The sequence below is a fragment of the Micromonospora sp. NPDC005252 genome (genome assembly GCF_042872475.1).
Classification (GTDB): Bacteria; Actinomycetota; Actinomycetes; order Mycobacteriales; family Micromonosporaceae; genus Micromonospora.
This window is the reverse complement of sequence record NZ_JBIAKN010000002.1, coordinates 56,176-171,518: the sequence shown is the minus strand read 5'-3', so window position 1 is coordinate 171,518 and position 115,343 is coordinate 56,176. Positions and strand designations below refer to the sequence as shown.

At 71.1% G+C, this 115,343-nt stretch carries 96 protein-coding genes (2 of these 96 only partly in view); 39 read left to right on the top strand and 57 right to left on the bottom strand.

What is annotated here, in order from left to right:
* The 10 genes from ACFYPH_RS06535 to ACFYPH_RS06490 all read right to left on the bottom strand — a co-directional run.
* Positions 1-1,578, bottom strand: the 5' portion of a protein-coding gene (locus ACFYPH_RS06535) for a hypothetical protein (protein ID WP_387179677.1). It extends 450 nt beyond the left edge of the window; 1,578 of the gene's 2,028 nt are visible here — the first part of the coding sequence; the start codon lies at positions 1,576-1,578; its stop codon lies beyond the left edge, outside the window.
* The gene (locus ACFYPH_RS06530; RefSeq protein ID WP_354859584.1) at positions 1,575-2,225 is read right to left on the bottom strand and encodes a hypothetical protein; all 651 of its coding nucleotides are present in this window, start codon (positions 2,223-2,225) and stop codon (positions 1,575-1,577) included. The genes ACFYPH_RS06535 and ACFYPH_RS06530 overlap by 4 nt, the downstream gene beginning before the upstream one ends.
* A complete protein-coding gene (locus ACFYPH_RS06525) occupies positions 2,225-2,725 on the bottom strand; it encodes a hypothetical protein (protein WP_053659787.1) in 501 nt (166 codons plus the stop codon). Before ACFYPH_RS06525 ends, ACFYPH_RS06530 begins: the two co-directional genes overlap by 1 nt.
* 2 nt (positions 2,726-2,727) lie before the next feature.
* The gene (locus ACFYPH_RS06520; RefSeq protein ID WP_387179673.1) at positions 2,728-4,206 is read right to left on the bottom strand and encodes a hypothetical protein; all 1,479 of its coding nucleotides are present in this window, start codon (positions 4,204-4,206) and stop codon (positions 2,728-2,730) included.
* Complete coding sequence (locus ACFYPH_RS06515; RefSeq protein ID WP_387179670.1) at positions 4,203-7,415, bottom strand: hypothetical protein; 3,213 nt, start codon at positions 7,413-7,415, stop codon at positions 4,203-4,205. The genes ACFYPH_RS06520 and ACFYPH_RS06515 overlap by 4 nt, the downstream gene beginning before the upstream one ends.
* Positions 7,416-7,417: 2 nt before the next feature.
* A complete protein-coding gene (locus ACFYPH_RS06510) occupies positions 7,418-7,672 on the bottom strand; it encodes a hypothetical protein (protein WP_088989350.1) in 255 nt (84 codons plus the stop codon).
* A gap of 28 nt (positions 7,673-7,700) precedes the next feature.
* A complete protein-coding gene (locus tag ACFYPH_RS06505; RefSeq protein WP_234582446.1) occupies positions 7,701-8,129 on the bottom strand; it encodes a hypothetical protein in 429 nt (142 codons plus the stop codon).
* Between the two features lie 16 nt (positions 8,130-8,145).
* Entirely contained in the window at positions 8,146-9,315 is a 1,170-nt protein-coding gene (locus ACFYPH_RS06500) for a hypothetical protein (RefSeq protein ID WP_354859592.1), read from the bottom strand.
* Positions 9,316-9,352: 37 nt separating this feature from the next.
* The gene (locus tag ACFYPH_RS06495; protein ID WP_354859595.1) at positions 9,353-10,294 is read right to left on the bottom strand and encodes a hypothetical protein; all 942 of its coding nucleotides are present in this window, start codon (positions 10,292-10,294) and stop codon (positions 9,353-9,355) included.
* A gap of 414 nt (positions 10,295-10,708) precedes the next feature.
* Complete coding sequence (locus ACFYPH_RS06490; protein WP_354859597.1) at positions 10,709-11,158, bottom strand: ribonuclease domain-containing protein; 450 nt, start codon at positions 11,156-11,158, stop codon at positions 10,709-10,711.
* A gap of 264 nt (positions 11,159-11,422) precedes the next feature.
* Between ACFYPH_RS06490 and ACFYPH_RS06485 the strand changes: the two genes are divergently transcribed.
* The gene (locus tag ACFYPH_RS06485) at positions 11,423-12,196 is read left to right on the top strand and encodes a hypothetical protein (RefSeq protein ID WP_354859599.1); all 774 of its coding nucleotides are present in this window, start codon (positions 11,423-11,425) and stop codon (positions 12,194-12,196) included.
* 182 nt (positions 12,197-12,378) lie between these two features.
* On the opposite strand, the gene ACFYPH_RS06480 is transcribed toward ACFYPH_RS06485, so the two are convergent.
* Positions 12,379-13,329, bottom strand: coding sequence for a DUF559 domain-containing protein (locus ACFYPH_RS06480; protein WP_387179663.1), 951 nt, complete (start codon positions 13,327-13,329; stop codon positions 12,379-12,381).
* Between the two features lie 313 nt (positions 13,330-13,642).
* On the opposite strand from ACFYPH_RS06480, the gene ACFYPH_RS06475 reads away from it, so the two are divergent.
* The 4 genes from ACFYPH_RS06475 to ACFYPH_RS06460 all read left to right on the top strand — a co-directional run bounded on the left by ACFYPH_RS06475 (position 13,643) and on the right by ACFYPH_RS06460 (position 17,394).
* The gene (locus ACFYPH_RS06475) at positions 13,643-14,206 is read left to right on the top strand and encodes a carboxymuconolactone decarboxylase family protein (RefSeq protein ID WP_354859603.1); all 564 of its coding nucleotides are present in this window, start codon (positions 13,643-13,645) and stop codon (positions 14,204-14,206) included.
* A gap of 91 nt (positions 14,207-14,297) precedes the next feature.
* A complete protein-coding gene (locus ACFYPH_RS06470) occupies positions 14,298-15,461 on the top strand; it encodes a M20/M25/M40 family metallo-hydrolase (protein WP_387179659.1) in 1,164 nt (387 codons plus the stop codon).
* A gap of 47 nt (positions 15,462-15,508) precedes the next feature.
* Positions 15,509-16,660 (top strand): glutamate--cysteine ligase, encoded by a 1,152-nt coding sequence (locus tag ACFYPH_RS06465; protein ID WP_387179656.1) that lies wholly within the window; start codon positions 15,509-15,511, stop codon positions 16,658-16,660.
* Positions 16,661-16,683: 23 nt separating this feature from the next.
* A complete protein-coding gene (locus ACFYPH_RS06460) occupies positions 16,684-17,394 on the top strand; it encodes a nitroreductase family protein (RefSeq protein WP_387179653.1) in 711 nt (236 codons plus the stop codon).
* Here the strand turns inward: ACFYPH_RS06460 and ACFYPH_RS06455 are convergent.
* The 7 genes from ACFYPH_RS06455 to ACFYPH_RS06425 all read right to left on the bottom strand — a co-directional run bounded on the left by ACFYPH_RS06455 (position 17,378) and on the right by ACFYPH_RS06425 (position 31,215).
* Positions 17,378-18,922 carry an NAD(P)-binding domain-containing protein gene (locus ACFYPH_RS06455; RefSeq protein WP_387179650.1) on the bottom strand — a complete coding sequence of 515 codons (1,545 nt, stop codon included), beginning with the start codon at positions 18,920-18,922 and terminating at the stop codon, positions 17,378-17,380. The two genes, ACFYPH_RS06460 and ACFYPH_RS06455, sit on opposite strands and share 17 nt — an antisense overlap.
* 142 nt (positions 18,923-19,064) lie before the next feature.
* Complete coding sequence (locus ACFYPH_RS06450; RefSeq protein WP_387179647.1) at positions 19,065-21,197, bottom strand: DEAD/DEAH box helicase; 2,133 nt, start codon at positions 21,195-21,197, stop codon at positions 19,065-19,067.
* Complete coding sequence (locus ACFYPH_RS06445) at positions 21,194-22,213, bottom strand: ParA family protein (protein ID WP_387179644.1); 1,020 nt, start codon at positions 22,211-22,213, stop codon at positions 21,194-21,196. The genes ACFYPH_RS06450 and ACFYPH_RS06445 overlap by 4 nt, the downstream gene beginning before the upstream one ends.
* A complete protein-coding gene (locus ACFYPH_RS06440; protein WP_387179641.1) occupies positions 22,210-23,388 on the bottom strand; it encodes an ATP-binding protein in 1,179 nt (392 codons plus the stop codon). Before ACFYPH_RS06440 ends, ACFYPH_RS06445 begins: the two co-directional genes overlap by 4 nt.
* Before the next feature lie 14 nt (positions 23,389-23,402).
* A complete protein-coding gene (gene brxD / locus ACFYPH_RS06435; protein WP_387179638.1) occupies positions 23,403-24,716 on the bottom strand; it encodes a BREX system ATP-binding protein BrxD in 1,314 nt (437 codons plus the stop codon).
* Positions 24,713-27,454 (bottom strand): BREX-2 system phosphatase PglZ, encoded by a 2,742-nt coding sequence (pglZ, locus tag ACFYPH_RS06430; protein ID WP_387179635.1) that lies wholly within the window; start codon positions 27,452-27,454, stop codon positions 24,713-24,715. Before pglZ ends, brxD begins: the two co-directional genes overlap by 4 nt.
* Positions 27,451-31,215: a hypothetical protein gene (locus ACFYPH_RS06425; protein WP_387179632.1), complete on the bottom strand. Its 3,765-nt coding sequence runs from the start codon at positions 31,213-31,215 to the stop codon at positions 27,451-27,453. Before ACFYPH_RS06425 ends, pglZ begins: the two co-directional genes overlap by 4 nt.
* Between ACFYPH_RS06425 and ACFYPH_RS06420 the strand changes: the two genes are divergently transcribed.
* Complete coding sequence (locus ACFYPH_RS06420) at positions 31,175-31,819, top strand: hypothetical protein (RefSeq protein ID WP_387179629.1); 645 nt, start codon at positions 31,175-31,177, stop codon at positions 31,817-31,819. The two genes, ACFYPH_RS06425 and ACFYPH_RS06420, sit on opposite strands and share 41 nt — an antisense overlap.
* A gap of 25 nt (positions 31,820-31,844) precedes the next feature.
* Here the strand turns inward: ACFYPH_RS06420 and ACFYPH_RS06415 are convergent, their stop codons facing one another.
* The 13 genes from ACFYPH_RS06415 to ACFYPH_RS06355 all read right to left on the bottom strand — a co-directional run bounded on the left by ACFYPH_RS06415 (position 31,845) and on the right by ACFYPH_RS06355 (position 46,159).
* Positions 31,845-32,792, bottom strand: coding sequence for a hypothetical protein (locus ACFYPH_RS06415; RefSeq protein ID WP_387179626.1), 948 nt, complete (start codon positions 32,790-32,792; stop codon positions 31,845-31,847).
* A complete protein-coding gene (locus ACFYPH_RS06410; RefSeq protein WP_387179623.1) occupies positions 32,789-33,409 on the bottom strand; it encodes a thymidylate synthase in 621 nt (206 codons plus the stop codon). The genes ACFYPH_RS06415 and ACFYPH_RS06410 overlap by 4 nt, the downstream gene beginning before the upstream one ends.
* A 36-nt stretch (positions 33,410-33,445) precedes the next feature.
* A complete protein-coding gene (locus tag ACFYPH_RS06405; protein WP_387179620.1) occupies positions 33,446-33,964 on the bottom strand; it encodes a hypothetical protein in 519 nt (172 codons plus the stop codon).
* Between the two features lie 85 nt (positions 33,965-34,049).
* Entirely contained in the window at positions 34,050-34,697 is a 648-nt protein-coding gene (locus ACFYPH_RS06400; RefSeq protein WP_387179617.1) for a hypothetical protein, read from the bottom strand.
* A complete protein-coding gene (locus ACFYPH_RS06395; RefSeq protein WP_387179614.1) occupies positions 34,694-35,098 on the bottom strand; it encodes a hypothetical protein in 405 nt (134 codons plus the stop codon). Before ACFYPH_RS06395 ends, ACFYPH_RS06400 begins: the two co-directional genes overlap by 4 nt.
* 35 nt (positions 35,099-35,133) lie before the next feature.
* Positions 35,134-36,141: a hypothetical protein gene (locus ACFYPH_RS06390; protein ID WP_387179612.1), complete on the bottom strand. Its 1,008-nt coding sequence runs from the start codon at positions 36,139-36,141 to the stop codon at positions 35,134-35,136.
* A gap of 105 nt (positions 36,142-36,246) precedes the next feature.
* Entirely contained in the window at positions 36,247-38,019 is a 1,773-nt protein-coding gene (locus tag ACFYPH_RS06385; protein WP_387179610.1) for a DUF262 domain-containing protein, read from the bottom strand.
* Positions 38,020-38,064: 45 nt separating this feature from the next.
* The gene (locus ACFYPH_RS06380) at positions 38,065-39,231 is read right to left on the bottom strand and encodes a hypothetical protein (protein WP_387179607.1); all 1,167 of its coding nucleotides are present in this window, start codon (positions 39,229-39,231) and stop codon (positions 38,065-38,067) included.
* Positions 39,232-39,306: 75 nt separating this feature from the next.
* On the bottom strand, positions 39,307-39,918 hold the full coding sequence (locus tag ACFYPH_RS06375; RefSeq protein ID WP_387179604.1) for a hypothetical protein: 612 nt from the start codon (positions 39,916-39,918) through the stop codon (positions 39,307-39,309).
* A 386-nt stretch (positions 39,919-40,304) separates the two neighbouring features.
* Positions 40,305-40,772 (bottom strand): DUF7008 domain-containing protein, encoded by a 468-nt coding sequence (locus tag ACFYPH_RS06370; RefSeq protein ID WP_387179601.1) that lies wholly within the window; start codon positions 40,770-40,772, stop codon positions 40,305-40,307.
* Positions 40,773-40,982: 210 nt separating this feature from the next.
* The gene (locus ACFYPH_RS06365) at positions 40,983-42,212 is read right to left on the bottom strand and encodes a hypothetical protein (RefSeq protein WP_387179598.1); all 1,230 of its coding nucleotides are present in this window, start codon (positions 42,210-42,212) and stop codon (positions 40,983-40,985) included.
* Between the two features lie 50 nt (positions 42,213-42,262).
* Positions 42,263-45,847: a BREX-2 system adenine-specific DNA-methyltransferase PglX gene (pglX, locus tag ACFYPH_RS06360; protein WP_387179595.1), complete on the bottom strand. Its 3,585-nt coding sequence runs from the start codon at positions 45,845-45,847 to the stop codon at positions 42,263-42,265.
* Between the two features lie 72 nt (positions 45,848-45,919).
* On the bottom strand, positions 45,920-46,159 hold the full coding sequence (locus tag ACFYPH_RS06355; protein WP_091558877.1) for a winged helix-turn-helix domain-containing protein: 240 nt from the start codon (positions 46,157-46,159) through the stop codon (positions 45,920-45,922).
* A gap of 312 nt (positions 46,160-46,471) precedes the next feature.
* On the opposite strand from ACFYPH_RS06355, the gene ACFYPH_RS06350 reads away from it, so the two are divergent.
* From ACFYPH_RS06350 to ACFYPH_RS06340, 3 genes are read left to right on the top strand one after another with little or no spacing between them, the layout of a single operon-like run.
* The gene (locus tag ACFYPH_RS06350; protein ID WP_387179591.1) at positions 46,472-46,750 is read left to right on the top strand and encodes a cell division protein DivIVA; all 279 of its coding nucleotides are present in this window, start codon (positions 46,472-46,474) and stop codon (positions 46,748-46,750) included.
* Between the two features lie 2 nt (positions 46,751-46,752).
* On the top strand, positions 46,753-47,088 hold the full coding sequence (locus ACFYPH_RS06345; protein ID WP_387179588.1) for a hypothetical protein: 336 nt from the start codon (positions 46,753-46,755) through the stop codon (positions 47,086-47,088).
* Positions 47,021-48,040 carry an ADP-ribosylglycohydrolase family protein gene (locus ACFYPH_RS06340; protein WP_387179585.1) on the top strand — a complete coding sequence of 340 codons (1,020 nt, stop codon included), beginning with the start codon at positions 47,021-47,023 and terminating at the stop codon, positions 48,038-48,040. Before ACFYPH_RS06345 ends, ACFYPH_RS06340 begins: the two co-directional genes overlap by 68 nt.
* Here ACFYPH_RS06340 and ACFYPH_RS06335 read toward each other — a convergent pair.
* Positions 48,025-48,774, bottom strand: a complete 750-nt coding sequence (locus ACFYPH_RS06335) for a hypothetical protein (RefSeq protein ID WP_387179582.1) — start codon at positions 48,772-48,774, stop codon at positions 48,025-48,027. The two genes, ACFYPH_RS06340 and ACFYPH_RS06335, sit on opposite strands and share 16 nt — an antisense overlap.
* 160 nt (positions 48,775-48,934) lie before the next feature.
* Entirely contained in the window at positions 48,935-49,819 is an 885-nt protein-coding gene (locus ACFYPH_RS06330) for a hypothetical protein (protein WP_387179580.1), read from the bottom strand.
* 61 nt (positions 49,820-49,880) lie between these two features.
* Between ACFYPH_RS06330 and ACFYPH_RS06325 the strand changes: the two genes are divergently transcribed.
* The 3 genes from ACFYPH_RS06325 to ACFYPH_RS06315 all read left to right on the top strand — a co-directional run bounded on the left by ACFYPH_RS06325 (position 49,881) and on the right by ACFYPH_RS06315 (position 51,162).
* The gene (locus ACFYPH_RS06325; RefSeq protein WP_387179577.1) at positions 49,881-50,420 is read left to right on the top strand and encodes a hypothetical protein; all 540 of its coding nucleotides are present in this window, start codon (positions 49,881-49,883) and stop codon (positions 50,418-50,420) included.
* 116 nt (positions 50,421-50,536) lie between these two features.
* On the top strand, positions 50,537-50,746 hold the full coding sequence (locus tag ACFYPH_RS06320; RefSeq protein ID WP_354972477.1) for a type II toxin-antitoxin system VapB family antitoxin: 210 nt from the start codon (positions 50,537-50,539) through the stop codon (positions 50,744-50,746).
* Positions 50,743-51,162 (top strand): PIN domain nuclease, encoded by a 420-nt coding sequence (locus ACFYPH_RS06315; RefSeq protein ID WP_387179573.1) that lies wholly within the window; start codon positions 50,743-50,745, stop codon positions 51,160-51,162. The genes ACFYPH_RS06320 and ACFYPH_RS06315 overlap by 4 nt, the downstream gene beginning before the upstream one ends.
* A gap of 252 nt (positions 51,163-51,414) precedes the next feature.
* On the opposite strand, the gene ACFYPH_RS06310 is transcribed toward ACFYPH_RS06315, so the two are convergent.
* The 5 genes from ACFYPH_RS06310 to ACFYPH_RS06290 form a co-directional block, all read right to left on the bottom strand.
* Entirely contained in the window at positions 51,415-51,984 is a 570-nt protein-coding gene (locus ACFYPH_RS06310; RefSeq protein ID WP_387179571.1) for a peroxidase, read from the bottom strand.
* 122 nt (positions 51,985-52,106) lie between these two features.
* Entirely contained in the window at positions 52,107-52,295 is a 189-nt protein-coding gene (locus ACFYPH_RS06305) for a DUF3024 domain-containing protein (RefSeq protein ID WP_387179568.1), read from the bottom strand.
* 201 nt (positions 52,296-52,496) lie between these two features.
* Complete coding sequence (pglW, locus tag ACFYPH_RS06300) at positions 52,497-56,921, bottom strand: BREX system serine/threonine kinase PglW (protein WP_387179565.1); 4,425 nt, start codon at positions 56,919-56,921, stop codon at positions 52,497-52,499.
* Between the two features lie 278 nt (positions 56,922-57,199).
* Positions 57,200-60,265 (bottom strand): NACHT domain-containing protein, encoded by a 3,066-nt coding sequence (locus tag ACFYPH_RS06295; protein ID WP_387179561.1) that lies wholly within the window; start codon positions 60,263-60,265, stop codon positions 57,200-57,202.
* Between the two features lie 146 nt (positions 60,266-60,411).
* A complete protein-coding gene (locus ACFYPH_RS06290) occupies positions 60,412-62,190 on the bottom strand; it encodes an ABC transporter ATP-binding protein (protein WP_387180517.1) in 1,779 nt (592 codons plus the stop codon).
* 95 nt (positions 62,191-62,285) lie between these two features.
* Here ACFYPH_RS06290 and ACFYPH_RS06285 point away from each other — a divergent pair, with 95 nt between their 5' ends.
* Positions 62,286-62,714 carry a MarR family winged helix-turn-helix transcriptional regulator gene (locus tag ACFYPH_RS06285; protein ID WP_354859624.1) on the top strand — a complete coding sequence of 143 codons (429 nt, stop codon included), beginning with the start codon at positions 62,286-62,288 and terminating at the stop codon, positions 62,712-62,714.
* A 118-nt stretch (positions 62,715-62,832) separates the two neighbouring features.
* Positions 62,833-64,617 (top strand): N-acetylglutaminylglutamine amidotransferase, encoded by a 1,785-nt coding sequence (locus tag ACFYPH_RS06280; RefSeq protein ID WP_387179558.1) that lies wholly within the window; start codon positions 62,833-62,835, stop codon positions 64,615-64,617.
* A gap of 10 nt (positions 64,618-64,627) precedes the next feature.
* Here the strand turns inward: ACFYPH_RS06280 and ACFYPH_RS06275 are convergent, their stop codons facing one another.
* From ACFYPH_RS06275 to ACFYPH_RS06265, 3 genes are all read right to left on the bottom strand, one after another.
* Positions 64,628-65,767, bottom strand: coding sequence for a glutamate--cysteine ligase (locus ACFYPH_RS06275; protein WP_387179555.1), 1,140 nt, complete (start codon positions 65,765-65,767; stop codon positions 64,628-64,630).
* 91 nt (positions 65,768-65,858) lie between these two features.
* On the bottom strand, positions 65,859-67,067 hold the full coding sequence (locus ACFYPH_RS06270) for an RNA polymerase sigma factor (RefSeq protein ID WP_387179553.1): 1,209 nt from the start codon (positions 67,065-67,067) through the stop codon (positions 65,859-65,861).
* A 2-nt stretch (positions 67,068-67,069) separates the two neighbouring features.
* Positions 67,070-67,423: a YciI family protein gene (locus tag ACFYPH_RS06265; protein ID WP_387179550.1), complete on the bottom strand. Its 354-nt coding sequence runs from the start codon at positions 67,421-67,423 to the stop codon at positions 67,070-67,072.
* A 280-nt stretch (positions 67,424-67,703) separates the two neighbouring features.
* Here ACFYPH_RS06265 and fxsA point away from each other — a divergent pair, with 280 nt between their 5' ends.
* From fxsA to ACFYPH_RS06250, 3 genes are read left to right on the top strand one after another with little or no spacing between them, the layout of a single operon-like run.
* Positions 67,704-67,895 (top strand): FxSxx-COOH cyclophane-containing RiPP peptide, encoded by a 192-nt coding sequence (gene fxsA, locus ACFYPH_RS06260; RefSeq protein ID WP_354859636.1) that lies wholly within the window; start codon positions 67,704-67,706, stop codon positions 67,893-67,895.
* A gap of 2 nt (positions 67,896-67,897) precedes the next feature.
* A complete protein-coding gene (locus ACFYPH_RS06255; protein ID WP_387179547.1) occupies positions 67,898-69,127 on the top strand; it encodes an FxsB family cyclophane-forming radical SAM/SPASM peptide maturase in 1,230 nt (409 codons plus the stop codon).
* Positions 69,124-70,821 carry an aKG-HExxH-type peptide beta-hydroxylase gene (locus tag ACFYPH_RS06250; RefSeq protein ID WP_387179544.1) on the top strand — a complete coding sequence of 566 codons (1,698 nt, stop codon included), beginning with the start codon at positions 69,124-69,126 and terminating at the stop codon, positions 70,819-70,821. Before ACFYPH_RS06255 ends, ACFYPH_RS06250 begins: the two co-directional genes overlap by 4 nt.
* 38 nt (positions 70,822-70,859) lie before the next feature.
* Here the strand turns inward: ACFYPH_RS06250 and ACFYPH_RS06245 are convergent, their stop codons facing one another.
* The 4 genes from ACFYPH_RS06245 to ACFYPH_RS06230 form a co-directional block, all read right to left on the bottom strand.
* The gene (locus ACFYPH_RS06245; protein ID WP_387179541.1) at positions 70,860-71,210 is read right to left on the bottom strand and encodes a hypothetical protein; all 351 of its coding nucleotides are present in this window, start codon (positions 71,208-71,210) and stop codon (positions 70,860-70,862) included.
* A 931-nt stretch (positions 71,211-72,141) separates the two neighbouring features.
* On the bottom strand, positions 72,142-72,942 hold the full coding sequence (locus ACFYPH_RS06240; protein ID WP_355065176.1) for a hypothetical protein: 801 nt from the start codon (positions 72,940-72,942) through the stop codon (positions 72,142-72,144).
* Positions 72,943-73,044: 102 nt separating this feature from the next.
* Positions 73,045-76,956 (bottom strand): FxSxx-COOH system tetratricopeptide repeat protein, encoded by a 3,912-nt coding sequence (gene fxsT / locus ACFYPH_RS06235; protein WP_387179537.1) that lies wholly within the window; start codon positions 76,954-76,956, stop codon positions 73,045-73,047.
* A 12-nt stretch (positions 76,957-76,968) separates the two neighbouring features.
* Positions 76,969-78,210, bottom strand: coding sequence for a TIR-like protein FxsC (locus ACFYPH_RS06230; protein ID WP_387179534.1), 1,242 nt, complete (start codon positions 78,208-78,210; stop codon positions 76,969-76,971).
* A gap of 134 nt (positions 78,211-78,344) precedes the next feature.
* Between ACFYPH_RS06230 and ACFYPH_RS06225 the strand changes: the two genes are divergently transcribed.
* Positions 78,345-79,667 carry a flavin monoamine oxidase family protein gene (locus ACFYPH_RS06225; protein ID WP_387179531.1) on the top strand — a complete coding sequence of 441 codons (1,323 nt, stop codon included), beginning with the start codon at positions 78,345-78,347 and terminating at the stop codon, positions 79,665-79,667.
* 112 nt (positions 79,668-79,779) lie between these two features.
* Here ACFYPH_RS06225 and ACFYPH_RS06220 read toward each other — a convergent pair whose 3' ends face one another.
* Together ACFYPH_RS06220 and ACFYPH_RS06215 are read right to left on the bottom strand one after the other, a co-directional pair.
* Positions 79,780-82,419, bottom strand: coding sequence for a discoidin domain-containing protein (locus ACFYPH_RS06220; RefSeq protein WP_387179528.1), 2,640 nt, complete (start codon positions 82,417-82,419; stop codon positions 79,780-79,782).
* Positions 82,420-82,770: 351 nt separating this feature from the next.
* A complete protein-coding gene (locus tag ACFYPH_RS06215) occupies positions 82,771-83,973 on the bottom strand; it encodes an ROK family transcriptional regulator (protein ID WP_355065170.1) in 1,203 nt (400 codons plus the stop codon).
* Between the two features lie 237 nt (positions 83,974-84,210).
* Between ACFYPH_RS06215 and ACFYPH_RS06210 the strand changes: the two genes are divergently transcribed.
* From ACFYPH_RS06210 to ACFYPH_RS06155, 12 genes are all read left to right on the top strand, one after another.
* Positions 84,211-85,509, top strand: a complete 1,299-nt coding sequence (locus tag ACFYPH_RS06210) for an extracellular solute-binding protein (protein WP_387179525.1) — start codon at positions 84,211-84,213, stop codon at positions 85,507-85,509.
* A gap of 70 nt (positions 85,510-85,579) precedes the next feature.
* The gene (locus ACFYPH_RS06205) at positions 85,580-86,572 is read left to right on the top strand and encodes a sugar ABC transporter permease (RefSeq protein WP_355065168.1); all 993 of its coding nucleotides are present in this window, start codon (positions 85,580-85,582) and stop codon (positions 86,570-86,572) included.
* The gene (locus ACFYPH_RS06200) at positions 86,565-87,404 is read left to right on the top strand and encodes a carbohydrate ABC transporter permease (protein WP_007460899.1); all 840 of its coding nucleotides are present in this window, start codon (positions 86,565-86,567) and stop codon (positions 87,402-87,404) included. The genes ACFYPH_RS06205 and ACFYPH_RS06200 overlap by 8 nt, the downstream gene beginning before the upstream one ends.
* Positions 87,405-87,433: 29 nt before the next feature.
* Positions 87,434-88,822 (top strand): GH1 family beta-glucosidase, encoded by a 1,389-nt coding sequence (locus ACFYPH_RS06195; protein ID WP_387179521.1) that lies wholly within the window; start codon positions 87,434-87,436, stop codon positions 88,820-88,822.
* Between the two features lie 158 nt (positions 88,823-88,980).
* The gene (locus ACFYPH_RS06190) at positions 88,981-89,478 is read left to right on the top strand and encodes a 2Fe-2S iron-sulfur cluster-binding protein (RefSeq protein ID WP_354862173.1); all 498 of its coding nucleotides are present in this window, start codon (positions 88,981-88,983) and stop codon (positions 89,476-89,478) included.
* Positions 89,475-90,458, top strand: a complete 984-nt coding sequence (locus ACFYPH_RS06185) for a xanthine dehydrogenase family protein subunit M (protein ID WP_355065162.1) — start codon at positions 89,475-89,477, stop codon at positions 90,456-90,458. The genes ACFYPH_RS06190 and ACFYPH_RS06185 overlap by 4 nt, the downstream gene beginning before the upstream one ends.
* Positions 90,455-92,545 carry a xanthine dehydrogenase family protein molybdopterin-binding subunit gene (locus tag ACFYPH_RS06180; RefSeq protein ID WP_387179518.1) on the top strand — a complete coding sequence of 697 codons (2,091 nt, stop codon included), beginning with the start codon at positions 90,455-90,457 and terminating at the stop codon, positions 92,543-92,545. The genes ACFYPH_RS06185 and ACFYPH_RS06180 overlap by 4 nt, the downstream gene beginning before the upstream one ends.
* Positions 92,546-92,573: 28 nt before the next feature.
* Entirely contained in the window at positions 92,574-92,939 is a 366-nt protein-coding gene (locus ACFYPH_RS06175; RefSeq protein WP_387179515.1) for an ArsR/SmtB family transcription factor, read from the top strand.
* Positions 92,939-93,580, top strand: coding sequence for an SRPBCC family protein (locus tag ACFYPH_RS06170; RefSeq protein ID WP_354862163.1), 642 nt, complete (start codon positions 92,939-92,941; stop codon positions 93,578-93,580). The genes ACFYPH_RS06175 and ACFYPH_RS06170 overlap by 1 nt, the downstream gene beginning before the upstream one ends.
* 168 nt (positions 93,581-93,748) lie before the next feature.
* Positions 93,749-95,935 carry an EAL domain-containing protein gene (locus tag ACFYPH_RS06165; protein WP_387179512.1) on the top strand — a complete coding sequence of 729 codons (2,187 nt, stop codon included), beginning with the start codon at positions 93,749-93,751 and terminating at the stop codon, positions 95,933-95,935.
* On the top strand, positions 95,928-96,251 hold the full coding sequence (locus ACFYPH_RS06160) for a hypothetical protein (RefSeq protein ID WP_354862166.1): 324 nt from the start codon (positions 95,928-95,930) through the stop codon (positions 96,249-96,251). The genes ACFYPH_RS06165 and ACFYPH_RS06160 overlap by 8 nt, the downstream gene beginning before the upstream one ends.
* Positions 96,252-96,300: 49 nt before the next feature.
* Positions 96,301-96,816: an NUDIX domain-containing protein gene (locus ACFYPH_RS06155; RefSeq protein ID WP_363939023.1), complete on the top strand. Its 516-nt coding sequence runs from the start codon at positions 96,301-96,303 to the stop codon at positions 96,814-96,816.
* A 27-nt stretch (positions 96,817-96,843) separates the two neighbouring features.
* Here the strand turns inward: ACFYPH_RS06155 and ACFYPH_RS06150 are convergent, their stop codons facing one another.
* A complete protein-coding gene (locus tag ACFYPH_RS06150; protein WP_363939035.1) occupies positions 96,844-98,790 on the bottom strand; it encodes an ABC transporter ATP-binding protein in 1,947 nt (648 codons plus the stop codon).
* Between the two features lie 106 nt (positions 98,791-98,896).
* The gene (locus tag ACFYPH_RS06145; RefSeq protein ID WP_363939025.1) at positions 98,897-99,130 is read right to left on the bottom strand and encodes a hypothetical protein; all 234 of its coding nucleotides are present in this window, start codon (positions 99,128-99,130) and stop codon (positions 98,897-98,899) included.
* A 148-nt stretch (positions 99,131-99,278) separates the two neighbouring features.
* Between ACFYPH_RS06145 and ACFYPH_RS06140 the strand changes: the two genes are divergently transcribed.
* The 6 genes from ACFYPH_RS06140 to ACFYPH_RS06115 all read left to right on the top strand — a co-directional run bounded on the left by ACFYPH_RS06140 (position 99,279) and on the right by ACFYPH_RS06115 (position 105,364).
* Positions 99,279-101,534: a hypothetical protein gene (locus ACFYPH_RS06140; RefSeq protein ID WP_387179508.1), complete on the top strand. Its 2,256-nt coding sequence runs from the start codon at positions 99,279-99,281 to the stop codon at positions 101,532-101,534.
* Between the two features lie 25 nt (positions 101,535-101,559).
* Positions 101,560-102,051: an SsrA-binding protein SmpB gene (gene smpB, locus ACFYPH_RS06135; protein WP_354856048.1), complete on the top strand. Its 492-nt coding sequence runs from the start codon at positions 101,560-101,562 to the stop codon at positions 102,049-102,051.
* Positions 102,052-102,182: 131 nt separating this feature from the next.
* Positions 102,183-102,608 (top strand): MerR family DNA-binding transcriptional regulator, encoded by a 426-nt coding sequence (locus ACFYPH_RS06130; RefSeq protein WP_355065145.1) that lies wholly within the window; start codon positions 102,183-102,185, stop codon positions 102,606-102,608.
* Positions 102,605-103,396, top strand: a complete 792-nt coding sequence (gene modA, locus ACFYPH_RS06125; protein ID WP_387179505.1) for a molybdate ABC transporter substrate-binding protein — start codon at positions 102,605-102,607, stop codon at positions 103,394-103,396. The genes ACFYPH_RS06130 and modA overlap by 4 nt, the downstream gene beginning before the upstream one ends.
* Before the next feature lie 19 nt (positions 103,397-103,415).
* A complete protein-coding gene (locus tag ACFYPH_RS06120) occupies positions 103,416-104,276 on the top strand; it encodes an ABC transporter permease (RefSeq protein ID WP_387179502.1) in 861 nt (286 codons plus the stop codon).
* Entirely contained in the window at positions 104,273-105,364 is a 1,092-nt protein-coding gene (locus tag ACFYPH_RS06115) for an ABC transporter ATP-binding protein (RefSeq protein ID WP_355065141.1), read from the top strand. Before ACFYPH_RS06120 ends, ACFYPH_RS06115 begins: the two co-directional genes overlap by 4 nt.
* Before the next feature lie 47 nt (positions 105,365-105,411).
* On the opposite strand, the gene ACFYPH_RS06110 is transcribed toward ACFYPH_RS06115, so the two are convergent.
* From ACFYPH_RS06110 to ACFYPH_RS06100, 3 genes are all read right to left on the bottom strand, one after another.
* Positions 105,412-105,825, bottom strand: a complete 414-nt coding sequence (locus ACFYPH_RS06110; protein ID WP_387179499.1) for a type II toxin-antitoxin system Phd/YefM family antitoxin — start codon at positions 105,823-105,825, stop codon at positions 105,412-105,414.
* 42 nt (positions 105,826-105,867) lie between these two features.
* The gene (locus ACFYPH_RS06105) at positions 105,868-106,440 is read right to left on the bottom strand and encodes a GNAT family protein (RefSeq protein WP_354856054.1); all 573 of its coding nucleotides are present in this window, start codon (positions 106,438-106,440) and stop codon (positions 105,868-105,870) included.
* Between the two features lie 199 nt (positions 106,441-106,639).
* Positions 106,640-107,878, bottom strand: coding sequence for a hypothetical protein (locus ACFYPH_RS06100; protein ID WP_355137486.1), 1,239 nt, complete (start codon positions 107,876-107,878; stop codon positions 106,640-106,642).
* Positions 107,879-108,048: 170 nt separating this feature from the next.
* On the opposite strand from ACFYPH_RS06100, the gene ACFYPH_RS06095 reads away from it, so the two are divergent.
* Positions 108,049-109,608, top strand: a complete 1,560-nt coding sequence (locus ACFYPH_RS06095; protein WP_355137488.1) for an NAD(P)/FAD-dependent oxidoreductase — start codon at positions 108,049-108,051, stop codon at positions 109,606-109,608.
* 31 nt (positions 109,609-109,639) lie between these two features.
* On the opposite strand, the gene ACFYPH_RS06090 is transcribed toward ACFYPH_RS06095, so the two are convergent.
* On the bottom strand, positions 109,640-110,101 hold the full coding sequence (locus ACFYPH_RS06090; protein WP_355137490.1) for a hypothetical protein: 462 nt from the start codon (positions 110,099-110,101) through the stop codon (positions 109,640-109,642).
* 44 nt (positions 110,102-110,145) lie between these two features.
* On the opposite strand from ACFYPH_RS06090, the gene ACFYPH_RS06085 reads away from it, so the two are divergent.
* Entirely contained in the window at positions 110,146-111,099 is a 954-nt protein-coding gene (locus ACFYPH_RS06085) for a hypothetical protein (protein ID WP_355137492.1), read from the top strand.
* A 48-nt stretch (positions 111,100-111,147) separates the two neighbouring features.
* Here the strand turns inward: ACFYPH_RS06085 and ACFYPH_RS06080 are convergent, their stop codons facing one another.
* A complete protein-coding gene (locus tag ACFYPH_RS06080) occupies positions 111,148-111,576 on the bottom strand; it encodes a hypothetical protein (RefSeq protein WP_355137494.1) in 429 nt (142 codons plus the stop codon).
* Between the two features lie 218 nt (positions 111,577-111,794).
* Here ACFYPH_RS06080 and ACFYPH_RS06075 point away from each other — a divergent pair, with 218 nt between their 5' ends.
* Positions 111,795-112,082, top strand: a complete 288-nt coding sequence (locus ACFYPH_RS06075; protein ID WP_387179494.1) for a hypothetical protein — start codon at positions 111,795-111,797, stop codon at positions 112,080-112,082.
* Between the two features lie 80 nt (positions 112,083-112,162).
* Here ACFYPH_RS06075 and ACFYPH_RS06070 read toward each other — a convergent pair whose 3' ends face one another.
* The 3 genes in view from ACFYPH_RS06070 to ACFYPH_RS06060 are tightly spaced (at most 35 nt apart) and all read right to left on the bottom strand, a layout consistent with a single transcriptional unit that may run on beyond the window.
* Positions 112,163-113,386 carry a cellulose binding domain-containing protein gene (locus ACFYPH_RS06070; RefSeq protein WP_355137498.1) on the bottom strand — a complete coding sequence of 408 codons (1,224 nt, stop codon included), beginning with the start codon at positions 113,384-113,386 and terminating at the stop codon, positions 112,163-112,165.
* A gap of 35 nt (positions 113,387-113,421) precedes the next feature.
* Positions 113,422-114,837, bottom strand: coding sequence for a cellulose binding domain-containing protein (locus ACFYPH_RS06065; RefSeq protein WP_355065123.1), 1,416 nt, complete (start codon positions 114,835-114,837; stop codon positions 113,422-113,424).
* Positions 114,834-115,343, bottom strand: partial view of a pectinesterase family protein gene (locus ACFYPH_RS06060; protein WP_387179490.1) — the 3' portion only. 471 nt of this gene lie beyond the right edge of the window; 510 of the gene's 981 nt are visible here — the last part of the coding sequence; the start codon falls outside the window, past its right edge — the gene reads right to left on this strand; its stop codon occupies positions 114,834-114,836. Before ACFYPH_RS06060 ends, ACFYPH_RS06065 begins: the two co-directional genes overlap by 4 nt.

Here is a 115,343-nt window from a genome sequence, read left to right as displayed (position 1 = left end):
CACCTCGACGGGGTCGTCGGGGGCGCCATTGCGGTAGGCCAGCGCCACCCGGGTGCCCGGATAGCGGGGCAGGATGAGCCCGCAACCGCCCCAGGCGAACGGGGTCAGGTAGGTCACCCCGGGCAGCGGCGCGGGCTGTTCCCGGCGTACCGGCAGACGGCGGGCGGCGTTGGGCCGGCCGTCCGAGCGGACCAGGCCCTCCCACACCGTCTCGGTCTGCGCGGGCGGCTCGACCGCGCCGCTGGCGTTGGTGGCGGCGGCGCGTACCTCGCCGATCTCCAGGCCGCGCGTCTCGCCCCGGGCAGCGCGGGCCGCGCGGCGCACCGCCTCGGCGGCGGCCACCCCGGGCGACGACGCCGGGCCGGCCGGCTCGGCGGCGGCCACACCGGACGCGTCGCTCCAGGTGTCCCACGCCTGGGCGCCCGAGGTGACCTCGACGCCCTGCACCACAGTGACGAACCCGGCGGTACGCGACAGGGTGTGCCGGGCGGCGCTGAGGTAGAGCAGTTTCGCCCCCGCGCCCAGCTCGCCTGTCGACGGGGCGAACGGCGCGGCGAACGACCCGAGCAGCGCCGCGCCGACGCTGCCCAGCGTGGTGGCCTCGTCGGTCGCCGGTGGGTCGAAGCGCACCAGGTCACCGGGCTTCAGGTCGGGGCGGCCCTTGAGGGTCAGCGTCCACGCCCTGCGCCGCGGTGCGGCGGTGCCGCCGGTCTCGGTGACCGCGTACGGGTCGGTGTCCTGGGTGCCGTTCTCGGTGCACTCCAGCAGGCCGGTGGCGAGGGTGAGCGGTTTCGGCTCCCCCTCCGGGTACGGGATCGGCCGCTTCCCGACGTGCACGGTGCCGTCGCGGATCAGCAGCATCCCCCGCCCGTACGCGTTGAGCGACTGCTGCAACGCGCCGCCGATGCGCTCCAGGGCGGCGCGGTAGAGCAGCCCGGCCCCGAAGGCGACCCGCTCGTCGCCGGCCGCCTCGGTGGCGCCCCGGGTCATCGTGCCGTCGGGGTTGGCGCCCCACCCGGTCACGTCGACCCGGGTCCGGTCGCGGATGGTTTGGATAGCGGCGGTGAAGGTGGCGGCCTCGAACCGTTCGGCGACCCGCTGCCCGAGGCGGGCGTACGCCTGCTCGACGAGGGTCAGCTCGGTGTCGTACGTCCGCTCCCCGGTGAGCCGGCGCACCTTCGTCACCCGCAGCACGGCGACCAGCGCCTGGGTCAGCTCGGCCGGGGTCGGGCCGGCGTTGACGCCGACCAGGTTGGTGAAGAACGCGCCGACGGAGGTGTTGGCGTCGCGCCAGTACAGGTGCAGTTTCGCCACCAGCGGCGGCTGCCCCTCGGCGGTACGCAGCGCGGCGAAGTGCTCGTCGATCAGGCCCTGCACGGTAATCGTGTACGCGCCGGGGCCCAGCCCTTCCGGCAGCGCGGCGTCGATGGCCGCGTAGTAGTCGGCGCTGGACAGGGTGAGCGCGACGTCGGGGCTGAGCCCGGTCGGGGTCTCCCGGTGAAACGTCAGGGTCCAGCCGGCGTCGTTGCCGACCGCGCCCTGGCGCACCTGGCCGGTCTGGAACGGCGTGAGCGTCACCGCAGCACCCTCCGCATCTTCTTGTCGAGCAGGTAGCGGTAGCGCAGCCTGCCGGGGCCCAGCTCGGATTCGACGCGCTGCGCGGGTGGGCGGCGACGCCAGACGAACTCGTTGATAGGCGGCGGCCCGAAGGTGTCGACCGCACGGTCGGCGGGCCGCCACGCCACCGTCAGGGTGGAGCCGTAGTCGCCGGAGCCGCGTACCGTCCCGGCGTGCAGCAGCCAGGCGAGCACCACCACCTCGACGGCGACCGGGGTGGTCCCGGCGGGGTCGACGGGTGTGCCGGCGTCGGGGCAGACCCGCCGCAGGCCGGCGGCGAGCGGCACCGAGCCGAGGATCCGGGTGCCCTGGCGGACGACCAGGCGCAGCGGCACCCGACCGACCAGGGCCGGCGCCCGGGGCGTGGCGGGCGGCGCGGGTCGGGGCGTCAGGTCGTCGGCGGAGCTGCTCACCACGGCGAGGGGGTCGGTGTTCAGCCACTGCCGGGCCAGCCCGGTGGGCAGGATCAGCACCGCGTGCACGCCGGCGCCCAGCTCGACGCGGTGCGGCAGGCCGGCGGTGAGGCTCTGCCGGACCTCGGTGAACCCGGGGGGCACCTCGATGGGCGTCTCCGGCAGCAGGTAGCGGTCGATCGGGAACGGTGGCATCAGTTGCCCAACCCGTCGGCGAGCGCGCCGACTCCGATGCTGGCCACGTCGAGCAGCTTGCCGAGCAGGCTGGGACGGGGCACGTGGACGAGGGTGATGGTGGTGTCCAGGACGTCGCGGCGGGCGGCCGAGGCGTTGAAGGTCAGTGACTGCACCTGCATGTCGGTGCGGATGGTCATCGAGGTGACGAGGATGAGCCCGCCGAACTTCCCCCCGGAGTACGCCGCGAGGGCGGTGCCCCGCTTGCTCGCCTCGGCCATCGTCTCCAGGGCGAACTTCCAGGCGTAGCGTTCCGCGCCGACGAGCACCCCGGTCAGGGTGATGGTGTCGTCGTGGGTGGCCACGATGGCCTTGTGCGCGGTGGAGCCGATCGGTGGCAGGTGGTAGGTCTGGGCGAGGGAGATGGCGGTGACCGCCCACAGCGGGATCGGCAGCACCCCGTCGCTGATGATCGCCGACGGGACTGTGCCGTAGCGCATGAAGCTGCTGGTGATGGCCATGCTCAACGCCCTCCGACGGGTGGCAGCGGCACCGGCGTACCGGTGGGTTCGACGGCCAGGCCCAGGTCGCGCAGCGCCTGGGTGATCTCGCGGACCTCGCCCGCGGCGCTGGTGACCCGCAGCCGCAGCCGGCGTTCCTCAAGCGCCGCGCTGATGCGCGCGGGTCGGGTGGACGCGGAGCCGCGCCGGTTGATCCGGTCGATCTCGGCGGCGGCGTCCTCCATCCGGGAGATCGCGTCGAGGATGCGCGGGTCCGGGGTGAAGCCGGGGTCGTCGCGTTGCAGCCGCGCGATGGCGTCGCGGAAGTCGGCGGCGTCGCGGCGCAGGTTGACCACGAGGTTGTCGGTGAGCGCGCTGACCCCGGCGACGCTGCTCGCCCGGTGCGACTTGTCGTCGACGAGCCACACCCAGCCGTCGTGGCCGATGCCGACGAGGTCGGTGCCGGCGACCTTGACGTTGGCGTCGGGTCCCTTGAGGAACAGCTCTATGCTGCTCAGGGAGAACGCGGCGCTGTACTCACCGAGGACACCCCGGCCGTAGGTGACCATGTCGTGGCGCAGGTAGGCGCGGAAGCCGGGGCCGTCGTCGGCGCGTCCGCCCCCGTCGCGGAAGCGCCGCCACAGGGTGGCCAGGGCCTCCGGGTTGTGCACGGCGAGTTGTTGGGTGAGCCAGACGTCGCCGCCGGCCACCACGGCCCGCAGTTCCGGGTCACCGATGCGGGCCAGGGCGTCGGCGAGGCGGGCGTCGCTCATCTGCAGGCCGCGCGAGCGGGCCCGGCCGAGGTCGTCGACGGCGGTGCGCAGCCGGGCCAGCTCGTCGGGGGTGAGCCGACCGCCGAGGCGGGTCTCCAGATCGGCGACAGCCGCCCGCTTGCCACCCTCGCTCTCGGCGGCCACCGCGCGCCACAGCGCGGCCGGTTCCAGCTCGGCGGCGCGGCGCAGCGCCGCCTGCCGGTCCGCCGGCATGGCCCGGAACGCGTCACCGACGATCGCGGCCGGCTCGGCGTGCCGGCCGGCCGCGCCGCCGCCGCCGTCGAACTCGCGCAGCAGCGAGTCGGCGTACGCGCCGGCGTCGTCGGCCAACCGCAGCGGCGCGTCGCCGACGATGCCCTCGCGAGGTCGGCTCAGCTCGCGCATCTCGGTGCTGAGCTGGTCGAAGTACTCCCCGAGGGTCGCCACCCGCACCCCCTCGGGCAGGGTGCCACCCTCCAGCACGTGGTCGAGGATCGCGGCGATGTTGTCCCGCAGGACGGCGATGCGTTCCAGCCGGTTGAGCGCGTTGCCCAGGTGCAGGTCGCCGACGTCGTCGACGATGCGGCGGATGAGGTGCTCCAGCAGCCGCCGGGACCGCACCTCGCCGGCCTCGCTGTGCTCGGCGATGGTCCGCATGAACCGGCGCAGCCGGGGGTTCGCGTCGGCGGCGGCGTGCACGGCGGCGGCGTCGAGGAACCGGCCGGCGCGGAACCGGCGGGGCCCGGTCACGGCCGCACCACCGGCACGCGCGGGCCGGACGCGGCGGTGTGCTGCGAGTCGAGCACCATGAGGATGAACCGGGCGCCCTCCGGGCCGCCGACCGCGCCGCTGAGCATCGCCTCGCGCTCCACGTACGCGAGGATCGGCTCCATCAGCTTCTGCACGACCCGTTCCAGCACCTCGTTGAGCAGGATCTCGGTGAGGAACGCCTGGAGCAGGTCGCGGGAGGCGGCTTCGACGATCTGTCGGGTGACCCGGCGTACCACGTACCCCCGGGCGGCGCGCAGCCCCGCGCGGACGCCGAAGCGCAGCGCGACCCGGCCGCCGCGCACGGCCGCGCCGCCGATGGTGCCGGCCTCCGGGATCAGCGACATCGCCAGCCCGAGGTACGCGGCGAACAGCTCGACCTCGACCTCGGTGCGGGTGAGCACCAGCTCCGGGTCGAGCATCGAGGAGTAGAGGCGCGCCCGCTGGTGGGCGTGCGCCACGTCGACGGCGGCGACGGCCACCCCGACCACGAAGCCCAGCGGTGGGCAGAGAATGGACAGCGCGATGATCCCCACCATGATGGCGAACGCGCTCAGCGCCTCCCGGCCCAACTCGGTGTGGAACAGGCTGTCGACGCCTGTGGCGTAGTAGAGGTTACCGCCGAAGAACTCGCCGATCTGCTGGTGCGTGACCAGGTGGATGCCCTGCAACGCAAAGCTCGACCCGGCGATGGTGGCCGACGGGATGTGCTCGCTGATGCGGCTGGACCGGAAGGCGAAGTGCGCGTCGGTGCGGGCGCGGCCCAGCATCTCGGTGTTGTTGCGCCGCATGTCCTGCAGCACCCGCCACAACTCGTCGCGGATCGCCGACCGGTTGCCGGCGAAGCGGGCCAGCACGTCGGGCAGGTCGGTGATCTGCTTGACCAGCGGGTCGACGCCCTCGGCCTCGCCGCGCTGGATGACCAACGCCTGTTCGATGTCGGCGAGGGTCCACAGCACCGCGTGCGAGTCGCGGATGCGGGTGACGCCGTCGCGTTCGACGATCTCGCCGGCCGCGCCGGGGCTGGTCAGGGCGGCCTCGGTGGCGAGGAACGCGGTGGAGATGGCGCGGGCTGCCCCGTACCAGGCGGTGGACGGGTTGGCCATGCTCACCGTGGCGAGGACGCCGCCGCCGGCGTCGGTGTGCTCGGCCGTCCACCGGGCCGCCTCGTGCCGGCGCAGCCGCTCGCGCAGCCCCTGCAGTTCGGCGTAGTCGGTGAGTTGGGAGACGATCAACCGCTCGAAGATCGGCGCGTACTGGTCGAAGTGGGCGATCCGCGCGTTGATGCCGGTCTGCGAGCTGAGCAGCAGTTGCACAAGCATGGCCTGGCTGCCGACGATGAACAGCTGCCCCACCGCGGCCTTGACGGCTGGGCTGAGCGCCTGGACGAAGTGCAGGTTCCAGGAGGCGGACGAGTCGATCCAGCCACCCTGGACGCGGGCGAAGTGCTCGGGCTGGCTGTAGCGGCCCATGACCAGTTGGGCGAGGTGGTCCAGGCGGGGCACCACTCCGGCCAGGTGGCGCAGGAACTGCACGGCGGGCGAGGCGACCGGCCGGAAGTCCAGCGGGCCGAGCCCTCCGGTGCCCTCGGGGACGGGCCGGGTGAACGCCTCGCGTTCGGCGGAGCCGACCAGCAGGCTGATCGCCGCGGCCCGGCCGCGCAGCACGGCGGCGGCCTGGAGGCAGAAGTTCGCCGGATAGCGGCACGGCTCACCCATCTGCAGCCGGAACGCGATGTCGTCCATCAGCCGACGCAGCTCGTCGCCGTCCGGCCCGAGCGCGGCCAACTCCGGCTCGCCGTTGAACGGCGCGCAGGCGGGCATCGTCGAGTGCCCGCCGCCGACGACGGGGAACCGGCTGCCCTCGGCGCCGGCCGGCGCGCTCGGGCTGCTCGGGTCGAAGACGAACCCGCCCCGCCGGCCGCCACCACTGCCGTCCCCGCTGCCTCCGGTGCCGCCGTCCGCCCCGGTGCCCGTGCCGCCGGCGCCGCCCGACCCACTGCCGGACCCGGTGCCCGTGCCCGCGCCGGTGCCGGTGCCGGTACCCGTGCCGGTGCCGGTGCCGGTGCCCGTGCCCGTGCCGCCGGGTGGCGCGTTCGGGTCCGGCGGGGCCGCCGGGTGCTGCTCGATGGTGATCGGCAGCAGGTTGGCCGTGCCGGTCCAGTGCAGGGTGGCGTCGGTCTCCTCGGTGCCGACCAGCAGCAGGGACACCCCGCCGATGCTGACCACCACCAGGCACGTCGGCGTCGCCCCGCCCACCGAGGCGAGGATCGCGTCGACCCGCCGGGTCACCTCCGCGTCGACGGCCCGCTCGATCTGCGCCTGGTACTCCTGGGCGCTGGTGGTCTCGCCGCGCGGCGAAGCGGTCCGCAGCCGCTGCCGGATGTCGGCGCTCAGCTCCTCGTCCACCATGGCGACCAGGGCGCTCCGGTCGGCGACCGGCCGCCGCTGCACCGTCCCGGGCTGCGGGCTGGGCACCCGCTCCTCCACCTCGAAGTGCGGCTGCGGGGTGGCCCGGAACACCGTCTCGCCGAAGCGCTCGAAGGTCAGGACCGACAGTGGCGTGGTGGTCACCATGATCGCCCACACCGGACGGCCGTCGGGGCCGACCACCCGCGCGATGATCCCCTGTGGTGCGCCGGAGGGCAGGCCACCGTGCTGGCGTACCGCCTCGCGGGCCAGCTCGGCGAAGTGATCGGCCAGGTAGGTGGCTGGTCGCAACAGCCACTGGTAGGTCACCGGAGGCGGCTCGTCTCCGTCCACCGGCACCTCGGCGGCGTCCCCGCCGTCGTCGTAGGACGGCACCCGGTAGACCGCGAGGAGGTGGCGCATCCGCTGCGGGTCGAACAGTTCGGTCGCCGGTCGGCTCAGCGGCGCGGCCACCCCGGCGGGCAGCCCCGGATCCAGCCGCGCCGCGCCGACCACGTCGTCGATGCGCCGGCGCAGCCGGGCCTCGAAGGCCCGCCGGTCGTCCGGGGACACCTGTTCGGCGGCCGGGCCGGTCCACCGGAAGTCCGGCGCCGCGGCGCGTACCTCCAGATAGCCGCCGCGCGGCGCGACCACCTCCTGCCGGGAGCGTTCCAGGGCGCGGGCCAGGGCCGCGGCGAGCGCGTCGGTCACGGCCGCCGGCCGCTCGGTCACCGACCGGGCGTCCAGCCGGATCCGCACCGGCACGTGCACCGAGATGGCCACCGTCAGAACCGCCCGTCCAGGTGCTCGGCGAGCCGGGCCAGCGCGAGGTCGGCGAGCGCGTCGGCGTCGAGGGCGCCGCCGGCCGCGACCACCTCGATCTCCACCGGGAAGTGGTACGCGATGACCGCGCGATCGTCCTCGGCCACCTGCTCGGCTTCCGCCTCGCTGCCGGCCGCCGGCAGCACCAGCTCACCCGCGTGCACCAGGGCCAGCCCGGTACGGGTGACCCGGGCGGCGCGGCCAGCTCCGGTCGCCATCTGCTACCTCCGGTTCCTCGTCGGTCGGTTACGGCAGAACGGACGGGTCGCCGGTCTTCGGGTCGACCGAGGCGGCCAGGCTGAAACCGCTGAAGGTCGCCGCCGGGGCGCCGGAGATGGTGGCGGTGGTGGGTGTCGCGCTGGTGATCAGGCAGTCCCGCAGCACGAAGGACGAGAACGCCCAGTCGTCGCCGGTGTGCTCCAGCAGCGCGATGTCGAACAGCTCGCCGTCGAGCGCCAGCTTGGTGAGCCGGCCGGCGACATCCCCGATCGCCTTGACGGTCATCGTGAAGTTCATCGACACCGGCGCGTGGATGACGCCCATGTGGGTCACCTCGCACGAGTGCAGCGCCTCGACGTTGAGCGAGAAGGACGGGCTGAACGAGTCGATCGGGCTGATCAACACCGTCTCGGTGCCCTTGGTGTACTGCACCGCGAGGCGGGTCTTCCACTCCATGGTCTGGTTCCTCCGGTCAGAACTTGGCCACGAGCGTGACCAGCAGGCGGCTCACGGCCGGGCCGTACGTGACGGTGACGACCAGGTCGACGGTGCGGTCGGCCCGGGCGGCGGTGACGATCGAGGTGTCGGTGGCGGTACGGGCGGCCTCGGGGATGGTGAGGATGTCGAGCACCGGGATCTCGACGCGGTAGTCGTCGATCACCGCCTGCCGCTTGAGTGGGCCGAGGATGCCGTCCACCTGGGTCTTGAGCAGGGTCATGCCCGGCTTGGTGATGCGGGCGTCGCCGACCAGGCCGATGAGACCGGCGCGGAGCATGAACTCGATCTGGTCGAGGGTGCGGACCAGGTCGACGTGCAGCAGGCTCGCATCGGTGGTGAACAGCCGCCCGTCGGCGAAGTGCAGGCTCTCGCCGGTGATCAGCGTCGGGTCGATGATCGGGGTGAGGTTGGCCTCAGAGAGGCCCTTGATCTCGGCCGGGCTGTACTGCTTGGCCACCGGGATGGCCACCCCACGGATCTTCTTCAGCACGATGCTGTGGTGCACCGGCAGACCGGCCACGGCCGCCATCGCGGCGGTGGCGGCGTCGCCGTCGGCGCCCCGGGCGGCGATCATCACCATCCGGCTGGTGCTGCTCTTGAGTGGGTTCGCCGCGGTGGTGATGTCGGCGACGTAGCTGGGGCCCTTCTCGGTGGCCGGGTTGACCATGGCGAAGCCGATCCGCCGCTGGCCGGCGGCCGACATCGTCTCCACGTGCGCCTTGAGCGCCTGCAACCCGGTGGGCGCCCCGGCTCCGGCCGGGTTGCCGACGGTCGACTCGTTGGCCAGCGACACCATGGTCACGTCGTCGGCGGCCTCCAGACCGCCGAGCGCGGCGGCGTAGTCGTCGCCGGCCACCTTGACCCCGTACACCTTGGCCGGCCGTGGGTCCTGCAGGAACGCCAGTTCCAGCGAGTTGTAGAGGGCGTTGCGGACCACGTTGCCGGCCTGCCGGCGGGCGAAGTTGGTGACCGCGTCGTCCAGGGTCTCGATCCGGACCGGCGTGTTCGCCGGGGCGGAGCCACCGTCGGCCGTGGACGGCGCCTTGCCCACCACGGCGATGACGCCCGGCGAGCGCTGGGCCAGCGGCGCCGGTGGCGGCACGATCCGGACCTCGATGAACGGGAATGCTGCTGTCGGTGCCACGGGTCCTCCCGGACGAAGTTGCTGCTGGTCTGGGTTCTCAGGTCGTCACGGCGGCCAGTCCGATGCCGCTGCGGGCGAGCCACTGGCCGGCGCGGGCGAACCGGGTGGCCCGCTTCTGCGCGGCGGTGCCGGCGTCGCCGCCGGGCCAACCGTCGTCGTCGAACGTCTCGATGGGGACCACCCAGACGGCGACCACCCGGTGCCGCCGCCGGACGTCGTCGGGTGCGGGCACGTCCAGGCCCAGCTCCTCGGCGCGGGCCCGGACCAGCCGCGTCTCGACGAGCAGGTCGGCGAGGGAGAAGCCCCGGTCGCGGATCAGCACGGCGGCGGCGAACGGCAGCGGACGGGGTGTGGGCGGCGCGGCCGGCGGCGCCGCGTAGCGCAGCCGTACGGTGGCGCCGGCGGTCTGCCCGCGCATCCGCGCCACCAGGTCACCCGCGTTCGCGGCGCCGACGCCCGCGAGCAGCCGGTCCAGGTGCGCGTCGGTGAACGCGGCCGGCTGGTGCAGGCCCGCCCGCAGCCGGGCCACCAGTCGGGTACGACGCTCGGTCTCCAACAGCGCCGGGTCGGTGGGCAACGCGCCGAGGTCGGCGATGATCTGCGGGTCGACGTCGAAGGCCGGCACCGCCACGTCGAGGTCCTCGACCCGGTCCCGGGCGAGGCTGGTGCGCACCACCAGGCTGCCCCGCCAGAGCGCGTCGATGCGCAGCGCCGACCCGCCGAGGCCGTGCAGCCGGACGCGCAGCTCGGTACGGGTGGTGCCGCCGGACCCCAGCCACTCCCCCTCGGCCAGCGTCGCGGGCGCGGCGGCGAAGCCGAGGGTCAGCTCGTCGAAGACCGCCGCGTACGGGGGCGCGACCGGCATCGCCTCGGTGTCGTACGCGGCCTCGACCAGGTGGGCCAGCGACGCGTCGTCGAAGACGGCGGCGCGGGTGCCCGGATCGGCCAGCCGCACCAGCACCCCGTCGACGAAGTCCACCGCACCGGCCTCCCCGCTGCCCCTGCCAGGGCACGCCGCCCGGCTGGGCACGAGGATCGCGAAGGGGCCGTCACCCGAGCGTCACCACCACCGTCACCGTGCCCCGGCGAGGTCCGGACTGTCGGGAACTGAGCACCCACACAGTCAGCGGCGGCTTGTCGACTGACCGTCCTCGGCCGGGCTGGCGTTGTCTCGGCGGGAGGCACGATCCGGCGCGCCCGGCACCGTCCGGCCCCGGTCACTCGTGAGAGCGACATACCTCAGAGTCATATTCATTCCTCAGAGTCATAACGCTCATTGGAGTAACCGCCCCGCCGGCCGTCACCGACCGCGACATTCCGTGCGTGCCTCCCGATCCGGCCGGGGCGACGCCTCGAGGGCCGGCCGAGTGCGACCGGCCGGCCCTCGGGTCGATCAGAGCCGGTAGAAGTCGGTGTAGTGGTTGGGCGAGAACCAGGTGGCGCCGCTGCTGCGGTTCACCACGATCCGGTACGCGTCGCGGGCGGCGCCCTGGGTACGCGGGTACACGTCGTACTCGTAGTAGGTGGCGTTGGTGGGCAGTTGACCCTCGTTGTTGTAGAACCGGCCGCCGGCGAAGTTGGACAGCCCGCCGCTCCAGGAGTACCAGCCGCGGCTGGTCGGGAAGCCCTTGGCGGACCAGCCGGAGCGTGCGGTGCGCGCGTCCGCGCAGCGGCTGACGGTGCAGGAGCTGTAGACCGCCGCCGACGCGGAGTCGGTCAACCGTGGGGCCACCACGGACGGGCCGACCAGCGCGGCGGCGACCATGGTGAGGAGCAGGGCGAGGGTGGTGGTACGCCGGCGGATCGCGCCGAGCGTGGCCAGCGGGGACACGAGGGTGGACACAGGCTGCCTCCAGACCATCCGATCCATCGATCCGCGTGATTGGCGGACCGGAGTCAGTCTCGCCGTTGCCGGCCGTCAGCAACAGCCCGCGCACCCCAACTGCTCCACAATGCTCGATGAACCCCGGACCATCGGTCCCCCCACCAGCGGGGGCAGCGCGAGCATCCCGACGCCGACCCGACCTGGGGCCATCGGCGCGGCTACGGGCATATCGGTCATCGGTTGTTAGCGTGACATGCGGATCGGTGACCGTGAAGGGGTGCCATGACGGACGCTCCCGAGGAGAGGCCGAGGCCCGCGGACCTGTGGCGTCGGCGGGGCATCCGTGGGCTGACCATCGCCCGGGACGTGAGTGTCCGGGGTTGGCGGTGGTGGGCACGGACGTGGGATCGGCTGGTGGCCGCGCTCCAGGACGAGGCACCCGTCGGAGCCGGGGCCGGACCGTCCCCGCCGGGTCCGCTCATCGAACAGCGCGACGCGCCCCGGCTGATCGCGGTCCCCTCTCGCGGGTACGTGTACTCGTTCTACGTCCGCGCCACGTTCGCCTGGTCGTCACCCGCGAGCCTGCGCGCCGAGGTGTTGAGCTGGTACGTGCAGTACTTCCAACCGAACGCCATCCAACGGCTGACCCGGCTGGCCGCCGACGCCGCCCGGGACCTGCCGCCGCACCGGGCAGCCGATCTGGAGGTGGCGTTGCAGCGGGCGCTCGCCGACGATCCCGAGTGGCGCTACCAGCGCGGCGACGTCCTCATCACCTGCCGACCCGACGCCGCCGTCCGGCTCGACGAGCGGATCATGCCGGCGCTCCAGCCGCACGTCGACCGGATGGTGAAACTGGAGTACCAGTTCGACGAACAGTTGCGCAGGGCGACGTACGCCGAGGAGCTGAGCCGACGGTGGACGACGATCCTGGGCGACCACCTCGACGCGGACGCCGACCAGGAGGTGGCCGACGCCCGCCAGCACCTGCTCGCCGCCCAGCGGGAGGCCGCGCGGTGGATCGGCGAACTTCTTCATCTCCGCGCTACCAAATCTTGATCGGGTCGGCATAGACCTTCATGCCGATTGTTCCCGATCCGCGCGTTCTGCCATGATCGCCAACGCTGGCCCGGCTGGCTAGCATCCTTTCGTCCACCTCCGAGTAGCACCGCATCCCGCTCATGATCACTTGATGCTGAGCAGTTGTCAGGGGCTCCGGAAAACTAGTCAGCATCAAGTGATCATGAGCGAGCGCGGCGGCTGGCGAGGATTGCCAGGGTCTGCTGGCGGACCTCGGCGGGGTTCGCCAGGAGGCGGCGGTGGGTGAAGCGGACGACGAGGATTCCCCTGGTGGCCAGCAGGGCGTCGCGGCGGAGGTCGACCTCGCGTTCGACCGGATCGCCATGGGTGGTGGCGCCGTCCAGTTCGACGTTGACGCGCTCCGCCTCGGCGAACATGTCGAGGTAGATGGTTCGGGCACCGACCCGTACCCGCGCCTGCCGGATGAAGGTGGGCATACCCGGACCCGTGAAGACGTGGTCGTGACCCCAGATCTCAAGCGGGCTGCGGCAACCGGCGGCGAGCCGATCCAGCAGACCGCGCAGCGCCGCGCGATCGGCCAACCGGGGCACGTCGGCCAGGGCGACGACGAGCCGCTGTGGCGTGGTGAGCCGGTCGTTGACCGCCCTGATGAGGGGCCCGGCGCGGTCAACCGGTGGCAGCAGCGGCCAACAGTCCACCAGGGTCCGGTCGAGCCGCGTCACCGGCAACCCACCCCGTACCACCACCTGCGGCGGCCCGACCGCGAACCCGGCGCGATGGCGCACCACGAGATGCGGCCGACCCCGCAGGCCCGATCCGGCGGGCAGATCGAGGTGTACCGGCTCACCAGGTGGCTGGCGGCGTAGGCCCCACACGTCGAGCGCGGTCAGTCGACCGAGCGCGCCGCAGCCGTCGGCGTACGCGAGGGCTGCCCGGCGTGCCAGCTCGGGCTCGATCCGGGCCAGGATCGGCACGTCCGCGCCCGTGCTCCGGATCAGGGTGGCGTCCAGGTAGACCCCGGGCAGCGGGCGCACCAACCGACCCGCCCGCCGGGCGGCCTGAATCGTCCACTCGGGTGCCACTCGCACCACGTCTGACCAGGTGCACAGCCCACCGCCCCGAACCAACAGGGCACGCAGTCGCGGATCCACGGGCCCGACCGTGCCGCACGGAGCCGTCGACCATTGCCTGTGCGGGCACCGCTGTGGACAGTGCAGGAGCCTGTGGACAGCACACCACTCCGCGGATCCCCGTGGTATGCGGTGGTGATCCGTCCGGGCCTGCCCGGCCGTCGCCGCGCCGTCCGGGTCGGTCGTGGGAAAGAGCATGAATGAAGAAAGACGTTCGTCGGACGGGATGAGATCGTGGCTGCGCGGCGCCTGTCACGTCGCCCCGCACGGGCAGTCGTCGCCGGCAGAGGCGTCCTCCCGGTCGGGCCGGTTCACGGCTGGAGGGCAGATCACCATGGCGCACATCGATCTGGGGATCGACGAGAAGGAGTTTCCCGGCGTCACCGGCCCGATGCGGTACCGCCCGGAAACGGCGAAGCCGCTCAACGAGTTGGCCGAGGTGCTGCTGCGCGCCCCGCACACGCTCCCGCGCGGCGAGCGCGAGCTGATCGCCGCGTACGTCTCCGGGCGCAACGAGTGCACCTTCTGCTGCGCGTCGCACTCGGCGTTCGCCGCCGCGCAGCTCGATGAGGGCATGACCCTCGTCGACCAGGTACGCGCGGATCTCGACACCGCCCCCATCTCGGCCAAGCTGCGGGCGCTGCTGCGCATCGCCGGCGCGGTGCAGATCAGTGGCCGCAACGTCACCACCGAGCTGGTCGCCGACGCCCGCGCCGAGGGCGCCACCGACCTGGAGATCCACGACACCGTCCTGATCGCCGCCGCGTTCTGCATGTTCAACCGCTACGTCGACGGGCTCGGCACGTTCGCGCCCGAGGGCCAGGAGGCCTACGCCGGGATGGCACACCGGATCGTCGACGTCGGCTACGGGTCGGCGGCCCGTACACCGGCAGTCTGAGCACAACCACGGGTGACCGCACCCCGATCCCCCTGAGATGGTCGACGGGCACGCCTGATGAAGCCCGTCGGCCGTGCGGTTGGAGGGATCGATGGACCGTCCCCGCTTCCTGCTCGACGCCGCCCAGCGGCTCCGAGCTGACATGGTCGACCGGCTGAGCACACTCGTCTCCTGCGAGTCGGCACCGGGCTCGCTGCCTGAGCTGGAGTCCTGTGCCGACCTGCTCGCCGACTGGGGGGAGGACGTGCTCGGCCGGCCCGCCCACCGGGTCGTGATCGACGGCCTGCCGCACCTGCTGTGGCCGGCCGCCGACCAGCGCGTGCTGCTGCTCGGGCACTTCGACACCGTCTTTCCGGTGGGCACGATCCGGTCCCGGCCCTTCGCCGTCCGCGGGGACGTGGCGACGGGGCCCGGTGTGTGCGACATGAAGGCCGGCATCGTGCAGATGTTCACGGCCCTGAGCCTGATCGAGGACACCTCGGCGGTCGGCGTGCTGCTGACCTGCGACGAGGAGAGCGGGTCCGGCACGTCGCGGCACCTGATCGAGCGCGCGGCGCGGCGCTCGGGCGCGGTTCTCGTCTGCGAGGCGGCCACCCCGGACGGGCACCTGAAGGTGGCCCGCAAGGGTGGCTCGGTCTACCGCCTCACCGTCTCGGGTCGGGCGGCCCACGCCGGCGTCGAACCCCAGCGCGGAGTCAACGCCACCGTCGAGGTCGCCCACCAGGTTCTCAGCCTGGGCGCGCTCGGCGCGCCCGACAGCGGCGGCACCTCCGTCACACCGACAGTGCTCTCCGCCGGCACCACGACGAACACGGTGCCCGAGCGCGCCAGCCTGGCCGTCGACGTCCGGGCCTGGACGAGGGACGAACTCGAACGCGTCGACCACGCCATCCGCGGGCTCGTCCCGTTCCTGCCCGAGGCGACGCTGGCCGTGCAGGGTGGAATCAACCGCTACCCGATGGCTCCGGAGCTCGCGCGGCCACTGCTGGAGGTGGCCCAGTCGATCGCCCGCCGGCTGGGCATCCCGCGCCTCACCGGCGCGTACGCCGCTGGCGCGTCCGACGGCAACTTCACCGCCGCGTTGGGCGTACCGACCCTCGACGGCCTGGGCGCGGTCGGTGGCGGAGCGCACGCCGCCGACGAGTACATCTGCCTCGACCGGATGCCCGAACGGACGGCGCTGCTCGCCGGACTCGTCGACGCGCTGTCCACGATGGATCATTTCGGGCCGCGACTCATCGACGACATCCCGTAACGTGCTTCTCGCCGGTGCGTGACCGGCAGCGAGGGGTCGGCTTCGGCATGCCTACGGGACAGCACTCGGAATCGCTCATTCCCCCGCTCGGCGTCGAGGAGGAATTCCTCGTCGTCGACGCCGACCGGGGCGAGGTCGTACCGGAGGCGGCCACCGTCGTCGACGGCGCGCGAGCGACGCTCGGCCCTCGGGTCGGCGGCGAGATCACCCGGTTGCAGATCGAGACCCGCACCGACCCGTGCCAGAGCCTCGACGACCTCGCCGCGCAGCTCGTCGAGGGCCGGGCCGCCATCCAGACCGCGGCCCGTTCGGCGGGTCTGCGGGTGATCGCCAGCGGCTCGCCGGTGCTGGGCCGTGCCGTGCCGCCGCCGCTCACCGAGGGGCCGCGGCAGGATCGGGGCACCGCCACCTTCCGTGGGCTGCACGACGAGCTGGCGATCTGCGCCGTGCACGTCCACGTGCAGCAGCCCGACCGGGACCGGGCCGTGCTGATCGGCAACCACCTGCGCGCACACCTGCCGGTGCTCCTCGCCCTCTGCGCCAACTCGCCCTACTGGGCGCAGCGCGACACCGGCTACGCGAGTTGGCGCAGCGTCACGTGGGGGCGCTGGCCGGTGGCCGGCCCGCCGCCGTACCTGACGTCCGCCCGGCAGTACGACGACCACGTGGACATGCTCCTCGACGCCGGCGCGCTGGTCGACCACGGCACGATCTTCTGGGACCTGCGCCTGTCCACGCACCACCCCACGCTTGAGGTACGGGTGGCCGACGTGCCCGTCACCGCCGCCGAGTCCGCGGCGCTCGCTGCCCTGGTGCGGGCCCTGGTGGTCGCCGCCGGGGAGGCCGTCGACCGGGGCGACGAGGGCCCGCGGCTGGCTCCCGAGCTGCTGCGACTCGCCTACTGGCGGGCCGCCCGCGACGGGATGGGCGGCCACGGCGTCGACGTCGGCACGGGCCGGCTGCTGCCCGCCGCGGCCCTGGCGGAGCGGCTGGTCGAGCGTGCCCGGCCGGCGCTGGACGCGGCGGGTGACCGCGAACGGGTGGAGGGGTGGCTGAAGTGGCTCGCTGCGGACGGCGACGGCGCGACCCGTCAGCGTGCCGCCCAGGCAGCGCGCGGACGTCTGACCGACGTGGTCGACGAGCTCGTCAGCCGGACCGCCCCCGACCTGCCCGCCTGCGAACAGGGCACGCCTGCGTAACGACAGGCGGCGTCGGCTCCGCGATGCTGGAGGGACCGGAGACCGGCACAGTTTCATCAGGGAGGCCACAGGTGAACGACACCGACCTGGTACCCAGGGTCCCCGTCCAGCACCACCGCCGACCGCCGGCCGACATGGTGCGCGAGGCGGAGGCGTTCGCTCAGCGGATGGCGCAGCGCCGGTCGGTGCGGGACTTCGCCAGTGACCCGCTGCCCGACGGGGTCGTCGAGGCCGCGATCCGGGCGGCGTCGACCGCGCCCAGCGGCGCCAACGTGCAGCCGTGGCGGTTCGTCGTCCTGACCGACCCGGCCCGCAAACGCCGGCTGCGCGAGGCCGCCGAGGCCGAGGAACGGGCGTTCTACGACCGCCGCGCCTCGCCGGAGTGGCTGGGTGCGATCGCCGGGCTCGGCACCGACTGGCGCAAGCCGTTCCTGGAGACCGCACCGGCCGTCATCGTCGTATTCGAGGTGCACCAGGGGCCGCACAGCCCGAAGCCGTACTACGTCAAGGAGTCCGTCGGCATCGCGGTCGGCCTGCTGATCACCGCGCTGCACCACGCCGGCCTGGTCACACTGACCCACACGCCCAGCCCGATGCGGTTCCTCAACGAGGTGTGCGAGCGACCTGCGGAGGAGCGCCCGTACGTCGTGATGCCCGTCGGTTATCCCACCCCGGACGCCCACGTCCCCGATCTGGCCCGCAAACCCCTCGACGAGGTCATGATCCGTTGGTGAGGTCCCCGGTCAGGAACTCGACCAACGGCTCGACGTGTCGGTCCGGGCGTCGCCACTCGGCGAGCAGATCCTCCAGCAGGTGCTGTTCGTGGACGAGTTCCGTGCCGCGGTAACGCCGGATCACCGGGTGGATGAAGGCGCTCTCTCGGGCCCGGTCGGGGGTCGGGTGCCGGTCGATGGCGAAGACGTCGCCGTAGTCGTCGCGGCCCCACCGCAACGCGAGCGTGTACCACTGCGTGGCCGCCGCGAAACGCTCCACGGCGTAGTCCTCCGGCAGGTCCTCGTAGTGGTGGATGTCGCCGGTGGCCTCGTCACGGACGAAGACGTCGCAAAGGTACTCGAACTGGGTCCACAACGCCGAGGACCAGTTGACGCGGTCGAGCATCAGCTTGGTCAGCGACACGGCGTCGGCCGGCGTCGTGGCGTACGCCAGCGGCACGCCCTCGTAGCGCTCCCACAGGATCCGGGTGAACGTCCGGAGGTTGTACCGGAAGCCGTCGATGAACGGCGACGACGCGTGCTTCGCGTCCCGCGCCTGGGCGATCGTGCCGGCGAAGTACAGGTCGTCGATGGTGCTGGACTGCCAGTCGGGGCGTAGGCCGGGCATGCGGCCGTCGCGCACCATCTCGGGTCGAGACGTCTCGTCGAACATCGTCGTGTCCATCCGGAACCCGGTGCACCGCAGCACCGTGTGGTAGTCCAGTTCGGCGGTCTCCCCCTCGGCGTGGGTGTACGTGATCGACACCCGGAACCGCCCGTCGACGGGCCGTATCTCGTCGATCGTGCAGTCCAACACCGAGTGCAGCGTCTTGAACTGGTAGCTGTCGAGGATCGCGCCGTACTGACCACGCACGTCCCCGGGGTGCTTGGTGTTCCACGCCAGTCGCAGGGGCTGCCGGCTGGCGAGGTGCACCATCGACGCTCGGCCGAGGATGGCCGACGCGGTCTCGAAGGCCGAATTGCCCTTACCGATGATCAGGACCCGCTGACCGTCGTACGCCGTGGGGTCGACGACCATGTCCTCGTACCCGATGGCATGCTCGATGCCCTTGATGGCCGGCACGAAGGGCCGGCCCCAGCCGGTCGCGACGACCAGGCAACGCGCGCGCACCTCTCCCTGGTCGGTGCCCACGACGAAGCCGTCGCCGGTCCGGGTGATCCGCTCGACAGTCGTGCCGAAACGGATGTTGAGCGCATGGACCCGCTGGAACTCGGCGAGGTAGCGCACCAGGTCGTCAGCGGCCGGCAGGTACTCCTCGCTGAAGCGCGGGAACAGCAGGTCCGGGGAGTCGTTGAGCAGCGAGTTCCAGTCCCAGCGCAGGCGGATCTCCGGATCGGTGCTGTCGGTGTGCACCTTGTTCAGCGAGATGAGCCGGCGGTGGCGCGGGAACCGCCGGAAGAAACCGCCGGGCTCGTCGCCACTCTCCAGCGTCAGGTAGTCGGCGCCGTGCTGCTGAAGGTAGTAGCTCAGTTGAAGGCCGGCGGGCCCCGCCCCGACGATGACGTACCGGTGTTCACTGCTGAGCATCCTGCGGCCCTTCGACGGAGGGATGAATCCATCGACCATGGGATGCCAAGCGATATGTGTCAATGCCGTCCCGGGCACGAACAGCGCCCCGCGATCCTCCATCCGTCGATGAGGGCGGCGTCAACTCGTGATCATCGGCCTATCACGCAGGGGGGCGGTGGGTCATTCGGATGGGTTGAGTGAGCACTGACCGGGCCGCTGGGATGTCCGCCAGTCGAGTGGCCAGTGTGGCGACGGCGAGCCGGTCCGGGAGTGCTGCACTGAACTTGAGGCCGGCAACCGCCCTGTCGGATACCTCCGGGAGGCAGATCCGCTCGGCAGCATCCGCCAGTGCCATTCGCATCGTTTGGTTGTTGACGTCTGTCCGCAGCCGAATCGACGCGTCGTCGTATCGCTGGGTTGGGTCGACGAGTTCGCTCAGGGTGGCGATAAGGGTGGCGTTCGCACGGAAGCCAGCCCAGGTCCACCACCTCACCTCGTCATCGCCGTCTCTGGCGATCACGGTGCCCCCGGGATGCACGATCGAGGTCGCGCCGTCTCGCAGATCGGCCAGCCTGGTCTTCGCCCGGCCAGTGAGGGCGACCGGCGGTTCGGCGCCGAGCAACACGTCGCGCATGGCACGGACCATCTCGTACGACAATCCCTGACGGGACCCATTGGTCATCCACAGGGCCTTCCCGCCGCCGTCCGCGGGCTCGACGAAACACCGGCGACGTTTCCAGTCGACATGGGTAACCCGCCAACTGCGGCCGGCGAGTAACAACAGCCGAGGACCAGACACCTTCACCGTCAACAGCGCGGGATCGGTCCGGCCGATCTCGGTACGACCAGCCAGAACGGTGAACTGCGGTGGCGCGGTAAAAACCGCCAGCATGTCCATGAAGTGCCGACGCCCGAAGCGCAACTCCGCCTCCGGCCCGATGAAGAGCATCCCGGAGTCGACATCGAGGTACCCACGCTCAACGAGGTGTCGCACGATCACGTCCGCGCTCTCGTCGAACGGAGCCAGCCCGTTCCACTCCTGTGACCAGAGGCTGTCACCGATGCGATGTCGCTGCAGGGACAGCGCCAACATCTGCTGCGCGACGATGTGTCGTGGTTCGGGTGGGGGCACGACTGCCTCGACCCAACCCTGCGCCCAGAGGTTCAGGAGGCCGGCGGCATGCAGCAGCCCTTCCTCGTTCAGGGCCAAGAACAGACAGTTGCGGGTGCTGCCGGGACGCCGACCCGTCCGGCCGATTCGCTGCAGGAAGGCAGCGACGCTGCGCGGAGCGTTGATCTGGATTACCCGGTCAAGGTCACCGACGTCGATGCCCAGCTCGAGGGTGCTGGTGGCGACGATGACGCAATCGCGCTCCTGAGCAAAGGCTTCCTCCGCCCGCCGCCGCTCGTCGACCGAGAGAGACGCGTGGGAGAGGAACGTCGTCACGTTGAGGGCACGCAGGCGTTGACCAAGGTCCTCGACCAGCGCACGGGAGTCACAGAAGACCAGACGCTTCTGTCCGTGATGAAGCGCCGCGATCACCTTCGCCGCGTTGTGCACAGATCCGACATAGTCCAGCTCAACCTCGCCGACTGGAGGCGGCACGGGCGTCGCCGAAGCCGTCGCGGGAAGGAGGTCGGGTGCTACCACCCGCGCTGGCCTCTGGCCATGACCCGAGCCCTGCAACCATGCCAACAGCTGGTCCGGGTTGCCGACCGTCGCGGAGAGGCCGATGCGCTGCACCGAGCGCCCCGCCACCCGGCTGAGGCGTTCCAACACGGCCAGAAGGTGCCAACCCCGATCATCACCGGCAAACGCGTGCACCTCGTCGACGACGATCGCCCGGAGCTGACCGAAGAACACGTCGTGATCGACGACCGAGCTGACCAGCATCGACTCCAGGGACTCCGGGGTCGTCAGCAGGATGTCCGGACGCTCGCGCAGGATCGCCCGACGCCGCCCCGTCGTCACATCACCATGCCAGAGCGCCGCCCGACGCCCGAGCCAGGCCGTGTAGGTCTCCAGCCGGGGCAGAAGGTTGTTGAGGAGTGCCTTCAATGGGCAGACGTAGAGGACGGACGTGCCTGACCAGCTCTCCTGCGCCATCCGAGACAGGAGCGGGAACACCGCCGCCTCGGTTTTTCCACCGGCGGTGGGCGCGAGGAGGAGCGCATCCTCTCCTGCCAGCAGTGGCTGCACGGAAGCATCCTGCAACGGCCGCAATGCCGGCCACTGCAGAGAGTTCACGACGTGGTGCAGTACGACCGGGTGCAGCAGGTCCGCGCCGGTCATGAGGTGTGTGCGGGCAGCCCTTCGAGCCGCTTCAGGAGCTTTTCGCTCAACGACTGGAAGTCCTGGAAGCACCGCTGCACCAGGGTCTGGGTGCTGCCAAGAGCGCCGTCAGCCGACCGGAGGTCAAACATCGGCTTACGTGCATCATGGGCCAGCGGCATCAGGCTTTGATAGTTGCGCAGAGTGGCGATCTCCGAAGGACGCCCGGTAGGCGGGGCGTTCGGTTCATCGAGCACCGCCGAGGCGAAGACCTGCGGAATCCGATCAAGCCACCGCTGGTATGCCCGCACGGGCCGGTCGAGGCGCATGGTCGGCTGCATGATCACGTATCCGAGGGGATGCATCAGTCCTGCCGGGGCGTCGATGCCGGACGGCAGATCGGGCATGACCTTGTAGTGCCAGGTCCGCCTCCACGCGCGCAATGTCGGGCCGAGGTTACGCAGGCCACGCAGAGAGAAGAGGTCCGCCGCGAGCGGCACCAGGACCGTGTCGGCGGCCAGCAATGCCGCTCGATTGATCGCGCCCAGGTTGGGACCCACGTCGATGAGCACGATGTCGGCATCCACCTCCCGCGCGGCTGCCTGGATGATGCGATGGAAGGCTGTGGTGGTGCGGAGTGCAGCTGGATCACCAGTGAAACCCTTCGGCCACGCCTCACTCAGCCGGTCCTCGAAGGAGCTGAGAGTCAGGTCGCCAGCAACTAGCCAAAGCCCTTCGGCGATGGTCACCGCGCGGCAGGGCAGAATATCGCCCATACCCTCCATGATTGGCTTCACCGCGGCTGCCACCGTGGGTGCCCCTTGATCGGCCTCCTCAGCTCCCGATGCCCCGTTCGACTCCTGCCACACATCTTCGAGAGCCTCATCGTCGAGGAAAGCCGCAGTCAGGTTTGACTGCGGGTCCAGGTCCACCGCCAGCACGCGATGCCCCAGACGCTGGAGCATGTGTGCGAGGTGGTAGGTCAACGTCGTCTTGCCGACGCCACCCTTATTGTTGAACAGCGCAACAGAGATCATGATGCGCTCCCGACAACCACGGTCCAGGACGAATCGTCGACCAGAAACTCGGGCGGAGGGTTGGCGTTGCGCGCAAGGGAAGTGCGGATCCGGCCGATGCCCCGCCCAAACTGGTTCACGAAGCCCAAGGATTTCATTGCAGCTGCCAGCGACGGGTTCCGGTAGTCATTAACTCGGTCGAAGTTGTCGGCCCGTACCTGACCGAATGGACCGCCGGGGTTGGTCACCTCGACGCGATCGTCGAACCAGGCGATCCGTACGGGCGCGTTCGAGGACTCGTAGTTGCGGTGCATCAGGGCGTTCATGCAAACCTCCCGTAGCGCCTCGATGGGATAGTTCGGGCGCTGCTCCTCGCGAAATCCGCTCACCTCGACCAGGCGGGTCCGGAGGTGCCCCTTCAAGACGCTCTCGAGTCGCTCGGCGACATCAATGACGTTGATCCGAAGTTCGTGCTCGTCCTGAATGGCACCGCCCACGTCGATGCCCTCGTACCGGACGAACTGAAGGTAGGCGCCGGGAATTCGGTTGGTCGGATCGAGACCGACGAGCAACAGACCGAGCACCGTCGGGGAGCCGTCCGGGTCGGCGAGGCGGAGAGACGCGAGCTGTTGTGCGGTCGACCGGTGATTCTCCTCTATGACCGACGCGTCAACCGCTTGACGCAGGTACTCGGATCGGAACAGCTCCAGGTCCAGTTCGTCGAGCGTGCCGCCGACGATGGGGCGGACGTCGAACGGGGTGTCGTAGGCGCGACGCCGCTCGGAGAGCACTCGCTCGTCCGTGCTGCTCGCCGTACGGGTTGAGGGGCCCGGCCGGACGTAGACGACGTTGTCGAATCGGACCGGCGGCGTATGGGAGGCGTTGACCCGTATCCGGATGACCTGTTCGCCCCGGTAGGGCTCGCGGGTGACGACCATCGACGGCCGGTCGAGGATGCGTCCCTCGTCACGGATGTTGGTGAAGGTCAGCAGTGCCTCGTCCGAGGTGTCCACACCACTGACCGGCTGGCCGTGTTTGTCGACACCAATGAGCAGGTCGCCCCCTCCGAGCTGCGGCAAGTCGTTCGACAGCGCGCAGATCGCCTTCCTGATCGCGTTGCGATCCTTCGCTTCCCGCTTGAACTCGAGTGCGGCGGTCTCCTGCGTGCCGAGGAGTGAGGCGAGGTCGTTGCTCATGAACTGATTCTTTCCTAGAGGTCGAGCGAGATCTCGTCGGCGCTCGTGGCGTTTCGCTCGACGTCCGTCAGCTCGGCCGCGGCCAGGGTGAGCGCATAGTGTTGCCGAGGGTCGAAGTCGGGAAACTGGTCCACCCGGTCAAGCACCTCTCCCACAAGCTTTTTCAGGAACAGGCGTGGCGCCACCCCCACCTTGCCGCCCAACCCGCCGGCGACCGCACGGGCCAGGGCCTCGAGGTACGCGTCGTCGACCAGCGCGGACACTCGCTCCGGCGCCGCCGATCCGTCCGCGTACAGGTCGCGGACCCGACCGCCCAACTCGACGAGCGAGTCGACGGTGAAACCCGGCAGGCGAATCTGCACCGCGCGCGGGTTGTCAAAGCGCGGATCGGTGGTGAAGTCGACGGCGAGCCGCTGGGCCAGCGGTGCGAGCCGTTGCACGCCCTGCGGGCCGTCGTAGAAGGCCGGGGTGCCGGTGATGACCAGATACAGCCCGGGGAACCGCCCCGAGTGCACCTCGTCGATGAGCTGCCTGAGCGCGTTCAGCGCCTTGTCGCGGGCGTCCGACCGGACCCGTTGCAGCGTCTCCACCTCGTCGAGCACCAGCAACAGACCGGGATGGCCGCTGTCACGCAGCACCGCGAGCAGGCCCTGCAGGAAGCTCAGTGCCGCGAAGTGGTCGAGGTCGCCACGGCCGCCGGCGACCCGCCGAGCGGCGGCGGCGACGTGCGGCTGCCCGCCGAGCCAGGCGAGCACCGCGTCAGCGGTGGCCGAGTCGCCCAGTGCGGTGGCGGCCCGGTAGCCGCGAAGCGCCGCGGCGAAGGCGGGGGCGCTGCGGCTGACCGTTGCGAGGCGCTGGTCGAGCAGGCCCTCAACCGCTCGGTCGAGGGCGGAGGTGTCATCGGGCGCGACGTCCCCCGCTGCCAGGACGTCTTCTTCCAGCGCGTAGAACCATCCGTCCACCACCGGTCGCAGGGCACTGGCCGAGAACGTCGAGGTGGTGAGCCGCTCGGTGAGTCGGCGGTAGACCGTCTCGAGCTTGTGCAGCGGCGTCTCGTTCTCCGAGACCTGCACCTCCGCGGTCGCGAGGTTGGCCCGTTTCGCCCGCTCGGCGATCCACCGCGTGAAGAACGTCTTTCCGGATCCGTACTCGCCACGGACCGCCTTGAAGACGGAGCCGCCGGCGGCGACGGTGTCCAGGTCCGCCCCGATCGCGGCACCGAACCGGTCCAGCCCCACGGCGAAGAGATCCAGTCCGGCCGACGGCACCGCACCTCGCCGCAGTGCGTCGATCACCTCACGCCGGCGGGCCGGGCTGACCGCACTCACGAAGACCCTCCGGGCAGCCGAAACTGTTCCCGCAGCAGGGGGATGTCCAGCCGGACGGTCCGATTGTTGTCGGTCAGCGACAGCACCGGGTAGTTGTCCACGTTGAAGATCCGCTGCAGGGTGGTGGCGAATCCGGTGGCACGGGCCGGCACCTCGCCGGCCCGCTGGGCCAGCACGGCCACCGGCAGCACGCCCTTGGCGTCCACCAGCGCCCGCAGCGCCGCCCGAATCTTCTTGACCTCCAACCGGCGCGGGGTCAGGCCGTGCTGCGCCTCGAACAGGTCGGTGGCGAGCAACGCGTCCACCAGGTCACCGTCGCCGGCAGCCGGCGCCGCTGCGGGCGCCGCGGTGCTTTCGGGTACGTCGAACAGCGCCTCACCTGCGGCTGCGGGTGCCTTCCGGCGTGCCTTCGGTACGGGCGTCTGCCGCGCCGGAGCCACCGGCACCGGCGCGGCAGTCGTCGGCTCCCACCAGTCCGGCCGGCGCTCCTCGACGGGTGCCCAGCCGACCGGCGGCTCGGTCACGTTGGGCAGCAGGTAGGCCAGCAACGGAATGGTCACCTCGGCGAGCGAGGCACCTCCGTGGTAGCCGGCCTTGCTCGGGCGGTACCGCAGCAGTGGATCCCACAACGCGATGATGCGGTTGCCATCCGCGACGACGCGGGGGCCGGTCAGCTCGACCTCGCCGGGACCGGCGGGCCCTGGGCCGGCACGGTGCCGCGCGGAGGCGGCGTCGAGCGCCTTGACGTGCTCGCCGCCCCGCTCAAGCACGTGGCCGTGGTCGCTGGTGATGACGACCGCCCGCCCGGAGGAACGGGCCTGGTCGAGCAGGCTCCGCAGGAAGCCGAGGTCATCGAGCTGCCAGCCGGCCTCGTTGCCCTCCCGACCGTACGCCAGGGAGTCGTCCACCGTGTTGATCACGACGGCGACGACGGGCGCCGAACCAGACACCGCCTCAGCCAGTCCACCGGCCAGCACCTCCCCCGCTCCGCCGCGCGCCGGGCCCTTGTGGAAGACCCGGGAGTCCCTGCCCCACCGGCCGTCGGCGAAGAGCCTGATCTCGTGCTCCTGCTTGCCGGCTCGCAGCGCGCCGGCGAAGAGCGACGTACGGGAAACCGCAGTCAGCGTGGGCAGGGCGGCCACGATCCCTCGCCGCCGGCCCGCGCCGGACCCGGCGAGCGGGTCGTACTCCACCCAGTGCGGGGACAGCTGATCGGCCAGTTGCACGGCGACCGCGGCGCTCATGCCGTCGAGCACGACGAGCAGCACCGGCCGGTCCGCGCGGATCAGCGGGTCGATCACCCGCGGGAGCAGGTTCTCCACCGTCAGCAGGCCGCCGTCGTTGCCGGGGCCCGCGGTGGCCCAAGCAGCGAGCCGGCCGGCGAAGGCGCCGTCGAGGTCGCGGCGACGTTGCTGCGCCCGCTCATGGATCTCCCGGAACGCGTGCTGCAGCTCCGGGTGGGCCTCCTCGCCGGCCCAGACGTGGTTGAGCGCGAGGTCCACCCAGCCCCATTCGGCGATCTGCCGGTCCACACCGTCCGCGACGCTCTCCGGCGCTGCCACCGCCGTGCCCAACCAGCGGACGAGCCGCTGCGCCATCCTGATGCGGCGGACCCGCTCGGCCTCGGCGTCGGCGAGCCGGTGCCCGGCGAGGTGCTCGACGGCCTGGTCGAGGGCCGGGTCCGCCGGGTCCCGCAAACCGGCGAGCAGCGCCTGGCCGGCGGCGGCGATCCGCCGGGTGAACCCGGTCCGCAGGATCGGGCTGTGGCCGGCGCTGTTGACCGCGTTGAACTGGGTGAGCAGTTGCTCGGCGCGGTCGAGGACGGCGTGCCCCTGTCGCTGCACCTCGGGTGCCGGTGCGCTGAGCAGCGCGCCGACCACCTGCACGGCGGCAGCCGCGAATCCGCGCACGGTCGCATCGTCGTTGAGGTTGCCGAAGTACTGGTCGACGCGCCCCTGGGCGCGTACCGCGTCGGCGCTGTCAGTGCTCCAGAGCGCGTCGCAGACCAGGCCCAGCGGCAGGGCTTCCGCGCCGTGTCCGGCCGCGATGAGCGCGAACAACGCCTTGGCCGGTCGGCCGAACTGTTCTACCAGCCAACGACCGAGCCCGTCCCGTTCGGCCTCGCGCAGCAAGCCGTACGCCTCGACGGCGCCCGGTTCCGCGCTCCAGCGCAGCAGGGTCGTCACGTCGAGATCGTCCGGGGTCTCGCTCCGATGATCGAGGCCGAGCCGCACCGCGGCGAGGTGCCGCAGTGCGACGTCCCGGGTCAGCACGGAGGTGGTGAGCTTCGGCCAGCCCGCCGGCGGCATCGCGTCGAGCAGCGCCACACCGGCCCACGATTCGCGTTCCAGCGCGCTGTCCGGCACCTGCGCGCCGAACGCGTCGACGACCAGGTCCCACGGCTCGACGGTGATCACCCGCTGCCGGAAGATCCGGCTCCGCACGCCGTGGTGCAGCACTGACTCCGGGACGTCGGTGAGCAGGACCAGCACCTCGTCGCCCCGCTCGGCGACGAGGTGCTCCCAGACGGCGAGCGGCGACACGCACGGCACGACCCGGACCGGACGTCCGTCGGGCAGCAGCACCATGGGGTCGTGCGGCCAGGCCGGTTCGGCCCGCACGACCAGCACCGGGTACGCGTCACCGTTGCGGTGCCGTTCGAGCTGCTGTGCCACCTTCTGCCGCAGCGCCACCGGGTTGATCCGCAGCGCCTGAGCGGCGGCAGGTGCCTGAGTCACGACACGATTCTCCAGGTCACCTCGATAGTCGCGTCACCCTGGTCAGCGGCGAAGGCACGCAGCTGCTCCACCGCTCGGTCAAGGTCGCCGGCCGGAACCGAGATCCGCCCACTCGGCTCGCCGACCTCGCCCTCTGGAATCCGAGGCGTCTCCTCGTCGATCGGGCGGCGCGGTTGGACGATTTCGTCCATGCCCTCGTCACGTCCGGGCACGTAAACGATTTCCGGCTTGCGGGTGGCGCGACGCAACAGTGCGGTCGCGTCGCCCTGGGCGCGGCGCAGGGCCGGGGCGAGTGGCGCGGTCAGCTCGTCAGCCTGCGCCACCCGACGCAGCTCGGCGAAGATCGCCACCGCTTCGGCCGCGTGCGGCTCGGGCAGACCAGCCACGATCTCGAAGGTGTCCCAGGGCGCGGCGGCCAACGCCGCCGACACCTGCGAAGCACTGCTGATGCTCCGACCGGTGCGGTCGGCGGGGCCGGCGAGTTCCGCGCGGGCGAGCCGTTCGACCACCTCCACCGCCGACCGTCCGTTGACCAGCGCCTCCAACAGGTCAGCGGCGGCCCTGGCCGTGGCGAGCCGGCCGGACTCCTGATCGATCTTCAGCCAGCTTGCGTGCTCCTGTAGACGGGCGACCAGCCCGTGAGCGGCTTCACGATGACGAGTCGCACTGGTGACCAGGTCCCGGCCGAACATCGCCACCAGCCGACCCCGGCGCAGGGCGAGCGGCTGAACTCCGAAGACCGCGGCGGACCGGGCGCGGGCGATGTCCCAGTCCTCCTCGCCGGGCAGACGCTGCTCGCGCAGCGTGTGATCGGCGGTGATCCTGCCTGGTTCCGGGGCGGGGATCACCTCGCTGCCGTGCAGGTGGAACGCACGATCGGTCTGCTCGGCGAAGGTCGCCACCACCAGCTGCGCGACGATCGGGTCGAGACCCCGGGGGCTCGGATCGTCGATCCAGCGCAGAAGGTCGGCCACCCGCAGGTCGCCCGTGATGCCCTCGGCGGCGGCCCGGCGGTGGAAGTGCTGGGTCCACTGCCCCTCGATGACGAACGCCGCCTCGTGCATGGTGCCGAGCTGAAGCGGGTTGGCGATCCGGCGCAGGGTCTGCCGGTTTGCCCGCTCGACCTCGACGCGTCCCTCCGGTGACTCGACGGCCCGCCGGACGTGGTCGAGGACGACCTTGACGTCAGGCAGGCGTACGGCCTCGCCCTTGCGGTCGGGGTCGAAGTCCGGGTGGGCCGGGAACTGCTGGCCGAGCATCTGGTCGCCGATGCTGCGCAGCGCGTCGTTGAAGGTGGCGCCCATGGGCAGCTTCGGCTCCAGGGCGCGGGTGAGCGACTGGAGGTGGTCGTCGAATCCGAGCTGCACGTCGGTGGGCTGCTTGCCGGCCAGCCCGTACGCCTGGCGCAGCACGGCCTGCATCTTGGCCAGCAGCGCGCTGCGCTGGTTGGTCAGCGCGGCGTGCGCCCGGCGCCGGTCGTCGGGGTTGAGGTGCTCGGCGTGGCTGTCGAAGCGCTGCCCTTCGAGCAGCTTGTCGATGATGACGAGCTTGCCCAGCTCGGTACGGCGTTCGATGGTCAGCGCGGCGGGAATCCAACAGACCGTGCGGGGGCTCATCCGGCTGGTCAGCTCCTGCACCCGCTGCCGGTCGTCGGCCGGGCCGTGGCTGCCGTCGTCGAACGGGTAGTCGATGATCATCCGCCAGCCGGCCGGATCGTTCGGGTGGAACGCCTCGTCCCGGATGTCGTGCGGGTCGCGGACGTTGCCGTAGACCAGCTCGACCGTGCGGCGACTCCCCCGCCAGGTCAGCCCCGCCTCGGCGAAGAACGAGTCGCTCCACGGCACGCCGAGCTGCTGCCAGAGCAGCCGCTGGACGATGTGCTTGCGGGCGCCCTCGTTGTCGTAGTGCTTGGCGGTGGCGAGGACGCTGTCGACGTCCACGCCGACCAGCTCCAGCGACACGATCGGGTCGTCGCCCTCGCCGATGCGGATCTCGGCGAACCGGCCGGCCCAGTCGGCTAGCTTCCGGTTGACCTGGGCGACCTCGCCCCCGGGGATCGGGCTGGTGATGCTGCCGTGGTTGAGCGCCGAGAGGCGTCGGGCGGTGAGGTTGCGCAGCGCCGGAACGCTGGGGGCCAGGGCGGCGAGAAGCAGCGTCTTGATCAGCCGGTCGTCGCCGGTGAAGGCCCGAATGCGCCCGGCCATCTCGGTGGGCTGCGCGTCGCCGCGGCGGGCTGCGTCCAGGTCGTCGTCGGTGAGCTCGTACTGGCCGAGCAGGTAGGGGCGGAGCTTCAGGTCGTACAGCTTCTGGGCCATCTCGAACTCGGCCTTGAGCTTCTCGGTGAAGGGCTGGTCGCCGCCGCCGCTGATCACGTCGTAGAGGTCGCCGAGCGGGACGAGCTGACCGAGGCGCAGGGTGTCGCGGCGGTCGACCAGCAGCTGCCGCATCAGCTTGAGCGCGGTGCGGGAGCGCTGCAGCGCGCTGGAGACGTGCACCAGCGTGGAGAGGAACGCCGGGCTGAACGGGTACGTCGACCGGAAGGCGTCGATGTCGGCGCCGCTGCCCGAGTCGGTGCCGAGCAGGGTGTCGAAGACCTCCCGGCGTACCTTGGTGGTGGCGTCGAAGGCCTTGCCGATCGCCTCGCCGGCCGTGGTGTCGCGGGGTTTGAGCAGCCGGCGACGGGCGATCTCCGGGAGGTTGCGGTCCTCCAGCTTGATCACGTCGAAGCGGCCGCTGGCCAGGTTGAGGGTGTCCTGGTAGCTGAGCTCGTTGGCGCCGGTGACCTCCTCGCCGACGAGTTCGCGCAGGTCACGCTGGCGGGCGATGAAGCTGACCACCGGGATCGGCCGGCGGGTGTCGCCGCCCTCGACGAAGTTGGTGATCTTCTGGATCTCGCGGGAGACGAACTGCTGGTCGCCGATGGAGTTGGCCAACCAGAGGATCAGCTCGTCGAGGAAGAGAATCAGGCCGTGGTAGCCGAGCTCCTTGGCGTGCCGGCTGATCTCGGTCAAGCCCCGGTCGAGCGAGACGAACGCCTCAGCGTCCTCCCGGGCGTTGCTGAAGAAGCCCTTGTTCCAGCTGGTCAGCAGGTCGTTGACGAGCTTGCGGCGCAGCTCGTCGGAGTACGCGCCGGCGAACGCCTGCTCGAGCCGCTCGGACGTCCAGAACGTCTCGCTCTCGCCCCACTCGTCCTCGACGTCCCCGCCGGGCAGGCCGTCGATGAACTGCTTGTCACCGATCTTCTCGCGCAGCGAGGCGGCCTGCTCGAGCAGCGAGTCGGTCCGGTGCACCGCCGGGATGGGCGCTTCGGGGTGCAGTGCCCGGACCCGGTCGACGTAGCCGCCCAGCACGCGCTGCTCCAGCGAGCGGGCGTCGAGCAGGTGATACGGGACCAGCAGGAACTTGCGGCCGTCCAGCCAGACGCTGTGCTTGGCGACCAACGGGGCCAGCTCGTCCCGGCCCCGGGCAGCGGCCTCGCCGCGCAGCAGCGCGTGCAGCACCCCCATGAAGTGCGACTTACCGGAACCGAAGGAGCCGTGCAGGTAGGCGGCCTTGGATGCATGCCCCTCGACCGCAGAGCGGATCAACCCGAGCGCCTCGTCGAAGTTGCCGACCAGCCGGTCCGTGACGACGTAGTCGCGCAGGGTGGCGTCGGCGTCGGCGACACTGTCGGCGAGCTTGAGCACGAAGTCGCTCGTGCTCGTGCGCTCCGGGATGTCGATGAACTCCCGGAGCAGCGGCGCGGGGCTGGGCGAAGACATGCTGCATACCGTACCGATCCACGTCACGCATAGGACCCGCGCGCCCGACGCCGCGCCGGCATTGCGACGCGGCTGCCAGAACCTGGTGGTGATTGAGTCGCAGCGAGCCTTCGTGGGACCCTTCATTCATGCTGACGTCGCATCTGCTTTCAGAAGCTGCGGTATGAGACTGTTCCGAACGAAGAGCCACCTCGACCGTGAGGAATGCAGGGCGACCATCGCGGCGGTGTCAGCGTTCTCGTCGATGTCGCACATCGCGTGGGAGGTGAACGATTGTGCCGCGGGTCAACCCCTGCCGACGCTTGCCGAAAGCCTGATCCAAGCTCGTCATGACGGGCGCGCGCTCCACCTGCCCAAGGATTCCCGGCACTGGCTGGATCTGAGATACCAGTATCCCGACACCGGGTACTCCCTGGCCCTAGTGCTCGTCTGGTCATTCGCCGTAACCCGACTGCCGGATGACGGCCCGGGCTCAGGGGACTACGTGCGGATCGCGACGTGGCATCTGCGCCAATTTTTGCCGCACTCCGCGCTCAGTGCCCTCCCGGCCATCGAGGGCGCCTTCGACCGGCATCGTCAGTCGATGAAGGCACTGGCCGGCTGAGCGAGCATGACCGGAGCGGTGGTGATTACGGGAACCGCTGCCGGGCCGCCCGTTCGAGGTGCATCAGCAGCAGGAAGGGCTTCGCCCTCTGCACCGCCTTTCGCCAAGTGAGCGCGCGGAGACCGTACTTGAAGACGACGGTTGACGGCACGGTGGCGCCCAGGACGTCCCATACCACTTCCTGCGCCACCTGACCGGCGATCTGGGGCCGGGCGAACTCCGCGACGGTCTCGCGGTAGCGGCGGGCCAGCTCGCGCGCCGTTGCTTCGGGGGTGAGGACAGGGTCGTAGCCCCGCGAGACCGCTAGCAGCGATTCGTCAAGCAAGCTTCGGAAGTCGGCGTTGTATCGTCGCGACTCGATGATCTGGTCGACGCTCAGCTGGTCCAGGGGGCCGATCTGAAGTTGCCCCAGCACGTCTCGAACGACCGCCGCATCGAAGCGTTCCGACGGCGGCCGTCCGAGGCTCTTGGCGAGTTGGGCCTTCACTGCGGGATTGGACAACATGCCGTCCTGCTTGAGTTCCGAGGAGATGACGAGGGAAGCCATGTGGTTGCGCAGGCTGACGATCTCCGCCGGCCCCTGCCGGAGGGCAGGGGCCCCAACCTCGGACTGCCGGTACGCCTCTTCCCGGATCGCCCGCATCACTTCGTCCATGCGGGTCAGGCTCTCCCGCATCTGCCGCTGCGGGATCACCAGGTCGGCGCGGCGTCCTGGGCCCGCGCCCCGCCCGAACCTCACCCTGCCGCCGTCATTGACCTCGTACTCGTGACCCCAGAGCCTCAGCAGTCCGGCTTCGTGCAGCTCGTCGATGCGTCGGTTGATCTCGGAAGCGCGTTCGCGGTATGCGGCGGCGACCTCGAAGGAGGCCCGCAGGACGATGCGGTCGGAGAAGAACACGACCGCCTGCAGGACCTTGTCGATGGTGTGCGTGTCGACCAGACCGCTGTCCAGCAGCGTGAGCGATCGTGTCACTGCGCCCCCGCGAGGTAGGTGAGGTAGTCGACCTCGTACAGGTGAGTGCTGAACGAGTGGTAGCAGACCTTGCTGCCGCCCAGCCCCAGAGCGAGCGCGGCGTCCGATGCCAGCTGGGCGAAGGTGAGCAGCTCCGGAACAAAGCCGACCCATACATCGACACTCCGCGCTGTCAGGAAGAGGACCAGGTCACCGCCGACGATCCTCAGGGCACCGCCGACCGGCGAAACCGGGAAGCGGCCTCCGAGGTCCTCGTCCGGCCGCCACATGGAGAACACGGCCGAGCGGCTGTGCTCATCCTGTCGGAGCATGGCGACGGCCTGCTCGAACTGGTCGACCGGCGATCCATCGGCCGTGGGCCACCTGCGCAACCGTTGATGGAGCAGCGACGACTCGCGCTGATCGCCGAAGATTCGGTCCCGGTAATCCTTGATCAGTTCCGGATACAGGTAACCGGGCGGGGGTGTCAGGTCTGCCGGGTTCTGCAGCCATACCGTCAGCCCCGGGATGTCGAAACAGATGCCGTGCCGTGTCGCGACCCGGGTCGGCAGGTGACGCGAGAACACCGAGATGACGTCGTGCCAGCCGGACGAGACGGTTGCCACCTCAAGCTCCACCGGTAGGTCCTCCTGGCGGTCTCAACATCACGCACGTCACCCCTTTATTCCGTCACCGGCAAGCGGCGGGCCGGACAACGTCTGCAGATACTTGTTCGACTGGTAGAACGCCTCGATACTGTCGGTGTCCCACCACCCGGTGAGAACGGGCTGAACGATCAGGTCGGGCCGGTGGAATCTCACGGCTCCGGAATCAAGGCAGGCGCCCGGCGAGAGGTCATTGGTGTCCCGGCGCCGCAGGCGGACCAGGTCCACTCCCTCGAACCAGATGCCGAGCCGCACGAGCACCCGCCGCACCGCGATGTCCTGGAGATGCTGTGCGCCCGGCCGTTGGCAGGTGTAGTCCAATCCCGACTCCACGTCGTCGACGCTGACGTCGTAGACGTTGCGTGCCCCGGTCAGCAACGTCCTGCGAAGCTCCGGATCGGCGACGAGCCGCCGGAAATAGGCGTCCTCGTAGAGGGCGAGTGCTCCTGGCCACGGATGCGACACCGGCCCGATGCGCCAGGCAAGGCGCCAGCGGCCCGGTCCGAACTGCTCGTCCCATTGCGCCACCAGCGCCGGCCGGCGGGATCCCAGGTGGCCCGGCCGCTCGACGTCGACCCAACTCCACCTCACGGGTCTTTTCCCCAGCCTCGGCTCACGCGACACGTTCCGGCTGTGGCGCGCTGTCGCAGAAACCAGGGATGCCCAACACCGGCAGAGCGTCCAGATCGATCAGCCTCTGCCCGCGGGGCGGCGACGTACGGGTCACGACGCACACGTCGGTGGCGAGAAGAGGCACTTCCACATCCAGCCCGTTCGCCGCCAGGGTCTCACCCGACGTCACGAGAAGCACACCGGCACCGTGGCGGTCAGCACGGATGACGCCTTCGGTTGATCCATGCAGTTGAACGATCCTGACCGGTCGCGCCTCGGCCCGCGCGGCCAGCCACGCACGCGTGATGGCCGGGTACTCCGTGTAGATCGTGTCGATTTCTCGGCCCGCGACGGTGCAATAGGTGACAAAGGACGTGCGGATTGCCGGCAGCGCGTGCATGCGGAGCGCCCGGCCGTGGGCGAGCCACCACTCGACACAGACGTCGTAACCCGTGATGCCCACGTCGACAGCCTCAGACGCCACCAGTTCGGGTACGTCGAAACCGCGGCAGAAGACGAGCGTGTCGTCACCTGACCGGTGCCACAGCGACCTTGGATGCGCCTCACCCAGACCGGCGAAGAGACTGCCGACGACGTCCCGGACCGGGCCGTACAGTCGGCTGGACGAGCCAGGCGCCGCGACAATCACAATGGCGTCCTCGCCGCAGCCCTGTTCAGCGACCGCACCTCCGCGTCGATGTGGTCGACCGGGACCACCGCGTCGACCAATGCCCGGAGCGCGAACTCGGCCGGCTGCTCGGAAAAGAGGACGGCCCTGCCCTGTCCGACTGCGTAGCCGACCTCAATACACACGCTGACGCCCGCGTAGCCACCGTTGGCGACGACAAAGACCGCGTCGGACTTGGAGATCTTCGCGAGAAATTCGCGGGTGAGCTGGACCTTGTCCGACTCGTGGACGGTCACCCGTTGCTCGTTGTAGTCATAACGGGGGGTGTAGACGGTCATTCCCAGAGCACGGAACGCCGCCTCCGCGCGCTGCGCGGTGTCGTAGAACTTTGAGCTGCTGCAAATTGTGATGGCCTCGATCACCGACGTCGTTCCTCCATGTGCGGGTCAGCATTTCCTCAGGTGAGCGGTATCAGATGTCGAGGGCGTTCTAGGTAATCCACACCAAGTCGCCGGCGGAGAATTTTCTCCCAGACCGCCGAGGGCGCTTCGGACTCGGCCGGTCGAGGCAGCCGCCGACGGTCGGCGAGCGCGGGATAGTCCAGATGGAACGGCCGTACCGCGAGCCTTCGCGGAAGCCCTGTGCTGATTCTGGTCAACTCGTCGAAGAGCGTCTCGAGTTGGAGTGGGGTCCAGTCGGTGGCACCGACCGCCGGGAACACGTCGAAGCCCAGTTCGAGCGCGAAGGCGATCCCGTCCCTGATGGCCGGCCAGTTACCGCTGCCGGGTGGATGGTGCAGGGTGGTGTGCAGCTTGATTCGACGCAGCCAGTCGCGTTCCGGTGCGGCGAGTCGCACGCTGCCCTGCCCCCAGGCGTAAGGGAGGGCCGAGAGGTTCGACTCCACCTTGAGGACGACGGACGGGAGCAGTCCACGTTCGACCAGGACGCGGTAGATCTCGATGACGAGGGACGGGGCGAGCAGGGGCTCGCCGCCGCTCACCCGCAGCAGGCTGAGCTTGCGGCCCGTCTCAAGCGCCATCCCGCGGAGCGCGACGAAGTCGTCCACCACGGCGTCCGCGGCGGCGACGAAGCTGTCGCGGCCGGCCAGATGGCGGTAGTCGACGTAGCAGTAGGAACACCGGAAGTTGCACGCGGCAACGTGGGTAATGGCCGCCAGGTTGTGCTCGGTCCAGTGCCCGCCAATAGCCGCAGCGACCGTCACCGGGCTGTCGGAGAGGTTGGCCACGTGGCGCAGTTCGGCGAACTCGGGAAGCGACGTGGGCAGCCGCATCCGCTCCCGTTTCACCGGAGTGAAGAAGCGGAACTGCCGGGTCTGCACACCGCCGAGGGACGTCTCGCGGAGATCGGTGAAGGCGTATTCGCCCCCGCCGACATTCACGAGCCGATAGGCCCTGGCCAGTAGGGGTCTGTCATTCGGTCCGGACACCGACACACTGCTGACCACTCGGACCTCCGCCCGGGAAGTGATGCGACAGCCGCTACACCGACGCCGGTCGATGACCCGATCCTCTCGTTCTCATGACGACCGGTCAAGCGTCCTGGGCGGCCGTCAACTTGCCGGCGCCCCCTCCGCACCCGACCATGTCGTGCCGAGGAGCTCAGCCAACCGACGACCGAGGAGGTGGTGACGCTGTTCGCACCATCCGAGGTAATCGTCCAGCGACGTCGGTAGCCCGGGCAGGGCGTTTAGCTGGAGGTAGCTGGCGTAGGCCTCGTCGGTCATGGTGGCCCGCGCCCACTTCTCGGGCAAGCGGTCCTTCTTCGCGATGTTCTCCGCGCCCTCGATCAGCTGGAGGTTGGCGAGACTGTCCCGGTACCAGATGGCGTCGTCCAGTTGCTCCTCCGTGAAGGAGCGGTGCTTCTTGAGCTTCGGCGTGGTCAGCAGCGATCGTGGAAAGACGTGGTCGACGTGATGGTTGTTCCTCGTGTTGACGTGCGGGAACAGCATCGCCAGGACGGGGAAGGTACCCACGCCCCCGTACTGCCACTGCATGAGGTCCTCGACCTCCTCGGGAGTGAAGGTGAGGGCCTTACCACGGGCTGCCATGCGCGCCTCGAGTTGCGCGACGGGAAAGGAGTCCGCGCCGTGTTTGTTGATCACCTCGCGCAACTCCCGGAGCAGCGTGTCGAGACCGGACCCCCAGACACCGGACTTCAGGAGACTCCGAATCACCCAGGAGCGAATCGCCGCCCGATCGTTGCGCTCTGCTGGACGCTCACGGTAACGCTCGTCGAGACCACGCCGATGGACGTAGTACGCGATCGGTATGAGGACGCTGTTGGCGGTCAGCGTGGTCGAGGACAAGCCGAAGTCCCCGAGCAGGCCGGCGGCGACAGTCAGCGCGGAGCTGACGTCGTCCCACTGCTCCTCCAACCGGGCCATGTTGTCCCGGTTGAAGTTGCGAACCTTGAAGCCGACGTCAGCCACGCCGGTCAACATCAGGCCGCTCTTGAGCACCACGTCCTTGCTGAACCAAAACCGCTGGTCGGGGCCGTTGAGCGTGTCCACCAGCGACTGGATCTCCTTGCGCGCGTCGCGCTTGTCCCACTGCGCTGTGGCGATGCTGAGGAGGAGGTCGCTCTGCGACAGGACGGTGCCGCCGGAGTTGACCCGGATGAAGATGTCGAGGACCTTGTCGATGTCCTGGCTCGACTCCTCGTAGAAGTGCAGCGTGTGCTCGCTGTGGATGGCGTTGAACAGGTCGCCGATGACCGTCGCGGCATGTGCGTTGTTGCCCAGTCCGTGCGAGGCCAGAACGCCCATAAGCGCCCCGAAGTTCGTCATCTCGAACAGGCGGTAGACCGGGAACCAGTACGCGGAACCATCCGACGGTTGCGTCACGGGTTCGGCGAGCATCCGGAAGTCATACGTCATCCCCCGGTCGTTCTCTCCCGCGTTCTTCAGCACGTTGAGGTGAAGGCGACGGGCGGGGAATGACTTGGCCTGGTTGTGACGGCCGTAGCGGACGCGACTCGCGTACGAGCCGCGCAAGGCAACGTTCAATGACGTCAGCCTCTGCTGCCCGTCGAGGAGAGCGGTGACCGCCTGGCCCGGAGGCAGGTCCAGCTCGCGGCTGTGCCGGTTGTCCTTCTCGTGGTACTCCCGCATGAACTCGTAGAACCTGAACTGGCCCGACGTCTCCGGCTGCACGCGCCAGGACAGGAACGACCCGATCGGATAACCCCGCAAGATGCTGTCGAAGAGGCGGCACATCTGGTCGTCGTTCCAGACGAACGAACGTTGTATAGCGGGAAGCACCAACTCACGACGCTGGATCTTCTTCACCGCCTCGGCGATCGTTATCGCATTCTGGAAGCCCATGAGGAGTCCTTCGGGTCGACGGGTGGGGTCAGAGCGGGATAGGGCCTACGTCCGAGCAGTCAGCGGCAACCACGCCGCATCCGCGTCACCGGCGAGGAGGGCGACGCCGTTCGCCGCGCAGACCTGCTGCCAACTGGGGTCGGAAACGCGGCTCACCAGCAGGACGACGGTGACCGGCATGCCGAGCGCCGCCAGTCGGTGCCGATATTCGAGGACCTGGCCGAGTCCGAGCCGGAGCTGCTCGACCTCGTTGCCGTCGACCACGCTCTTCACCTCGGCGATGAACTGCCGCCCGCTGGTGTCGCGCCAGGCCAGGTCGACGTTCACCCCGGCGAGTCCGGCGCCGGCCGGTATCCCTGACGCAGTTAGGTGGTCGACCAGCACTCGGCAGAGTCGGTCGTGCTCGCTCACCCCGGCCCGGTAGGCCGCTGCGTCGAACGACCGCTGAGGAGGCAGTTCGACGGGTACCGACGAGCCGGCGTACGGCCGGTCGAAGCCCCAGCCACCGATGGGGGGTGCGGCCTGCGACTCAGCATCGAGCAGCGTCTCGGCGGCCAGCCAGGCGCGTGCTGCGGTTTCCGGCCGGTATCTGCCCGCGAAGGGGAATGGCCCGGCGGCCACCCACCCGTTGAGCATCCGCGCGCCGGCCAGGACCGGCGGCTGCCGCAGCAACCACTGCGCGGTACGGATGTCTGGGCAACGCAGCAGGTACTTGTCGTCAGCGAGGGTCTTGGTGCCGTCCCGTAGGAGTTCGACACCGCGCCGTTCCCACTCGTCCGCGTCGAGCGCGCCGCCATCGGCGGCGCTGTCGAGCGGCGCCGCGAAGACCCGCAGCCACACCTCCGCGCCGTCCTCTAGGACACCGAAGGTTTCCAGGACGCCCACCGTCAGCCGCAGCAGTGACCCGCCACCATGATGGATCCGGGACAGCAGCCAATGCCTGCCGGCGGTGGCCGCGGCTTCGGGCACGGTCATCCGAGTGACCCAGCCGGCGAGCGCCCACGCAGCCTGCTGGCTTCCGTCGAGGCCGTCCGTCCAGTCACCGTCAAAATCGGCCGGCCCCGGGTCGAGCGGCACCGGCTCCGGTTCGGCGAGCGCCCAGGCAGCCAACTCGCCCGGGCTGGTGACCTGCCACAGGCGAGACTGCCGCTGCGCCAGGGCGTCGGCCAGCTCGCCGACGTCGTCCGGCGGCGCGGGGGTGGGCGAAGACATGCGGGATACCGTACCGACCAACCCCCGGTCGCGTCGCCCGCGCGGAACCGGACTGACGTACACGCACCTGATGTGCTAGTTGCTGGCGCCCCTGCTGTCGGATACCTGACGGCTCACTGCCGGCTGCGGCGCGGCGAGCAGTTCGGCCGCGAGCTCTCTTTTCAGCATCGCCGACTGCGCGACTGAGCCACCCCGCACACCGAGACTCGACCGAGCCGCACGGTAGAAACCGTCTCGCGCCTCATCAGCGCGGTTGAGCAGGCTCGCGACATCGCCCGGCTGGTCGGCGAACCCTCGCGCACGGTGCTCCACCTGCCAGACGGCATCTCGCCAGGTCCGCGCCGCAGCCACCGTCCGCTCATCACCGAGCAGGAGCATGCTTTCCCACACCAGAGTCCGGCGGACGTCTGCCTCGGCCAGCATCGCGATGCCCGCCTCTCGATCGATGCGATGACTACGCGAGGCCGGCCGGTCAGCAGCGGTCATTCGCAACGCGATCGCATGGATCTCCTTGATCGCCCGGGCGTACTCGACGTAGGCCTCGAGCCGCCGCTCGTCCCAGCGGACGTCCTGGCTTCGCTTCCATCGTGCACGGTCGGCGAGCGTGGTAGCCAGGATCGTTCCAAGTGTTCCGACCAGCACGCCGACGAGGGCCGGAAGCTGCGCGCCGAAGGTTTCCACGGTCATCAGGTTGCCACGGCGGGGCTAGGGTCCCTATACGGTCTGGACGAGACAGCCGAGCGGCCGACAGTGGGCACATCCCCGACCGGTCCTCCTCCTGCTCCTCAGAATCGACGAATGGCTCAGGGCTGACGACTGCCCGGGGATTCTTGCGTCCACTCTAGAACGGAGGGTCGGAAACGCAACCTGGCAGACGCCGGACGTGTCTGGCCGCGCGCCTCTACCGTCGCCTACCGTCCCCGGTATGGAGAGCGTACGCGAGGAACAAGCCGATCGCCGCGCCGATCGCCATTGGAATCTTCTCACTCCAAGATGAGCTACCGGTGCAGATTCCCCATCCACAGAATCCACCTATTATCAGTACGATAACGCCGGGGAACGGTGCGGAGGTCCTAGTTCTGCGGGCCACGGCAACCTTTCATCGTAGTCCAGTATTCGCCTCTAATTGTTCGGACATCGCGACCGGGATCCACATACAGATAGCCGATGTCGCGGCGGAAGGGTGACGACATCAATTCGCATCCTTCCTGCCGCGGGTCGCCTTGGCCGGTCGCCAGGAGGTCATCGCCTCTCCGGTGTGGTGCAGCCAGTTGGTGGTCTCGGCGAGGAAGCCGCCATAGATGTCGGCCAGCGACGAACCCCACCTCCGGGTCGAACTCGCCGTACCACTGGCGTACCCAGGGCAGGATCTGGCGCAACCCCGCGACCAGCGGCACCAGCCGGTCGGCGGCCCAGCCGTCCTCCTGCTCACGGGCCACGATCAAGGTGGCCAGGGCCTGGGCCTGCTCGCGGTGATTCCAGCCCGCCCAGCCGACCAGCAGCGACGGGTCACCGTCGCGGCTGGCGCCGGGGTACGACACGAACCGCTCCTTGGGCACGTCGAGCTGAAGTCCGCCGAGGTGTACTTTGGCGGCACAGGGATCCGCTTGCGGAACTACCACTTCGCCGCCTCGCCGGGCAGCGCGTCCTCCTGCCGGGGCAGGTCCCACATCGCGCTTACCGCAATCGAGGGTGCGGGCGGAGCCGGCAGTCCCATCGGAGAGCCCGCGTGGCTGACGGTCGGTGTTGACTCACTCGTCCTTGTCGTCCCCGCGCTGGCGGAGCGCTCGCTCGGCGATCCGGCTGGAGAGCTTGCCCGTCGCCCATTTGGCTCGGCCGAGGGTCTCGTCGCCGAGGCGCCTGGCGGCACCAACGCCGTCTGCTCCCGTCTCGAGCGCCTTGTCCCTCACCTCCATGGCCGCGTCCGTCCATCGTCTCGCCTCCGACGACTGGCGAGCGCCCTCGATCCCGAGCCGCCCGTGGAACTCGACGATGGCGATCGAGACATGGTTGCTCGACTTCACCACAGCCGGGGAGTCCATCGGATTCAGCAGCACCTTGGCGTTGGCTCTGCCCGCAGCCGCGTTCATCCGGGCCAGCAGGCGCTCGGTGCACCGGGAGATGAGTTCCAGCCGGTTCTGCCGGGCAGTCCTCAGCCCGAGGCGATGCCCGTCCAACTCCTCCGGCGACGCGTCCAGCACCCGGTCGAGTTCGAGCACAGCGATCGCGTCCTGCAGCTGGAAGCAACGAGCCAGGACGGCGAGCCACTCCTGTCCCTTCGTTTCTGCTTCCTTCGCCGCCTTGGCGAGATCACCGATCGTGGTCTTGCGCTCCAGCTTCTCCGCGAGTGCGTCAAGTTGACGCAACGCGTACGCCTGGGTTTCTGCGATCGTCGCCGGCGCGCCCTGCACCTTCGACCACGTGATCTCGTCGACCCGGCCCCTCGCCTCTCGGATGGTCATGGCCTCCTCGATGACGAAGCCGACTCCGATCATGCGGGCCAACACGGCGTCCTTCTGGGCGCGGAGCACATCGTCGACCTTCTCGTCGATCGTGGCGAGATAGTCGGTGATCTCCTTCATGCTCTGTTGCATCGCAAACTGCGCCATGATCCCCGCAGCACCGCTCAGCAGCGCCGGGTTCGCTCCGTGCACCTTCGAGATCTGGAGCCATTTCTGGATCGAGCCCGGATCCCCCACCATCGCGTGGCTGACGCCTGGAGTCTTGGTCGGCATCAGACCGAACTTGTGGACAGTCTGCGCGGACTCCTTGGTCAGCTGCACCCAGCGACCCGAGTGGGCGGCGATCTCGGAACCCGTCTGTGCCGCTGCCGCCCCGGCACTGAGGACAGACCCGAGCCGAGGCAGGCCGAGGTCCACCGACGGCAGTCCCTCGGAGACGAGGAAACGTTCGACGGCCGTCGGATCTCCAATGACCGCCAGTCCATCGCCGTCACTGATCAGCTGAATCTCGTTAACCATTGTCGACTCCTGACGTGCGGAAGGGGTGGACAGCGATGACCTGTGCTCTGTCACTGCTTAGCTTTGCGGCCACGGACGGCCTTCAGCGGGCGCCAGGAGGTAAGGGCGTCATCGGTGAGGTGGAGGCGGTTGGTGGTCTCGGCGAGGAAGCCGGCGTAGATGTCCGCCGGCGAGGCGCCCCACTCCGGGTCGAACTCGCCGTGCCACTGGCGTACCCACGGCAGGATCTCCCGCAACCCCGCGACCAGCGGCAGCAGCCGGTCGGCGGCCCAGCCGTCCTCCTGCTCGCGGGCGACGATCAGCGTGGCCAGGGCCTGGGCCTGCTCGCGGTGATCCCAGCCCGCCCAACCGACCAGCAGCGACGGGTCACCGTCGCGGCTGGCACCCTGGTACGACACGAACCGCTCCTTGGGCACGTCGAGCTTGCCCCGGTGCTTCCAGTAGCTGCCCTTGAGGAAGTCCGCCGAGGTGTACTTCGGCGGCACCGGGATCTGCTTGCGGAACTCCCGCTTCGCCGCCTCGTCGGGCAGCGCGTCCTCCTGCCGCTGCAGGTCCCACACCTGCTCCCAGTCGGCGCGCTTAGCCAGGCCGGAGTCCTTGTAGCGCAGCGCGGCCAGGTGCGGCACGTGCTCGTCGGCGACCAGGTCGGCGACCACCTTGCCGAGATCCTGACCGGGCGCGTAGAGGTTGGCGACGGTGAGCACGTCGGCGTCGCGGCGCAGCTCGTCGGCGAGCTGGGCGGTGGTCAGCGGGCGCGGCTGCTCCAGGCCGTCGACGTGGTGGTACCACAGCTCACGCGCCTCGCACCGGTCCAGCAGCCAGTCGCGCAGCGCCTTCGCCTGCATCGCGTCCCAGCCGTCGGTGGCCCAGCGCCGCTTGCACTCCGGCCGCTCGATCAGCCCGATGTTGCGGTTGCCCTCGATGACCGCGATCCGCCGCTCCACCACCGCCCGGTACTCGTTCGACCAGTGCGCCGGCAGCTCCGTGATCGGCGTTGACCCATGCCGGGCGAACCACTGCGTCTCCAGGCCCTCGTCGCGCATCTTGCGCGCGAGCACGATCTCGAACGCCCGCTCCCCCAGCTTCAACTCCGGCACCGAGCCGGCCGGCGCGGTCAACTCCTCGTCCAGCAGTCTGTAAAGCGAGTAGACCTGCCAGTCCAATTCCTCCTGCAACGCGATCATCCGCGCCCGGATCGAATGCCACTCATCGCGAGCGGCAACCAGCCGCTCGCGGGTGGGCACTCCAGAGGCCGCGACCGCCGCCGGGCTCACCGTAGCGAGCCGCTGCGCCAGCCCGTCGATCTCCCGGCTCAGTTCAAGGGGGTACGCGGGCGGCAGCGGAAATTCCTGAAGCTTTGTACCAGTGAACTCATACCGATCCGACCACGCCTCCGCGCTGACACGCGCACCGTCATCGCCAATCGGGTCGCCACCCTTCGGGTAACTGACCTGCTTGAGCCAAAAGCAAGCGGTCGAACTGTTAAGCACCCCTAGCAGTCGACGGTGATCGTCCTCCGAAGCCCCCTCCGCAAGCTTGATCACTGGCGCAGTCTGCTTGAAGACCTTCTCACCTCGATCCAGCGCGAAGTGGTTATGCGTACCGACGAACGGGAGCGCAATAGACAGAGGCGTGCGATACCTCTTCCCGAAGAACATGCTGTGGTCGAACCAACGCAGTCCTCGTTCCTCAGGCGTCTGTCCGAAGTCCATTCGGTGCCGCAGCGCCGTTCTGTTCAGCCAGTAAAATCGCTTCTCAGTCTGGCCGACGTCCCTCGTAAGACCCCGTTCATCGTAAGGGAAGAGCGTGCGCAGCGATGCATCCACGGTGAAGTCCCGAACGTCTTCGCCAAGGACGACCGGCACCGTGCTGCTTGTAACGCCTCGCGTAATTGCTGCCGATTTCGAGAGGTAAAAGGCCTCGTCAAGGCCGGTATGAGTGGTACGCCCGATCGCCTCGATCACTTCGTTCATTCGAGGCCGGCCGTCTTCAACTAGGCGGACGACAGCACTGGCTCCACCGCCGGTCAGACTCCAAGGGTAACTACTCAGGGCACTCCGAGGAAGATCAGCCACACTCACCCATTCACTCTCTGATCCAGCCTCAAGAATTTGAGTGACAATCGCGCCCCAAACAACGCCCTGAGCCGGGGTTTCCGGCACCTTCGGTTCTCCCCGGATCCCAAGTACTGCTCGCACCATTTTGGTTCTGTTACGGTCCTTCCGCCGACCAACGAGGATTAAGGTTGGTGTCCCATGCCCGGGAATGTATGCGCCTGAGGTGTCGACCACATGAGTCAGTTCGACCTTATGAGCAAAGAAGTCTTCAATCAACTTTCTGCCGAACTCACGCTTCATAAATGAGTTAGCGGTGATTTGGCCGACATATCCTGCACCACGGCCGTCGCCGTTCGCTGTCGCGGCCAGCTCGAAGAAACGTTTTGCGAAGGGAACCGATAGGGCATATTGTCGGTGGCATACGTCCGGGTATATCTCGCGGTAGGTACGGTTGGCCGCCTCATCGCTGACAGCAATGTAGGGCGGGTTACCGACCACTACGTGGTAGCGACCTTCCGCAAGGATGCTTCGGTGATCCTGCACGTCCTCTGTGCTGTATTGGAGACTGGCGAGCTCATCAGAGCCGTCCCCGAAGAGGGAGAGCTGACGCGCTTTGATGAGAGAGTCGCCTACTGCGAGATGCAGCGGGAAGACGTGGTCGGCCGCGTCAGCGAGAGTCTTGACATCGCAGGCACGCAGAGCGGCGACCAGGAGACGGAAGCGGGCGATGGCTACCGCGAAGGGGTTGATGTCGACACCGTGTACGGCGTCGAGGGCGAGGCGGACCCGCTCGTGGGGGTCGCGGTTGGAGGCGTGCTGCTCCCACTGCTTGAGCATCCGATGGAACGTGCCGAGGAGGAAGTGGCCCGAGCCGCAGGTCGGGTCGATCATTTTGACCACGTCGTGGCCGAACTCGTCGATCGCCGGTGTCAGAGTCAGGTCGAGGATGAACTCCTCGACGAACTCCGGCGTCTGCAGCAGGGCGTAGGTCTTGCGGGCCGCCTCGGAGAGGTCCTGGTAGAGGTCGCCGAGGAAACGGGTGTCCCAATACTCATCCCGGAAGCTGTGGATCAGATTGCCGGTCTCGCCGCGCCGGCGCCAGAAGCCGATCAGCTCCTTGGCAGCGTCGTGCGACAGCGGAATCTGGTAGAGCGGGTTGTGCTGCTTGTCGAAGAGCGACTTGCCTGCCTGGGTGCTGGCGATGGCGTCGAAGCCCTGCTCCAGCCAGCCGCGCAGGGTTTCCTCGGGCCGGTCGCGGAAGAACTGCGCCTCGGCCTCCTCGGCCAGGACCAGCCGGTCGCCTGGTCCGGCCAGGTACGGGTCGGGCAGCAGGCCGTTGTCCTCGCAGAAGCGTACGAAGACGGTGCCGAGCACCCAGGCGACGGCGACCTGAGTCACGCGCTCGTCGCGCCAGGCCGCCCAGGTGGCGGCGGTACGCCCGACCTTGAAGGCGTGGTCGTACTCGCCGCGCAGGCGGAGGCGCACCTCCTCGACCGACTCGGCCTGCTCCCGCAGGTCCTTTTCCAGGTTCTTGACCTGCTTCTGCAGGTCGGACAAGAGCAGCTTCCGGTCGATCACGCGACGACTCTAGTCGTCCCGCTCGCGTGACGGTGTTACCCGTAAGGCCCCATTCGGCCGACGGGTCGCTACCTACGGCTCCCGCATCCAGGTCTTTGGGTCGGTGACGAAGACACCCTTGCCCTGCTGCCGCCGGATCACCCGCAGAGCTTCGAGGCGGACGTAGGCCAACTGCACGGTCCCGTAGCTGACGCCGTAGTCAGCGCGCGTCTCGGTGATCGACGGCAGCCGGTCACCGGGCTTCAGCTTCCCCGACCTCACGTCGGCCATCACATCATCGGCAATACGCAGATATTCGGCTGATTCGGGCATGTCACTCCTCGCGTGGCAACCCGAATTCGATCACAGCTCGACTCACTAAACAACGTGCTTTGACTTCCCTGTGTTCCCTAGTTATGTTTGTCCCGAGTCGCTCCTCGCGTGGCAACGAGTTCGGCTCACCCCCTGGTCGGGGCGGGTGTGCGCGCCCGTCCCGACCCGTCGGACTGCTCTGCTGTCGTACCGCTGAATCGAGCTGCGGCGGCCGAGCGGGCGGGTCGTCCGCGGCCCCCGCGCGGACGACCCGCCCTTCCACACCCCCCGCCGGGAGCCTTCGCGCTCCTGCCTGCCCCGGAAAGGATCGTCGTGGCTCAGGTGTATCGAGGTGGCCAGCCCTACCCGGCCGGTTACCCGGGCCGGTTGACGCCGCACGAGGTGCGGACCCGCAAGTTCGCCGCGCGCCGGTGCGGCGTAGACCCCGATGAGGTACGCGAGTTTCAGGCCCGGGTGGCCGACGAGGTGGCCGACCTCAACGAGGCGGTACGGCTGCTCAGCCGGGAGAACGACCGGATCAAGCGGGCGCTGCGCGACTGGCAGACCCTGCACGCGCGGGAGTGCCGGCCGCCGAACTCTGGTCACTGGTAACCGTGCGGCCCGCCCCCGGCGACCTGCTCACCGTCGACGGCCGGGCCTCGGTGCAGTTCGCCGGGGACCGCGCCCTGACCTTCCGCGTCGTCTCGGTGTCCGACCAGCCGACGTACCACGGCTGGATCTGGCTGAACGGCTACGTCCTCAACCGGCGCGGCGAGGCGACCGCCAAGCGCGAGATCTACGTCCAACTCGCCGGCCTCCGCCCCGCCACCGGCACCCCGGCCCCGAGACGGTCCCGCGCTACCCGCCCCTATGCTTCCCGGAATGACCGAGGTGACGGCAGAGCAGCTCGCGACCGCCCGGGGCTGCGTACTCGGGCTGATGCTCGGTGACGCGATCGGCGCGACGGGCGGCAACGTGCCGGCCAGCGGAAGCTTGCGGGCCACCAGCGCCGGCCAGCTCGCCTGCTTCACCGTCGAGGGCCTCATCCGCGCTGATGTGCGCGGCGCCCACAAGGGGATCTGCCACCCGCCCAGCGTCGTCTGGCGTTCGTACCATCGCTGGGCCACCATCCAGGGCATCTCCGGGCTGGAGCCGATGCCGGACAAGAACTGGCCGACCGGTTGGCTGTCCAGGGTGCCGGCGCTGGCGGCGCGACGTGGTTCAGCGCCGGCGACGGTAGCGGCGTTACAGCGGCAGACGATGGGCACCATAGCCAAGCCCGGTGGCACGAGCACCGGGGCGCACGCCCTCACGCGGACTCTGCCGGTCGGCCTGTACCCGTCCTGCAACCCGGTGGACGTCGCCGCGCTCACGCACTCGAGTGAGGCGCTGGGGGCGGCATGGCTGGGTGCCACGGTGGTTCGCCTGGTCGCCGCTGGACATCGCCTCAGCGACGCCCTAAAGAGTGCGCGGCTGCACGCTGCGGAGTGGCGCGAGGTGGCGGAGCGGTCGCTGGCGCCGGCCGTGGCCGCGGCCAGGTCCCGCCCGGGCACGCTCCAGGAACTCACCCGCCTCGCACCCGACGCGAGGGCGGTTTCCGCGCTGGCCGGTGGGGTCTATACGGCCGCATCGTTCCCTGCGCGGGAAACGGTCCGCGAGGCGCTCCTGTTCGCCGCCTCGGCCGGCGACGGCGGCCACGCCGCGACGGTCGCCGGCGCCTTACTGGGAACGGCACACGGTGTCGACGCGCTGCCGGTCGACTGGCTATCCCGGCTGGAACTGGCGTGGCCGGCTGACACCCTGGCCCGGGACCTCGTGACCCAGCTGGCGGACAGCCCGTCCGGTGGCGAGTACGTCGAGGCGACCGACCCACACTGGTGGAGCCGCTACCCCGGCGGCTGACGATTCGTGACCGTCGGCCTCCGTTGCTGCTGCACGGTGGCATTGCCGGCTGGGGCGGGTCGGCCCGCCATCAGCCGGTGTGCGGCCCAGAGCGCCGGGACGACCGTCTCGTAGAGGTACGGAACGCCGGTCAACCGTCCCCAACGGTGAATCCCTCGGGCGGAGGGGTGGGTGAATGCCGCGACGAGCGTGTCGACGCCCGCCAGTCGCGCCTGTTCCAGGTGCGGGGCAAGCTGACGGCGACTGGTCATCAGCGCGGTGATTGTCTTGTAGACCTCGACCCCCTGCACGATGCACAGGGTCGGCTGGAGAATCTTGATCGTCGCGGCCATGTGCGGGAGGCAGTTGCGGCTCATCGTGGGATTGCTCAGCGACTTCATCGTCTCCCCGACTGTGGCCGAGCAGAGTCGCATGTTCGCCATGGCGTAGGCGTCAAAGAGGTGTACGGGCGCTCGTACGGCGTCCAAGTGAAGCAGCTCGCCTGCTCGATCGGACCCCGTCTCACGGCCCACCGCCAGCCTGAGAGCGCTGGCGACACCCTGCATATGCGGATTGCGGCTGTTGAACGGCAGCCTGGCGGATTCCATCACCTCGGCGTGCCGCTGTTCGAGTGTCACGCTCTCCCGCAGTCGCGCAGTGTCCATGGCGATGACCAGGATCCGGATCGGTACCCCGTCGAGCGAAAAGTCGTAGTGGCGGCCGACGTGCGAAAGCTGCCCGGCAGCGAACTCCACCTCCGGTCGAGGCGCCCCACGTCCGTCGAACAGGACGGCCCGTTGACAACTGCCAACTTTCGGCAGACGCAGTTGCCCGATGGTCCGAGAACCTGCTCGGCCATGTACCGGCGCAGCTTGTCTAACCGCCCGGCTGTGGCCAACGCGTCGCTGGCGACGCTCATGGCGACGGCTCCTCGGCCGTGCTGACGAGGAGTCCGGGTTCGACAGAACCTCCGGCCCTGGGTCGGGGCGCCGGTGGCTCGCTGCCATCAGCTCCCTCTCCGGTGAGCGCTTCTCGGAGGAGCGCAATCTCCTTCTCGCTCGGCGGTCCGGCCGCGCCGGCATGCCACTCGACGACGAGCAGCTGGCCAGAGGGCAGCGAGTACGCCCGCACCGCCCGGCTTGGCACCGCTGACCCATAGTCCGTGCCGCCAGATCCCAGCTTGCCCTTCAGCGGCAGCCCGAGCGCTTGGGCAAGGTTGTTCCAGGGCTTGCCGAAGGCGAACACGTCCTGCACCGGCAATTCCGCGATCGGCTGCCAGACGAACTCCTCGATGACCTCGGGTGGCGGCCTCAGCGGAGCCGTGATGGCCTTCGAGTGCCATGGGTAGCACTCGAAGATCAGCAGGTCACGGTGGTCGGTGCTCGGGTCCTGCAGCCACCGGCGGGTGAACTCAAGGCGCGCCTGGTAGTACCGGTTGCGCCCCATCTCGTGGGGCAGGGTCCACGGCGGCCGGTTGTACGGGCAGGTTGTAGTCCATCTGCTGTACGACCCAGCCTCCCGAATCTCGTCGGCAAAGATGCCCTCCCGCGATTGGAAGCGCTGCCGGTACTCGCCCGGGTTCAGCCCGAGCACCACCATCCGGGGCGTCTGTTCCAGCCCGAGCAGGTCGCCATGGTAGGGCTCGAGGAAGCCATCTCGGGTGACCTGTCCGGGGCCGACGCCTGCAAGCGAGCCGAACCACTCGGGCAGTGGTGGCGGTAGTGGATCTTCGCCGTTGAGCCAGGACTCGATGTGGGCGTCCCAGAAGGCCGCAACCCGCTGCCGTGCCGAGGTCGTCATGACGAAAAAGTTATCGATGCCTCACTGGTCAAGCCAGGGCGCAACGCAGAGAATCACCCCCGTGACCGAGAAGTTGCACCAGTTGGCGGCGCTCCTGCATGGTCGCGACGACCTGGACGCCAGGATCGCGGCGCTCACCGGGCGATCAGCCCGGCCGGGCGACATCGGCGAGTTCATCGCCGTGCAGGTGTTCGACATCGAGCTGGCAAGTACGGCGATCCAGGCCGGCTACGACGGCATCTTCCGATCCGGTCCGCTCGCTGGCCGGACTGTCAACGTCAAGACCTACGGCGACGCGTTCACCGGCATCGACATCAGCCCGCATCCCTGCGACTTCTACCTGGTGTTCGGCGGTCCGCCCCGCCCACTCGGCGTCGTACGGCACCACCAGTGGCAGATATCAGCGGCGTATCTCTTCGACTCCCGCCGCCTGCTTGAAACGTTGACAACTCGGGGCGTCAAGATCGGCATCGCGACGAGCATCCGTCGAGCGGACCTTGATGCGGCTCGGATCTATCCCGGCACCAACGGATCACCCCCGCTGCGTCTGACGCCCGAGCAGACGGCCCTGCTGTCCCTGTTCGGCGCTCCCGTCATGTGATCCGTAGCGGTCGGGCAACTCACAGCTCGGCCACGCCCACGAGCACGGTGATATCAAATGAGGATGTTCTTGATATCATCGGAGCTGACTCGCTGCCGCCAGAGAGGTCCCTGACCATGTCACGAACGATCCTGGACGTCGACGACGACCTGCTCGCGGCAGCGTCGAAGATCCTCGGTACAACGACGAAGAAGGCGACAGTCAACGCTGCCCTTGAGGCGGTGGTCAACCGGGAGAAGCGCCGCGAGTTCGCCGACTGGCTCAAGACCGGCGGGCTTCCCGACCTGACCGGCGGAACGGGCGCGACCAAGCCGGACGCGGCGTGAGCCGGGAGCTTTACCTTCTCGACAAGTCGGCGCTCGCCCGCTGGCCCAAGCCCACGGTGGCCCCTGTGCTCGACGAGTTGTCCGAGAGAGGGCTGCTGGCGGTGTGCGGAGCGGTGGAGATCGAAGTGATCCACAGTGCCCGCACCGCGAAGGACGCGCAGCGCGCGCGTTGGCTGCTCGGCGGCTTCCACTGGCTGGCCATGCCCGACGAGATCTGGGACCGGGCGATCGACGTCCAGGTCCAGGCGCTCCACAAGGGCAACCACCGCGCCCTGTCGATGGCAGACCTGCTGATCGCCGCCACTGCCGAACGCCACGGCGCCACCGTGCTGCACTACGACGGTGACTTCGACATGATCACGGCGATCACCGGCCAGCCGACGGCTTGGGTGGTGCCTTCCGGCACAGCTAGCTGATCGCACGCAGGTGGGTCCCCGGACTACCGGCCCTGCTGCAGGCCTGCGGTCACCGCCTTCGCGTCGAAACGGGCCGGGTCGAAGCCGGTCGGGTCGTCCAGGTCCAGCCAGTCCAGCCGACGAGCGGCGCACCGCCGCGTACTGATCGCTTCTTCGCGTTACGGCGTCGACCACGGCTCACCGGACTCACGGGCGCAGTCTGCCGCACCCGACCGACCTGATCGCAGACCGGTCGGTGAGATTTTCCTGGGTCTAGCCGCCGAAGCTCAGCGCCTGCCGCAGATTCACGTCGAGGCTTTCGTTGTACTGCGGATCGGGCTCAGCCCCGGCAGCACTGAGTACCGTGCTGAAAAAGCATCTGGCACCAACGGCGAGGATCACGCGGAAGATCTCCGTGTCATCGAGACCGTGACTGCGCAGGCCCACGATGTCGGCCTCGATGACTGAGTTCGCATCGGCCGCGACCTTTCCGGCGAAGTTGACGACTGCGACCTCCTGCGCGGAGAGGCCGGCGCTGCCGTGGTCTGACGCGATGGCGGCGACGGTCGGCGCGTCGAAGAACTTGTCTCGCAGGACCTTCCCGTGCGCCAGTCCACAGTAGGAGGACTTCAGGGCCCGGGCTGCGGCGAGGGTCGCCAACTCGTAGCGGCGCAGCTCCATCTCGGCCTTCACCGCACCGTTGAGCTGCTGCCAGGCCAGGTACACGGCCGGGCTGTGGGCGAACAACCGGGTGTAGTTGGGCAGGTAGCCCATCGCCTTCGTGTCCGCATCGAACAGCCGCTCAGTGTCCGGCGACTGCTCAGCCTGCTGCAGGTAACTCATTTGGCTCCTCCCTACGCCCGACCGCGAACGGTACGCCGCTGCGACTGCGGACGCTGTCGGAAATGTGGCGCGCACGCGGTGCCCGACGAGATCTGGGGACCGGGTGGCGGTGATCGGAGCCGTCAACCCCAGAAGATCGCTGTGGGGTCCCGATCAAGCTCGTCGAGAAGCTCCGCCATGTTGCTTGTTGGCGGGGCCAGGTCGTACCGATGGAACCGCAGGTTGCGGTCCCGGTAGTACAGCGTCCAGGTCCCGGTGTTCTTGGTGTACCTGAGGTGCGCGACGGGAAGCCGCGTCCACTCCGACCCCATGTCGGCTCGCCACGGGGCACGACACTCGACGATCGTCAGGTGGCGGGCCGCCTCCTCACACTCAATCCGCAGCTGGTCACGGACCCGCTCCGGGACACGCCGGTGGCACCACCGACGCGCCTGGGCCACATCCGCTTCCGGTAGCCCTTGAGCTGCCGCCACTTCGACCTCCTGCCGATTCCAGTCGATCTGCGCGGCGCGTCAGGAGGCGGCCGCCGCGCTGCGGTGGGCGTTGACGACCCAGGCGTCCGGCAGGGCGATCCACTCGTTGTCGCCCACCCGCACCACCGCGCCGTCCAGCTTGGGCAGCAGCGCCGGATCCTCCATCGGGCAGAGCACCCACACGCCCCCTGCCCCACCGCGCGCCGCATCCGCCAGCTCGTAGAGCCGGTCCATCGCCCGGTACCGCGCCAGCACCGCCGCGTCGTGCAGCAACACCGGCCCAGCCGCAGCCGACAACGAGGCCCGCAGCGACGGCACGGTGAGCTGCCACGCCTGCTCCACGTACTCCCCGAGCTTGATCGCCGCCCGAGAACCTTCCTCGGCGACGTCCGCACCGAGCACCGTCTCCCACGTCGGCTTCGGACGGGCGTCGACCAGGGCGTGCAGGTGGTCCAGGAAGCGGGCCGCCACGTTGACCGGCCGTGCGTCGAAGCGCCGGGCCAGCTCCTCCCGCGCCAGGCCGTACCGGGACAGTCGTACAGTCAGCGCCCGGAACCCGCCGGCGGACCTCGCGCCGGTCAGCCGCTCCTCGGCCCGCATCGCCGCCGCCAGCTCCGGCGACTCGGCCGTCCACCGGCTCGGCGCGGCGGTAGCCGACGGCCGCCGCTGCAGGATCGACACCGACGACGAGGCGGCTCGCGGCGGCGGTGGCACGTACCTGTCGCGGTCCCAGCGCAGCTCGAAGCCGGCTTCGGCGAGTAGCCGGTCCAGCTTGGGATGTGGCGGCAGCGGATCCAGCTCCGGGAAGCGGGCGCTGACCCGGTCGGCGACCTGCGTCGGGGTGAGCCCGCGCCGCCCCTCGCTGGCGGGGGGCACCACGCCGGCCTGGGCCAGCCGCAGCGCCCGTACCGGGTCGAGGTCGCGCGGGTAGAGCTCCAGCCGCGCGGTCGCGGCGGCGCGCTCCGAGGCCACCGCGGCGAGCAGCACCCGCCGCCGCTCGTCGATCGCGTCGGCCGCCCCGCCGGGCGCGGTCACCGCCGCGAGGGTACGCAGCACCGTCGCCGGGCTGGGCAGCACCTCGCTGGCGGCGAGCTTGTCGGCGGCCTTGCCCAGCGCGTCGGCGTAGTCCAGCAGGGCCGGTGCCGCCGGGGTGTCCGGCGCGTCATCCTCGCCGGCCTCCAGCGCGACCAGCAGTCGGTCGCCGCGCGGGTGTGGCTTGCCGTTGATGTCGGCGCGGGTGTGCCGGCGCAGCAGCAGGCGCGGCTCGTCGGCGAGCGCGTCGACCTCCACGGCGGCCCGCACCGCGGCGACCGCCACCGCGAGACGCAGCGCATCCCCGGTGCGCACCGAGCCGCGGCTGCTCAGCAGGGCCGCGGCCAGCTCGGCGACGCCCATCACCCGGCCGCCGTCGCGCAACAGCTCGATGATCTGGGTACGCACGCTGCCGACCACCGGGATGTCGTCCCAGCGTTTGCGCTGCTTGCCGAGGATCTGCGCGATCCGGGCAGGGGTGACACCCAGCGGCTTCGCCACCTGCGGGTGCTGCGGCCACAACGGCAGGTCCGGCAGTGCGCCGGCAGCGTCGGGCAGGTGCAGCGCCAGCCTGGTGGCCTCGACGTCGTTGGGGTTACGGCTGGCCGGGACGAGCAGCGTGGCGATCGCGTCCAAGCCGACGCGTACCAGATCGGGGTCACCGTCCCCGGCTGCGGCCTCGGCGGCGGCCTCCTCCGTCGCGGCCTTGCGGGCGGCGGGCGTGGTGGGAATGGTCTCCCGCTCCCCCAGCCGGCCGCGCCACTCCTTGACCCGGCGTTGCAGCTCCTGCCGGGTCTTTGCGCCGAGGCCGGGCAGGTGGGCGAGCTTGTTGGCCACGGCGAGCAGGTCGCCGACGGTGGTGGCCTCCAGCCGGTGCGCGGCGGAGACCGCACGCGGGGTGAGGCCGGCGGCCTCCAGCGCGGTGGCCCGGGTGGCCCTGGTGGCCGCCTCGTCGCGGGCCGCTTCGACGCCCTCGACGTCCGGCTCGTCGGGGGCGATCTCCGGGTGGTCGGTGCCGACCGGGGCGCTGGCGTCAGAGCGACGGAAGACCTGCTGCCAGGCGTCGCGCAGGTCCTTCAGCGAGGCGTACCGCTGGCGGTGGTCGCGGTGCAGGGCGCGCTGGAAGAACTCCACCAGCTCATCGCGGATCGCCGGGTCGAACGCCTCGGCGGCCAGCACCGGCGGGCCCTCGGTGAGCTGCGGTTCGGTGCCGCCGTCGCCCCAGACCGGCAGCTCACCGGAGGCCATCTCGTGCAGGGTGACGGCGAGGGCGTACCACTCGGCGTGCTTGTCGTAGACCTGCCGAGTGGCGGTGCCGAGGAAGGGGTCGAGGTAACGCGGCGTGCCGGCGTTGATTTCCTTGACCGAGACCCCGGCCAGAGAGAAGTCGAAGAGCACCAGCTGCCGTGTGCGGTTGGGGCGGATCCGGATGGCGATGTTGTCGGGCTTGATGTCGCGGTGGTAGACGCCCTCACCCTCGAGGTAGTCCAGGGCGCCGAAGAGGTAGTCGCTGTAGGTTTCCAGCTCGTCGACGGTGAGCCGGCCGTCGTCGCGCAGCTTGCGGGCCAGGGTGCGGTCACCGGCGTGCTCCAGCACCACGACGGTGCGGTTGCCGATCTGCAGCGGCTCGGGCCGGGCCAGCCGGATCACCCGGGAGTCGGTGAGCGGCCCGAGCACCCGGGCCTCGTGCGCGAGCCGGGCGCCCTTCTCGTCGGAGAGCCCGACCTTGAGCACCTCCTCCCGCCGGGTGCGCTCGTTGAAGCCGAGGAATGCCCGGCACGTCGAGCCGGTGCCGAGGCTGCGGACCATCTTCCACTCGCCCACCCGGTCGCCGCCGCGCGCTTCGAGAGGGTCGACCTGCTCGGGCTCCGGCTCCTCGGGGTGCACCGAGGGGGCGGGCGGGGCGGTCAGCTCGTCCTCGACAACCTGGAGCATCTCCACGAAGTCGGCGACGGTGGTGAGCCGCTGGGTGGGGACCGGGGCGGTAGCGGCCTGGATCAGCTCATCGGCGAACTCGCTGATGCCGTCGGCGACCGCAGCGGCCCGCAGGCCGTTGTCCCGGGCCAGCCGGGCGAGCAGCTCCGGGCGCTTGGCCGCCGGCGGCTGGCCGGTCAGGATCAGGTACGCCAGCGCGCCGAGGCCGAAGACGTCCATCGCGACCGCGTCGGGCTTCGGGGCGGTCAGCTCGGGCGCGAGGTACGCCTCCGCCGAGCGCTCGATGTGCGAGGCCGCGTGCGAGGAGAGGGTGACCGGGTCACCGCTGCTTCCACCGCTGGAATCTGCGCCGCGGGTCGCCGCCTGCCAGTCGCTGATCTGCAGCTGGGGCATCAGCCAGGCTTCGTCCTCGCTGCCACCTCTCCTGGCGCGCCCCGGGCTGACCAGCACGCTGCGGGCCGACAGGGCCCGGTGGTGCAGCCGCCGGCGATGCGCGTACGCCACGGTCTCGGCGAGTTGGCGGATCATCGCCAGCCGGCTCAGCGCGTCCAGGCGGTCGCCGTACTGGGCCATGTAGTGGTCCAGGCGCACCGAGCGGGGGTCGTACCGGAAGATCAGCGCGGGGCCGGCCTCGTGCGACTCCATCGAGTCGACCTGCACGATGCCCGGGTGGTTGATGCCGTGCAACGCGAGCATCTCGCGCTTCGCGGCGCGTTCGATGCTGGCCCGCTCGGTCTGCACGGCGTTGCGTTCGACCAGGTAGATCCGCACCCGGCGGCGCTCCCGCTCCAGGTCGCGGTGCCGGGCCTGGTGGTCCTGCCACGTCGGGCCGACGTCGAACGGACGGGTCTCCAGGTCCCACGCGCCGATCTGGTAGTGCCGGCGGCTGCGGGCGATGCCAACAGCCTTGAGGAGCTCCGGTAGCGCCGCCGACATCTCCTTGGTGACCCGCTGGCGCTCGTCCTGTGGGGGCCGCTGCAGCAGCGAGCCGATCGTCGGCAGCGAGCCGGGCTGGTGGCCGGGTGCCGGCTCCGGGCCGAAGATGCCGTGCAGGTGGTGCTCTGAGAGGCCGACGTGCAGGCCGGGCTTCGACAGGAAGACCGCCGCCTGCACGAAGGGGATCCTGACCGGCGGCCCCTTGCGCTGGGTCGCGGCGACCTGAAGCAAGGACTTGAGCTTCTTGGCCTTCATGTCCGCCAGGTGCAGCGGGTTGTCAAAGGTACGGGTGCCGCTCCCCGACGGTCCCTGCAGAATCCAGTTGGAGCCGCTGGAGATCAGTCGACCGTTCAGGCTCTTGATCTCGATGAGGTAGAGCCCACCCGGGGCGGCGACCAGCAGGTCAACCTCGTACGGGTGGCCGGTCTGGGCGGTGAAGGTGAAGTTCGACCAGGCACGGTAGGGCTCGGTGTCCGGTAGCAGCGCCTGGACGTGCGCCAGCGCCTCCCGCTCGTGCGCGAACTGCGACGGCGTGATCGTCGTCCACCGGCCCTCCTGCATGCCAGAGATCCTAGGGCCAGGTGACCAGGCGGCCGTTGCCCGGCGCTCTCCCATCGGTCAGCCTCGTCGGGTCAGCGGCCAAGTTCGCGATACGCCCGCGGGAGATCGTCCACGGCGAGCACCTGCACCGGTGCCCTGTCGGCCTTATCCGTCACCAGTACCAGCGGGTAACCGCCGTGACGGCGTGATACCGCCGCGCCACCTCCAGCAGGACGTCGTACGGGTGCATGCCCAGATGTTCCAGGCCTGCTCAGCGCCGACCGCATCCCCGCCGTCCCCTACCCGGCGTGCCACATGGGTGCCCCGCGCCGGGCGGTCCGTACCACGATCTCCGGGTCGGCGAGCACCCCGACCAGTCGCCGGCTGACCGCCACCGCGAGCGGCCCCAGCGTCGCGTGCCCGACCGTCGCATGGCACACCTGCAATCCCATCTCCGCGAACTCCCGCCGGGACAGCGCGAAACGCCGGCCGCGTTGCTCGGCGAGCGCGGCGCGGACCCGGCGCAGCAGGTCACCGTGCTCGTCGGTGACCCGGCGCAGCACCTCGACCGACCAGCTCCACGTCTGCAACAACAGCAGGTCGGCCCGGTCGGGCGCCTGGTCGGTCAGCAGCAGTTCGTGGTGACAGACGGCGACGGCGGCCTCGGCGTCGCCGTCGTCGAGGAGCAGGTGGGCCAGCAGCCCGGCCGCGAGGGGCACGGACCGGCCGAACCCCTCGCCCGCGCTGCCGCTGGCGAGCAGCCGGTCGAGCAGGGCCCGTGCCGCATCAGTGTCGCCTTCGGCGTAGTGCAGGGCGGCCAGGAACTCGTCGGTGCCGGTGTCCGTTCGCGTGTCGTCGTCCTCTCGCCGGCGCAGCTCCTCGGCGGCGGCCCGCAGCTCGGGCAGCGGCGCGGCGGCGGCGAGCAGCCGGGCGATTCGCTCGCGCTGCTCGGACACCGGTGTGGTGGTGCCGGGCGTGGTCGGTGCGGGCATCAGCGCCAGCAGGTCCGCGAGCCGGGTCCACTGGCCGGCGGCGGCCCCCGCCAGCAGGGCCTTGCGCAGGGCCGCCACGGTCAGGCGGTCGACCGACCCGATGCTCGCCGCCCGGGTGCGCGCGACGGCGGCGAAGGCACCCAGCGCCTCGGTCCAGTAGCCGGCCCGGGTCAGCTCGATGCCGAACTCCTCCCGCAGCCGGCTGCCCCGCCGCCCGGTCAGCGACCCGGCGGCCAGCCGGCTCTGCAGGCGGCCGTGCCGGAACCGGTACGCCCCGGCGCCATGCCGCAGCAGGCCGACCGACTCTACGTAGGCCAGGAACGCCAGTAGCGGAAAGGGGATCCGGTCCCGGACGGCCAACACTGCCCGGGCAACCGCGAACCGGACCCACGCGGCACCCGCGCGCCGGTGCAGCCACCAGCCCAACCCCAGACCCATTCCGGCGTACGCCAGCGACGTTACCGGCGGCGCGGCCGGCAGCACCCCGGTCAGCCGGAGCACCGCCACGGCGACGAGCACCCGCAGGACGGCGGCCGCCACGGTGGTCAGCGCCGACGCGACGCTCGCGGCACGGTCCGCGTCGATGGTCTCGGCCGCGCTGGTGGCGCCCAGCTCGGCGGCCGGAGCGGCGACGTCGACCCGCAGGCCGGCGGTGACGGCGAAGTACACCCACCAGAGAACACCGACCAGCACCGCGGCGCGCACCGGGGCCGACCACGGGGGCAGCCCCGGCACCCGGTCCAGCCACTCAACCAGCTCCGGCGACGGGGTGACGGTCGACAGAAGCGTCAGGGTCACGAACGCCCAGAACGCGCCGCCGACCAGGCCGCCGATCATCCCGTCCCGCAAGGCCCGCCGGCCACCGGCGAACAGCACCCGGCGGGGCGTGTCCCGCGCCGTTCCACCGCGCAGCATCGCGGCGCACCCGGCCAGCAGGAAGGCCGCGACGCCCAGGCCGTCGGGGTTGCGGGCGATCGCGTTCAGCAGGTCGCGGGTGCCGGGGTCGCTGGCGAGCGCGGCGGTCGCGGTGAGAGCGTCATGGGCGTACGTGAGCGCCACCCAGACGGCTAGCCCGGTGCGCAGGCCGTCGAAGATCGCCCAGAACGGGCCGGGTAGCGCGGCGGGCAGTTGCCACCAGCGGAACTCGCGTTGGTCGAGTGATTCCAGGTGCGCGGCGAGGAAGGCGAGGTACCGCCGGGACGTGTCCGGCTCCCACCGGTGCAGCCCCTGACCACCCCGCCCGGAGCGCAGGGCGGCGTCGACGGCCCGGGTCAGTAGGTCGTCCTCCACCGACGGACTGCCCTGCTCCCGGGCCAGCGGGACGAGGTCGCGCGGGTCGGTGCCGGGCTGGTCGAAGGCCGTGCGGGCCATCGCCACCATCAGCGGTGTGGACAAGACGCCGGTCAGCTCGGTGTCGTCGCCGATGGTGGCGGCCACGGTCGACCAGTTGTCGGCCTGGTGGTACGGGGCGGCGTCGACGAGGTAGTCGGCCACCTCGGCCGGGCTCAACGGTTCGAGCACCACCACGGCGGTGCCGCGCAGCTTCTCCCCCTGCATGAGGTACCGCTCGTACACCGATGAGCGGCAGGTGAGCACGAATCGCTGGGTGGCCAGGGCGTTCAGCTGCTCCAGGCAGGCGATCAACCGCTGTTCGGGCATCTCGTCGAGGCCGTCTAGGACGGGCACCACCAGGTCCGCCTCGACGAGGTCGCGCAGCACCGCCTCCCGGTGGGGGTGCTCGGCGGCGAGCTGCGGGTACCGCCGGGCGATCCGGTCGACCAGCCAGTCGGTGAAGCCCTCCCGGTCGGGGTCCCACGACGCGACCGGCAGCGGCACCGGGACGGGCGTGTCGGGCTCGCGGTGTGCCGGCAGCTCCCGGGCCATCCGCAGCGCAGTGATCGACTTGCCGGAACCGGCCGACCCGAGCAGGAGCAGCCGTCCGGACGGGATGCTGCGGTATCGGCTCCACAGCGCGCCGTCGCGGCCGGACAGGTCCAGCGGGGCCGCGTCGCTGGAGCGGCCGATCGTCCGCCAGGACGGCAACAGGCGGGCCGGGCCGGTGGACCAGCGCACGGGCAGCGGGTATGGCTCGTCGACGGCGCGGAGCAGCGTGTCGTCGGTGGGGTCGCGGCGGATCAGGTCGGCAAGCTGGTCCGCTGCGGCACGTCGGTGAGTGACGAGCGCCATGGACGCCGCGGGTCGGTTGGTGAAGACCTGGTCCAGGACGACGTAGACGGCGATGATCCCGGCGATGACGCCCCAGGCCCAGTTGACCTTCTCGAAGTCGTAGCGCAGCCAGACCCAGCCCGTCCCGCCCGCCGCCAGCGCGGCGACAACGGTCAGCAGGCCCCACTTCCACATCGGACGGCGCATCATCCGATTGTGATCCACTGCGTCACGCAGGGACACCCCGCCGGCGTCGGCGCGACGTCAGGGCGCCCCCTCTGGGCACCGCCGGCTGGACGGAGAATAACGAGACGCTTTTGGCAACAGTTTTGAGACGGTTATGAGCCGAATGGTCAGGCGGCCAGCGTGGCGTAGCGGCCGTTGCGGTCGAGCAGGCTGTCGTGGTCGCCGGTCTCGACGATGCGGCCGTGGTCGAGCACGGCGATCTGGTCGGCGTCGCGGATCGTGGACAGGCGGTGGGCGATGGTGATCGTGGTGCGCCCCTGCGCGAGCACGTCGAACGCTCGCTGCACGGCTCGTTCGGTCTCGGTGTCCAGCGCGCTGGTGGCCTCGTCGAGGACCAGGATGCGCGGGTCGCGCAGCAGCGTACGGGCGATGGCGAGTCGTTGCTTCTCGCCGCCGGAGAAGCGGTGCCCGCGGGAGCCGACCATCGTGTCGTACCCGTCGGGGAGGCCGGCGATGAGGTCGTGGATCTGGGCGGCGCGGGCGGCGGCCTCGATCTCGGCGTCGGTGGCGTCCGGCCGGGCGTAGCGCAGGTTCTCCCGGACGGTGGTGTGCAGCAGGTACGTCTCCTGGCTGACGACGCCGACGATCGCGGCCAGGTCGGTCAGGCGCAGGTCGCGCAGGTCGACTCCGTCGATGGTGATGCGGCCGGCGGTCGGGTCGTGCAGGCGGCTGACCAGTCCGGCGAGGGTGCTCTTGCCGGAGCCGGTCTCGCCGACGAGGGCGAGGCTGGTGCCGGCGGGCACGTCGAGGGTGATGCCGGCGAGGGCGGCGGTGTCGCTGCCGGGGTAGCCGAAGGTGACGTCCGCAAGGCGCAGGTGGCCGCGGACCCGGGCGGGGTCGAGGCGGACCGGCTCGGCGGGGTCGGCCACGTCGACCGGCAGGTCGAGGTATTCGAAGATCCGGGCGAACAGCGCCAGCGAGGCGGTCAGCGACACGCCCACGTTGAGCAGGCCCATCAGTGGCCGGAACAGGCCGCCCTGCAGGGCGGTGAAGGCGACCAGGGTGCCGATGCTCAGCGTGCCGGCGGTGCCGGGCAGGCCGGCGGCGAGGTAGATCACTGCCGGTACGGCGGCGAAGATGATGCTCATCGAGGCCATCCGCCAGCGGCCGGCCAGCTCGCTGCGCAGCTCCAGGTCGACGAGGCGGGTCGACGAGGCGGTGAACCGGTCGATCAGGGCGGGGCCGGTGCCGAGGGACTTGGCGAGCTGCACGCCGCTGACCGACAGCCCCTCCTCGACGGTGACGTTGAGGTCGGCGAGTTCGCGCTGGCGCTGGTCGGTGATCTCGCGGCGCATCCGGGCGACCCGGCGGGTCAGCCAGATGGCCGGCGGGAGCACCACGAGCGAGACCAGGGAGAGCTGCCAGGAGAGCGCGACCATGGCGACGGCGGTGGCGACCACGGTGGTGAGGTTGGCCGCGACGGCGGTGGCGGTGGAGGTGACCACCGACTGCATGCCGCCGATGTCGTTGGTGATGCGCGACTGCACCTCGCCGGTGCGGGTGCGGGTGAAGAAGCCCAGCGACTGCCGCTGAAGGTGGCTGAACACGTCGGTGCGCAGCCGGTGCATGACCCGCTGCCCGACCTGGGTGGAGATCCAGGTCTGGACGACGCCGAGGGCGGCGGTCACGGCGGCCACGGCGACCATGCCGAGGACCAGCCAGACCAGCAGGGTCACGTCGCCCTGCGGAAGGGCACGGTCGATCACGGCACGCAGCAGGAACGGGCTGGCCATCGCGACGACCGAGGAGAGCACGATGATCGCGGTGACGATGGCCAGCGCGGGTCGGTGGGGGGTGAACAGGCGGCCGATGCGGCGCAGGGACACCTGGCGGGCCTGCGTCTTCTCCTCGGCGCTGACGGTGCGGTGGCCGCGGTCGCGGCCCATCGGGGTGGGTTCCAAGGGGGAACTCCTTCCGGAGGCGATATGCTGAGGTTACCTCAACATGAGGGAACAACAGTATCGGCTGCTACCGTATTCCGGTGACCGAGGACACCACCGACAGCGGCGACGAGAGCCTGGCCGAGACGTTCTGGGCGGTCGCGTCCCGTCTGCGCCGACAGACCCGGGAGTCGTTGGCGCCGTGGGACGTCACCCCCAGCCAGTCCCGGGCGCTCGGCGTGCTCGGCCGTCACGGTGAGGTACGCCCCGGCACGCTCGCCGAGCACCTGCACATCGCGCCCCGCTCGGCCACCGAGGTCGTCGACGACCTTCAGGCCCGTGGGCTCGTCGAACGGAGACCCGACCCGGCCGACCGCCGGGCGACCCTGGTCGCGCTCACCGACGAGGGCACCCGCGTCAGCGCCGCCATCCGGGCCGCCCGCCGCGCCGAGGCGGACCGCTTCTTCGGCCACCTCCCCGACGCCGACCGCGCCGAGCTGGCCCGCATCCTGCGCACCCTGCGCGCATAACCGCCCCGCGCGCGGGTAGCCAGCCGCCCCGTTCGTTCGCCGGACCCCCGCCACCACCAGCCGGGGAGACGTGACAGGAGGCGCTCATGTCTGCCCTGAACCACCGCCACCCCGCCTGATGTGCGGGATCAGCGGGGAGGTGCGCTTCGACGGCCGGCCGCCCGACGCGGCGGCGGTCACCCGGATGACCGAGGCGATGCGCTCGCGCGGCCCGGACGACGAGGGCCTGTACGCCGACGACTGGGTGCTCCTCGGGCACCGGCGGCTGACCATCATCGACCTGTCCGATGCCGGCGGCCAGCCGATGGTGCGCGACGACCTGGGCCTGGCGCTGGTCTTCAACGGGTGCATCTACAACTACCCGCAGCTGCGCGAGGAGCTGCGGAACGCCGGGTACTCCTTCCACTCCACCAGCGACACCGAGGTGATCCTGGTGGCGTACGCGCACTGGGGTGAACGCTTCGTCGACCACCTGGTCGGCATGTTCGCGATCGGGCTGGTCGACCGGCCCCGGCGGCGGCTCGTCCTGGCCCGCGACCGGCTCGGCATCAAACCGCTCTACCTCGCCGAGGCCCCCGGGCGGCTCCGGTTCGCCTCCACCCTGCCCGCGCTGCTGCGCGCCGGCGACGTCGACACCGGCATCGACCCGGTGGGGCTGCACCACTACCTGTCCTGGCACTCCATCGTGCCGGCGCCCAGGACCGTGCTGCGCGGCGTCCGCAAGCTGCCGCCCGCCACGGTGCGGGTGATCGAGGCCGACGGTCGCAGCCGTGAGCAGGTGTACTGGCAGCCCGACTACGTGCGGGAGCCGGCCGACGCCGGGATGGACGCCGCCGACTGGCGGGCCGCCATCTCCGACGCGCTGCGCACGGCCGTACGCCGACGGCTGGTCGCCGACGTCCCGGTCGGGGTGCTGCTCTCCGGCGGTCTGGACTCCAGCCTCATCGTGGCGCTGCTCGCCGAGGCCGGCCAGGAGCACCTTCGCACGTTCAGCATCGGCTTCGACAGCCGGGGCGACGAGTCCGGCGACGAGTTCCACTACTCCGACCTGGTGGCCCGCGCGTACGACACCGACCACCACCGGATCCGGCTCGCCGACGACGACCTGACGCCCGCCGTACGAGGGGCCGTGCTGGCCATGACCGAGCCGATGGGCAGCCACGACGTGGTCGCCTTCCACCTGCTCTCAGAGCAGGTGGCGCGGCATGTGAAGGTGGCGCAGTCCGGGCAGGGCGCCGACGAGGTGTTCGCCGGCTACGGCTACCACCAGCCGCTGACCCAGGTGCCCCGCCACGGCGCCGCCGAGACGTTCGCCGCCGCGTTCTTCGACCGTGGCCACGACGAGCTGCGCGCCATCGTCGGCCCGGCGTACGCGCTGGAGCACGACGCCAGTCGTGAACTGCTCACCGACCACCTCGCCGCGCCCGGGGCGCAGACCGCGCTGGACGCCGTCCTGCGCCTGGACACCCACCTGATGCTCCCCGACGACCCGGTGAAGCGGGTGGACAGCATGTCCATGGCCTGGGGGCTGGAGGTGCGTACGCCGTTCCTCGACCAGGACCTGGTCACCCTCGCCGCGCGCTGCCCACCGGAGCACAAGGTGGCCCAGGGCGGCAAGGGCGTGCTCAAGGAGGTCGCCCGGGAGGTGCTGCCGGCCGAGGTGGTCGACCGGCCGAAGGGCTACTTCCCGGTGCCGGCGCTGCGCAACGTGGACGGGCCGGTGCGCGAGCTGGTCGCCGAAGCGTTGCAGGCCCCGGTCGCGCGCGAGCGGGGCCTGTTCCGCCCCGAGTACGTGGCGCGGCTGCTCGCCGAGCCGGACCGAGCCGAGGCCGCGGCGGGCAGCAACAAGCTGTGGCAGCTCGGTCTGCTGGAACTGTGGTTGCAGACCCACGACATCCGTTGAGAACCGTTGGTCAGCCGGCGGCGGTGTGGGCGGCGAGGTCGTCGATGACCGCGCGCAGGTCGCCGGTGTGCTCCAGCACCCGTCGCTGTCGGGTCGCGCCGGTGCCGTCGCGGCGCAGCCGGGCCAGTTGGGCCAGCACGTAACCGAGATCGCCGTGACGCAGCAGCGCCGGGGCGATCACCGCCATCAGCTCGTCCACCAGGTCCCAGGCCGGTCGGGCGCCGCCGGCGCGCAGGTCGATCAGCTCGCCGTCCAGGCCGTCGTGGGCCGCCCGCCAGTGCGCCGCGGCGACGAGGCAGTCGCGCACGGGCGGGGCGAGCACCCCGGCGCGTACGTCGTCGGCCAGTGTCGCGACCAGGCTGCGGACCAGGGCGGCGACCAGCACCGCGTCGTCCACGGTCGGACAGACGTCACCGACACGGACCTCCACCGTCGGGTACGCCGACGACGGCCGGGCGTACCAGTAGACCATCGCCGCGTCCAGCATGATGCCGGCGGCGATCAGCTCGTCGACGGTGCGGTCGTAGTCGGCGGCGGAGTCGAAGTACGGCGTGGGGCCGATGCTGGGCCAGCGCTCCAACTGCATCGACCGCCAGCTGGCGTGGCCGGTGTCGTACCCGTCGTGCAGCGGCGAGTTGGTGGTGATCGCCTGCACCACCGGCAGCCACACCCGCAGGTGGTTGCAGACCTGCACGGCCAGCTCCCGGTCCGGCAGCCCGACGTGCACGTGACAGCCGCAGACCGCCGGATCGTGCGCCACCGGCCCGTACCGGCGGGACATGGCGTGGTAACGCGGCCGGTCGGGCACCGTCCGGTGCGGCTCGGCCACCGGGGTGGCGCCGACCGCCACGAGCCGGGCCCCGGCCTCGGCGGCGGCCTCGACGGCGGAGCGGCGCAGCGCCACCAGGTGGGTGCGCAGCTCGGTGAGGTCGGCGCAGACCGGGGTGACCATCTCCACCATGCTGTGCCGGAACTCCTGGCGGCCCTGGTCGCGGGTCGGGCCGCGCAGCGCGGCCAGCACCTGGTCGGCCACCGGCAGGTTCCGGCCGCTGTCCGGGTCGAGCAGCAGGAACTCCTCCTCGACGCCCAGGGTGAGGGTGAGGGTGTCGAGGTCCGGCACGGTGTCGACGGTCGCCGGTCGGTAGGCCATGGCCGCCTCCATCCGCTGCTGCGGCCAGGGGTGGAAACCCCGGCCGACGGGCGGCTCGGTTTCCCGGCCGGGGCGGCCGGCAAACGCACGGTCAGCCCGCCGAAACCGCCGCCGCCCGACGGTCGAGAAAGGCCCGTTCGGCCGAATTGTCGGTCAGCGCGACGGCCGTCCGGTACGCCTCGACGGCCTCCCCACGCCGGCCGAGCCGGGCCAGCAGGTCGGCGCGGACGGCGTGCCGCACGTGGTAACCGGGCAGATCGAGGCGGTCCACCTCGGCCAGCGCCGCCGCCGCACCGGCGACCTCGGCGAGCGCGACGGCCCGGTTCAGCGCCACCACCGGGCCGGGGGCGACCACCGTCAGCTGGTCGTACAGGGCAAGGATCTGACGCCAGTCGGTGTCGGCGGCGCGCGGCGCGGCGCTGTGCACGGCGGCGATCGCGGCCTGGATCTGGTACGGCCCCGGCCGGTCGCGGCGCAGGCAGCGACGCACCAGCGACTGCCCCTCGGCGATCAGGGCGCGGTCCCACCGGTCCCGGTCCTGTTCTCCGAGCGGCACCAGCTCGCCGTCCGCCGTGGTCCGCGCGCCCCGGCGGGACTCGGTGAGCAGCATCAACGCGAGCAGGCCCAGCGCCTCCGGCTCGTCCGGCATCAGCTCGACGAGCAGCCGGGCCAGCCGGATCGCCTCGACGCACAGCTCGGCACGGACCAGGTGCGGGCCGGCGCTGGCCGTGTACCCCTCGTTGAAGATCAGATACAGCACGGCGAGCACGGCGTGCAGCCGCTCGGGCAGGTCTGCGTCGCGCGGCACCCGGTACGGGATGCGGGCGTTGCGGATCTTCGACTTGGCCCGGACCAGTCGCTGCGCCATCGTCGCCTCCGGCACCAGGAACGCGCGGGCGATCTCGGCGGTGCGCAGGCCGCCGAGCAGACGCAGGGTGAGCGCGACGCGGGTGGCCGGGGCGAGCGCCGGATGGCAGCAGGTGAAGATCAGACGTAGCCGGTCGTCGCGCACGGGCCCCTCCTCGTCGGGTGGGTCGGCGGCGTACAGCAGGGCCGCCTGGGCGTGCCGGTCGGCGCGGGTCGCCTCCCGGCGCAGCCGGTCGATGGCCTGGTGGCGGGCCGTCGTGATGATCCAACCGGCCGGGCTGGGCGGCGGGCCGCTGTCCGGCCACCGACGCAGCGCGATGGCGAAGGCGTCCTGGACGGCCTCCTCGGCGAGGTCGATGTCGCCGAGGAGGCGCACCAGCACGGCGACCGCGCGGCCGTACTCGGCGCGGAACACCGCCTCCACGTCGGGCACGGTCAGTCTCCGGCCCCGGACCGGAAGGGGCGGACCTCGATCGGCAGGGTGGTGGCCAGCGCGTAGCGGCGACCCCAGTGCAGGGCGGCGTCCAGGTCCGGCACGTCGATGATGGTGACGCCGCCCAGGTACTCCTTGCCCTCCACGAACGGTCCGTCGGTGACCAGGACGTCACCGTCGCGGGCGCGCAGCACCGTGGCGGTCTCCGGCCCGTGCAGACCCTGACCGAAGATCCAGGACCCGGCGGCTGCCAGCTCGTCGCGCAGCTCGCCGACCTCGCGCATCACCTGTGCCAGGAACTCCGGCTCCGGCACCCCACCCTGCGGCTGGTGCATGCTGAGCAGGTAGAGCGTCATCGTTCCTCCTCGTGGCGGCCGGCGCGACGCCGACCTCTCATCCTCCATACGAACGACTACCGCCCACCTCGACAGGCCGGCCGGAAAAAATCGGCCGTCCCGGCCGCGGGTGTGCGACGCCGCGCCGGGCGGCCCCGGTCGTACGCCAGGTAACGGCACGGTGGCCAGCGCGTACGGGCTGCGGTGTCGCGCCGTCCGGGGCCGGGTGCGATGGTGTAGAAAGGCGGAGTGAGCGCAGCGGTGACGCAGGTGCCGGTCTTCGACCGAAGGACGGTCCACGGTGGCTGACCACGACCAGCCGCCCATCGGACGCACTGTCGGCACCGCTCTGGTGCAGCTCGGCGACGTACCTCTGGCGGACCTGCTGGCCGGCGCCGGTGACGGCGTCCTGGCCCACGTGCTGGGCACGCTGGCCGCCGAGAGTGAGCCGGGCCGGCCCGGCGACGTGTCGGCGTTCGAGTCGAGCTTCTGACCGTGCCGGCCGACGCCCCGCCGTCGGCCACCCGACACCGGCCTGCCGTGGCCGCGCCCCGCATCCGCCAGGTGGTGCTGAAGGTCCACTCACGGTGCAACCTGGCCTGCGACTACTGCTACGTCTACCGGCACGCCGACCAGGGCTGGCGGGCCCGGCCACGGGTCATGGCCCCCGGCACCGTGAGCCGGGTCGCCGACCGGCTCGCCGCCCACGTGGCCCGGCACGGCACCGACCGGGTCCGGGTAGTGCTGCACGGCGGGGAGCCGCTGCTCGCCGGCCCCGCCGTGCTCGACCGGACGGTACGCACGCTGCGCGCCGCGATGCCCTCCGGCGTCGCACTCGACGTGGCGATGCAGACCAACGGGCTCCTGCTCGACGAGGCGGCGCTCGACCTGTGCCACACGCACGGCATCGACGTCGGGGTGAGCGTGGACGGCGACCGCACCGCCAACGACCGCCACCGCCGCCACGCCGACGGCCGGGGCAGCTTCGCCGAGGTGGCCGCCGCGCTGCGCCTGCTGGCCCGGCCCGAACACCGGGCCCGCTACGCCGGTCTGCTCTGCACGGTCGACCTGGCCAACGACCCGATCGCCGTCTACGAGGGCCTGCGGGAGTTCGACCCGCCCCGGCTGGATCTGCTGCTGCCGCACGGCAACTGGAGCGCTCCCCCACCCGGGCGCCACCCCGACGACCCCGCCACCCCGTACGCGGACTGGCTGATCGCCGTCTTCGACCGCTGGTACGCCGAGACGCCCCGGCGTACCGGCATCCGGCTGTTCGAGTCACTGATCACGCTGCTGCTGGGCGGACGCAGCGGCACCCAGGCGCTGGGCGCCGCCGAGCCGGACGTCATGACGATCGAGACCGACGGCACCATCGAGGGCACCGACACGCTCAAGACGACCACCGCGTCGGCGATGCGGACCGGCTTCGACGTCTTCCGGCACAGCTTCGACGAGGCGCTGCGTCACCCGTCGCTGGCCGGGCGTCCCACCGGGACCGCGGCGCTCGCGCCGGCCTGCCGGGCCTGCCCGGTCGTCGACGTCTGCGGTGGCGGCCTGTACGCGCACCGCTTCCGCGACGGCGCCGGCTTCGTCAACCCGTCCGTCTACTGTGCCGACCTGCTGCGGCTGATCCAGCACGTGCGGACGGTGGTGACCGCCGACCTGGACGCGCTGCGCCGTCGCGTCGCCGGGGCGAGCGTGCCGACGCCGGTGGCACGCCCATGACGGGCCCGCTGTCGGTGGCGCAGCTCGCCGGGCTGGCCGGGGGCCACGGCGACGCCGCAACGGTCGCGGTGTTGCGGGGCGGGCAGCTCGGTCGCCGTCGGCTGCTGACCGTCGCCGCGGCCCGCGCCTGCCGTGGCGAGCCACTGGTCCGGCAGAGTCTGGAGCTGCTCACCCGCGCCGAGCACGCCGACCCGGCAACGGTGGCCGCGGTGCTGACCCATCCGCCGGTGACCGGATGGGCCCGCGCCGCGCTCGACGGCGCCGCCGGCCCCGCCTACCTGGCCGCGCTCGCGGCGGCGGCGGCGACCCGCGCCGGCCTGACGTTCACGCTGACGCTGCCCCGCCCGGCCGACGGTGTGCTGCCGCTGCCCACCGTCGGCGCGGCGACGGGCCTGCCCTTCGACAGCCCGGTGCGGCTGTCCGGCGAGGCCGGCACGCTGCGGATCGGCAGCGGCGCGGACGAGGAGGTACGGATCGAGGCGGGCGGTGGCCGGCTGCTCGACGCGGGCGTCGGCGGGATCGGCTGGCTGCCGGTACGCAGGACCAGGCCGTTCGACGCGGTCGAGGTGCTGGTCGACGACCAGGACCCGTGGCGCGACTGCTACCACCGGCCTTCGGCACCCCGACTGGACGACGTGTCGGCCGACCGACTGGACCGGCTCACCGCCGAGGCCGGGCAGTGGCTGCGTGCCCACCTTCCGGCGCACGCCGACGCGCTGGCCGGGCTGCTGCGCACACTCGTGCCGCTGCGACCGCCGCCCTCGGGCAACCCGGTGAGCGCCACCAGCAGGGACGCGCTCGGCGCCATAGCGCTCTCCGTGCCCGCCGACGCGCGGACCCTGGCGCTGTTGCTCGTGCACGAGTTGCAGCACACCAAACTCGGCGCGCTGCTCGATCTGGTTCCGCTTCACCGCCCGGGTGGGCCGGCCCGCTACCGGGCGCCCTGGCGACTGGACCCGCGCCCGGTCGGCGCGCTGCTGCAGGGCGCGTACGCGCACCTGGGGGTGGCCGAGGTGTGGCGCTGCCGGCGGCACGAGGGGACCGCCGCCGCGTTCGAGTACGCGTACTGGCGGGAGCAGACCATCCGCGCCGTCCGGCAGCTCGCCGACGCGGCCGAGCTGACCGCGGCCGGCCGGGCGTTCGTGGCCGACATGGCGAGCACCCTGCGCGGCTGGCGCGACCCGGTCGACGGCGCGGTCGAGGCGGCGGTGCGGGACGTGGCGGATGCCAGCGCGGTGCGCTGGGGGCTGGCCAACCTGGTTCCCGACCCCATGGAGGTCGAGCTGGCATTACGCGCCGTGCGGCGAGGCGAGCCATGGTCGGGCGGCGGCCCCGGACCTATCGTGACGGCCACCGCGGCTCGACCCGCGCTAGCCGTGCGCAGTGGCCCCGAGGCGGCGGTGCGCCGCCGCCTCGTCGCCCCCGGCAGCGGGTTTTTCACTGACGATCCGGCGGACCGGGCTTACGTCGCAGGTGACGTAGCGGGCGCGTTGATGGCGTACCAGCGGCGGCTGATCGATGATCCCGAAGACAGCGACGCGTGGGTCGGCTTGATGCTCGCTGCCCGTCGAGGCGGCCACTCCGACGCGGCGCACACCTTGATGGCGCGGCCGGACCTGGTCCGCGCAACCCATCAGGCGGTCCCTGATACCGATGTGCTCACGGTGGCAGCCGCCCTGACGCAACGTCGGTGATCATAATACGCGTCCACGAGGAAGCGGCCGAGCCGTCGTCACCAGAGGCGTTCGGCGGCGGTTCGGGCGAGTTCGACGAGCGCGCTCAGCACCGCTGGGTCATTCCGGAATTCGGGATCGCCGAGGGTAAGGCTCATCATCTCCGCACCACTTCGGACGAACACCTCGTAGATGCCGGAACCGGCCACCGCCACCGCCTCGTCTCCGATGTCGACGACGTGCGGCTTGATGCCGCCCCCGAGGCCGAGCGTCCCGTTGCGCATGGCGGCGAACTCGGCCCTCGCGGACGCTTCGTCTGGCTCGAGGTCCAGGGCGAGATTGAGTCGTGCGGCGCCGTCGAACCACGCGCAGCTGGGCCGGAAATCCGAGTCGAACGACTGCGCCTCCACCCATGTCGCAGCACCCGTCGGACCTCGGCGAGGGAGAGCGCCTTGCACCACCTGGTCGTCGGCACAGTGGCCGGAGCGACCGAAATGGTCCGCTCGCCTCCATTAACCACCCACTCCCTCTTGTCCGCCAGCCAGTCGTAGTTGGCGTCGAGGTAGCGCAACGTGCTGTCGTAGAGGGAGAAGGGGCGGCCACCATCGTCGAGGATGTAGGTTTCCTGGACGCCGTTGATCGTCACGTCGACCTCGATCTGGAACCCGATCCGGTGGGCGGGCCCGCCGTGCCCCGTCACGTAGAACGGCACCCGCAGGTCCCCGCCGGCCGGCACGTCCAGGTCCTCGCTGGTCACGCCCAGGTACGACATTCTGACTGCCGGCCGATCGACGGACCCTTCGGGCCTCGCAAGCTCCACGACCTCGGTCTTGGTTGATGCGGGCGCGCCCAGGATGCCGAACGTCTCCGCGAAGCGCCAGTTCCCTGGACGAGGATCCACTGTGTAGTCGGAGTTGGTGCAGACGACGGCGGCTCGAGGGTCGACGGTTTCCGAGTCCACGGTTCGCACCCGGATGTCGCGGACGTTGACCTGCACCCGTCTCGGGACTCGGATCGAGATCTCTGCCCGTGCCTCACCGATGGCCGCGCCACCTATCGCCCGCATCCAATTCATCGCCTCCGCACAGGTACGGGCGGGAGGCGGCTTCTCGCCGGTCTTCAGCGGCGTGGCGAGCGCGCCGATCTGGAAGGGCACCACGTCCGCGCGCACTGTGGCCGGTGGTGTTGACGCCGTGTCGACGGGCTGGACGTCGGGCGTTCCGGATGGTTGGTGTCGGCCCTCGTTCCGCACCACGAGAAGCGCCGTCAGGAGGGACGGCACCAAGAGGACGACAGTCAGGAGGACGATGCGCACGCCAGGCCTTATCCCGAACCCGCTCCTCATTCCGGTTTCCGCCACTGCTCACGCCGGCAGTCCGAGCCGCACACCTGCTCGACCGGCACCCGTTGCACGCCCTCGTCATTCCATCGGTACGAGTGGGAATAGCGGCTGGTCAGTGCGGTCACCCGCATGGGAGAGCCGCCCGGAAGCACCGTCAGCGTCCGGGCCCGACCACTGACCACATAGTCGATCTTGATTGACCACTCGACATAGCTGGATTTCGTACGTCCGACGAAATTGAACCTCAGCTTCTCGCCGCCGGTCAGCGTGAGGCCGGTTGTGTCAAGATACGGACCGGTCAAGACGTCGTGCTTGCCGAACGCCTGCGCGGACAGACTGGGCCCGTCAAGATCGAATCCGAGCGCGACCGGACCCGCACCGGGGCCACCCCCCGCCCGCGAAATGACGACCAAGGAATCGCTCAGCGGCACGGCACGCCGGTGCACGGAGGCGGTGATCGCGGTCAGGACAGCCGTATCAGAGCGCTTGTTCTCGATCGTGACCGCGGTCGTGGCCTGACCCGCCCGGACCACGCCCGCGGCGAGCAGGACAGCGGTGAGCCGCTCCGGGCTCTGACCGCCCGTCGTGATGCTCGACGGCAGTGGACGGTCCGACACCCAGGCAGCATCCAGCTCCGCGCCCAGGTCGCGGTCCGGAACCGCGTACACCTGCAACGGGTCACTGCCGATTACGTCCGCGGCCCCATCGACCACCGGATCGAAGCTGCGGGCGACCACCACGCCGGTGAGGGCGGCCAGCAGGCCGCTCGCGCCGACGATCGCCGCCAACCGCGATGCCATCCTGCGCGACCTCGACGACCCGTTCGATGGTTGCGGCGGCCCTTCGGCGGGGACCCGGCTCCGTGGCCTACGCCGCCTCGACATATGCACCATCCCGTCCCACTAGAGCAGCGCCGGTTCGATGTAGGCGTTGGAGCGTTCCCGTTGGCGGGCCTGCATCACCCGCGGGTTGTCACCGCCGAAGAGCTGCACCAACTGGCCGAACGCCTCGTCGTAGAGCGCCCGGCCGGCGTCCGCCTCGCTCTCGGTGGCCTGCCGGCTCAACGCCAGGTTGACCGAGGCGGAGAGCGTGTCCGGGTGCTCGGCGCCCAACGCCCGGGTCAGCTCCACGTACGCGGTGGTGTCCAGCAGCAACGCGTTGTCGCGATCGCCGAGGGCGAACAGGTCGTTGGCCAGGTTGAGGGTGGCCAGCAGGGTGTGTGGGTGCCGCTCGCCGAGGTTGGTCAGCAACTGGTCGCGGACCCGCTGGGACAGCTCGCGGGCCTGGGTGTGGTCGCCCTGCTTGCGCAGCAGCACGCCGAGGTTGTTCAGGCAGGCCAGGGTGATGGCGTGCGACTCGCCGAGCACCTCGTTGTAGCCGTCGCGCAGGCGGCGTGCCACCCGCAGGGCGGTCTGGTTGTCGCCCACCGCCGACCAGGTGGTGGCCAGGGCCATCTCGGCGGAGAGCGTGTCGGCGTGCTCACCGCCGAGGGTGCGCTGGTAGCGGACCACGGTCCGCTCGATCAGCCGGTGCGCGTCGGCGAAGCGCCCGAGCTGACGCAGGGTGAGCGCCAGCTCCTTCGCCGTCCGCAGGGTCTCCGGATGGTCCGCGCCGATCACCTTCTGCTGGATGGTGTAGGTGCGTTGCAGGACGCTGTGCGACCGCCACAGCTCGCCGGTGTCGCGCAGGCCACGCCCGTAGTTGCTGGCCGAGGCGAGGGTGGACGGATCCTCCTCACCGAAGCGGTCCCGCCGCCGCTCGTGGATGTTCTGGTCGAGCGCGGCGGCGCCGCGGAAGTCACCGACCAGGCGCAGCGACACGGCGAGGTTGTTCTCCGCGGTCAGCGTACGGCCGCTGTCGTCGCCGAAGCTGCGCACGCTCAGCTCCAGGGTGCGCCGGTCCTGCGCCTCGGCCTCGTGGTAGAGACCCTGGGCGCGCAGGTCCGCACCGAGGCTGCGGGCCGTCATCAGGGTGTAGAGGTGCTCCTCGCCGAAGATCCGCCGTTGCCGGTCGTAGACGTCCCGGTCGATCTCGTACGCCCCGTCGAAGTGGCTCTGCGCGCGCAGGACGTTCGCCAGGTGGAAGCGCATCCGCAGCTTGGTGGGGTCGTCCTCGTCGGTGTCGCGCCACGCGGCCAGCGACTCCTCGGCCAGTGCGCGGCTGGTGTCGTAGTCGCCCCGGCGGTAGAGGTAGCGCACGATGTCCACGACCAGTTGCCGGGCCTCGTCCATCGTGGACAGGTGCAGGCCGCTGGGGCGTACGTGCGGCCACAGCTCGGCGTACCGCGGCCAGTTGACCGGCCTGTCGGGGTCGCGTGGGCTGGCGGCGGCGAGCAGCAGTTGGGCCTCCCGGCGGGCCTCCTCGGGGTCGGCCAGCTGGTCCTGGATGACGAGCTGGACCAGCCGGTGGATCCGCACCGAGTTGTTCTCCGCGTCGACCTGGGCCAGGCCGTAGCGGCCCAGTTCGGCGGTGACCAGGCCCTGCAGGATCGGGTCGGTCAGCGTCGGGTCGATCGGGGCCATGAAGCTGGCGAAGCGGTCGCCGGTGAGCATCGCGACCGGGATCGGCTCCGGCGCGTAGAACGAGCACAGCTCCAGCAGCCGGGCCGCCGCCGGCTTCTCCTCGCGCAACTGGCCGAGGGTGAACAGCCAGGTCGCGGCGAGCGCCTTGGAGTAGCCGGCGGACTGCCGGCCGTCGAGGATGCGCAGCAGGCCGGGGGTGTCCAGCGAGCTGAGGTACTTCTCGACCTGCATGGCGCTGGCCCGCAGGTACGCCGCGCCCTGCTCGACGGCGAGCGGCAGGTCACCGAGCTTCTCGGCCACCTGGGCGGCCTCGGCCTCGGTGAGCCCGCGGACCCGGTCGCGCAGCAGTTGGACGCTCTCGGCGCGGTCGAAGACGGTCAGCTCGGTCGCGGTGGCGTACTCGCTCCAGCTCTGGTCGCGGGTCGTGAGCAGGACGTGGCCGGGCCCCTGCGGCAGCAGCGACCGGGTGGCGCGGGTGGGCTTGTCGGCGTTGTCCAGGACGATCAGCCAGCGCCGGTCGGGCCCGGCGCGGCGCAGCGTGTCGAGCACCCGGCGGGCCGCCTCGGCGCCGCCGCCCGTGCCCAGCCCCATCGCCTGGCCGAGGTCGGCCAGACCACCGCGGATGCGGTCCTCGCTGTCCGCCGGGATCCACCAGACCAGGTCGTAGTCGCGGCCGAAGCGCAGCGCGTACTCGGCGGCGAGCTGGGTCTTGCCGACGCCGCCGAGGCCGTGCACGACCTGGGTGGCCGAGTCCGGCGAGGTGGTGAGCCGGTCGCGCAGCGCCTCCAGCTGGGTGGCGCGGCCGACGAACGGCGTCCCGTGCTGGCGGACGTTGGAGATCGCCGGGAACGGGCCGGGGAACCGGCCGACCGCGCGACCGCCGGCCGTGATCGTCGGCGTTCCCGCCGCCTCCAGCAGCCGGGTCCGCGCGGTGGACGGGTCGCTGTCGGTGAGGTCGACCGGGCTGTGCTCGCTGTACGGGGCGGTCAGCCGCGATTCGTCGACCCGCAGCGGCACCAGCACTCCCCCGCCGCCGAGCTGGTCGCGGCCGGTGGCGGTCTTCCACACCTCACCCGCGAGGGAGGTGCTCGCGTAGTGCCGGGTGAGCACGGCCAGCACCCGGCTGGCGCCGCTGACGGCCCGGTCGAACTCGGCCCGCCCGCCGGCGAGCAGCGGCACGTCCAGGGCGCGGCGGTCCACCCGCAGCCCGGCGTCCTCCAACTGGTCGGTGATCCACTCGGCCCAGAGCCGGTCGGCGGAGGCGTAGCTGAGCAGCACGGCCTGCTCGGCGGTGAGCCGGCTCCGTTCGAACTCGGCCAGCGAGCGGCGACGGTCCGTCTCGCCGATCGGGTGCAGCTGCGTGATCCGCCCGTCGGTGATCACCGAGGCGAGCTGCTCGTACGCGGCCAGCAGGGTGCCGACCTGCTCGGGCCGGTCGCCGAACGCGGCGAGGATCTCCTCGTAGGCGTAGAACGTGCGGTACGGCACCTCGATGGTGTTCCAGTAGCGGGCGGCCGCCGCGTCGGAGAGGTGGTCGAGGAACGGGGCGAACTCGGCGCGGACCAGGTCCCGACCGGTCTCCAGCTTGCGCAGCTCGGCGTCCTCCACGCGCATCGGCACCGGCAGCAGCAGCGGCGGGTCGTCCGGGCGCTGGCTGCGGATGGAGCGGGCCACCGCCGCCGCGCCGCGAATGCTCTGGGTGGACATGGTGAAGCAGTTGACGACCAGGTCGGGCAGTTGGACGGTGCAGATGCCGGCGACGTCGCTGAGGCCGGTGCGGCTGTCGATCAGCACCACGTCGTACTCGGCGCGCATCTGCGCCCGGACCGCGTCGATGAACGACGCGCCGCCCTGCCGCTCGTAGAAGTTGGCCCAGTCGAAGGTGCTCACCAGCCGGGAGTACGCCGAGTCCTGCTGCCCGGCGGCCACGAGGTCGATCACGCCGCCGTGGCTGAAGTCCCAGTTCAGCGAGACCGCGCGTCGTTGGATCTTGGCATGACCGGTGAGGATCTCCTGGGAGTCCTCGTCACGGTTGCGCTGCATCGTGGCGATCGAGTAATCCCAGATCATCTCGATGACGCCGGGGGTGGCGCGCAGCTCCTTGTCGCGCAGGAACGGATGAAAGTAGCGGTGCAGGCCCGGAGACTCCAGGTCCCAGTCGACGACCAGCACCTGCAACCCCTGGCTGGCCAGGATCCAGGCCACGTTGGCCAGCGCCATCGTGCGGCCGGTGCCGCCCTTGTACGAGTAGAAGGTCACGATCTGGCCGCGTGCCGTCTCGTTCACCGCCATGGCGTGCCTCCCCTAGGGACCTTCGAGGATCGGGCGAAGACCGGAGCCGTCGGTGGGCGGCTCCTGGTAGACCGTGCCCGTGCGGTAGATCCGACCCTGCTCGACCACCAGCACGTCCTCCAGTTCCTCCTGGAAGCGTGCGGAGGTCGCGATCTCGGTGCGCCACACGTCGCGGGTGTTGTGCAGCACGTGATGCGGGAGCACCCGGGCCAGGGTGTCCCACATCTTGCGGTTGCCGCCGGCAGCCGCGTCGTCGGCGGCCGTCCACGGCACCAGCACCGGCGCCCGCGGCGAGTTCACGTCCCGGTCGTAGCCGATCAGGCTGACCTGGTAGCGCGGCAGGTCGGCGGACCAGACGTCGACCACCAGCACGACGATCTGGTTGTGCGCCCGCGCCCACTCCCGGACCACGGCCAGCTCCGCGGCGTCCTCCACTGTCCAGCCGTAGCTCTTGGTGGTGGCGATGGCCCCGGCCCAGCTGCCGATCGGCACCTCCAGCTCGGGCCGGTACGGCCGCCAGTCCCGCGAGACCGCGCCGTAGCGGTCCTCGGCGCCGGGCCGGCTGCCAGCCAGCTCGGCGGAGCTGCCGGCGACCAGCACGATGTGCACGTGCCGGGCACTGGTGGCCCGCTGCACCGCCGTCAACATGCTCGGGCCGTGGTGCGCCTGCGGCCTCGCCGGCCGGTCGAAGGCACTGGTCACCTTGGACAGCACGGGGCGCTGCGCCGGCCGGTGCAGGGTGTGGTCGCGGGCGGTCTGCACGATGTGCCGGGCGAGCGCGTCGACGAAGTCCTTGTAATCGTCCTCGTGCCGTTTGCGCTGCTTGAGGGTGAGCAGGCCGTCCTGGGCGTAGGCGGTGCCGGTGTGGAAGTTGCGGTACTGGAAGCCGGCGACCGCCGTGGGCAGCCGGTCGCACGGGAGCCACTGCACCGGCACGATCGCGGGCGGACGAACGTGGAACTGCCGCTCGTGCTCGTCGATCCGGTCGGCGAAGACCTGGAACTCCCGACCGCAGTAGTCGCTGACGACGTACCGCGGCGAGGTGAGCGCGACCAGGCAGGCGCTGGTGGACAACGCGTCGGACAGGGTGTCCGGCCAGGTGCTGCCGAGCGGGATGTGCCCGTCGATGAACCCCGCCTCGTCCCAGTGGAGGGCGGCCAGCCCGGCCACCGCCTCGCTGAGATCGACGAAGAACTCCTGTATCTGGCTGTTGCGGTTGTCCTCCTGGGCGTAACTCAGGAAAAAGAGTGGCACGCCCGCCTCCGCTCACGGGTTCCACGACCGGTAGGCACAGTATAGGACCGTCGATGCCACCCCACCCGGACCGCGATCATCGCTGCGGGCCGGCGAAGAGTCATATGCCCGACGCTTTGGGGTAGACCGTCGCCGTGTCCGAGGGCATCCGGGTGGTCGTGGTCGGCGCCGGCTTCTCCGGTCTCGCCGCCGCGGCGGCGCTGCACCGGGCCGGCGCGCGCGTGCGGGTGCTGGAGGCCCGCGACCGCGTCGGCGGGCGGGTGCTGACCCGATGGCTGCCCGACGGGACGCAGCTCGACCTGGGCGCCCAGTGGATCGGCCCGACCCAGGACCGGATGTACGCGCTGGTCGCCGAGCACGGGCTGGTCACCTTCGCCTCGGCGGCGCTCGGCGCGTCCACCCTGCTGTGGGCCGGCGAGCGGCGACCCGACCCGCCGGCGCAGGTCGCCCGGGTACTCGGGCTGCTCGACGGGTACGCCGCCGTCCTGGACCCGGCCGAGCCGTGGCGGGCGCCGGAGGCCGCACGGTGGGACGCGACGACGCTCGGCGGCTGGCTGCGCGCCACGGCCGGGGACGCCGACACGGCCGACTACCTGGGGCGGCTGCTCGCCGGCGGGCTGCTGGCTACCGCCGCGGACGAGCTGTCCCTGCTGCACCTGCTGTTCTACCTGCGCAGCGCGGGCGGCACCGCGCCACTGCTGGGCATGGCCGGCGGCGCGCAGCAGGACCGGATCGTGGGCGGTCCCGCGGCGCTGGCCGAGCGGATGGCGGCCGGGTTGTCGCCGGAGACGCTGCGGCTGGGCGCCGCGGTGCACACGATCCGGCAGGACGCGGACGGGGTGACGGTGTGCACCGACGCCGGGCCCGTCGACGGCGACGCCGTGGTGGTCGCGCTGGCACCGGCGCTGGCCGGCCGGATCCGGTACGACCCCCCGCTGCCGGCGCTGCGCGACGGCCTGACGCAGCGGATGCCGATGGGGTCGGCGTGGAAGGTGCACGCCGTCTACGCCGAGCCGTTCTGGCGTGCCGACGGGCGCTCCGGCGTGTCCACCAGCAGCGCCGGACCGCTCACCGAGACGGTGGACAACTCCACCCCGACCTCGCCGCGCGGCGTGCTGACCGGGTTCAGCTACGCCGGCGACGCCGCCGCGCTGCGGGAGATGTCCCCGGCGCGGCGGCGGGAGTGCGTGCTGGACGCGTTCGCGGCCGTGGTCGGGCCGCGCGCGGCGGATCCGGTGGCGCTTGTCGAGTACGACTGGTCGGCCGACGAGTGGACGCGGGGCTGTTTCGGCGGTGTGCTGACTCCGGGGGCGTGGCGCACGTACGGGCCGCGGTTGCGAGCGCCGGTCGGGCGGGTGCACTGGGCGGGCACCGAGACGGCGACCCGCTGGGCCGGCTATCTGGAGGGGGCGGTACGCGCGGGCGAGCGCGCGGCGGGCGAGGTGCTGGCGTACTGAGGTGTGACCATGGCCGGCCCGGTCTTCGGCGGGACCGGGCCGGCCTCGGCCCTGGGTACGGCCCGCGCCGGCCCGGTCTGATGAGACAACCGGATCGGCGCGGGCGCCCCGGTCAGGGGTAGTTCGTCAGGTACACCGTCTGGTTTGCCGCGTTCGCGGTCCCGCCGGCGTTGTTGATCACCCGATTGATGGTGCCGACGCCACCGAGCGAGACGGTGACCATGTTGGTGAAGCGCACGTTCGAGTTGACGGGCACCTCGAAGGAGTGCTCCTCGACCACCGCGGGGTTGACGTTGAAGTAGCTGTAGCTACCCAGCCCCCACGCCCCGTGGCTGGTCACCGAATCGGCGACCTTGTACGCGGCGTACCCCCGGATCGACCCGTTCATCCAGGCGGCCTGGTTGGGCACGTCGTACGGCAGCTCGTTCTGGTAGAAGTACGTCCGGCCGCCGTTGCCGTTCCAGACGGTCTGGTACTTCTGGTAGTGCTCGACGAAGAGGCCGTACATGGTGACGTTGTCGCCGTTGACGGTCAGTCCGGTGTCGGCGGTGTTCAGCGTCCACCCGGTCGGTACGCCGCTGGCGGCGTGGTCGGCCCGCCACAGCCACATGTGGTCACCGATCACGTTGTCGCTGTTGACGGTCAGCGTGTTGGTGGCTTTGCCGACGTGCGGCCCGCCGATGCGGAAGAACACGTCGTGCAGCGAGGTCGGGTTCGTGGCGTGGCTCGCCGCCGAGCCGGACGGCCCGACCTCCATCAGCACCGGCGAGTTGGTCGTGCCGGCCTCGAACATCAGGCCGGCGACCTTGACGCCGTCCACATCGGCCACCCGCATCCCCACGCTGCCGTTGTCGGCCTGGATGGTGGCCAGGCCGAGGCCGAGGACGACCGTGTCGGCCCGGTTGACCTGGATCGGCTCGGTCACGTGGTGCACGCCCGGGGTGAAGAGCAGGTGCCGGCCCTGGGCGAGGGCCGCGTTGATGGTGGCCGCGCTGGTGCCGGGCTGGACGACGAAGAACTGCGACAGCGAGATCGACGAGCCGGCCGGGGTCTTGTTGTACCAGCTGGTGCCGGTCGAGTTGGTGCGCAGGGCGGGCACGAAGACCCGGTACTCACCGGTGCCGTCGACGTACAGGAACGGCTTTTCCCGCACCTGCGGGGTCTGCGCGATGACCGTGTGCGACGGGTTGGGGAAGCTCGGCGCCGGGGCGCCGACGACGCCCTGGAAGACCATGTTCCACACCGAGCCGGTCCAACCGTTGCCGAACTCGCTGTTGCGGGAGTACCACTGCTGCTGCGAGCCGGAGACGACCAGGCCGTCGATACGGGTGTCGGCCAGCAGGCCGCCGCTGGACCAGCCGTCGCCGCCGTTCCAGAGCTGGATCTGGTTCTGCGCGCCGCGCAGGTGCATCCGCCGGTACGGCGCGGCCTGCGACACCGCCCAGCGCTCCACGGTCTGCCCGGCGGGCAGAGTGACCGAGAGGTTCTCCGCGGCCCGCCAGAAGTTCTGGGTGGCGTTGCCGCCCATCCAGAACGCCTCGGTGCGGACGTGGCCGTTGAGGTTGACGTCGTCGGGGCTCATGCCGAGCCCGGCGACCTGGGTGAAGAAGCCGAGGTTGACGTCGGCGGTGTAGGTGCCCGGCTTGAACAGCACGGCGTAGCGCTGCGGGCCGAACTGGTTGGTCTCCTGCTGGGTGAAGAGGGTGTTCAGTCGACTCTGGATGGTCGACGTCGGCGTGCTCGGGTCGAAGACGTACGTGTTCGGCCCGAGGTTGGGGTTGTACGGGTCGGTGCTGCCGACCGGGGGCTCGGTGGTGCCGCCGCCGGTCGTGTTCACCGCCAGCTCCCACAGCGAGTAGCCGTAGGCGGTGCCCCGGGCGGTGCCGTACACGCGCAGGTAGCGACCGCTGCCGGTGACTGTGAGGCTCTGCGTGCCGCCGGTGGCCGTCGTGGTCGAGTAGATGGTGGTCCAGGTGGACCCGTCCGCGGAGGTCTGGAGCTGGAAGGCCCGGGCGTACGCGGCCTCCCAGGTGAGGGTCACCCGGCAGATCGTGCGGGTGCTGCCGAGGTCGACGCGCAGCCACTGCGGGTCGCTGGCGGCGCTGGCCCAGCGGGTGCCGGTGTTGCCGTCGACGGCGGCGGACGCCGGGGTGCCGGCGTTCTCGGTGGACGAGGCGGCCGCCGGGCTGCCCTGGGCGACGTTGGTGCTGCCGCAGGTGGAGGTGCCGCCGTCGGTCTCGCCATAGACCTGGAACTCCCAGAGCGAGTAGCCGTAGCCGGTGCCCCGGGCGGTGCCGTACATGCGCACGTATCGGCCGGCGCCGGTGACGGTGAGGTTCTGGGTGCCGCCCGCGCCGGTGGTGGTCGAGTAGATCGTGGACCAGGTGGCCGCGTCGTCAGAGGTCTGGATCTGGAAGGCGCGGCCGTAGGCGCCCTCCCAGAGCAGGTTGACCTGGCTGATGGTGGCCCGCGCGCCCAGGTCGACCTGGAGCCACTGGGGGTCGCTGAAGGCGCTGGCCCAGCGGGTGCCGGTGTTGCCGTCGACAGCGGCCGAGGCGGGGGTGCCGGCGTTCTCAGTGGACGAGGCGGTCGCCGGGCGTCCCTGCGACAGCAGGGTGGGGGCGGCCTGCGCCGGGGCGGTGGCCACGGCCGGGGTCAGGGCCGCCACCAGGGCCACGGCGACTCCGGCGAGGAGGTGCCGGACGGTCCGCCGCCGGGGACGCGGGCGTACGGATGTAGCACGAGATGTCATGACATCGCCTGTCGATAGGGCGTTACGGACGCCGGGGGTGGGGAGCGGTTTTCGCCCGTGGTGCCGTGGGTGGTGCCGCCGATGCGACGCCGCGGGGAGAGGAGAGCGCTCTCGTAGGAGTGTTGCGGCGAGGTTGCGACGGAGTCAAGACATCGATCTATAACTTCGTTATTTATCCCGAGGATCGGTTTTGTGTAATTCCCAACCCCCACCCCCGTCCCCCACCCCCGTCCCCCCACCCCCGACCACTCCCGGTGATCAAGAGGTTTGCGTCAGAAATCGCGCCCAGGATGACGCGAACCTCTTGATCACCGGGTGGAGGAGGAGGCGGGGTCAGGCGGGTCAGGCGGGTCAGGTGCGGCGGACGCCGCCGTCGGTGAGGAAGCGGGCGATCGGGAGGGTGGCCGCTCCCAGGGCCACCGCGTCCACGCCGAGGCGGCACAGCTCGATCGACGCCTGCTCGTACGGCTGGCGCAGCGCCTGCCGACCGGCGGCCTCGCGGACGGCCGGCAGCAGGTCGCCCAGCGCCATCGCCGCCCACCCACCGAGGACGACCCGCTCCGGGTTGAACAGGTTGATCAGGTTGGCCACCCCCGCGCCGAGATAGCCGGCGGTGTCGTCCAGCACCCGGCGGGCGGTGGCCGACGACTCGGCGGCGGTGACCAGCGCGGCGAGCTGCGACTCCTCGTCCTCGCCCGGCACGGCGCGACCCCGACGCGCCTCGCGGTAGCGGTCGATGATCGCCTCCGCCCCCACGTACGCCTCCAGGCAGCCGCGCGCGCCGCACCGGCAGGCCCGGCCGCCGTACACCAGGGTGGTGTGCCCCCACTCCCCCGCGCTGCTGGACGCGCCCCGGTAGGTGGCGCCGTTGGTCACCACGGCCGCGCCCACGCCGGAGCCGACAAGCGCGAAGACGGCGTGCCGGGCGCCGCGCCCGGCGCCGAACCACATCTCGGCCTGGCCGAGGGTCTTCGCGCCGTTGTCGATGTGCAGCGGCAGGTCGGTGCCGGCGGCGATGAGGCGCTCCAGCGGCACCCGGTCCCAGCCGAGGGCCTGGGCGTGCACGACGGCCTGGACGCCCTGCTCGACCACGCCGGAGACGCCGATACCGACGCCGAGCACGTCGGCGGTGGCCACCCGGGCCTTCCCGGTGACCACCTCGATGCCGGCCAGCACGTGCCCGGCCACCACGTCGGGCTCGGTGCGCGCCGGGTCGAGCGGGTACTCGATGCTGGCGAGCAGGGTCATCGCGAAGTCGAAGAGCTCGACCCGGACCCGGGTCTCGCCGACGTCCACGCCGATCACGAAGGCGTACCGGGGGGCGACCCGCAGCAGCATGCTGGGGCGGCCGCCGTCGGACTCGGCGGCGCCGGCCTCGGCGACGATGCCCTCGTCGATCAGGTCGGCCACCACGTTGCTCACCGCCGGCTGGCTCAGTCCCGTGCTGCGCACCAGGTCCTGCCGGGTGAGCGGAGCATCGAGGAAGAGCTTCGTCAGCAGGGCGGACCGGTTGCGCAGCCGGACGCTCCGGTTGGTGGCACGCGCCAGCTCCACTCGTCACCTCGTTCCCGTCGGCCGTTGGTGGCGACTGTAACCGCACCGTGCTTGACGACCCACCTGCCAGCAACTTTAATGACGACATTCATTAAGCCGTGATGTAACTCCCGGGAAACGCCGACGGACCCCCGACGGCGCATCCGGAGAAACCCCGTCCGCAGCCGGCAACCGTCGCCGCACCCCTATCGACGACGGCGGCCGGCGGACCCCCACCACGCACCGGAAGGGCTGACCGTGTCGAGACGACACCTCGGGATATTCACCGCCGCCGTACTGGCCGCCGCATCGCTGACCGCCTGTGGCGGCTCCGGCGACGACTCCGCCGCATCGCCCAAGACCCTCACCTACTGGGCCAGCAACCAGGGCGCCAGCCTGGAGGCCGACAAGACCATCCTCCAGCCGGAGCTGGACAAGTTCGAGAAGCAGTCCGGCATCAAGGTCAACGTCGAGGTCGTCCCCTGGTCGGACCTGCTCAACCGGCTGCTCGCCGCCGCCGCCTCGGGCAAGGGCCCGGACGTGGTGAACATCGGCAACACCTGGTCGGCGTCGTTGCAGGCCACCGGCGCGCTCGTCGAGTTCGACGACGCCGCCCTGCAGGCCGTGGGCGGCAAGGATCGGATCGTGCCCGCCGCGCTCGCCGCCGCCGGCGCCCCCGGCAAGCCGCCGGCCGCCGTGCCGCTCTACAGCATGGCGTACAGCCTGTACTACAACAAGAAGTCGTTCGCCGACGCCGGCATCACCGCGCCGCCGACCACCTGGGAGCAGCTCGCCGAGTCCGGCAAGAAGCTCAGCACCGGCGGCAAGTGGGGCCTGGCGATCGAGGGCGCCAACCCGTCGGAGAACGCGCACCACGCCTTCACCTTCAGCCAGCAGTACGGCGGTGAGTGGTTCGACTCGGCCGGCAAGCCGACCTTCGACACCCCGCAGAACGTCTCGGCCATCAAGCGCTACATCGACTTCATGGCCGCCGACAAGATCACCAACCCGAGCAACGCGGAGTACGCGCAGAACCAGTCGGTCTCCGACTTCGCCAACGGCAAGGCCGCCATGCTGCTCTGGCAGTCCGCCGGCTCGAACCTCAAGACGCAGAACATGCCCGCCGACGCGTACGGGGTGGCCCCGGTGCCGTTCCTGGCCAGCCCGCCGGCCGGCGGCAAGAAGGTCAACAGCATGGTCGCCGGCATCAACATGGCGGTCTTCAAGCACACCAAGAACAAGGACGGCGCACTGAGCTTCGTCAAGTTCATGACCAGCGACGAGGAGCAGACGCTCCTCAACAAGACGTACGGCTCGCTGCCGGCGGTGAAGACCGCGGGCGCCGACCCGGCGTTCACCGCCCCGGAGCAGAAGAACATCCAGGAGACGCTTGTCACCACCGCCGCCCCGCTGCCGCAGGTGCCCGACGAGAGCACCTTCGAGACCCTGGTCGGCACCGCGATGAAGGAGTTGTTCGCCGACGCGGCGAGCGGCAAGCCGGTCACCGAGCAGTCGGTGAAGGCGAAGCTGACCGACGCGCAGCAGAAGATGCGCTGACCCACGCAGCGCCGGTGGCCGTGGTCGGGCGACGAGCCCGGCCACGGCCACCGCCTCCGAGAGGACCCCGATGGCAACCAGCACCACCGCGCCGAACGCCGACCGGCGCGTACCCCGGGCCGGGTCACCCGCCCGGGGGGCCGCCCGCCGGCCGCGCGGCCCCCGCCGCTCGCTCCTGCCGTACCTGCTGCTCGCCCCGGCCATCGTGCTGGAACTCGCCATCCACGTGATCCCGATGGTCGTCGGGGTCTGGATGAGCCTGCTGGAGCTGACCCAGTTCCACATCCGGGACTGGTCCACCGCGCCCTTCGTCGGGCTGGAGAACTACCGGGCCACGCTCGACCTGAACTCCGCCGCCGGCAAGGAGCTGCTGCACTCGTTCTGGGTGACGCTGATCTACAGCCTGCTCTCGGTCGGGTTCGCCTGGCTGCTCGGCATCGCGGCGGCCGTCGTGCTGCAGAAGCCGTTTCGCGGGCGGGCCATCCTGCGGGCGCTGTTCCTCACCCCGTACGCCCTGCCGGTCTACACCGCCGTGATCACCTGGAGCTTCCTGCTGCAGCGCGACACCGGCCTGGTCAACCACGTGCTCGTCGACCAGCTCGGGCTGCTGAACGAGCGGCCGTTCTGGCTGATCGGCGACAACAGCTTCTGGTCACTGCTGGTGGTGTCGGTCTGGCGCAACTGGCCGTTCGCGTTCCTCTGCCTGATGGCCGGCCTGCAGAACGTGCCGGGCGAGCTGTACGAGGCCGCCGCGATCGACGGCGCGGGATTCTGGCGCCGGCTGCGCTCGGTCACCCTGCCCATGCTGCGGCCGGTGAACCTGGTGCTGCTGCTGGTGCTGTTCCTGTGGACGTTCAACGACTTCAACACCCCGTACGTGCTCTTTGGCGGCTCCGCGCCCGAGCAGGCCGACCTGATCTCCATCCACATCTACCGCAGCTCCTTCAAGACCTGGGACTTCGGGTCGGGCTCGGCGATGTCGGTGGCGCTGCTGCTGTTCCTGCTGGTCGTCTCGGCCGCGTACCTGCTGATCACCAACCGCCGGAGGGACGACCATGCGTGAGACCGCCGGTGAGCGCTGGGGCCGGCGCATCGTGCTGACCCTGCTCACCCTCTTCGTCGTCATTCCGCTGTACGTGATGGTCACCTCGGCGGCAAAACCGTTGCGGGACGTGCAGAACGGGTTCACCTGGTGGCCCAGCCGGCCCACCCTGCAACCGTTCGTCGACATGTGGAGCACCGTGCCGCTGGCCCGCTACCTGGTCAACAGCCTGGTGGTGTCGAGCGTCGCGGCGGTCTGCTCGGTGGCCGTGGCCATCTTCGCGGCGTTCGCGGTCAGCAGATACCGCTTCCGCGGCCGGGGCGTCTTCTCGGTGACGGTGCTGTCCACCCAGATGTTCCCCGGCATCCTGTTCCTGCTGCCGCTGTTCCTCATCTACGTCAACCTGGGCAACGCCACCGGAATCGAGCTGTACGCCAGCCGCACCGGCCTGATCATCACGTACCTGACCTTCTCGCTGCCGTTCTCGATCTGGATGCTGGTCGGCTACTTCGACTCGATCCCGCGCGGGCTGGACGAGGCGGCGCAGGTCGACGGGGCCGGGCCGCTGCGCATCCTGTTCCGGGTCATCCTGCCGGCCGCCGTGCCCGGCGTGGTCGCGGTGACCGTGTACGCGTTCATGACCGCCTGGGGTGAGGTGCTGTTCGCCTCCGTGATGACCGACGAGGGCAGCCGCACCCTGGCCGTCGGCCTGCAGGGCTACTCCACCCAGTTCAACGTCTACTGGAACCAGATCATGGCCGCCTCGCTGGTGGTCAGCATCCCGGTCGTCGCCGGGTTCCTGGCCTTGCAGCGCTATTTCGTCGCCGGCCTCACCGCCGGTGCCGTCAAGTGAGTCACCCCATCCCAGAGGAGAACCGTCCCGTGCCCGACCTGTCCAAGCTGCCACCCGACTTCCTCTGGGGCGTCGCCACGGCGGCGTACCAGATCGAGGGGGCCGTCGACGTCGACGGCCGGGCGCCGTCCATCTGGGACACCTTCTCGGCGATCCCCGGCAACGTCGACAACGGCGACACCGGCGCGGTGGCCTGCGACCACTACCACCGGTGGCCGGAGGATCTTGCGTTGCTGCGCCGGCTCGGCGTGGACGCGTACCGTTTCTCGGTGGCCTGGCCCCGGGTGATGCCCGACGGCGTCGGGCGGGTCAACCCCGCCGGGCTGGACTTCTACGACCGGCTCGTCGACACGCTGCTCGCCGACGGGGTCCGGCCGTTCGTCACGCTCTACCACTGGGACCTGCCGCAGGTTCTCCAGGATCGCGGCGGTTGGCCGGAGCGCGCCACGGCCGAGGCGTTCGCCGACTACGCGGCGGTGGTCGCCGCCCGCCTCGGCGACCGGGTGGCCGACTGGAACACGGTCAACGAGCCGCTCTGCGTGTGCTGGATCGGGCACCTGGAGGGGAAGATGGCCCCCGGCGAGCGGGACCTGACCCGCGCCGTGCACGCCTCGCACCACGCGCTGCTCGGGCACGGCCTGGCCACCCAGGCGATCCGGGCCAACGCCGCCCGACCGGCGTCGGTCGGTCTGGTGCTCAACCTCAGCCCGATCGAGCCGGCGACCGACCGACCCGAGGACGTCGCGGCGGCCCGGCGGGCCGACGGGCACGTCAACCGCTGGTGGCTGGACCCGATCCACGGGCGCGGCTACCCCGCCGACATGATCGACACGTACGGGGTCGAGCCGCCGGTGCGCGGTGACGACCTGGCGGTGATCGCCACGCCGACCGACTTCCTCGGGGTGAACTACTACTTCCGTCAACTGGTCGTCGACGACCCGAACGGCCCGGCGCCGTACGCGAAGCAGGTGCCGGTGCCCGGTTCGGTGGAGACCGCCATGGGCTGGGAGATGTACCCGGCGGGCCTGGAGCGACTGCTGGTCGACGTGCACGAGGAGTACCGGCCGGGGCGGATCATCGTCACCGAGAGCGGCTCGGCGTGGCTCGACGAGGTCACCGCCGACGGCACGGTCGAGGACAAGGAGCGCACCGACCACCTGGAGCAGCACCTGGCGGCGTGCGCGTCGGCGGTGGCCCGGGGGGTACCGCTGGACGGCTACTTCGTGTGGTCGCTGCTGGACAACTTCGAGTGGGCGTACGGCTACGACAAGCGCTTCGGGCTGGTGCACGTCGACTACGCCACCCAGCGGCGGACGGTGAAGGCGAGCGGCCTGCGCTACGCGGAGCTGATCCGCGCCCACCGACACCTCGCCCGCGCCACCGCCAACGCCGACGACGCCGCCGCGCCGGTGGCCTGAGCCCGCAAGCCCCGGGCACCGCAGCCGGCGGCGCCCGGGGCGCCCCACGATGGGCTCTGTGCGTAATTCGCCCGCTTATGTGCCACTGCCGTTAGTCTGGGCCGGTGCGGGGCGGACCGGAGAACGAGACGACGACCAACGAGCGTCACTCGTCCCGGGTGGCGTTCGAGGTCAACGGCGACCGCCGTGAGCTGACGCTGGACAACCGCACCACCCTGCTCGACGCGCTGCGCGAGCACCTGGGCCTGACCGGGGCGAAGAAGGGCTGCGACCACGGCCAGTGCGGCTCCTGCACGGTGCTGCTGGACGGTCGCCGGGCGAAGAGCTGTCTCGTCTTCACGGTCACGGTGGACGGCCGGTCGGTGCTGACCGTCGAAGGGCTCGCCGGTCCGGACGACCTGTCCCCGTTGCAGGCCGCGTTCGTCGCACACGACGCGTTCCAGTGCGGCTACTGCACCCCGGGGCAGCTCTGCTCCGCCCGGGGCATGCTCGACGAGGTCGCCCGGGGATGGCCCAGCGCGGTCACCGACGACCTCGACTCGCCGCCCGAGCTGACCGACGCCGAGATCCGGGAGCGGATGGCCGGCAACCTCTGCCGCTGCGCCGCGTACCCGCACATCGTCGCCGCGATCCGCGAGACGGCGACCACGCCGTGAGGCCGTTCCGCTACCACCGGCCGGCCGACGTGGCCGACGCCGTCGCCGTGCTGGCCGGCGAGCCGCACGCGGCGTACCTGGGCGGCGGGACCAACCTGGTGGACCTCATGAAGCTCGGGGTGCAGCGGCCCGAGCTGCTGGTGGACGTGACCCGGCTGCCTCTGGACACGGTCGAGGAGCTGCCCGACGGTGGGCTGCGCATCGGCGCGACGGTGCGCAACAGCGACCTCGCCGCCCACCCGGCGGTTCGCCGCGACTACCCGGTGCTGGCCCGCGCCCTGCTCGCCGCCGCGTCCGGTCAGCTGCGCAACCTGGCCACCACCGGCGGCAACCTGTTGCAGCGCACCCGCTGCGTCTACTTCCAGGACACCGGCAAGGCGTGCAACAAGCGCGACCCGGGCAGCGGCTGCGCCGCCCTGCACGGGCAGAACCGCGACCTCGCCGTGCTGGACTGGTCCGAACAGTGCGTGGCCACCCACCCGTCGGACCTGGCGGTCGCCCTCGCCGCGCTGGACGCCGTGGTGGAGGTGCACGAGGCCGACGGTCCCCGCGACGTCCCGCTCGCCGCGCTGTACCGCTCCCCCGGCGCGCATCCGGAGCGGGAGACGACTCTGGCGCGTGGCGCGCTGATCACCGCCGTACGGCTGCCCGCGTTGCCGGCCGCGCGCCGTTCGGCGTACCTCAAGGTGCGCGACCGGGCGTCGTTCGCCTTCGCGGCCGGCTCGGTGGCCGCCGTCCTCGACCTCGACGGCGACGTGGTCCGCGACGTGCGCCTGGCGTACGGGGCGGTGGCGCACCGGCCGTGGCGGGCGTACCGGGCCGAGGAGGAGCTGCGGGGTCGACTGTTCAGCCCGGAGCTGGCGGCGCGGGCCGCCGACGCCGAGTTGACCGAGGCTCGGCCGCTGCGGCACAACGGCTTCAAGCTGCCCCTGACCCGGGCCATCACGGTGCGGGTGCTCAGCGAGTTGGCAGCCTCGTGAGCACCGGCGCGGTCGGTCGGGCGCATCCCCGGCTGGAGGGTCGGGAGAAGGTCACCGGCACGGCCCGGTACGCGGTGGAGTACCCGGTGGACGGCGTCACCTACGGCTGGGCGGTGCAGGCGGCCGTGGTCCGGGGCCGGATCACCCGCGTCGACACCGACGAGGCCCTGGCGTCGCCCGGCGTGCTCGCCGTACTGCACCACGGCAACGCGCCCCGGATCGCGCCGGGCCCGCAGCCGGAGCTGTGGTTGTTGCAGGAGCCGGCGGTGCACCATCGAGGGCAGTTCGTCGCGGTGGTGGTGGCCACCAGCCTGGAGGCGGCCCGCGAGGGTGCCCGACTGGTGCGCATCGACTACGACGCCGCGCCGCACAGCACCGTGCTCACCGACGACCACCCCGGCCTGTACCGGCCGGAGCACGTCAACCCCAGCTATCCGACGGACACGGCCGAGGGTGACTTCGACGCCGGGTACGCCGCCGCGCCGGTGCGGGTGGACGCCACCTACCGGACACCGGCGTACCACAACAATCCGATGGAGCCGCACGCCACGACGGCACGGTGGCACGACGGGCGGCTGCTGGTGCACGACTCGACCCAGGGCGCCGCGCCGGTGCAGACCACGCTGGCCGAGCTGTTCGGGCTGCCCCAGGAGTCCGTGCGGGTCATCGCCGAGCACGTCGGCGGCGGCTTCGGCAGCAAGGGCTCCGCCAAGGCGGCGGTGGTGCTCGCCGCGCTCGCCGCCCGGCACGTGGACCGCCCGGTCAAGTTGGCGCTGACCCGCCAGCAGCTGTTCGGGCCGATCGGCTACCGCACGCCCAGCATCCAACGGGTCCGCCTCGCCGCCGACACCGACGGTCGGCTCACCGCGGTCTGTCACGACGCGATCAGCCAGACCTCGACCGTCCGGGAGTTCGCCGAGCAGATCGCCGTCTACACCCGCAGCATGTACGCGGCGCCGCACCAACGCACCACCCACCGGCTGGTCCGCCTCGACGTGCCCACGCCGTTCTGGATGCGCGCCCCCGGCGAGTGCCCCGGCGCGTACGCCCTGGAGTCGGCGATGGACGAGCTGGCCATCGCCGTCGGCGTCGACCCGGTGGAGCTGCGGATCCGCAACGACGCCCAGGTCGACCCCGACCAGGGGGAGCCGTTCACCAGCCGCAATCTGGTGGCCTGCCTGCGCGAGGGGGCGCAGCGGTTCGGCTGGGCGCAGCGGGATCCCACGCCTCGGGCCCGGCGCGACGGGCGGTGGCTGATCGGCACCGGGGTGGCCGGGTCGAGCTACCCGGCCCGGGCGAGACCGTCCTCGGCGGCGGCCACCGCCCGGCCCGACGGCACCTTTCTGGTACGGATCGACGCCACCGACATCGGCACCGGCGCCAGGACGGCGCTCTGGCAGGTGGCCGCCGACGCGCTGGGGGTGCCGCCCGAGCGGGTCGAGATCCGCATCGGCGACAGCGACCTCCCGGTGGCTCCCGTGGCCGGGGGCTCGATGGGCACCGCCTCGTGGAGCTGGGCCGTGATCCGGGCCTGCGAGGCGTTGCGCGGGAAGCTGCGCGACGGTGCACCGCCGGGCACCGAGGTCAGCGCCGAGGCGGACACCACCGACGAGGTGGGCGGTCAGCCCGAGCGGCCCCGGTACGCGTACGGGGCGCAGTTCGTCGAGGTGCGGGTGGACGCGGACACCGGCGAGGTGCGGGTGAACCGGATGCTCGGGGTGTTCGCCGCCGGCCGGGTGGTGAACCCGACGACGGCGCGCAGTCAGCTGATCGGCGGCATGACGATGGGGCTGTCCATGGCGCTGCACGAGGAGGGCCTGCTCGACGAGCGCTACGGCGACTGGGTCAACCACGACCTGGCCACGTACCACATCACCGGCTGCGCGGACGTCGAGGCCATCGAGGCGTACTGGCTGGACGAGCGGGACGACGAGCTGAACCCGGCCGGGGTGAAGGGCGTCGGCGAGATCGGCATCGTCGGCACCGCGGCGGCGGTCGCCAACGCCGTCCACCACGCCACCGGCGTCCGCATCCGGGACCTGCCGATCCGGTTGGACAAGCTGGTCGGAGCTTCAGGTTTGGCTTAAATAAGCCAGCGGTGATATAAATGTCGCCGTGCACGCCTTCGACGTGCTGGGCGATCCGGTCCGGCGCCGCATCCTGGAGCTGCTCGCCGACGGCGAGCAGACCGCGGGCGCGGTCAGCGCGGTCATCCGCGACGAGTTCGGCATCTCCCAGCCCGCCGTGTCACAGCACCTCAAAGTGTTGCGGGACAACGGCTTCGCCACCGTGCGGCCAGCGGGCGCCCGGCGGCTGTACGCGGTCGACCCACGCCCGTTGCGCGAGGTCGACGGCTGGTTGGAACACTTCCGTCGGTTCTGGGCGCCACCCCTGGCGGCACTCGCCACCGAGCTGGCCCGGGGCCGACGCGAACGTCGCCTGCGCGGGCCCGCCGACCCACCCGAGGAGAGGAACACCTGATGTTCGACGCGACCGAGCAGATCAACGCCGTCCAGCGGCAGGTCGGCAGCCGCACCCTGGCCGCAGGCGAGGCCCGGGTGACCACGATCAGCCAGACCTACCAGGCGACGGCCGAGGATCTGTGGGACGCCTGCACCAACGCCGAGCGCATCCCCCGCTGGTTCCTGCCGATCAGCGGCGACCTGCGGCTGCACGGCACGTACCAGCTCCAGGGCAACGCCCACGGCACCATCGAGAGCTGCGAGCCTCCGCACCGCTTCACCGCCACCTGGGAGATGGGCGGCGAGGTGAGCTGGATCGAGGTCCGGGTCACGCCGGTCGGCGACGAGCGGGCCCGCCTCGACCTGGACCACATCGCGCATGTCGACCAGGACCGGTGGGCACAGTTCGGGCCGGGCGCGGTCGGCGTCGGCTGGGACCTGGGCCTGCTCGGTCTTGCCACCTACCTCTCCGGCGGCGGCAGCGGCGTCCGGCCGGAGGACAGCGCCGAGTGGGTCGCCTCCGCCGAGGGACGACGCGCCATGGAGCTGAGCAGCCAGCTGTGGTGCGAGGCGAGCATCGCCGCCGGCACCGACGCCGACGAGGCCAAGGCCGCCGCCGAGCGCACCACCGCCTTCTACACCGGCGCCCCGCAAGCCTGAGCGGCTCCGACGACGGCGGCCGGCCGGCCTGCCGCCGTCGTCCGGCGCCTGACGTGAATCCGACTCATCGGTTGGATCAGCGGCCTCTCCTAGATCCGGTAGGGTCACGCAAAGCGTTGCTGTGCTGTCGCAACGTAGTTGCCCACTGGATCACGTGGGGGTGCTGTGATGAGCCGACGGTGGGCGATCCTGATCGGAGCCAACGCTTGCGGGTATGACGTCAACCTGCTCAGCCTGCGCTATGCCGAGGACGATGCGCGGGCGGTGCGGGCGGTGCTGTTGGACGAGCGGATCGGCACGTTCGACGACGGCGACGTCGACCTGTTCATCGGCAAGGGCGCCACCTGGCGGGAGATCAAGGCCCGGCTGCGCGAGCGGGTGCTGGAGTCGCGCCCCTCCGACGTGCTGCTGGTCTACTTCGCCGGCCACGCCCTCGTGCCGGAATGGGGCACGCAGTCCGACGCGTACCTGGTGACGGCGGACCTGGAGGCCGACGGCCTGCGCCGCGAGCCGGACAACGGACTGCGGATGGCGTTCCTCAAGCGGGACGTCTTCGAGGCGTTCGCCGGCACCTCGTTCCTGATCCTCGACTGCTGCCACGGGGGCGTCTACCTGGACTCGGAGCTGCGGCACACCGAGGCGATGCAGACGTACCGCACCCAGGTCGACCGGCACAGCGCCCTGCTGGCGTGCCCGAGCGGCGCCGCGGCCCGGGAGAGCGAGGAGCACCGGCAGGGTGTGCTCACCCACCAACTGCTGCGGGCGTTGCGCGGCGAGGCCGCCGACCCCAGCGGGAAAGTCTCCTTCGCCCAGATGGCCACCTTCGTCGCCGAGCAGGGCATCCACCCCGCACCCGGACAGCTCGTCCACATGTGGGGCCCGACCACCGTGCTCACCCAGCCGCCGGTGTCCCGCCACGAGCGGCAGTCATTGACGGCCCCGGTCAACTCCGGCACGATCCGGCCCTGCAAGAACCCACTCGACGACCTGTCCAGCTCGATCACCCAGCTGCTCGGGCGGGTGTTCCGCTCGCAGTCTCGTCCGCCGCGTTCCGCCCAACAGGCGGGGCACGCCGAACGGGTCGAGGTGATCCGGTACGCCCTGGAAGCGGATTCCGTCGCGGTGGTGGAATCCAGCCCCACGGGTATCGGCCAGGTCACCTCCACGGCCCGGTTCAACAAGGAGGAGTTGCGACCGCTGCTCGAACTGAGCGCCGCGGACACGACCCTGGTCCGCACCTCCTCCCCCGGGCATGTGGTGGCCGACGACGCCGGCCGACGGATTCTCTGCGTCCCCCTGTCCCAGAAGAACAGTCGGAACCTCACCCTCGCGGTGGTCGATCCCGCCCTCGCCGCACTGGACATGGGCGAGCCGTTGGCCACCATGCTGCGGGCCATCTGGAACTCCGATGTCCGCGACGACCCGGTGCACGCCGAGATGCAGGTGCTCACCGCCCTGCGCTCGGCCTACGGCCGGCTGCCGGTGGATCTGTACTCGCACGCCTTCAGCCTCTACCAGAAGCTGATCGAGTCACTGACCATGGTGTTCCAGCCGGTGATGTCGCTGGACCGGCGGCCCGCCGGGGTGGGCATCCACAGCTACGAGGCACTGGCGAGGCGGCTGGAGACCGACGTGCGCGCGCCGGTCGCGGCCCTTCAGATGGCGTACGCCTGGGGTGACCGCTTCGTCATCGAACGCGACGCGCTGCTGCTGGCCAAGGCGATCGACTCGTACGCCGAGGCGGACGTCGCGTCCGTCTTCGACGTCACCAAGCCGATCTCGGTCAACGTCGCGGTCCGCTCGCTGCTCAGCGACGCCTACATCGCCCAGGTGCGCACGGCGATCACGGAAGCGAACCTGGATCCGCGCACCGTCACGCTGGAGATCTCCGAGCAGGACCCGATCCAGCCCGATCCCGGCGAGGTATGGCCTCAGGAGCCGCTGACGTACTTCCATCGTCGGCTGACCAGCCTGGCCCGTGACCTGGAAATCAGCTTCGCGGTGGACGACTTCGGGGTCGGCTACTCGTCACTCGCCCGGATGGCGGAACTTCCGTTGACCCAGATCAAAGTGGACCGGGCCGTCCTTCACCACCCGCTGGCCGTCGAGGAACTGGACCTGGTGACCCGGGTCGCCCGCTACGCCAGCGACCTCGGACACGCGCCGAACCCACGCGCCGTCATCGTGGAGGGCTTCGACGAGCAGGCGCCGGTGACCCTCAAGCAGATCTACGACCTGCGGATCCGGCACGTACAGGGCTTCATCTGCGGGGAGACCGCGTCGACGTCCCTGCGTCCGCTCGGCCAGAGCGTCCGGGACCGGATCGCCGCGATGGTGAGGGGTGACGATGACTAGCGTTCGACTGTTGCTACCGCCCGAGGTCGTCGCCGAGCTGCGCCTGCCACACGAGGGCGTTCGGGACGCGGGCGCCCTGACCCTGGCCATCGAAGGAATCAGCGTCCTGGCGAATCTGGCCACGCTGGCCACCCTGCAACCACAGGCCGAGGCGCTGGTCTCGGCCATCCGAGGTTGGCGGCTGCGCGATCCCCGCCCGACGGTGACGCTGACCGCGCGCGGCCCGGGCCTGGACCTCACCATCGAGCTGCCGCGCAACGTGAGCCGGGCGCAGCTGCTCGACCAACTGCGCCCGTTGCTCGACCGGGACGACTGAGCCTCGGGCGGCGCGTCGATCCGATCGGGCCCGGGTAACGTGCTGCGTCATGACCGGCACGCCGTACTCGCACTGCTCCTACTGCGGCGCCGCGTACCCGACGGCGGCGGGATGGCCGCGGGTCTGCGCGGTCTGCGGCGAGACCGTCTGGCGCAACCCGCTGCCCGTCGCGGTGGCGGTGCTCCCGGTCCGCACCGCCGACGGGCTGGGTGTGGTGGTCGTCCGCCGGGACATCGAACCGGCCCGCGGGCTGCTCGCGCTGCCCGGCGGCTTCATCGAGTACGGCGAGGAGTGGTCCGACGCGCTCGTGCGTGAGCTGCGGGAGGAGACCGGGCTGGTCGCGGCGGCCGAGGATGCTCGGCTGCTCGCCGTGCGCGGCGCCCCGGCGGGCGGCACCATGATGGTCTTCGGGGTGCTGCCCGAGCGGGCCGTCGAGGACCTGCCGCCGTCGGCGCCCACGGAGGAGGCCACCGAGTGGCTGGTGCTCACCGACCCGGTCGAGCTGGCGTTCTCCACCCACACCCGGGTCCTCGCTGACTTCCTCACCCGCGACTACGCGGCCTGACGGCACGGCGGGCGGAATGGTCGGGGGTCAGTGGTTTGCGGGGTCGGTGGCGCCGGCCCGGTAGCCGCTGGCCTGCAACTCGAACAGCTCGCGGTAGAGGCCGCCGGCCGCCATCAACTCGTCGTGGTTGCCCTGCTGGACGAGGCGACCCCGGTCCATGACGAAGATCCGGTCGGCGTGCCGGACGTTGGCCAGCCGGTGGGTGATCAGGACGACCGCCCGGTCGGGCCGACGGCGCAGGTGCTGGAACAGGGCGTGTTCGGCGCGGGCATCCAGGGCGGCCGACGGCTCGTCGCAGATCAGCAGGGCGGCGTCGCGGTAGAGCCCGCGGGCGGCGACGAGCCGCTGCCACTGCCCGCCGGACAACTCGTGACCGTTCTTGAACTCCCGGTCGAGCAGGGTGTCGTAGCCGTGCGGCAGACCGACGATCATGTCGTGGGCGGCGGCCGCGGCGGCGGCCTCCTGCACCTCGGGGCCGGGTTGGTCGGGCGTACGGTCGTGCCGGCCCACGCGGATGTTCTGCCCCGCGGTGAACGGGAACTTCCAGTACTCCTGCGTCATCACGGCCACCTGCGCGCCGAGCGTCCGCGGATCCAGCTCGGCGGCGTCGACGCCGTTCCAGCGGATCGTGCCCCCGGTCGGCTGGTAGAGCCCGGCGATCAACGTGGCCAGGGTGGTCTTGCCGGAGCCGTTCTCGCCGACCAGCGCGATCACCTCACCACGTCGGATCGTCAGGCTGACCCGGTCCACCGCAGGCGCGTCGGTGTCGGGGTAGCGCAGGCTCACCTCGTGCAGGTCGATCCTCTCGACGCCGTCGACCACCTGGTCGCCGCCGACGGGCACCCGGCCCTGCGCCCGGGTCAGGAAGTCCCGGTAGTCCTGGTAGTAGAGGGCGTCCTCGTACAGCGAGTTGGTCGCGACGACCGCGACGCCCAGGCTGGTCCGGGCGGACTGCAGGGCGAGCAGGGCGGTGGCCGCGGCGGCGAGGGCGACCATGCCGGCCAGCAGCAGGCCGCCGAGCACGGCGTACACCCCGAAGGTGGCCAGCCCCGCCACGCTGGCGCCGGCCACGCGGGTGCCGGTCTGCGAGCGCACCAGCCGCAGTTGGGCGCGGGTCTCGACGGCCATCACACCGCGGTACTCGGCGAGCAGGAAGTCGCGCATCTGGTAGGCGCGCACCTCGGCGGCGGTGTGCCGGTTGGCCATCAGGTGGGCGAGCATCCACATCCGACGGCGGCGGGTGATCCGGGCCAGCATCGCCAGGTACTCCCGGCGGGCCATCCGCACCGCCGTGATCGCCTGGGGCACGGCCGCGAGCAGCAGGCACGGCAGCAGCAGCGGCTGGATGACGGTGACCGCCACGGCGGTGGCGAGCATCCCGACCACGCCGGTGACCAGGTTGACGGTGTGGTCGACGATCCACGCCGCCTCGCCCATCCCCCGGTCGCGGACCCGGTCCATCTCCTCGGCGAACCCGGCGTCGTCGAACGCGGCCAGATCCACTGCGGTGGTGGCCTCGAACAGCCGCAGCTCCACCTGATAGTTGATCTGCGGGGTGAGCCGCGCCTGGGCCCAACCGGCCGCGATCGTCAGACCGCCGCGCGCCGAGACCGCCGCCGCGGCCACGACCAGCGCCGGCAGGGCGGAGCGCACCCGGTCCGGGGTGGGACCGGCGGCGAAGAGTTCCCGCAGCACGCTGGTCGTGGCGAGCAGGCCGAAGGTGGTCATCACCCCGGCGGCGACGTTCAGCCCGATGGAGGCGACCGTGTCCATGCGGTTGGTGGCCCACGCCAGCGCCACCGCCTCCCGCACCAACCTCGGCAGGCGTCGGGCCACCGCCCAGAAACTGGTGTGCGCAAACGTGTTCGCGTGGTGCATCCACGCGGCGTCCTCCAGCTCCGGAAGCATGGAGCTGTCGTGAGGGTTGTCGATCGGCTGGTCGTCGTCGTGGGGCGCGGTGCGCGGGCGGGCCATCGAGTCCACGGACGCTCCTCGGGGGGCGGGAAGCACGAACGCCGCCCGAGACTACTGCCAGCGACCACCTGATGTCTTTAGGTAGTCGGCGCGTCGTACGGGTGTTTCACACAGTCGGCGCGACGTCCTCGGTGATCGGCAGCAGCACCCGGAACGTGGTGTTCCCGGGCTCGACCTGCTCGCCGCGCAGCTTGACCTCCCGCAGCGCGTCCAGCGCCTCCGGCCCGGAGGCGGCGCGCAGCACCCGGTAACGGTCTCCGTAGTGGCGCCGGATGTCCCGGGCCACCGCCCGGGACACCGCGGGATCGTCGTCGACGGTCAGGATCACCGGGTTTGCCATGGCGCCAATAGAACCACCCCGGCGGGCTCGGTCGCACCACCGCGTGGGCACCGACGCATGCGTGACCCGGCCCGGGACGGGTAAGCGGGACCGCCGCGGGAGGTGTGCGACCGCCGACCCGCCGGCGGTCGCACACCTCGGGGGGCCCATGACGGACGCGTCGCCGACCGACCCGACGACGTCGGGTCGAGTAGTGGAGCTGCGGGTGCACGGCGTCTCCGGGGCGGGCGCCGACCAGGTCCTCAACCGGCCGCACGTGCACCAGGTCGCCGGAGACCGCAGCGGCGGGTTCTTCCGCCCCCGCCCGGGCTACCCGGACTCGACCGGCACGGACGGGGTGACGCTGGAGGCGTACCGCTGGAGCGACCTGCCGTCCGGCACGGCCGTACGGACGCTGTCGCTGGTGTTCCTGTTGCCGTTCATGCTCTGCAACGTGGCGCTCTGGATGCGCCCGGCGAGCCTCTCCGGGAAACACGTCATCGTCGCGCTGTGCCGGGTGCTCGCGCTCACCCTCACGATGCTCTACGTGCTCTCCATCGTCGGGATGGCGCTGGACCTCGTCGCCTGGCGCTGCATGGGCTCCCCGACCTGCACGGCCGGCCGGAGCTGGCTGTCCTGGCTCGGCGAGCGTCCGCCCGGAGTACGGCTGGGTGTGTTGGCCCTGGCGCCGGTCGCCGCCATCGGGATCGTGTGGTGGCTCGGCGCGCGGCCGAGCCACTCGTACGACGCCTTTCGCACCGGCGCGACCGAGGAGACCTCCGTCCAGCAGTTGAGCGCGGTCGGCCAGTGGGACGGGACCCCGGTGGTGGGACGGCTGCGCTCGGTGCACGTCGCGGCCGCGTTCGCCACGCTGGACGTCAGCCTGCTGGCCGCCTGGGACAGCCAGAACGAGTCGACGGTGTGGGCGACGCTGGCGGTGGCGACCGGGGCCGTGCTGCTCGCCTGCGTGGTCCTGCTGACGAGGGTACGGGGCATGGACCGGCCCAGCCCGGTGCCCCGGCTGGAGGCGGTCACGCGAGGGCTGCGCACGATCGCCTGCGGCCTGACGATCCTGGTGATCGCGTACACCCTGACCAGCCGCGCGTCGTGGCCGCAGAGCAGGATGCTGCCCGGGTACAGCGCCACGGTGGCCTGGTTGTTCGTCAGCCAGACCGTCCTGCTGGTGATCCTCGCAGCGGTGGTGATCTGGGCGCGCGGCAGCGGGCGACGCGCCGGCGGACAGCGGCTCCCCCGGCTGCGCGCGCTGGGCGCTCCGGTCTTCGTCACGGTCGGCGCCGGGCTCGCGGTGGCGTTCTCCGCCGAGTTGGTCTACCGGGTGGCCGACGTGTTGGACCGCAACAGCGGGTACCGGGAACGGTTCGCGTTCGGCCCGCCGCTGGCGTACAAGTGGGCGATCTTCGGGTTTTTCCTCGCAGTGCTGGCCGCGCTGCTGGTGGGCGTGGTGGTCACCGTGGCGACCCGTCCCAGCCGGTGGCGGGCGGCGCGGGCGATCGTGGCCGCCGACTTCCCGCACGCCCCGCCGGAGGCGGCGGCGCGGCTGCGCCGGGTCGAGCAGGCGGTGGCGCGGGCCCGGTTCACCGAACGGCTGGAACCCCTCGCCGTGGTCTACGCCGGGTCCGCCGCGCTCGGACTGGCCACCAGCCTGCTCGGTCTGCTCCAGCTCTATCCCGGGGACGTGTTCGAGCAGTACGTCGGCGTGCCCGACAGCCTCGTCAACTTCCTCATCGGGGCGGGCAGCTACGCGATCGGCGCGATCCTGGTGGGGCTCGTGATCGGCGGCATCTTCGCGTACCGGACAGCCGGGTTCCGTAGGTACGTGGGCGTCCTGTGGGATCTGGGCACCTTCTGGCCCCGGGCGGCGCACCCCTTCGCGCCGCCCTGCTACGCCGAACGGGCGGTGCCGGAGCTGACGAAGCGGATCACCTACCTCGTGGACCAGGGCGAGGGGGTGCTGCTGGCGGGGCACAGCCACGGTTCGGTGCTGCTCGCGGCCACGCTGCTGCAACTGCCGCCGCGGGTCACCGACCGGGTCGCCCTGCTCACCTACCTGTCGCCGCTGAACCGGTTGTACTCGCGACTGTTCCCCGCCTACGTCGACGAGTCGACGCTGCGCGAGATCGGCGAGCGCGTCGGCTGGCGCTGGGTGAACCTGTGGCGCGACACCGACCCGATCGGTGGGTGGATGTTCGCTCCGCACCGGCCCGGGGACAGCGCGACGCTGGCCGGGCCGGAGGCGGCGGTGGACCGCCGGTTGAAGGACCCGCAGGGCGTGGTGCCCCCGCCCAGCGACAGCGTGCCGCCGCCGATCCTGGGCCACTCGCCGTGCGAGTCGCAGGACGAGTTCACGCAGGCGGTGCGAGAGCTGGCCGCGCGGCTGCGCGCCCAGCTCCGGACGACCGACTGAGGGGACGGCCGGATATCGTCGCCGGGTGAGCCCGTCCAAGCAGCCCGAGCGCCGACTGATCGCCTCGAACAAGAAGGCCCGGCACGAGTACACCGTGCTGCGCACGTACGAGGCGGGCATCGTGCTGGTCGGCACCGAGGTGAAGTCGCTGCGCGAGGGACGGGCGTCGCTGGTGGACGCGTTCGCGCACGAACGCGACGGCGAGATCGTGCTGTACGGGCTGCACATCGCCGAGTACAGCTACGGCACGTGGACCAACCACGCGCCGCGCCGCAACCGCAAGCTGCTGCTGCACCGCTCCGAGATCGGCCGGATCCTGGAGAAGGTTCGCGAGGGCGGGGTGACGCTGGTGCCGTTGTCGATGTACTTCGACAACGGCTGGGCCAAGGTCGAGCTGGCCCTGGCCAAGGGCAAGCGCGCGTACGACAAGCGGCAGACCCTCGCCGAACGCGACGCCAACCGCGAGATCGCCCGGGAGCTGGGCCGACACCTCAAGGGCCACCCGCGCCGCCACTGACCGGCTGCGCAATACCGCCACGTCGCCGGCCTGGCGGATAGCAGATGCTGGCGTATCGAGCGGCAAGCCCATGCGAATGCGGGTGGCATGGGGTCTATACCCTCGCGGATGCGGCCCGCTAGGGTGAGGCGGTGACGACGTTCCGGATCGGCGCGGCGGCCGAACTGCTCGGCGTCAGCGCCGACACGATCCGCCGCTGGGTGGACGCCGGGCGGCTGCCCGCCGGGCGTGACGAGCACGGCCACCGAATCATTGACGGCGTCGACCTCGCGGCGTTCGCCCGCGCGCAGGCCGCCGACCCGGACGCGGGCGCCGAATTCTCCTCGGCCCGCAACCGGTTGCGCGGCATCGTCGTCGACGTCCGCAAGGACACGGTGATGGCCCAGGTCGACATCCAGGCCGGCCCCTTCCGGGTCGTGTCGCTGATGAGCCGGGAGGCCGTCGACGACCTCGACCTGAGGGTCGGTTCGGTCGCCGTCGCCGTCATCAAGTCGACCACCGTGGTGGTGGAGCGCGCCGCGCCCACCACCCCGGCCGGAGCAAGGGCGGTCGGATGAGTCGTCGGACCAGCTTCGTCGCGGTGGCGCTGGCGGTGACCGTGCTGGCGACGGCCGGCTGCGACCGCGCCGGCGACCCGGCATCCGGGGGCGACACCAGGGACGGTCGGGCATCGGGCACGGTGACCGTGTTCGCCGCCGCCTCGCTGACCGAGTCGTTCACCCGCATCGCCAGGGACTTCGAGGCCGCCAACCCGGGCGTCACCGTCACCCTCAACCTGGCCGGCAGCTCCGCCCTGGCCAACCAGATCACCCAGGGCGCTCCGGCGGACGTGTTCGCGTCGGCCGCGCCGAAGAACATGGCGACCGTGACCGAGGCCGGCGACGCCGACGGCACGCCGCTCGTGTTCGCCCGCAACCAACTGGTGATCGCGGTGCCCAGCGGCAACCCCAAGGGCGTGACCGGTCTCGCCGACCTGACCCGCCCAGGAGTGAAGGTGGCGCTCTGCGCCGACCAGGTGCCCTGCGGCGCGGCGGCGCGTACCGCCCTGACCGCGGCAGGTGTCGCGCTGACCCCCGTCACCCTGGAACAGGACGTCAAGGGAGCGCTGGCGAAGGTCAAGCTCGGCGAGGTCGACGCGGCCCTCGTCTACCGTACGGACGCCCGCGCCGCGAGCAGCGACGTGACCGGTGTCGAGTTTCCCGAGTCGACGCGGGCGATCAACGACTATCCGATCGTCGCGCTGAAGGACGCGCCGAATCCGACCGGCGCGCGGGCCTTCGTCGCGTACGTCCGCTCGACGCCGGCACAGACGGTCCTCGCCGCGGCCGGCTTCCAGGCGCCATGAGACGGGCCTTCCCCGCACCGTGAGGCGGACCTTTCCCAGCGGCGGGCGACAGACCCTTCCCGGCAGCGCGAGGCGGCTTCCCGACGCCGCGCCGCGCCGACGGGGGCGGGTGCCGGCGGCGCTGCTGATCCCGGCGGGGCTGGGCCTGCTCTTCCTCGTCCTGCCGCTGGCCGGGCTGGTGGTCCGGGCGCCGTGGACGACGCTGCCGCAACGGCTCACCGCGCCGGGGGCGCTGACGGCACTGCGGCTGTCGGTGCAGACGGCGACCCTGGCCACCCTGTTCTGCCTGCTGCTCGGGGTGCCGCTGGCCTGGCTGCTGGCCCGGGTCGAGTTTCCCGGCCGCCGGCTGGTCCGCGCCCTGGTCACCGTGCCACTGGTGCTGCCACCGGTCGTCGGCGGCGTGGCGCTGCTGCTGGTCTTCGGCCGGCGCGGGCTGCTCGGCGGCTGGCTCGACGCCACGTTCGGCGTCACCCTGCCGTTCACGACCGCGGGCGTGGTGCTGGCCGAGGCGTTCGTCGCCATGCCGTTCCTCGTCATCGCCGTCGAGGGTGCGCTGCGCGCCGCCGACCACCGCTACGAGGAGGCCGCCGCGACGCTCGGCGCCGGGCGGTGGACCACCTTCACCCACGTCACGCTGCCCCTGGTGGCACCGGGTCTGGCCGCCGGCGCGGTGCTGTGCTGGGCGCGGGCGCTCGGCGAGTTCGGCGCCACCATCACCTTCGCCGGCAACTATCCCGGGCGTACGCAGACCATGCCGCTGGCCGTCTACCTGGCGTTGGAGACCGACCTGGAGTCCGCGATCGTGCTCAGCCTGGTGCTGCTGATCGTCTCGGTGGGCATCCTGGCCGCGCTGCGGGACCGCTGGCTGGCCAGCCCGTGACCGCGCCGCTGCACGACGAGGCCGGAAACCCGCTGCTCGACGCCCGGCTCGTCGTCGACCGGGGCGCCTTCCGGTTGGACGTGCCGCTGCGGGTCGCGTCGGGCGAGGTCGTAGCGCTGCTCGGACCGAACGGCGCCGGCAAGACCACCGCGTTGCGCGCGCTGGCCGGGCTGCACCCGCTCACGGCCGGGCACGTCACCCTCGGCGGCGTCGACCTGGATCGGCCGGCGAGCCGGGGCTGGGTGCCCACCGAACGCCGGCCGATCGGCGTGGTCTTCCAGGACTACCTGCTCTTTCCGCACCTCAACGCGCTGGACAACGTGGCCTTCGGGCCGCGCCGGCACGGCGTCGACCGGCGGGCGGCGCGGGCCACCGCCCGGGACTGGCTCGACCGGGTGGGCCTGGCCGGCCAGGCGCACCGCCGGCCCCGGCAGCTCTCCGGCGGGCAGGCGCAGCGGGTGGCGCTGGCCCGCGCGCTGGCCGTCGGGCCGTCGCTGCTGCTGCTCGACGAGCCGCTCGCCGCCCTGGACGCCCGCACCCGCCTGGACACCCGCGCGGAGCTGCACCGCCACCTGGCCGCGCACCCGGGCGCCACGGTGCTGGTCACCCACGATCCGCTGGACGCGTTGGCGCTGGCCGACCGCCTGGTCATCGTCGAGGGTGGGCGCGTGGTGCAGGAGGGCGACGGCCCTAGCGTCACCGCCCGCCCGCGCACCGACTACGTGGCCCGCCTGGTCGGGTTGAACCTCTATCGGGGCCGGGCAGAGGGCCACGCGGTACGTGTCGCGCCGGAGCTGACCCTCAGCGTGGCCGACCGGCTCGACGGGGACGCGTTCGTCGCGTTCCGCCCGGCGGCGGTGGCCCTGCACCCGGCCCGGCCGGACGGCAGCCCCCGCAACACCTGGGCGGGCACCGTGGTCGGCGTGCAGCGCCACGGCGACAACGTCCGCGTGCAGGTGGACGGACCGATCGGCGTGGCCGCCGACGTCACGCCGGCCGCTGCGGCGTACCTGCGGCTGATCCCCGGCCAGCGGGTCTGGGTCGCGGTCAAGGCGACCGAGACCAACGCCTACCCGGCCACGACCTGACGCCTGCGCGACGCCGGGGCCGGTGACGGCCCCTCGACGAGCGGCGGTCAGTCGGTGAGCAGGTCGGCGTGCGCGGCGCGCAGCCGGGACAGTCCCGGGTCGCTGCCCGGGACGACGCGGCGGTCCAGCTCGGCCCACACCTCGGCCAGCGCCGTGCGGACCGCCCCCAGCTCGGCGGCGTGCCGCTGGCTGCTGCGACGGTGCTGCTCGTCGAGGCGGCGGGCCCAACCGGCGGTGACCGCGGCGAGCCGGTCGGCGTCGGCGCGGGCCTGCGCGCCGCTGCGGGCGGCGGCGGCGGGAACGATCGCGGCGACCGGGCGGGGATCGCCGTCGCGGGTGACGACGGTGACGGCGTCGGTCAGCTCGGCCAGCGCGACGAGCTGACTGAATCGGGTGCGCGCCTCACGCAGCGGCACGGAACGCGGCGGGTCGGAATGCGGGGTGAGCGCGGGGACGGCCATGAATGCATGGTGCCGCCCGGGTACGACAGGAATCCGCCGTCGTCAGTGGACGGTGGGCGGTGACGGTGTGGGCCGGGCCAGCCACTCGTCGGCCAGCACCGACCAGACCTCCAGGTCGATGCGTCCGCGCGGGCTCGGGTAGAGCTGGCGGAGGGTGCCGTCGTGGCGCAGGCCGAGCCGGCGGGCCAGGGCGATGCTGCGGGTGTTGGCCGCGTCGGTGCGCCACTCGACCCGCTGGATGCCGCGCTCGCGGACCGCCCAGTCGATGATCCGGCGGATCGCGGGGGCCATCATGCCCCGGCCCTGCGCCGCCGGCTCCAGCCAGCAGCCGACCTCGCAGACACCGAGCGTGACGTCGAACGACACGAACATGACCCCACCGACCAGGGTGCCGCGCCACCACAGCCCCCAGATGCCGCCGCTGTCGCTGGCCCAGCGGTCGGCGTAGCGCTGCAACACCGCGCGGGCCGACGGCAGGTCGGTGGCGACGAAGGACGGCGACACCCAGGGCCGGATGTGCTCGCGCGACCGGTCGAGGTTGGCGAGGAACTCCTCGGCCCGCCAGGGTTCCAGCGGGCGCAGCTCGACCTCGTCGGTCAGCGGCAGGGCGAACACCGGGCCTCCTCCGAAAGTTGTGGGCACGACGACGGGTAGCAGGCTCGCACAGGTCCGCCGACTGGCCCGGGCCGGGTCTCACACCGGCAGGTACGTCCGCAGGGCGGTGAGCCGGTCGTCGGCGCGCAACGCCTGCCGGGGCACCCGGTCCCGCTCGGGGAGGAGGGGCAGCTCCCTGCCCCGACCGGCGGCCACCCAATCAGATGATCATATGGGTCCAGTAGGTGAGCCAGAGCACGAACAGCGCACCCTGCACCACGGCGAGGGCCGCCGTCAGCCACACGTCGACACCGGCGCCACGGGCCCAGCGGGCCAGCACCAGGGCCACCGGGAACACGGCCAGCAGGTAGCGCAGCAGGCTCTTGTAGACCGGCGGGCCCATCGACAGCGGCACCAGCACCATGAGCACGCCGTAGACCAGATACGGCAGCTCCCGGCGACGGAACCCGGCGACCAGCACGGCCAGCACGACCACGGCGAAGAGGACCCGTCCGGCGTCGCGCGGCTCTCCGGCCAGAGCGTCCCACACCACCGGCACCGGGTTCTGCACCCTGATCCCCCAGCCGACCTGTTGGGCGTGCTGGTAGGCGAACCAGTCCCCGCCGCGCCACCGGCAGAACGCCATGAAGGTGAACCATCCGGCGGGCAGCAGCAGCAACGGCCAGCCGATCCGCAGGTACCCGAGCAGGGCGCGTGGGCCGAGCCGCCAGTCGTGCTGACGTAGCAGCACCAGCGCCAGCGGCAACGCGACGAGCAGCCCGACCGACCGGCTCATCGCCAGGAAGTAGCCGAGCACGCCGACCAGCAGCCACCGACGTCGCTCGGCGTAGTAGAACGCGGCCAGCGCGAGGCACACGAACAGCGACTCGGTCAGCGCGGCCTGGAACAGGAAGGCCGTCGGCAGCAGCACCAGGTAGCGGGTGAACCGACGGGCCGCGTCCGCGTCGCCGAGCAGCAGCTCGGCCAGCCGGTAGCCGTACGCGAGGGCCCCGAGGAACGCGACGTTGCTGATCAGCAGCAGGGCCAGTGCGTTGTCGCCGCCGAGCAGCGCGCCGACCGGCCGGGCCAGGAAGGGGTAGAGCAGCGGGAAGCCGAAGTCCCCCCACGGCCGCCCGGTCAGCGGCAGCTCGCTCAGCCGCAGGTAGAGCAGCGCGTCCCAGGCGAACCAGAAGGAGATCCACCGGTGGCCGGAGACCTCCCGCTGCTGCGCCCACATCATCGCCTCGTCCGGCGGCGGCGCGCCCGGAATGCCGTCCCAGGCGTGCAGGACCAGCAGGCCGAGCAGGGTCAGCAGCAGCTTCGCGCCGATAAAGAGCCCGATGAGGTACGGCCAGGGCGCCGGCACGCGGCGGGCCAGCCGCGCGCCCGCTCCGGCCGCCCCGGCCAGCCGGACCGCCCACGCCGTCGCGTGCCGCCGGCCGCTTCGCCACCGGTGCATCCGCCCCGCTCCCCCGGTCCGCCGACCCACCCGCCGCGTGGGGGTGCCGCCCCTTTCGTTGTACGCCCCGATGCGCCCCGCCGGAGCGAAACGACCACGACCAGCAGGTGACATCCCAGGCATAACGGGTACGCGCCGCGCCTCAACCATCGGCAGGGAGTACGAGCGGCATGAGCGAGCAGCACGGCACGGTGGTCATCGGCGCGGGACCGGCGGGGCTCACAGCGGCATACGAGTTGCTCCGGCACGGGCGGCCGGTCCGGGTCTTCGAGGCCGACGAGGTGGTCGGCGGGATCAGCCGGACCGTGGAGCGCGACGGGTGGCGCTTCGACATCGGCGGACACCGGTTCTTCACCAAGGTGCCCCGGGTGGAGGCGTTCTGGCACGAGATCCTCCCCGACGAGGACTTCCTGACCCGGCCCCGGATGAGCCGGATCTTCTACCGGGGCGCCCTGTTCAACTACCCGCTGAGCGCGACGAACGCGCTGCGCAACCTGGGGCTGCCGGAGGCGGTGCGCTGCCTGGGCTCGTACGCCCGGGCCCGCCTGCGCCCACCGAAGGACCAGTCGCACTTCGAGGGCTGGGTGTCGGCCCGGTTCGGCTGGCGGCTGTACTCGATCTTCTTCAAGACGTACACCGAGAAGGTCTGGGGCATGCCGGCGGACCGTTTGCAGGCCGACTGGGCCGCGCAGCGGATCAAGAACCTGTCGCTGGCCACGGCGATCCGCAACGCGGTGCTGCCCCGGCGCCGCCGGACCGACGTGACCAGCCTGATCGAGGAGTTCCAGTACCCGAAGTACGGGCCGGGGATGATGTGGGAGCGCTGCGCCGAGGAAGTGCGCCAGCGCGGCGGGGAGGTGTCGACCGGCACCTGGGTGACCGCCGTGCACCGAGACCCGAAACGACGGCGGGCGATCAGTGTGACGCTCAACGGCGCCGGCGGGCAGCGCACCGAGCCGGCCGACGACGTGATCTCGTCGATGCCGATCTCGGAGCTGGTCGCCGCGCTACGCCCGCCGGCGCCCCCGGAGGTGCTGGCCTGCGCCGCCGACCTGCGCTACCGCGACTTCCTGACGGTCGCCCTCGTGGTGCCGGCCGAGTTCTCGTTCCCCGACAACTGGATCTACGTGCACGACCCGGCGGTACGGGTGGGCCGGATCCAGAACTTCGGCTCCTGGTCGCCCTACCTCGTGAAGGACGGGCGCACCTGCCTGGGCCTGGAGTACTTCGTCTTCGAGGACGACGAGATGTGGCGTACCCCGGATGCCGACCTCGTGGCCCTGGCCACCGCGGAGCTGGAGCGGTTGGGGTTGGTCCGCCCCGGTGTCGTGGAGGCCGGCCACGTGGTGCGGATGCCCAAGGCATACCCGGTGTACGACGAGCGCTACCAGCACAACGTGGACGTGATCCGGGCCTGGCTGGCCGAGGCCGTGCCGAACGTGCACCCGGTGGGGCGCAACGGCATGCACCGCTACAACAACCAGGACCACTCGATGCTCACCGCGATGCTGACCGTCGAGAACATCGCCACCGGCGCCACGCACGACGTCTGGTCGGTCAACGTGGAGCAGGACTACCACGAACAGTCGACCGGCGGCGGCGGTCGGCCGGGCACGGGCCGCGACGCGCCGGTGCTGCCCAGCCGGATCATCACCGCCCCGATTACCGCTTCCGAGGGCGCCGGCGCGGCCGGCGACGGCGGCCGATCCGCGCAGGCGCCGCTGGTCTGACGGACCGTGGCTCGTTACGGGAACGCCGGCGTCAGATCGGGCCGCTGGTGTAGATCTCCGTGCTGCTCTCGTTGCCGATGAACGGGTTGTTGACCGCCCACAGCAGACCCTCGTCGTACTCCGGCACGTCGAAGTTGCACATGACCCAGCCGGCGTCCGCGCCGCTGCTGTTGAAGCACTGCCGGCTCCAGTCCGGTCCCTGGATCGTGCCGGCGGCGGACGCGCCGTTCGCCTTGGTGTCCTTCACCCAGACCCGATCCCCGTACGCGGCGAAGCACGCCTTGGCGCCGGTGGTCGACACGCACCACACGTCGACACCGTTCGCCGCCGGCGGCGCACCGCTCGGCGTGCCCGTGGCCGCCGACGCCGCCGAGGCGGTGCCGACCAGAATGAGGGCCACGGTCGCCGGCACCATGATCAGCGCGCCGACACGCCACGTACTCGGCTTTTTACGCATCCACGTCAACTCCCCAGCATTCACCATGATCGTCATCCCGGTGCAGGACCGTAGCAGCCGGGCGTGACTACCATCCCCTCGTGATCGAGGAGTTGATCAGACGTGCTGCCGCCGAGGACGACGACGCGATCGAGGAGTTGTGCGCGATCGCGGACACCGACCCCCGAAGGCTGACCCCGCACCTGAGTCTCCTGCTCGACCTCGATGTGCTGTACCCGGCGAAGTTGTACCGCGCGGCGGACGCCGACGTGGTCCGTCGGGTCATCGAGCAGGTCGACAGCGGCCGCACGCCCGATCGGCTCAACCACCTGCTCATGGTCCTGGCGCACAGTGCTCACCCGTCCGCCGAGAGCGCCCTGCGTCGCTGGACGCCGCAGCCTCCCGCAGGTTCGGGCGAGCTGTACGTCAATGCGCTCCGCTACGCCCACGAGGGCGGCTGGACGGTCGGCTCGGACGGCCGGCGACGGGACCTGTGCGGGAACACCGCGTACCGGTGGGTCATGCGCGAAACAGCACCAGGCGCGGATCGGCCCGGCTGCCCCTGGTGTGCCTCGCCGCTGTGGGTTGCAGCAGACCTCGACACCACGGATGCCGCCATCGCTGCGGCACTGGCCCACACGGGGTGGTCCGGGCGGTTGGTGATCGAGACCTGCCACTTCTGCGCCTGCTACACGACGTTGTACAGCCACGTCATTCCGGCCGGTGGCGCCACCTGGTGGGCCGGCAACACCCGCCCGAGCTACCTCCCGGACGCCGACGAACCGGAGGACCCTCCGACGCTGGCGCCGGTCCTCGGGCAGGCCTTGGCAAGCCCGTATCAGGTCAGCGCCTGGAACCAGGGTGGATCGACACTGGGCGGCCGGCCCGAGTGGATCCAGGACGCCGAGCACGCCGACTGCCCCGGTTGCGGCGAACCGATGGACTACGTGGGTCTGATCGCTGGCGCCGACCTGGACGACTACGGCGAGGGCGCCTACTACCTGCACCTGCACCAGCCGTGCGGGTTCGCCGCGGTGAACTACCAGCAGAGCTGAGGGCCGAAAGGGGCTCCATCACGGGCCGGTGGCAATTCCGCGTTCGACTCAGAACCACGTCCATGGGCGGATCGCCCTCCACACACGTCCGCGCATCCGTGCGCGCCGCGGGTGGAGGAAGACCTCGATGTCCTCCAGCGCGTTGCCGGCGGTACCGGTGACGTGTGGCAGCGCCCGGGCTCGGCGCAGAGCGGCGACCACCCGGCGTTCATCCAGTTGACGGTAGACCCTTGCGAGATGCCCCAGGCACGTCGCTGCGAGCGCACTGACCTGGCGATCGTCGTGTTCGAGCAACCGAAGGTGCAGTTCCTGGAGCTCTCTCCAGTCCCCGTCGCCGTACAGGGCGGTGCCGACCATGGCGTCCAGCGCGGCCGGCAGATCGCCGCGGTCGAGCGCGGCGCGTACCTCATCCGGTGTCGATGGCGGCGGGTTGTGGAAGACGTGATGCTCGTGAGGCACCGGCGCATCCTCCCTCATCCCGCGCTGCGACGCGTGGCCCGAGTCGTCGCGCTCGGCTGGCGGCGCAGGACTCCACCGACGTCAGAGCAGTTGAAGGTAGGAGACGGTGGCCGCGTTGTCCGGGCGTAGGTGGCCGCCACACTGCCCTCGATCGAGGTGCTGCGGGACCGCTGCAAGGCATCCGCGGTGAGTTGATTACGTGGAGTCGGCAGCAGACCTGGCCCAAGGAGTTACCCGTGGCACTTGGCAGCGAGCAACGTCGTGGGGAACGCAAGCCGCGCATCGAAGGGCTGTTCGCCGGTGAGCAGGTTGAAGCCGCGCTCGACCTCCTGCACCTCATGGACATGGCGTGGCACGACTGCTACGGCCCCCAGGAACTGGAGGTTCCGCCTTCCGTGCTCGACGATGTCCTGTTGCTGGCGGAAGGTGACCTCGCCGTCCTGATCACGGTTGCTCGCGAGGCAGTTGTCGACTTCCGTGACGTCCGGATCGCCGCCGACGCAAGACGTACGACGAGCAGCTAGCGGCTAGCGGCGCACGCCTCCAGCAGCCTGGCTCCTGTCGTCTGCGCGCGCGACCGGGTCACACCGCCAAAGGGTGGCTGTCACTTCAGGTGGGCGGCGAGCGGGATGTTCTGCGCCCGGAGGGCGGTGGCGATCAGGCCGGCGATCTGTCTGGCGCCGGCCGCCTCGAAGTGGGTGTGGTCGTTGCAGAAGAACGCGCCGACCGCGCCCGTCGAGTAGTCGCCGTTGTTCGGGCACAGCCTGAGCGTGTTGTAGAGCGCCACGCTCTTGGCGTGCAGGTCGATGACCGGTACGCCGTTGGCGGCGGCCGCAGCCGTCGTCTCGGCGACGAAACCGCGATTGCCGACGGCGGAGCCGCCGCTGCAGGTGATTGCCGCGACCGGGGTGACGAAGATTGGCTTCACCCCTCTGGCTTTGGCAGCCGTCGCCATGACGCCGAGCAGTTCCTTGAAGCGATTGGTGCCAACGTGTCGCGGGCAGGCCGAGTCACCGTCGTTGATGCCGAACTGGATGATCAGATAGTCACCGTTCTTGAAGCCGCTGCCGGTGTCCAGCATCGCCGACCACCGCGCGCTGTAAGCAGTCGAGCTGAGCGTGCACTCGCCGGCCGAGTTCTTGGTGGAGGTCACATTGCCCTCGTAGAGCCACGTCTGGATGCTGCGACCGCCGACGGCACTGTTCTGGACGGTGACGTTCGACGTGAAGTAGGACGCGAACTGGCTGCCCCAGCCGATCGGACAGGAACTGGCGTTCATCATCGTGGAATCGCCGGCCATCCACACCTTGATCGGCGCGGGTGCCGATGACGTGGAAGGGGTCGCCTGCGGCGTGCTCGGCTCGGGGCAGGGCGTTGGCCCCGGCGTGGGCGTCTGCGCGGTGGGGGTCGCTGCCGGTGGGCCGGCACAGGTGATGCCGTTGAACGAGAACGACGACGGCACCGGGTTGCTGCCGCTCCACGAGCCGGTGAAGCCGAAGTTGACCGATGCGCCGGAGCCGACGGCACCGTTGTAGCTCACGTTGGTGGCGGTCACCGCCGTGCCGGTGACCGTGACGGCGGCGTTCCACGCCTGCGTCACGCCCTGCCCGGGGGCGAGACTCCACCCCACGGCCCAGCTGGTCACCGCGTCACCGAGGTTGGTGACGACGACATCGGCCCCGAACCCGCCGGTCCACTCGCTGGTGACCCGATAGGCGACACCGCACGCCGGGGTGGCGGCCTGGGCGGTGGCGATGCCGAGCCCGCCGGCCACGACGGTCAGGACCGTTGCTGCCAGGACCACGAGACGCCATCGACGAACCGTCATCGGGTCACTCCTGCCTTGATCGGAGACGCTCGCCATCACGTGGCGGCGGCGCACGGGGAGCCGTTGAGGGCGAAACCGGTCGCTCCGCCGAGCGGGCTGTCGGTGACGAATCCGAAGCTGACCGAACCGGCGGCCGGGATCACCGCGTTCCAGGAGGCGTTCACCGCCGTGGCCGCAGCGCCGGACTGCGTGACGGTGGAATTCCAGGACTGCGTGATCCGCTGACTGCCTGGCAGGGACCAGGTCAGTGTCCAACCGTTGACCGGGACGGTGGAGGTGTTGCTGAGCGTCACGTCGAACTGGGCGCCCGTACCCCAGTCACCGGTCTTGCGGTAGGTGACCGCGCAGGCCCCCGCAGGAGCGGTCGGCGCAGGGGTGGTCGGCGCAGTCGTGGGGGGCGGGGTCGTCGGGTCCGGGGTCGTGGTCAGTCGTGCGCTGAGGACCGGGGCCAGCCTGTCGGTGATGGCCTGATGGCCCGCGTCGTTCGGGTGCACCGAGTCGCTCAGGCCGCCGGACGGCAGCCAGCCGGTGGTGTCCACGTAGAATACGTTGGCATCACCCGCGGCGTTGCGTGCCCGCACCGCCGCCTCCGTCTCCGTGGCATAACGACCGATGAACGTCCGCATGGCGAAGAGCTTGGCGTTCGGGAACCTGGCCCGGATCCTCGTGAGGAAGGTGGTGTACGTCGCCTGGAAGGCCGCGGCGCTCACGCCATGGCTCTTGTCGTTGGTCCCCAGGTTGATCACCACGCCGTCGGCCGTGTAGCGGGAGAAGTCCCACGGGTCGGTGCCGGCCTGGCCACCGGACGACATCCAGTAGCGTGTCTCCTGCGCCCAGCATCCATCGGTCGTCTCGGCCAGACACATGCCACCGATCGCGATCTGGGTGTGGTCGTAGCCGAGCCTCTCACCGACCTTGAAGCCGTAGTCGGTCACGGCAAGCTGACTGCTCGTGGCCCCTGCGGTGATCGAGTCACCGACGAACTCGACCAGCTTGGGGCGGGCCGGTGGCGCGAATGTGCCCGCGCCCGACTCCAGGATCAGCCCCTGGAAGACCGCGTCACCCGTGTAGGAGCCGGCCACCTGCCGGTAACTGACGATCAACGTGTGGTTGCCGGCCGCCAGCGCGGTCGGCGTCAGGTTGATCGTGCCGGAGCCCGTGAAGGACGTGAACGCCCTACCGTCGATGCTGGCCCACAGCTGGATGGTGTTGCGCTGCCGGAGCTTCACCGTTCTGCCGGTGAACCCGACCCGCAGGTACGCGCCGGCCCAGTAGGGCACGTAGGCCGAGGCGTTCGTCTTGTTCCACCGGCCGACGAAGCTGATGTTCGAGTCGGCCGGTGTGCCGTCACCGACCGCAGCCTCGGCGCTGAGGACCGGCAGACCTGCGGCGAGCACCACGGCGGCGACTGCGATGAGGGCCGCGGTCCGCAGGGAACGAATCTTCGTCATCGGATGGGGTTCCAGCCGTCGTTACCCGCCAGGTAGGCGGTGGGTGTGTACTGGGTGGCGGTGGAGGCGCTCATCTGGGGCCGGTCGGCGTTGATGACGGCGCCAGCCCCGGTGCTGCTGTACTCGGCGAACCGGGCGGTCCGCCACGAGAAGCCGGACATGTCGGTCCAGGGGTCGGTGCGGATGTGTGCGCCCATCGCGACGCCCCGGTAGAGGACCTGACCGCGGGCGTTGACGTCGCCGCTGGGGTGCCAGGGCCGGCCCAGATAGACGGTCCTGGCGGGAGCGTTGCTGGTCAGTGTGGTTCCCCAGAACAGGAAGCCGAACTTGTTGTTGATGTCGGTGGCCGCAGCGGTGATGTAGCCGTTGTTCGACGACGAGCCCCGGGTGAGCGAGTGCACGGTGCCGTTCTGGAAGACCATGGTGCCCCGCCCGAAGATGAAGTCGACGTCACCCTCCACGTAGGAGTTGCGGACGTAGAGACGCCGGACCGAGCTGACACTGGG

Excerpts from the sequence above, each read along its gene's own strand:
- ACFYPH_RS06530 (WP_354859584.1), bottom strand. The coding sequence starts at position 2,225 with ATGCCACCGTTCCCGATCGACCGCTACCTGCTGCCGGAGACGCCCATC.
- ACFYPH_RS06525 (WP_053659787.1), bottom strand. The coding sequence starts at position 2,725 with ATGGCCATCACCAGCAGCTTCATGCGCTACGGCACAGTCCCGTCGGCG.
- ACFYPH_RS06510 (WP_088989350.1), bottom strand. The coding sequence starts at position 7,672 with ATGGCGACCGGAGCTGGCCGCGCCGCCCGGGTCACCCGTACCGGGCTG.
- ACFYPH_RS06505 (WP_234582446.1), bottom strand. The coding sequence starts at position 8,129 with ATGGAGTGGAAGACCCGCCTCGCGGTGCAGTACACCAAGGGCACCGAG.
- ACFYPH_RS06485 (WP_354859599.1), top strand. The coding sequence starts at position 11,423 with ATGACGGACGCTCCCGAGGAGAGGCCGAGGCCCGCGGACCTGTGGCGT.
- ACFYPH_RS06475 (WP_354859603.1), top strand. The coding sequence starts at position 13,643 with ATGGCGCACATCGATCTGGGGATCGACGAGAAGGAGTTTCCCGGCGTC.
- ACFYPH_RS06470 (WP_387179659.1), top strand. The coding sequence starts at position 14,298 with ATGGACCGTCCCCGCTTCCTGCTCGACGCCGCCCAGCGGCTCCGAGCT.
- ACFYPH_RS06465 (WP_387179656.1), top strand. The coding sequence starts at position 15,509 with ATGCCTACGGGACAGCACTCGGAATCGCTCATTCCCCCGCTCGGCGTC.
- ACFYPH_RS06460 (WP_387179653.1), top strand. The coding sequence starts at position 16,684 with ATGCTGGAGGGACCGGAGACCGGCACAGTTTCATCAGGGAGGCCACAG.
- ACFYPH_RS06455 (WP_387179650.1), bottom strand. The coding sequence starts at position 18,922 with ATGCTCAGCAGTGAACACCGGTACGTCATCGTCGGGGCGGGGCCCGCC.
- ACFYPH_RS06450 (WP_387179647.1), bottom strand. The coding sequence starts at position 21,197 with ATGACCGGCGCGGACCTGCTGCACCCGGTCGTACTGCACCACGTCGTG.
- ACFYPH_RS06445 (WP_387179644.1), bottom strand. The coding sequence starts at position 22,213 with ATGATCTCTGTTGCGCTGTTCAACAATAAGGGTGGCGTCGGCAAGACG.
- ACFYPH_RS06440 (WP_387179641.1), bottom strand. The coding sequence starts at position 23,388 with ATGAGCAACGACCTCGCCTCACTCCTCGGCACGCAGGAGACCGCCGCA.
- ACFYPH_RS06420 (WP_387179629.1), top strand. The coding sequence starts at position 31,175 with ATGAACTCCCGGAGCAGCGGCGCGGGGCTGGGCGAAGACATGCTGCAT.
- ACFYPH_RS06425 (WP_387179632.1), bottom strand. The coding sequence starts at position 31,215 with ATGTCTTCGCCCAGCCCCGCGCCGCTGCTCCGGGAGTTCATCGACATC.
- ACFYPH_RS06385 (WP_387179610.1), bottom strand. The coding sequence starts at position 38,019 with ATGGGCTTCCAGAATGCGATAACGATCGCCGAGGCGGTGAAGAAGATC.
- ACFYPH_RS06380 (WP_387179607.1), bottom strand. The coding sequence starts at position 39,231 with ATGTCTTCGCCCACCCCCGCGCCGCCGGACGACGTCGGCGAGCTGGCC.
- ACFYPH_RS06375 (WP_387179604.1), bottom strand. The coding sequence starts at position 39,918 with ATGACCGTGGAAACCTTCGGCGCGCAGCTTCCGGCCCTCGTCGGCGTG.
- ACFYPH_RS06365 (WP_387179598.1), bottom strand. The coding sequence starts at position 42,212 with ATGGTTAACGAGATTCAGCTGATCAGTGACGGCGATGGACTGGCGGTC.
- ACFYPH_RS06355 (WP_091558877.1), bottom strand. The coding sequence starts at position 46,159 with ATGCCCGAATCAGCCGAATATCTGCGTATTGCCGATGATGTGATGGCC.
- ACFYPH_RS06340 (WP_387179585.1), top strand. The coding sequence starts at position 47,021 with ATGACCGAGGTGACGGCAGAGCAGCTCGCGACCGCCCGGGGCTGCGTA.
- ACFYPH_RS06330 (WP_387179580.1), bottom strand. The coding sequence starts at position 49,819 with ATGACGACCTCGGCACGGCAGCGGGTTGCGGCCTTCTGGGACGCCCAC.
- ACFYPH_RS06320 (WP_354972477.1), top strand. The coding sequence starts at position 50,537 with ATGTCACGAACGATCCTGGACGTCGACGACGACCTGCTCGCGGCAGCG.
- ACFYPH_RS06310 (WP_387179571.1), bottom strand. The coding sequence starts at position 51,984 with ATGAGTTACCTGCAGCAGGCTGAGCAGTCGCCGGACACTGAGCGGCTG.
- ACFYPH_RS06305 (WP_387179568.1), bottom strand. The coding sequence starts at position 52,295 with ATGGGGTCGGAGTGGACGCGGCTTCCCGTCGCGCACCTCAGGTACACC.
- pglW (WP_387179565.1), bottom strand. The coding sequence starts at position 56,921 with ATGCAGGAGGGCCGGTGGACGACGATCACGCCGTCGCAGTTCGCGCAC.
- ACFYPH_RS06295 (WP_387179561.1), bottom strand. The coding sequence starts at position 60,265 with ATGCGCCGTCCGATGTGGAAGTGGGGCCTGCTGACCGTTGTCGCCGCG.
- ACFYPH_RS06290 (WP_387180517.1), bottom strand. The coding sequence starts at position 62,190 with ATGGGCCGCGACCGCGGCCACCGCACCGTCAGCGCCGAGGAGAAGACG.
- ACFYPH_RS06280 (WP_387179558.1), top strand. The coding sequence starts at position 62,833 with ATGTGCGGGATCAGCGGGGAGGTGCGCTTCGACGGCCGGCCGCCCGAC.
- ACFYPH_RS06275 (WP_387179555.1), bottom strand. The coding sequence starts at position 65,767 with ATGGCCTACCGACCGGCGACCGTCGACACCGTGCCGGACCTCGACACC.
- ACFYPH_RS06265 (WP_387179550.1), bottom strand. The coding sequence starts at position 67,423 with ATGACGCTCTACCTGCTCAGCATGCACCAGCCGCAGGGTGGGGTGCCG.
- ACFYPH_RS06250 (WP_387179544.1), top strand. The coding sequence starts at position 69,124 with ATGACGGGCCCGCTGTCGGTGGCGCAGCTCGCCGGGCTGGCCGGGGGC.
- ACFYPH_RS06240 (WP_355065176.1), bottom strand. The coding sequence starts at position 72,942 with ATGGCATCGCGGTTGGCGGCGATCGTCGGCGCGAGCGGCCTGCTGGCC.
- fxsT (WP_387179537.1), bottom strand. The coding sequence starts at position 76,956 with ATGGCGGTGAACGAGACGGCACGCGGCCAGATCGTGACCTTCTACTCG.
- ACFYPH_RS06220 (WP_387179528.1), bottom strand. The coding sequence starts at position 82,419 with ATGACATCTCGTGCTACATCCGTACGCCCGCGTCCCCGGCGGCGGACC.
- ACFYPH_RS06205 (WP_355065168.1), top strand. The coding sequence starts at position 85,580 with ATGGCAACCAGCACCACCGCGCCGAACGCCGACCGGCGCGTACCCCGG.
- ACFYPH_RS06200 (WP_007460899.1), top strand. The coding sequence starts at position 86,565 with ATGCGTGAGACCGCCGGTGAGCGCTGGGGCCGGCGCATCGTGCTGACC.
- ACFYPH_RS06170 (WP_354862163.1), top strand. The coding sequence starts at position 92,939 with ATGTTCGACGCGACCGAGCAGATCAACGCCGTCCAGCGGCAGGTCGGC.
- ACFYPH_RS06165 (WP_387179512.1), top strand. The coding sequence starts at position 93,749 with ATGAGCCGACGGTGGGCGATCCTGATCGGAGCCAACGCTTGCGGGTAT.
- ACFYPH_RS06160 (WP_354862166.1), top strand. The coding sequence starts at position 95,928 with ATGACTAGCGTTCGACTGTTGCTACCGCCCGAGGTCGTCGCCGAGCTG.
- ACFYPH_RS06155 (WP_363939023.1), top strand. The coding sequence starts at position 96,301 with ATGACCGGCACGCCGTACTCGCACTGCTCCTACTGCGGCGCCGCGTAC.
- ACFYPH_RS06150 (WP_363939035.1), bottom strand. The coding sequence starts at position 98,790 with ATGGCCCGCCCGCGCACCGCGCCCCACGACGACGACCAGCCGATCGAC.
- ACFYPH_RS06145 (WP_363939025.1), bottom strand. The coding sequence starts at position 99,130 with ATGGCAAACCCGGTGATCCTGACCGTCGACGACGATCCCGCGGTGTCC.
- ACFYPH_RS06140 (WP_387179508.1), top strand. The coding sequence starts at position 99,279 with ATGACGGACGCGTCGCCGACCGACCCGACGACGTCGGGTCGAGTAGTG.
- modA (WP_387179505.1), top strand. The coding sequence starts at position 102,605 with ATGAGTCGTCGGACCAGCTTCGTCGCGGTGGCGCTGGCGGTGACCGTG.
- ACFYPH_RS06110 (WP_387179499.1), bottom strand. The coding sequence starts at position 105,825 with ATGGCCGTCCCCGCGCTCACCCCGCATTCCGACCCGCCGCGTTCCGTG.
- ACFYPH_RS06100 (WP_355137486.1), bottom strand. The coding sequence starts at position 107,878 with ATGCACCGGTGGCGAAGCGGCCGGCGGCACGCGACGGCGTGGGCGGTC.
- ACFYPH_RS06095 (WP_355137488.1), top strand. The coding sequence starts at position 108,049 with ATGAGCGAGCAGCACGGCACGGTGGTCATCGGCGCGGGACCGGCGGGG.
- ACFYPH_RS06090 (WP_355137490.1), bottom strand. The coding sequence starts at position 110,101 with ATGACGATCATGGTGAATGCTGGGGAGTTGACGTGGATGCGTAAAAAG.
- ACFYPH_RS06080 (WP_355137494.1), bottom strand. The coding sequence starts at position 111,576 with ATGAGGGAGGATGCGCCGGTGCCTCACGAGCATCACGTCTTCCACAAC.
- ACFYPH_RS06070 (WP_355137498.1), bottom strand. The coding sequence starts at position 113,386 with ATGACGGTTCGTCGATGGCGTCTCGTGGTCCTGGCAGCAACGGTCCTG.
- ACFYPH_RS06065 (WP_355065123.1), bottom strand. The coding sequence starts at position 114,837 with ATGACGAAGATTCGTTCCCTGCGGACCGCGGCCCTCATCGCAGTCGCC.